Source organism: Streptomyces sp. HNM0574, assembly GCF_012726235.1.
Classification (GTDB): Bacteria; Actinomycetota; Actinomycetes; order Streptomycetales; family Streptomycetaceae; genus Streptomyces.
Map to the genome: position 1 here is coordinate 573,947 of NZ_JAASAH010000001.1, position 115,343 is coordinate 689,289.

Annotated in this window: 94 protein-coding genes and 1 tRNA gene (1 of these 95 cut by a window edge); 43 read left to right on the forward strand and 52 right to left on the reverse strand. The window is 73.0% G+C overall.

Annotated features, from left to right (window positions below; genetic code table 11):
• Positions 1-381: 381 nt before the first annotated feature.
• Positions 382-564: a hypothetical protein gene (locus tag HCC30_RS02380; RefSeq protein ID WP_169440246.1), complete on the forward strand. Its 183-nt coding sequence runs from the start codon at positions 382-384 to the stop codon at positions 562-564.
• A 110-nt stretch (positions 565-674) separates the two neighbouring features.
• On the opposite strand, the gene HCC30_RS02385 is transcribed toward HCC30_RS02380, so the two are convergent.
• The 9 genes from HCC30_RS02385 to HCC30_RS02425 all read right to left on the reverse strand — a co-directional run bounded on the left by HCC30_RS02385 (position 675) and on the right by HCC30_RS02425 (position 8,711).
• Positions 675-1,094, reverse strand: coding sequence for a Fur family transcriptional regulator (locus HCC30_RS02385; protein ID WP_169440247.1), 420 nt, complete (start codon positions 1,092-1,094; stop codon positions 675-677).
• An 85-nt stretch (positions 1,095-1,179) separates the two neighbouring features.
• Complete coding sequence (locus HCC30_RS02390; RefSeq protein WP_346776461.1) at positions 1,180-2,193, reverse strand: helix-turn-helix transcriptional regulator; 1,014 nt, start codon at positions 2,191-2,193, stop codon at positions 1,180-1,182.
• A gap of 231 nt (positions 2,194-2,424) precedes the next feature.
• Positions 2,425-3,351 (reverse strand): class I SAM-dependent methyltransferase, encoded by a 927-nt coding sequence (locus HCC30_RS02395; RefSeq protein WP_169440248.1) that lies wholly within the window; start codon positions 3,349-3,351, stop codon positions 2,425-2,427.
• A gap of 176 nt (positions 3,352-3,527) precedes the next feature.
• Entirely contained in the window at positions 3,528-3,914 is a 387-nt protein-coding gene (locus HCC30_RS02400; protein WP_240979253.1) for a GNAT family N-acetyltransferase, read from the reverse strand.
• A gap of 343 nt (positions 3,915-4,257) precedes the next feature.
• A complete protein-coding gene (locus HCC30_RS02405) occupies positions 4,258-5,148 on the reverse strand; it encodes a M56 family metallopeptidase (RefSeq protein WP_169440250.1) in 891 nt (296 codons plus the stop codon).
• Positions 5,145-5,522, reverse strand: coding sequence for a BlaI/MecI/CopY family transcriptional regulator (locus HCC30_RS02410; protein ID WP_169440251.1), 378 nt, complete (start codon positions 5,520-5,522; stop codon positions 5,145-5,147). Before HCC30_RS02410 ends, HCC30_RS02405 begins: the two co-directional genes overlap by 4 nt.
• A 155-nt stretch (positions 5,523-5,677) precedes the next feature.
• Complete coding sequence (locus HCC30_RS02415; RefSeq protein WP_169440252.1) at positions 5,678-5,959, reverse strand: metal-sensitive transcriptional regulator; 282 nt, start codon at positions 5,957-5,959, stop codon at positions 5,678-5,680.
• Between the two features lie 114 nt (positions 5,960-6,073).
• Positions 6,074-8,338: a heavy metal translocating P-type ATPase gene (locus HCC30_RS02420; RefSeq protein WP_169440253.1), complete on the reverse strand. Its 2,265-nt coding sequence runs from the start codon at positions 8,336-8,338 to the stop codon at positions 6,074-6,076.
• 88 nt (positions 8,339-8,426) lie between these two features.
• Positions 8,427-8,711, reverse strand: a complete 285-nt coding sequence (locus HCC30_RS02425) for a heavy-metal-associated domain-containing protein (protein WP_169440254.1) — start codon at positions 8,709-8,711, stop codon at positions 8,427-8,429.
• Positions 8,712-8,908: 197 nt separating this feature from the next.
• On the opposite strand from HCC30_RS02425, the gene HCC30_RS02430 reads away from it, so the two are divergent.
• Positions 8,909-9,883, forward strand: coding sequence for a hypothetical protein (locus tag HCC30_RS02430; RefSeq protein WP_169440255.1), 975 nt, complete (start codon positions 8,909-8,911; stop codon positions 9,881-9,883).
• A gap of 81 nt (positions 9,884-9,964) precedes the next feature.
• On the opposite strand, the gene HCC30_RS02435 is transcribed toward HCC30_RS02430, so the two are convergent.
• Both HCC30_RS02435 and HCC30_RS02440 read right to left on the reverse strand, forming a co-directional pair.
• Positions 9,965-10,150 (reverse strand): hypothetical protein, encoded by a 186-nt coding sequence (locus HCC30_RS02435; RefSeq protein ID WP_169440256.1) that lies wholly within the window; start codon positions 10,148-10,150, stop codon positions 9,965-9,967.
• An 83-nt stretch (positions 10,151-10,233) separates the two neighbouring features.
• Positions 10,234-10,956: a TetR/AcrR family transcriptional regulator gene (locus HCC30_RS02440; protein ID WP_169440257.1), complete on the reverse strand. Its 723-nt coding sequence runs from the start codon at positions 10,954-10,956 to the stop codon at positions 10,234-10,236.
• A gap of 127 nt (positions 10,957-11,083) precedes the next feature.
• Here HCC30_RS02440 and HCC30_RS02445 point away from each other — a divergent pair, with 127 nt between their 5' ends.
• From HCC30_RS02445 to HCC30_RS02475, 7 genes are all read left to right on the forward strand, one after another.
• Positions 11,084-12,913, forward strand: coding sequence for a glycosyltransferase (locus tag HCC30_RS02445; RefSeq protein ID WP_169440258.1), 1,830 nt, complete (start codon positions 11,084-11,086; stop codon positions 12,911-12,913).
• 53 nt (positions 12,914-12,966) lie between these two features.
• Positions 12,967-14,031 carry a UDP-glucose 4-epimerase GalE gene (gene galE / locus HCC30_RS02450; protein WP_169440259.1) on the forward strand — a complete coding sequence of 355 codons (1,065 nt, stop codon included), beginning with the start codon at positions 12,967-12,969 and terminating at the stop codon, positions 14,029-14,031.
• A 14-nt stretch (positions 14,032-14,045) separates the two neighbouring features.
• Positions 14,046-15,446, forward strand: coding sequence for a UDP-glucose/GDP-mannose dehydrogenase family protein (locus HCC30_RS02455; protein WP_169440260.1), 1,401 nt, complete (start codon positions 14,046-14,048; stop codon positions 15,444-15,446).
• Positions 15,443-16,417 carry a UDP-glucuronic acid decarboxylase family protein gene (locus tag HCC30_RS02460; protein ID WP_169440261.1) on the forward strand — a complete coding sequence of 325 codons (975 nt, stop codon included), beginning with the start codon at positions 15,443-15,445 and terminating at the stop codon, positions 16,415-16,417. The genes HCC30_RS02455 and HCC30_RS02460 overlap by 4 nt, the downstream gene beginning before the upstream one ends.
• 3 nt (positions 16,418-16,420) lie before the next feature.
• Complete coding sequence (locus HCC30_RS02465) at positions 16,421-18,118, forward strand: right-handed parallel beta-helix repeat-containing protein (protein ID WP_240979254.1); 1,698 nt, start codon at positions 16,421-16,423, stop codon at positions 18,116-18,118.
• 220 nt (positions 18,119-18,338) lie between these two features.
• The gene (locus tag HCC30_RS02470; protein WP_169440519.1) at positions 18,339-22,799 is read left to right on the forward strand and encodes an aminotransferase class I/II-fold pyridoxal phosphate-dependent enzyme; all 4,461 of its coding nucleotides are present in this window, start codon (positions 18,339-18,341) and stop codon (positions 22,797-22,799) included.
• Positions 22,796-23,578: a class I SAM-dependent methyltransferase gene (locus HCC30_RS02475; RefSeq protein ID WP_169440262.1), complete on the forward strand. Its 783-nt coding sequence runs from the start codon at positions 22,796-22,798 to the stop codon at positions 23,576-23,578. The genes HCC30_RS02470 and HCC30_RS02475 overlap by 4 nt, the downstream gene beginning before the upstream one ends.
• On the opposite strand, the gene HCC30_RS02480 is transcribed toward HCC30_RS02475, so the two are convergent.
• Positions 23,547-25,385, reverse strand: coding sequence for a glycoside hydrolase family 15 protein (locus tag HCC30_RS02480; RefSeq protein WP_169440263.1), 1,839 nt, complete (start codon positions 25,383-25,385; stop codon positions 23,547-23,549). The two genes, HCC30_RS02475 and HCC30_RS02480, sit on opposite strands and share 32 nt — an antisense overlap.
• Positions 25,386-25,509: 124 nt before the next feature.
• Entirely contained in the window at positions 25,510-26,304 is a 795-nt protein-coding gene (locus tag HCC30_RS02485; RefSeq protein WP_169440264.1) for an IclR family transcriptional regulator, read from the reverse strand.
• Between the two features lie 188 nt (positions 26,305-26,492).
• On the opposite strand from HCC30_RS02485, the gene HCC30_RS02490 reads away from it, so the two are divergent.
• The 5 genes from HCC30_RS02490 (at position 26,493) to HCC30_RS02510 (ending at position 31,856) form a co-directional block, all read left to right on the forward strand.
• On the forward strand, positions 26,493-27,059 hold the full coding sequence (locus tag HCC30_RS02490) for a thioesterase family protein (protein ID WP_169440265.1): 567 nt from the start codon (positions 26,493-26,495) through the stop codon (positions 27,057-27,059).
• Positions 27,060-27,069: 10 nt separating this feature from the next.
• Positions 27,070-28,230, forward strand: a complete 1,161-nt coding sequence (locus HCC30_RS02495) for an acyl-CoA dehydrogenase family protein (RefSeq protein ID WP_169440266.1) — start codon at positions 27,070-27,072, stop codon at positions 28,228-28,230.
• On the forward strand, positions 28,230-30,359 hold the full coding sequence (locus HCC30_RS02500; RefSeq protein WP_169440267.1) for an acetate--CoA ligase family protein: 2,130 nt from the start codon (positions 28,230-28,232) through the stop codon (positions 30,357-30,359). The genes HCC30_RS02495 and HCC30_RS02500 overlap by 1 nt, the downstream gene beginning before the upstream one ends.
• Entirely contained in the window at positions 30,356-31,183 is an 828-nt protein-coding gene (locus HCC30_RS02505) for an enoyl-CoA hydratase-related protein (protein ID WP_169440268.1), read from the forward strand. Before HCC30_RS02500 ends, HCC30_RS02505 begins: the two co-directional genes overlap by 4 nt.
• 214 nt (positions 31,184-31,397) lie before the next feature.
• Positions 31,398-31,856, forward strand: coding sequence for an SPW repeat protein (locus HCC30_RS02510; RefSeq protein WP_169440269.1), 459 nt, complete (start codon positions 31,398-31,400; stop codon positions 31,854-31,856).
• A gap of 102 nt (positions 31,857-31,958) precedes the next feature.
• On the opposite strand, the gene HCC30_RS02515 is transcribed toward HCC30_RS02510, so the two are convergent.
• The 9 genes from HCC30_RS02515 to HCC30_RS02555 all read right to left on the reverse strand — a co-directional run bounded on the left by HCC30_RS02515 (position 31,959) and on the right by HCC30_RS02555 (position 46,357).
• Positions 31,959-34,025, reverse strand: coding sequence for an iron ABC transporter permease (locus HCC30_RS02515; protein ID WP_169440270.1), 2,067 nt, complete (start codon positions 34,023-34,025; stop codon positions 31,959-31,961).
• A 4-nt stretch (positions 34,026-34,029) separates the two neighbouring features.
• Entirely contained in the window at positions 34,030-35,019 is a 990-nt protein-coding gene (locus HCC30_RS02520) for an iron-siderophore ABC transporter substrate-binding protein (RefSeq protein WP_169440271.1), read from the reverse strand.
• Positions 35,016-35,876, reverse strand: a complete 861-nt coding sequence (locus tag HCC30_RS02525) for an ABC transporter ATP-binding protein (protein ID WP_169440272.1) — start codon at positions 35,874-35,876, stop codon at positions 35,016-35,018. Before HCC30_RS02525 ends, HCC30_RS02520 begins: the two co-directional genes overlap by 4 nt.
• A 211-nt stretch (positions 35,877-36,087) precedes the next feature.
• Positions 36,088-37,509 carry a cytosine permease gene (locus tag HCC30_RS02530; protein ID WP_346776479.1) on the reverse strand — a complete coding sequence of 474 codons (1,422 nt, stop codon included), beginning with the start codon at positions 37,507-37,509 and terminating at the stop codon, positions 36,088-36,090.
• Between the two features lie 569 nt (positions 37,510-38,078).
• Entirely contained in the window at positions 38,079-38,804 is a 726-nt protein-coding gene (locus tag HCC30_RS02535) for an aspartate/glutamate racemase family protein (RefSeq protein WP_169440274.1), read from the reverse strand.
• A 92-nt stretch (positions 38,805-38,896) separates the two neighbouring features.
• Positions 38,897-40,390, reverse strand: coding sequence for an NCS1 family nucleobase:cation symporter-1 (locus HCC30_RS02540; RefSeq protein ID WP_169440275.1), 1,494 nt, complete (start codon positions 40,388-40,390; stop codon positions 38,897-38,899).
• A 255-nt stretch (positions 40,391-40,645) separates the two neighbouring features.
• Positions 40,646-41,956, reverse strand: a complete 1,311-nt coding sequence (locus HCC30_RS02545) for a cytochrome P450 (RefSeq protein ID WP_240979255.1) — start codon at positions 41,954-41,956, stop codon at positions 40,646-40,648.
• A 65-nt stretch (positions 41,957-42,021) separates the two neighbouring features.
• Entirely contained in the window at positions 42,022-42,726 is a 705-nt protein-coding gene (locus HCC30_RS02550; RefSeq protein ID WP_169440276.1) for a TetR/AcrR family transcriptional regulator, read from the reverse strand.
• 196 nt (positions 42,727-42,922) lie between these two features.
• Positions 42,923-46,357: a pyruvate carboxylase gene (locus HCC30_RS02555; RefSeq protein WP_169440277.1), complete on the reverse strand. Its 3,435-nt coding sequence runs from the start codon at positions 46,355-46,357 to the stop codon at positions 42,923-42,925.
• 1,156 nt (positions 46,358-47,513) lie between these two features.
• Between HCC30_RS02555 and HCC30_RS02560 the strand changes: the two genes are divergently transcribed.
• Positions 47,514-49,109, forward strand: coding sequence for a hypothetical protein (locus HCC30_RS02560; RefSeq protein ID WP_169440278.1), 1,596 nt, complete (start codon positions 47,514-47,516; stop codon positions 49,107-49,109).
• A gap of 51 nt (positions 49,110-49,160) precedes the next feature.
• Here HCC30_RS02560 and HCC30_RS02565 read toward each other — a convergent pair whose 3' ends face one another.
• Entirely contained in the window at positions 49,161-49,916 is a 756-nt protein-coding gene (locus HCC30_RS02565) for an alpha/beta hydrolase (protein ID WP_169440279.1), read from the reverse strand.
• 124 nt (positions 49,917-50,040) lie between these two features.
• On the opposite strand from HCC30_RS02565, the gene HCC30_RS02570 reads away from it, so the two are divergent.
• Positions 50,041-50,589 (forward strand): RNA 2'-phosphotransferase, encoded by a 549-nt coding sequence (locus tag HCC30_RS02570; RefSeq protein ID WP_169440280.1) that lies wholly within the window; start codon positions 50,041-50,043, stop codon positions 50,587-50,589.
• A 20-nt stretch (positions 50,590-50,609) separates the two neighbouring features.
• Here HCC30_RS02570 and HCC30_RS02575 read toward each other — a convergent pair whose 3' ends face one another.
• The 5 genes from HCC30_RS02575 to HCC30_RS02595 form a co-directional block, all read right to left on the reverse strand.
• Entirely contained in the window at positions 50,610-51,275 is a 666-nt protein-coding gene (locus HCC30_RS02575) for a CatB-related O-acetyltransferase (RefSeq protein WP_169440281.1), read from the reverse strand.
• 211 nt (positions 51,276-51,486) lie between these two features.
• Positions 51,487-51,852: a hypothetical protein gene (locus HCC30_RS02580; protein ID WP_169440282.1), complete on the reverse strand. Its 366-nt coding sequence runs from the start codon at positions 51,850-51,852 to the stop codon at positions 51,487-51,489.
• Positions 51,853-51,986: 134 nt separating this feature from the next.
• On the reverse strand, positions 51,987-52,760 hold the full coding sequence (locus HCC30_RS02585; protein ID WP_277347937.1) for an amino acid ABC transporter ATP-binding protein: 774 nt from the start codon (positions 52,758-52,760) through the stop codon (positions 51,987-51,989).
• Positions 52,757-53,692 carry an ABC transporter substrate-binding protein gene (locus HCC30_RS02590; protein ID WP_169440522.1) on the reverse strand — a complete coding sequence of 312 codons (936 nt, stop codon included), beginning with the start codon at positions 53,690-53,692 and terminating at the stop codon, positions 52,757-52,759. The genes HCC30_RS02585 and HCC30_RS02590 overlap by 4 nt, the downstream gene beginning before the upstream one ends.
• Positions 53,693-53,745: 53 nt before the next feature.
• On the reverse strand, positions 53,746-54,891 hold the full coding sequence (locus HCC30_RS02595) for an LLM class flavin-dependent oxidoreductase (RefSeq protein ID WP_169440283.1): 1,146 nt from the start codon (positions 54,889-54,891) through the stop codon (positions 53,746-53,748).
• A 624-nt stretch (positions 54,892-55,515) separates the two neighbouring features.
• Here HCC30_RS02595 and HCC30_RS02600 point away from each other — a divergent pair.
• Together HCC30_RS02600 and HCC30_RS02605 are read left to right on the forward strand one after the other, a co-directional pair.
• Entirely contained in the window at positions 55,516-56,517 is a 1,002-nt protein-coding gene (locus HCC30_RS02600; RefSeq protein ID WP_169440284.1) for an amino acid ABC transporter permease, read from the forward strand.
• The gene (locus tag HCC30_RS02605) at positions 56,514-58,517 is read left to right on the forward strand and encodes an FAD/NAD(P)-binding protein (protein WP_169440285.1); all 2,004 of its coding nucleotides are present in this window, start codon (positions 56,514-56,516) and stop codon (positions 58,515-58,517) included. Before HCC30_RS02600 ends, HCC30_RS02605 begins: the two co-directional genes overlap by 4 nt.
• Here HCC30_RS02605 and HCC30_RS02610 read toward each other — a convergent pair.
• On the reverse strand, positions 58,480-59,421 hold the full coding sequence (locus HCC30_RS02610) for a phosphatidylinositol-specific phospholipase C (RefSeq protein WP_169440286.1): 942 nt from the start codon (positions 59,419-59,421) through the stop codon (positions 58,480-58,482). The genes HCC30_RS02605 and HCC30_RS02610 overlap by 38 nt on opposite strands.
• A gap of 226 nt (positions 59,422-59,647) precedes the next feature.
• Between HCC30_RS02610 and HCC30_RS02615 the strand changes: the two genes are divergently transcribed.
• From HCC30_RS02615 to HCC30_RS02625, 3 genes are all read left to right on the forward strand, one after another.
• Positions 59,648-61,048, forward strand: a complete 1,401-nt coding sequence (locus tag HCC30_RS02615; RefSeq protein WP_240979256.1) for a haloacid dehalogenase-like hydrolase — start codon at positions 59,648-59,650, stop codon at positions 61,046-61,048.
• 90 nt (positions 61,049-61,138) lie between these two features.
• Positions 61,139-61,720: a DUF1648 domain-containing protein gene (locus HCC30_RS02620; RefSeq protein ID WP_169440287.1), complete on the forward strand. Its 582-nt coding sequence runs from the start codon at positions 61,139-61,141 to the stop codon at positions 61,718-61,720.
• Positions 61,721-61,965: 245 nt separating this feature from the next.
• Positions 61,966-62,202: a hypothetical protein gene (locus tag HCC30_RS02625; RefSeq protein ID WP_169440288.1), complete on the forward strand. Its 237-nt coding sequence runs from the start codon at positions 61,966-61,968 to the stop codon at positions 62,200-62,202.
• A gap of 4 nt (positions 62,203-62,206) precedes the next feature.
• Here HCC30_RS02625 and paaE read toward each other — a convergent pair whose 3' ends face one another.
• The 7 genes from paaE to paaN all read right to left on the reverse strand — a co-directional run bounded on the left by paaE (position 62,207) and on the right by paaN (position 68,814).
• A complete protein-coding gene (gene paaE, locus HCC30_RS02630) occupies positions 62,207-63,337 on the reverse strand; it encodes a 1,2-phenylacetyl-CoA epoxidase subunit PaaE (protein ID WP_169440289.1) in 1,131 nt (376 codons plus the stop codon).
• 3 nt (positions 63,338-63,340) lie between these two features.
• Positions 63,341-63,871 (reverse strand): 1,2-phenylacetyl-CoA epoxidase subunit PaaD, encoded by a 531-nt coding sequence (gene paaD, locus HCC30_RS02635; protein ID WP_169440290.1) that lies wholly within the window; start codon positions 63,869-63,871, stop codon positions 63,341-63,343.
• 2 nt (positions 63,872-63,873) lie between these two features.
• Entirely contained in the window at positions 63,874-64,758 is an 885-nt protein-coding gene (gene paaC / locus HCC30_RS02640; protein WP_169440291.1) for a 1,2-phenylacetyl-CoA epoxidase subunit PaaC, read from the reverse strand.
• 10 nt (positions 64,759-64,768) lie between these two features.
• Positions 64,769-65,101, reverse strand: coding sequence for a 1,2-phenylacetyl-CoA epoxidase subunit PaaB (gene paaB, locus HCC30_RS02645; RefSeq protein ID WP_169440292.1), 333 nt, complete (start codon positions 65,099-65,101; stop codon positions 64,769-64,771).
• Entirely contained in the window at positions 65,098-66,090 is a 993-nt protein-coding gene (gene paaA / locus HCC30_RS02650; protein ID WP_169440293.1) for a 1,2-phenylacetyl-CoA epoxidase subunit PaaA, read from the reverse strand. Before paaA ends, paaB begins: the two co-directional genes overlap by 4 nt.
• 131 nt (positions 66,091-66,221) lie before the next feature.
• Positions 66,222-67,103: a 3-hydroxyacyl-CoA dehydrogenase family protein gene (locus HCC30_RS02655; protein ID WP_169440294.1), complete on the reverse strand. Its 882-nt coding sequence runs from the start codon at positions 67,101-67,103 to the stop codon at positions 66,222-66,224.
• Complete coding sequence (gene paaN / locus HCC30_RS02660; protein WP_169440295.1) at positions 67,096-68,814, reverse strand: phenylacetic acid degradation protein PaaN; 1,719 nt, start codon at positions 68,812-68,814, stop codon at positions 67,096-67,098. The genes HCC30_RS02655 and paaN overlap by 8 nt, the downstream gene beginning before the upstream one ends.
• Before the next feature lie 180 nt (positions 68,815-68,994).
• Between paaN and paaK the strand changes: the two genes are divergently transcribed.
• Together paaK and HCC30_RS02670 are read left to right on the forward strand one after the other, a co-directional pair.
• Entirely contained in the window at positions 68,995-70,338 is a 1,344-nt protein-coding gene (paaK, locus tag HCC30_RS02665) for a phenylacetate--CoA ligase PaaK (RefSeq protein WP_169440296.1), read from the forward strand.
• Between the two features lie 61 nt (positions 70,339-70,399).
• Positions 70,400-71,038 (forward strand): TetR/AcrR family transcriptional regulator, encoded by a 639-nt coding sequence (locus tag HCC30_RS02670; RefSeq protein ID WP_169440297.1) that lies wholly within the window; start codon positions 70,400-70,402, stop codon positions 71,036-71,038.
• Between the two features lie 111 nt (positions 71,039-71,149).
• Here HCC30_RS02670 and HCC30_RS02675 read toward each other — a convergent pair whose 3' ends face one another.
• The gene (locus HCC30_RS02675; RefSeq protein WP_169440298.1) at positions 71,150-71,770 is read right to left on the reverse strand and encodes a TetR/AcrR family transcriptional regulator C-terminal domain-containing protein; all 621 of its coding nucleotides are present in this window, start codon (positions 71,768-71,770) and stop codon (positions 71,150-71,152) included.
• Positions 71,771-72,033: 263 nt separating this feature from the next.
• Between HCC30_RS02675 and HCC30_RS02680 the strand changes: the two genes are divergently transcribed.
• Together HCC30_RS02680 and HCC30_RS02685 are read left to right on the forward strand one after the other, a co-directional pair.
• Positions 72,034-73,602 (forward strand): APC family permease, encoded by a 1,569-nt coding sequence (locus HCC30_RS02680; RefSeq protein WP_169440299.1) that lies wholly within the window; start codon positions 72,034-72,036, stop codon positions 73,600-73,602.
• 127 nt (positions 73,603-73,729) lie between these two features.
• Positions 73,730-75,316 (forward strand): amidohydrolase, encoded by a 1,587-nt coding sequence (locus tag HCC30_RS02685; protein ID WP_169440524.1) that lies wholly within the window; start codon positions 73,730-73,732, stop codon positions 75,314-75,316.
• A gap of 63 nt (positions 75,317-75,379) precedes the next feature.
• On the opposite strand, the gene HCC30_RS02690 is transcribed toward HCC30_RS02685, so the two are convergent.
• On the reverse strand, positions 75,380-78,091 hold the full coding sequence (locus HCC30_RS02690; protein ID WP_240979312.1) for a SpoIIE family protein phosphatase: 2,712 nt from the start codon (positions 78,089-78,091) through the stop codon (positions 75,380-75,382).
• Positions 78,092-78,396: 305 nt separating this feature from the next.
• Here HCC30_RS02690 and HCC30_RS02695 point away from each other — a divergent pair, with 305 nt between their 5' ends.
• The gene (locus tag HCC30_RS02695; protein ID WP_346776462.1) at positions 78,397-80,370 is read left to right on the forward strand and encodes a serine/threonine-protein kinase; all 1,974 of its coding nucleotides are present in this window, start codon (positions 78,397-78,399) and stop codon (positions 80,368-80,370) included.
• 75 nt (positions 80,371-80,445) lie between these two features.
• On the opposite strand, the gene HCC30_RS02700 is transcribed toward HCC30_RS02695, so the two are convergent.
• A tRNA-Leu gene (locus tag HCC30_RS02700) sits at positions 80,446-80,530 on the reverse strand.
• Positions 80,531-80,766: 236 nt separating this feature from the next.
• On the opposite strand from HCC30_RS02700, the gene HCC30_RS02705 reads away from it, so the two are divergent.
• From HCC30_RS02705 to HCC30_RS02715, 3 genes are all read left to right on the forward strand, one after another.
• Positions 80,767-82,065: a M20/M25/M40 family metallo-hydrolase gene (locus HCC30_RS02705; protein WP_346776480.1), complete on the forward strand. Its 1,299-nt coding sequence runs from the start codon at positions 80,767-80,769 to the stop codon at positions 82,063-82,065.
• Positions 82,066-82,227: 162 nt separating this feature from the next.
• Positions 82,228-82,461, forward strand: a complete 234-nt coding sequence (chpH, locus tag HCC30_RS02710; RefSeq protein WP_169440302.1) for a chaplin ChpH — start codon at positions 82,228-82,230, stop codon at positions 82,459-82,461.
• Between the two features lie 156 nt (positions 82,462-82,617).
• Positions 82,618-83,409: a chaplin gene (locus tag HCC30_RS02715; RefSeq protein ID WP_169440303.1), complete on the forward strand. Its 792-nt coding sequence runs from the start codon at positions 82,618-82,620 to the stop codon at positions 83,407-83,409.
• A gap of 88 nt (positions 83,410-83,497) precedes the next feature.
• Here the strand turns inward: HCC30_RS02715 and HCC30_RS02720 are convergent, their stop codons facing one another.
• Positions 83,498-83,686 (reverse strand): DUF5703 family protein, encoded by a 189-nt coding sequence (locus tag HCC30_RS02720; protein WP_169440304.1) that lies wholly within the window; start codon positions 83,684-83,686, stop codon positions 83,498-83,500.
• A 232-nt stretch (positions 83,687-83,918) separates the two neighbouring features.
• On the opposite strand from HCC30_RS02720, the gene HCC30_RS02725 reads away from it, so the two are divergent.
• Entirely contained in the window at positions 83,919-84,596 is a 678-nt protein-coding gene (locus HCC30_RS02725; RefSeq protein ID WP_169440305.1) for a hypothetical protein, read from the forward strand.
• A gap of 233 nt (positions 84,597-84,829) precedes the next feature.
• Here the strand turns inward: HCC30_RS02725 and HCC30_RS02730 are convergent, their stop codons facing one another.
• Positions 84,830-86,824, reverse strand: coding sequence for a helix-hairpin-helix domain-containing protein (locus HCC30_RS02730; protein ID WP_169440306.1), 1,995 nt, complete (start codon positions 86,822-86,824; stop codon positions 84,830-84,832).
• Positions 86,821-87,804, reverse strand: a complete 984-nt coding sequence (locus HCC30_RS02735) for an aldo/keto reductase (RefSeq protein ID WP_169440307.1) — start codon at positions 87,802-87,804, stop codon at positions 86,821-86,823. The genes HCC30_RS02730 and HCC30_RS02735 overlap by 4 nt, the downstream gene beginning before the upstream one ends.
• A 73-nt stretch (positions 87,805-87,877) precedes the next feature.
• On the opposite strand from HCC30_RS02735, the gene HCC30_RS02740 reads away from it, so the two are divergent.
• Both HCC30_RS02740 and HCC30_RS02745 read left to right on the forward strand, forming a co-directional pair.
• Entirely contained in the window at positions 87,878-88,930 is a 1,053-nt protein-coding gene (locus tag HCC30_RS02740) for an LLM class F420-dependent oxidoreductase (protein WP_169440308.1), read from the forward strand.
• 232 nt (positions 88,931-89,162) lie between these two features.
• Positions 89,163-89,972, forward strand: coding sequence for a ferritin-like domain-containing protein (locus tag HCC30_RS02745; RefSeq protein WP_169440309.1), 810 nt, complete (start codon positions 89,163-89,165; stop codon positions 89,970-89,972).
• 39 nt (positions 89,973-90,011) lie between these two features.
• On the opposite strand, the gene corA is transcribed toward HCC30_RS02745, so the two are convergent.
• A complete protein-coding gene (gene corA, locus HCC30_RS02750) occupies positions 90,012-91,004 on the reverse strand; it encodes a magnesium/cobalt transporter CorA (RefSeq protein WP_169440310.1) in 993 nt (330 codons plus the stop codon).
• Between the two features lie 68 nt (positions 91,005-91,072).
• Here corA and HCC30_RS02755 point away from each other — a divergent pair, with 68 nt between their 5' ends.
• The 4 genes from HCC30_RS02755 (at position 91,073) to mshC (ending at position 94,866) form a co-directional block, all read left to right on the forward strand.
• Complete coding sequence (locus HCC30_RS02755) at positions 91,073-91,786, forward strand: histidine phosphatase family protein (protein WP_169440311.1); 714 nt, start codon at positions 91,073-91,075, stop codon at positions 91,784-91,786.
• A 70-nt stretch (positions 91,787-91,856) separates the two neighbouring features.
• Positions 91,857-92,450: a DUF3090 domain-containing protein gene (locus HCC30_RS02760; RefSeq protein ID WP_169440312.1), complete on the forward strand. Its 594-nt coding sequence runs from the start codon at positions 91,857-91,859 to the stop codon at positions 92,448-92,450.
• Complete coding sequence (locus tag HCC30_RS02765) at positions 92,447-93,370, forward strand: SCO1664 family protein (protein WP_169440313.1); 924 nt, start codon at positions 92,447-92,449, stop codon at positions 93,368-93,370. The genes HCC30_RS02760 and HCC30_RS02765 overlap by 4 nt, the downstream gene beginning before the upstream one ends.
• Before the next feature lie 266 nt (positions 93,371-93,636).
• The gene (mshC, locus tag HCC30_RS02770; protein WP_169440314.1) at positions 93,637-94,866 is read left to right on the forward strand and encodes a cysteine--1-D-myo-inosityl 2-amino-2-deoxy-alpha-D-glucopyranoside ligase; all 1,230 of its coding nucleotides are present in this window, start codon (positions 93,637-93,639) and stop codon (positions 94,864-94,866) included.
• Positions 94,867-95,164: 298 nt separating this feature from the next.
• On the opposite strand, the gene HCC30_RS02775 is transcribed toward mshC, so the two are convergent.
• Positions 95,165-96,277 carry a PAC2 family protein gene (locus tag HCC30_RS02775; protein ID WP_169440315.1) on the reverse strand — a complete coding sequence of 371 codons (1,113 nt, stop codon included), beginning with the start codon at positions 96,275-96,277 and terminating at the stop codon, positions 95,165-95,167.
• Between the two features lie 249 nt (positions 96,278-96,526).
• Between HCC30_RS02775 and HCC30_RS02780 the strand changes: the two genes are divergently transcribed.
• A complete protein-coding gene (locus tag HCC30_RS02780) occupies positions 96,527-97,330 on the forward strand; it encodes an SDR family oxidoreductase (protein WP_169440316.1) in 804 nt (267 codons plus the stop codon).
• 24 nt (positions 97,331-97,354) lie between these two features.
• Here HCC30_RS02780 and HCC30_RS02785 read toward each other — a convergent pair whose 3' ends face one another.
• The 5 genes from HCC30_RS02785 to HCC30_RS02805 form a co-directional block, all read right to left on the reverse strand.
• The gene (locus HCC30_RS02785) at positions 97,355-98,032 is read right to left on the reverse strand and encodes an FCD domain-containing protein (protein ID WP_169440317.1); all 678 of its coding nucleotides are present in this window, start codon (positions 98,030-98,032) and stop codon (positions 97,355-97,357) included.
• 172 nt (positions 98,033-98,204) lie between these two features.
• Positions 98,205-99,815, reverse strand: a complete 1,611-nt coding sequence (locus tag HCC30_RS02790; RefSeq protein ID WP_169440318.1) for a glycerol-3-phosphate dehydrogenase/oxidase — start codon at positions 99,813-99,815, stop codon at positions 98,205-98,207.
• 5 nt (positions 99,816-99,820) lie between these two features.
• Positions 99,821-101,377, reverse strand: a complete 1,557-nt coding sequence (gene glpK, locus HCC30_RS02795; protein WP_169440319.1) for a glycerol kinase GlpK — start codon at positions 101,375-101,377, stop codon at positions 99,821-99,823.
• Between the two features lie 67 nt (positions 101,378-101,444).
• Positions 101,445-102,197 (reverse strand): MIP/aquaporin family protein, encoded by a 753-nt coding sequence (locus tag HCC30_RS02800; RefSeq protein WP_169440320.1) that lies wholly within the window; start codon positions 102,195-102,197, stop codon positions 101,445-101,447.
• 267 nt (positions 102,198-102,464) lie between these two features.
• Entirely contained in the window at positions 102,465-103,229 is a 765-nt protein-coding gene (locus HCC30_RS02805) for an IclR family transcriptional regulator (RefSeq protein WP_169440321.1), read from the reverse strand.
• Between the two features lie 311 nt (positions 103,230-103,540).
• On the opposite strand from HCC30_RS02805, the gene metH reads away from it, so the two are divergent.
• The 3 genes from metH to HCC30_RS02820 all read left to right on the forward strand — a co-directional run bounded on the left by metH (position 103,541) and on the right by HCC30_RS02820 (position 110,030).
• Complete coding sequence (gene metH, locus HCC30_RS02810; protein WP_169440322.1) at positions 103,541-107,056, forward strand: methionine synthase; 3,516 nt, start codon at positions 103,541-103,543, stop codon at positions 107,054-107,056.
• A gap of 180 nt (positions 107,057-107,236) precedes the next feature.
• Entirely contained in the window at positions 107,237-107,938 is a 702-nt protein-coding gene (locus tag HCC30_RS02815; RefSeq protein WP_169440323.1) for an HAD family phosphatase, read from the forward strand.
• Positions 107,939-108,428: 490 nt separating this feature from the next.
• Positions 108,429-110,030, forward strand: coding sequence for an ABC transporter substrate-binding protein (locus tag HCC30_RS02820; RefSeq protein WP_169440324.1), 1,602 nt, complete (start codon positions 108,429-108,431; stop codon positions 110,028-110,030).
• A gap of 51 nt (positions 110,031-110,081) precedes the next feature.
• Here the strand turns inward: HCC30_RS02820 and HCC30_RS02825 are convergent, their stop codons facing one another.
• On the reverse strand, positions 110,082-110,756 hold the full coding sequence (locus HCC30_RS02825) for a response regulator transcription factor (protein ID WP_169440325.1): 675 nt from the start codon (positions 110,754-110,756) through the stop codon (positions 110,082-110,084).
• 144 nt (positions 110,757-110,900) lie between these two features.
• A complete protein-coding gene (locus HCC30_RS02830; protein ID WP_169440326.1) occupies positions 110,901-111,752 on the reverse strand; it encodes a PD-(D/E)XK nuclease family protein in 852 nt (283 codons plus the stop codon).
• A gap of 124 nt (positions 111,753-111,876) precedes the next feature.
• On the opposite strand from HCC30_RS02830, the gene HCC30_RS02835 reads away from it, so the two are divergent.
• The 3 genes from HCC30_RS02835 (at position 111,877) to HCC30_RS02845 (ending at position 115,116) form a co-directional block, all read left to right on the forward strand.
• The gene (locus HCC30_RS02835; RefSeq protein WP_169440327.1) at positions 111,877-113,451 is read left to right on the forward strand and encodes a site-2 protease family protein; all 1,575 of its coding nucleotides are present in this window, start codon (positions 111,877-111,879) and stop codon (positions 113,449-113,451) included.
• Positions 113,452-113,460: 9 nt separating this feature from the next.
• Positions 113,461-114,363, forward strand: coding sequence for a tRNA (adenine-N1)-methyltransferase (locus HCC30_RS02840; protein ID WP_169440328.1), 903 nt, complete (start codon positions 113,461-113,463; stop codon positions 114,361-114,363).
• A gap of 183 nt (positions 114,364-114,546) precedes the next feature.
• Positions 114,547-115,116, forward strand: a complete 570-nt coding sequence (locus tag HCC30_RS02845; protein WP_346776463.1) for a hypothetical protein — start codon at positions 114,547-114,549, stop codon at positions 115,114-115,116.
• Between the two features lie 84 nt (positions 115,117-115,200).
• On the opposite strand, the gene HCC30_RS02850 is transcribed toward HCC30_RS02845, so the two are convergent.
• Positions 115,201-115,343: the end of a ferredoxin gene (locus HCC30_RS02850; RefSeq protein ID WP_169440330.1), read on the reverse strand. 154 nt of this gene lie beyond the right edge of the window; only the last 143 of its 297 coding nucleotides appear in the window; its start codon lies off the right edge, out of view — the gene reads right to left on this strand; its stop codon occupies positions 115,201-115,203.

Consider the following 115,343-nt stretch of genomic DNA (forward strand, 5'->3'; position numbering starts at 1 on the left):
AGGGCACTGCCGCACGAAGGTGGGGCAGGGGCGGCGGCACGCCCCTGCCCCGGGCGGCGCCCCCCTCCTGGAGGGCCGGGGGTGCCGCCGGTCAAGCCTAGCAGTTTATTTGACGGGATAAAAAGAATGCCTGGGTCAAGATGTGGCCGGGTGAACGGGCGGGAAAAGAACGCGCATTCTGTTTTCCGCTCTCTCCGCAGGACCCGCGAAAAGATCTTCGCGGCGTCATTGTGTCGCGTCCTTGCCATGGCGTGAGCACGAACCGGCGCAGACCTGTCGAGCACCCTTCCGAGCCGACATGATTCAAGTGTCACCCCGGAAGCCCGGCGGCACGGGCGGGGGAGACACCGTCATCAATGGCATTCCCATCCTGGAGGATTCATGACCCCCGCACTCCGCACCGCGAACCTTCGCCCCGTTCTCGGCCGGCTGCTCACCGCGACGATTCTCTGTGCGGCCGTCGCCGCCCCCTCCGCGGTGATCGCGCTCGACGAGGCCACCACCTCGCAGCGGTCCGCGAATGCGCCGGGCAGCGAATGGCCGGCCGTCGCCGGACTCGTCTGAGCCGCGGGAAATCCGCCCCGGGCGGCAACGGAAAAGGGGCCGGGGCCCGTTCCACTGGGAACGGGCCCCGGCCCCTTTTTTTCGGCCATCAGGACCGGCGGCCTCCCGGATTACCGGCAGTCCGGGCACTCGCCTTTGAAGGTGATCTCCACGGAGTCCAGATTCCAGCCCCTGAGCCGCTTGTCCGGGAGTTCCTGGCGCGGCACCGAAATATTCGCCACCCGGCCGCAGTTGACGCACAGCGCGTGCTGGTGCGGCTTCCCCGCGATTTCGAAAACGGCGGGCCAGCCGGGGCGGTCGAACTTGGTGACCAGGCCGGTGTCGAGGAAGTGCCGGACCATGTCGTAGACGGCCTGGCTGGTCAGCGTGCCCAGCCGGGCGCGGGCCGCGCCGGTGATCGCCTCGACGTCCAGGTGCTCGCCCGAGGAGAGGACCTTCAGCACCTCCAGCCGCGGCCCGGTGACGCGGAGGCCGACGTCGCGGAGCCGCTGAATCATCGCCTCGTCTGTCTGCGCCGTTTCGCGTGCCATCGCTCCGCCACCTTGGAGGGACCAAAAGTTTTGTCCACATCGTACAACTGGTCCCCCGGTCAGGGCCGGGGCGCCCGCGACGGGCTCAGTCCAGCCAGCCGAGCCGGGTGGCGCGCACCCCGGCCTCGAACCGGCTGGAGGCGCCGAGTTCGGTCATCAGCTCGGAGAGCACCCGGCTCACCGTACGGAGCGAGACGCCGAGGCTGCGGGCGATCTTCTCGTCCTTCATGCCGGAGGCCAGCATCCGCAGCGCGGCCCGCTGCTGCTCCGTGAGGCCGTCGCCGCCCTGCTCGGGGGAGCCCTGCTCGCCGTAGGCGGTGGCGGTGTGCCAGCAGTACTCGAACAGGGCCAGGTACGAGCGGACGAGGGCGGGGCCGCGGGCGAGGATGGCGCCGGCCGAGGTGTCCTCCGGGTCGACCGGGAGCAGCGCGAACTGCTGGTCGGCCAGGACCATGTCCATCGGGACCACGGGCGACAGACGGACCTCGACGCCGAGTTCGGCCTTGCGGCGAAAGTACTCGGCCTGTTCGGGCACGGAGGCGAACCGGCGGCTGTAGACGGCGCGGACCCGGACGCCGTTCTCCAGCTGGCGCCGGTCCCGGTCCAGGGCACGCTCCGGGATCTCGCGGCGCAGCGAACCCGGGTGCAGGGAGGCGAGGTCGTGCTGGATGACGTCGGCGATGTCCTCCAGGACCTGCTGTATGCGCCGGTAGTCGGTGAGGACCTCGACCTCGACCTTCGCCTGGTCGAGGGTGCCGGCGCGGAGGAAGCGGGCCGCCAGGTGCTCCAGCCGCTCGTACGCCTGGTCGGCCTCGGTCAGATGCTCGCGTAGCCTTCGCTGCTCACGTTCGAGCAGCCGGAGTAACGCGATCTCCGGGTCGATCACGGCGACGGCGTCCGTCTCCTCCTCGGAGCCGCTTCCGTCGTCCAGGGCGAGCCGGCTGTCGTGGGCCGTGCCCGTCGGGACGATGAGGCCCAGGGCCACCAACTCGGCTCGGCAGTCCGCGGTTTCCTCCGGGGTGAGCCCCAGGTCGGCGACCGATTCGGCGAAGCTGGAGGCCCCGCGACCGCGTAGTGCCTGATAGAGAGTCAGCGTCACGTCGGTCGCACCCGAACGCCCCCCGGACCTGATTCCCGCCACGGTGCAGCAGACTCCCCTCGTCGCCTGGTGTGCCCTCGGAGACTATGTCACACGAAGCGGTATTTGGACTCGGCCCGGAATTGCCTGGTGACGCGGGTCACATCGGGCGTGACGAGGCGTCACGGGGGCACGGGCGGGGGAGAAATCACCGGTTGTCGGGCGCCGTTGGGCAGGCCCGCGGGGCCGCAGTCAGGCGCCGGGCGCGCAGACCAGCAGGACGCCGCGCGTGCGGTGGTCGATCCGGTGCCGGCTGACCGAGGCGACGCGCAGCCCGGCGGCGCGGACGTCCTCCTCCAGCCGTGCCGGGTCGACGATCCACTTCTCCGTCGTCAGCCGTACCCGGTGGGTGTGGCCGGGCGCTGAGCGCTCGCAGTCGTAGGTGACCGTCTCCCGCATCCGCGAGGTGCAGAACTCCTGGCGGGAGCGCACGCGTTCGGTGACGCCGTCGAAGCGGGGGACGTGGAACGCGCGGCCGCGGCGCGGGTGGTCGTGCAGCCCGGGCAGTTCGTGCGCCGTGTAGTCGAGCGCGAGCGCGCCGCCGTCCCCGAGGTGGGTGGCGACCTCGCGGAAGACGTGGGCGCGCGCCTCGGGCGGGATCGCGGTGACCATGGAGCCGGCCAGCACCGCGAGCCGGTAGCTGCCGGTGAGCCGCAGCTCGGTGAGGTCGGCGTGGGTCGTCGTCACCAGCCGGTGCACCCGCGGCCCGAACCGGGCCGCCCAGGCGCGCAGTTGGACGAGGCTGGGCCGGTCCCGGTCCACCGCCTCCACGCGGAAGCCGTGCCGGGCGAAGGGGACGGTCAGCCGTCCGGCGCCCGAGCCCAGGTCGAGGACCGGCCCGCCGGTCGCGCGGGCCAGGCCCAGGTACGCGACGATGTCGGCGCTGAACGGGCCCAGCAGGGCGCCCTGGAGCCACACGTCCTCGGGGGACAGCGGGGCCACGGACTCCAGCCCGGGGAGCCAGCCGGGGGAGAGGGGGAACTCCGGAGGCTCGGTCAACCCGCCGTGTTCCGCGGACTGTTGGCGGGCCTCCCCGAGTTCCGGGACGGCCGTCCCGTACGCCGGTCTGGGCGAGAGTTCGAGCAGGGCCGGCCTGCCGGCGCTGGTCTGTGCGTCCATCGCTCCTCCAGGAAGGTCGGTCGGCCGGTCCCCTGCCGGTGCGGAAGGACCCGTGCCGCCGGGGCCGTCCGCATGCCAGCCATCGTGGCCCGGCGGAACGCGCCGGAGCCAGCGAACGCGGCTGCGTGTCCACGCGATGGCGTGGATCTGCCAGGGGAGGGGACGGGGCCGGCGGCTCAGAGGGTCCGCAGACAGCGCAGGGTGTCGTCCCGGCCCGGCGCGGGCTCCTGGAGCCGGAAGCCGTGGTGCCGGAGGAAGGGCAGCAGGGGGTCGTCCGGGGAGTGCAGCGAGATCGCCTGCTGCCGGGCCTCGTGCTGCTTCTGCTGGTCGGTGGCGGCCGACAGCAGCGCGCTGCCGATCTTCCCCCGGCGGTGCGAGGGCGCGGTGCACAGGGAGTAGACCTCGCCCGAACCGGAGGACGGCACACCGCCCGCGACGGCGCCGACCACCGTGCCGTCCGCCGTGGTGGCCACCAGCCAGCCGAGCCAGCCGGGTGTTCCACCGGGAATACCTATTTCCGCGCGAATACGCGGCAGAGAGCACTGGTCTCCGATGAGGCGCAACAGGACGGCTTCTTCCAGCAGGCCCGTGTAGCTGGCTCTGATTGCTTCCGCCAATACCCGGGACACTGCGGTGGCCTCGGCCGGGACTGCTCGCCGCACGTCCACGGGCGTCATAGCCTGCTACCTCCTTGCGACAGCCATCTCCCCGCCTATCCCCGACTCTAGCGGTGCCGACGGCCCGAAAACAGGGGAACGGAAGGGCAGTTATGAGCCGAAGTGGATTTGACCGGGTGAACGGGAAAAGGAAGTGCGGAGCCGCGATGTGCGCCGCACTCGTCTACTGAATTCCTTAGTAAATTAGTAGCCCCGGGAAGCTTCCCCGCGACCCCGCTGTTCCTGCCGGCTATAGGGAACAGCACGCCAGCAGAAGCGGGACCGCTGGTGCCGCCCAGACAAAGAGCCAGAACAGCCCCCGGACCACAGGGTGTTGCGGCCCGCGAGGTCCGACGAGACGGCGGATGCGCAGCGCCGCCGAGGGTCCCCCGGCGGCGAGCGTCTCACGCGGGGCTCTGCCCGCGGCCATGACATAGAGCGCGGCGGCCAGCGCCTCGGGGGAACAGCGCCGCAACGTCCGGTCGTCGGCGGCCAGTTCCATCAGGAACGGCACCTGCGCCCGCATGTGGCGGGCCAGCGGCAGCGGCCCGAGAACGGCCCCGAACGCCTCGGCGGCCGCCACCGGAAGATGGTGACGGCCTTTGATGTGCGCCCACTCGTGCGCGAGCACCGCGGACAGTTGTGGACGGGTCAGGGTGCGCAACGCCCCCGAGGTGACGACGACTTGGGGCGAGCGCCCCGGCAGGCAGTAGGCGACGGGGGAGTCGTGGTCCAGCACCGTCGCCGGAATCCCGCGGACCCGGCGGCCCACCAGGTGCAGGGTGGAGGCGTGCCGGTGCCGCCTGCGCCGGGAGCTGCGGATGCTGCGCGTGACCGCCGTGGCCAGCGGCGCCACCAGAGCGGCCATCACGACGAGGACGAGTCCCGCGTCGGCGCTGTCGCCCGTCCACGGGCGGCAGGCCGCCAGCAGGCTCAGCAGGAAGTGCCCGGTGGGGCTGGGCAGCAGCAGCTGGGACAGCATCGCGCCGGCGGCCCCGGTGAAGAGGACCCCCAGCGCGGCCCAGGCGGTGGCGGCCAGCCGGGGCGCGTGCTGCGTCCACGCGGAGCGGGCCAGCAGCGCGGGCGCGAGCCCGCCGCTGACCAGCGCGGTGACCAGGGGAGGCAGCAGGTGATGGTTCACCGGGCGGCACCGGAGGGCCCCGGCCGGTCACGGGAGCGCAGGGCGGCGTCCAGGGCCGCCACGTCCTCGCTGGACATGTCCTCGACGAAGCGGAGCAGCGCCGCCGGACGGTCGCTGCTGCTGCCCAGCGCGTCCTGCATCAGCGCCGCCGTGTACCACTCGCGGGAGCGCACCGGCTCGTACACCCAGGCGCGGTTGACCTTCTCGCGGCGTACCCAGCCCTTGCGGTGGAGGATGTCGGCCACGGTCATCACCGTGGTGTAGGCCACGGTGCGGGTGCGGTTGATGTCGTCCACGACGGCGCGCACCGTACCCCGCTCCCAGTCCCACAGCCGGTCCATGATCTCGCCCTCCAGCTCGCCCAGCCGCCGCACACTCGCCTCCTGCTTTGTTCGCCGGTCGGGGAACGCCCCATATAGTACGACCGCTTCTCCGGCCCCGCCCGTCCCTCCGGGCGGCGCCGCGCCCCGACTGCCGTTCCGCCGGGGCGACTTGGGGGCGGCCCGGGGCGCCGGGGCCGCGTCCGCTCTCAGGCCCGTACGAGCCGGGCGATGGCCGCGGACGCCTCGCTCACCTTCGCCTCGGCGCGCGACCCGCCGGCCTCCAGCGCGTCGCTGACGCAGCAGTTCAGGTGCTCGTCCAGCAGCTCCAGGGCACAGGACTGCAGCGCGGAGGTGGTGGCGGACACCTGGGTCAGCACGTCGATGCAGTAGGTGTCCTGCTCGACCATGCGCTGAAGTCCCCTCACCTGCCCCTCGATGCGGCGCAGACGGCGGACGATCGAGTCCTTGTGCGGTGCGTAGCCGGCCACGGTGACCTCTTCTTGTCGTGGGTCGTCACAAAGAGTCGCGCTGTTCGGTCGGGGCTGGGGGCGGCCGGCACCCGCGGTGCTCCGGCCGCCCCCTCGGGCTGTGCGGGGGCCGGGTCAGTCCGCGGCCCGGAAGGTGCGCAGCCGCATGCTGTTGGCCACGACGGAGACCGAGGAGAAGGCCATCGCCGCTCCCGCGATCATCGGGTTGAGCAGGCCGGCGGCCGCCAGCGGCAGGGCCATGACGTTGTACCCGAAGGCCCACGCGAGGTTGGACTTGATCGTGGACAGGGTCTTGCGGGACAGCCGGATGGCGTCCGCCGCGGCCCTCAAGTCACCCCGGACCAGGGTCAGATCGCCCGCCTCGATGGCGGCGTCCGTGCCGGTGCCCATGGCCAGGCCCAGCTCGGCCTGGGCGAGCGCGGCCGCGTCGTTGACGCCGTCGCCGACCATCGCCACCGACTTGCCCTCGCCCTGGAGGCGCTTGACCACGTCGACCTTGTCCTGCGGCATGACCTCGGCGATGACCTCGTCGATGCCGACCTCGGCCGCGACCGCCTCGGCGACGGCGCGGTTGTCCCCGGTGAGCAGGATCGGGGTCAGGCCGAGGGCGCGCAGCCGCCGGATGGCGTCGGCGCTGGTCGGCTTGATCGCGTCGGCCACCTCCAGCACGGCGCGCGCCGCGCCGTCCCAGGCCACCGCGATCGCGGTCCGGCCGGCCGCCTCGGCCTCGGACTTGGCGCGGGACAGGTCGGCCGGGAGCTCGATGGCCCACTCCTGGAGCAGCTTCTCCCGTCCGACGAGCACGGCGTGCCCCTCGACGACGCCCTGGACGCCGAGACCGGCGACGTTGGCGAAGTCCTCGGGCGTGGGCAGCGTTCCGGTCTTCTCGGCCGCGCCGGTGGCGACGGCCTGCGCGATCGGGTGCTCGGAGGAGTGCTCCAACGCACCGGCGAGCCGCAGCACTTCGGTCTCGTCCTGGCCGGCCGCGGTGTGCACGGTCAGCAGGGTCATCTTGCCGGTGGTCACGGTGCCGGTCTTGTCCAGCACGATCGTGTCGGCCTTGCGGGTGTTCTCCAGGACCTCGGGGCCCTTGATCAGGATGCCGAGCTGGGCGCCGCGTCCGGTGCCGACCATCAGCGCGGTCGGCGTGGCCAGGCCCAGGGCGCAGGGGCAGGCGATGATCAGCACGGCGACGGCCGCGGTGAAGGCCGCCGTCAGCTCGGCGCCGTTGCCCAGCCAGAAGCCGAGCGTGCCCAGCGCGAGGGCGATGACGACGGGGACGAAGACCGCGGAGATCCGGTCGGCCAGCCGCTGCGCGGCCGCCTTGCCGTCCTGCGCGTCCTCCACCAGCTTGGCCATCCGGGCCAGTTGGGTGTCGGAGCCGACCCGGGTGGCCTCGACCAGCAGCCGGCCGCCCGCGTTGAGCGTGGCGCCGGTGACCGCGTCACCCGCGGCGACCTCGACCGGGACCGACTCGCCGGTGAGCATCGAGGCGTCCACGGCGGAGCTGCCCTCGACGACGACGCCGTCCGTGGCGATCTTCTCGCCGGGGCGGACCAGGAAGTGGTCGCCGACGGCCAGGTCCTCGGTACGGATCAGCTGCTCGCGGCCGTCCCGCAGGACGGTGACCTCCTTGGCGCCCAGCTCCAGCAGGGCCTTGAGCGCCGCGCCGGCCTTCCGCTTGGAGCGCGCCTCGAAGTACCGGCCGGCCAGCAGGAAGGTGGTGACGCCCGCCGCCGCCTCCAGGTAGATGTTGGCGGCCCCGTCGGTGCGGGCGATGGAGAGTTCGAAGGGGTGCGTCATCCCCGGTTCGCCGGCGGTGCCGAAGAACAGCGCCCACAGCGACCACAGCAGCGCGGCCGTGGTGCCCACCGAGATCAGGGTGTCCATGGTGGCGGCGCCGTGCCGGGCGTTGGTCCACGCCGCCTTGTGGAACGGCAGCGCGCCCCAGACGACGACGGGTGCCGCGAGCGTGAGCGAGAGCCACTGCCAGTACTCGATCTGCAGCGCGGGCGCCATCGCCATGGCGATGACCGGCACGGACAGCAGCGTGGAGACGATGAGCCGCTGCCGCAGGGGCTTCAGCTCGTCGGCCTCGGGCGCCGCGGCCGGCTCGCCGCCGGATGCCGGGGCGTCGTCCTGGCGCTTGGGTGCGGGCGGGGTGGCGGAGTAGCCGGTGGCCTCCACGGTGGCGATGAGGTCGGTGACCTCCAGATCGCCCGCGTAGGAGACCTTGGCCTTCTCCGTCGCGTAGTTGACGGTGGCCTCGACCCCGTCCATGCGGTTGAGCTTCTTCTCGATCCGGGCGGCGCACGAGGCGCAAGTCATACCGCCGATGGCGAGTTCGACCTCGGCTGTGCCGGGTGTCGTCGTGGTCATCACTGCTCCTCGGGCTGAGAGCGATTCCGGAGCCCGGGCCCGCCCGGTGTGCGTCCGGGCGGGCCCACGGGCGTGGGTGGGGCGGGGGTCAGGCGCGGCCGGTGAGCTCGTAGCCGGCCTCGTCGACGACCTTGGCGATCAGGCCGTCGTCCGGCTCGCCGCCGGTGGTGACGGTGACCCGGCCGCCGGCGACGTCGACGTCGACGCTGATCACGGAGTCCAGGGCGCCGATCTCCTTGGTGAGCGTCGACTTGCAGTGACCGCAGGTCATGCCGGAGACGGCGTAGACGGTCTCCTGGGCGTCCGCGACGGCGGTCGTGGTCTCGGTCGCGCTGGTCTGGCAGCTGCCGTCGGTGGTGCAGCAGTCCGACATGGGTTCCCTCCGGGGATCGGTACACTCGCGGATACCCAGCGGGGGTATCCATCCGTCGGACTCATGTATACCCCCACCCCCTATCGAGTGCAAGCCGTGGAGCGCTTTGCTCATCTACCCCCCGGGGGTATATTGACGTGGCCGTCCCGATGCGGGACGCGACGCGACGGCGGAAGAAGACCCGACTAGGGAGTGCCATGAACACCGGAATGAAGATCACGGCTTTCGCGGCCGCGCTGGCCGCCGCCTTCGGCGCCGCCTACGGCGTGGGCGGCGCCGTCGGCCCCATCGCCGCCGACGCCGAACCCGCGGCGCACGCGGAGCACGGCGGCGGCAAGGCGAAGAGCGGGAGCGAGGGCGGCTCCGGGGGCGGCGCGCACGCGTCCCCGGGCGGGCTTCAGGTCTCCGAGGGCGGCTACACCCTCGACGTGAAGACCCCGCGCCTGGAGGCCGGCAAGGACGAGAGTCTGCGCTTCGCCGTGCTGGACGAGAAGGGCGAGCCCGTCACCGAGTACACCCGCGAGCACGGCAAGGACCTGCACCTCATCGTCGCCTCGCGCGGCCTGACCGAGTACCGGCACCTGCACCCGGAGCTGGCCGCCGACGGCACCTGGAGCACCGACGTCGAGCTGCCCGAGGCGGGCGACTACCGCGTCTTCACCGACTTCATCCCCAAGGAGCCGGACGCCGAGGGCGTCACCCTGGGTGCCGACCTCGCGGTGGGCGGCGACTACGACCCGCCCGAGCTGCCGGAGAAGTCGAAGACCGCGACCGTCGACGGGTACGAGGTCACCCTCGACGGCGACCTGACCGCCGGCCGGGGCACCGAACTGGGCTTCACCGTCGAGAAGGACGGCAAGCCCGTCAAGGACCTCGACCCGTACCTCGGCGCCTACGGGCACCTCGTCGCCCTGCGCGCCGGTGACCTGGGCTACCTCCACGTCCACCCGAACGGCGAGCCCGGCGACGGCAAGACGAAGCCCGGCCCCGAGGTCTCCTTCGAGGCCACCGCGCCCACCGCCGGTGACTACCGGCTGTTCCTCGACTTCAAGCACGAGGGCAAGGTGCGGACCGTCTCCTTCACCGCACCCGTCGCGCCCGCGGGCGACGCCGGGGAGAAGGGGCAGGAGCACGGCGGGGGAGCGGAGGAGTCCGGCGGTCACGCGCACTGAGCGCCCCGCCCCGCCACAACAACGCGCTGCGCCCCGGCCGGAACTCCGGCCGGGGCGCAGCGCGTTGGTCTCCGTCCTCGGTCAGCGCGCCGTGACGGCGCGCGGGGAGCAGGCGCAGCCGGTGAGGGCCGCGCCGCCGCTCCGGGCCGGTATCGCGCCGCCGTTCCGGCGCAGGTGCTCCGCTCCGGCCTGGAGCAGCGCGGCGGCCGTGAGGCGGACGACGGGATGGTTCAGCACACGCGTGACGACCTCGACGCTCGGCGCCATGACGTCTCCGTTCGACAGGTGACAGGGCCCCGCCCAATATACGGGCGGGGGGTATCCAGGAAAAGTCGCGCCCGGGTGCCCGCTCACCGGTACGGGGCGAGCAACGCCGTGAGGCCCGCGGCGAGTTGGGGCGGGCCGCCGGTGCCGGCGAGGGCCGGGGCGGTTTCGCGGAGGCGGGGGAAGTCCGCGGCGGGGAGGCGGTGGAGGCCGAGGCGGAAGGCCGGTTCGGGCTCGTCGGGGTCGTCGTCCATGGCGCGGAGTTCGACGAGGAGGTAGCCGAGCAGCCAGGCGGTGAAGGCGCGGTGCACGGCCACCGCGCGTTCGCCGGTGACGCCCGCCTCGTGCAGCCGGGCCAGGATGCGTTCGTCGCCGTTCAGGACGGCGGCCGGGCGGCGGGCGAGCGGGGTGGACAGCAGGCGGGTGGCCAGCAGCGGCACCACGTGCGGGTGGCGCATGGCCACTTGGTACGTGGCCTCCGCGATCCGCTGCAACTCCCGTTCCCAGGCGGGTAGTTCGTCCGTGCCGCCCGCCGGTTCCCCCTCGCTCAGCAGCTGGTCGAGTTCGCGGCTGAAGGCTTCGACCATGCCGTCGAGCAGGGCCTCCTTGCCGGGGGCGTAGCGGTACAGCGTCATGGCCTCGACGCCGAGTTCGGCGCCCAGTCTGCGCATGCTCAGCCCGCCGAGCCCGTCCCGGTCGACGAGCGCGAGGGCGGTGTCGAGGACGCGCTCCCGGGTGAGGCGTCCGTACCGGCCGCGGTCGCTGGCCCGGCGGCGCGGGGCGTCCCCGGCCGGTTCTTCCTCGGTCATGGCGGCCTCCGTCTCGGTTTCCAGGGTGCCTCTTGACGTCGCCGCACCAGAGGCGCAAAGTCAGACATATACGGCGTAAATGGACGCTTTCAGTGTACGGCGGACACGCACCCGAGGCGGTGGAGCCATGACACACAGTGAGCCGGACACGGCGGACCGCCTCCTCGTGGAGCGGCACCTCTCCCGGATCTCGGACGGCAACGTCGTGCGGATCGTGGACGGCGGACCCGTCTTCGGCCACCCGTACCGGACCGGCACGGTCCGCGAGTCCACCTTCGTGCCCGTGCTGCCCGGGAAGTACCGGGCCGCGCTGTGGACCATCGCCGTGGGATGGACGCTCTCCTTCGTCTGGTTCTGGGCCTGGTGGCTCCAGCCCGAGCACCGCGCCGGCTGGGCCGGGCTCGTCGTCAACAGCCTGCTGCTGCTCTACCTCACCGCCATCCCCTGCTACTTCTTCGTCACCGCGCTCCGGCTCCGCCGCGTCGACCCCACGCTGCCGGTGCCCGACGTCCCCGTCGCCTTCGTCGTCACCCGCGCCCCCTCCGAACCGTGGCCCACCGTGCGCCGCACCCTGGAGGCGATGCTCGCGCAGCGGTACCCGTACGCGTACGACGTCTGGCTCTGCGACGAGGACCCGACGGACGAGATCACGCGCTGGTGCCGGGAGCACCGGGTCGGGCTCTCCTGCCGCCGCGGCGTCGACCGGTACCACCGCGCCGGCTGGCCCCGCCGCACCCGCTGCAAGGAGGGCAACCTCGCCTACTTCTACGACCACTGGGGCTACCGGCACTACACCGTCGTCGCCCAGCTCGACTGCGACCACGTGCCCGAACCCGGCTATCTCGCCGAGATGGTCCGGCCGTTCGGCGACCCGGCCATCGGCTACGTCGCCGCACCCAGCGTCTGCGACGCCAACGACGGCGGCTCCTGGGCCGCACGGGGACGGCTGCACCGCGAGGCCGTCTGGCAGGGCGCCGTCCAGCTGGGCCACAGCGCCGGACTCGCACCCATGTGCATCGGCTCGCACTACGCCGTCCGCACCCGCGCGCTGCGCGAGATCGGCGGCCTGGGCCCCGAACTCGCCGAGGACTTCTCCACCACCTACCTGCTCAACTCGGCAGGCTGGCACGGCGCGTTCGCCATCGACGCCGAGGCGCACGGCGACGGCCCGCTCACCTTCGCCGACATGGCCACCCAGGAGTACCAGTGGTCGCGCAGCCTCACCACCATGCTGCTCGGCCTGCTGCCCCGGCACCTGCGCCGGCTCCCGCCGCTGCTCCGGCTCCGCTTCGGCTACGCGCTCGCCTACTACCCGCTGTTCGGCCTGATGATCGTCTCCGGGCTGACGCTGCCGCCGATCGCCGTGCTCACCGGCCTGCCCTGGATGAACGTCAACTACTTCGACTTCCTGCTGCACTTCTGGGCCATGCCGGTGTGGCTGCTGCTCACCCTCTACCTGCTGCGCGGGCGCGGCCTGCTGCGCCCGCGGAACGCGCCCGTCCTCAGCTGGGAGACCTGGCTGTTCGCGCTCGCCCGCTGGCCGTTCGTGGTCTGGGGACTGCTCGGGGCGCTGCTGCTGCGGCTGCGGAACCGCACCGTCACCTTCAAGGTCACCCCCAAGGACGTGCGCGGGCCGCAGCCCCTGCTGGCCCGGCTCGTCCTCCCGTTCGCCGGGCTCGGCTGCTCCCTCTCCGCCGTCGCGCTCGTCGGCGAACTCACCTCGCCCGCCGCCGGATACGTCTTCCTGTGCCTGCTCGCGGCCACCGCCTACAGCGCCGTCGCGCTCGCCGTGCCGCTGCTGCACATCCGGGAGGCGGCCCGCGCCGCGCACGTCCCCTTCTCCGCCGCCGTGGCGACCGCGCGGCTGCCGCTGGCCATCGGCCTGGTCACCGCGCTGCCCGCCGCCACGGCCCTGCTCTTCTACCCGCCCTACGCCGCCGCCGTCCTGGGGTGGTGAACAGGGCGCCCCTCCGCCGGCGCCCGCCCGCCCGCACAGAAAGGAGCCGGGCCATGACCGCACCGTCCACCGTCCTCGTCACCGGCGGCGCCGGCTTCATCGGCAGTCACACCTGCGTCGAACTGCTGGACCACGGCTACGAGGTGATCGTCGTCGACGACTACTCCAACAGCACCCCGCAGGTCTTCGCCCAAGTGGAAAGGATCACCGACCGGTTCGTCGGTGCCGTGTACGAACTCGACATCCGGGACCGGGCCTCCCTCTCGGCCGTCTTCGACCGCCACTCCGTGGACGCTGTCGTGCACTTTGCCGCGCACAAGGCCGTGGGGGAGTCGTCCAGATCGCCCGTCGAGTACTACGACGCCAACGTCGGCGGCACGACCTCGCTGCTGCGGGTCATGCGCCACCACGGAGTACGCCAGCTGGTGTTCTCCTCCTCCTGTTCCGTCTACGGGGACGCCGCCCGGGTGCCGCTGGACGAGGCGGCCCCGGCGCGCCCCACCAACCCGTACGCCGCCTCGAAGTGGATCTGCGAGCAGATCCTGGCCGACGTGTGCGCCCGGGTGCCCGGCTTCGCCGTGCTCTGCCTGCGGTACTTCAACCCCGTCGGCGCCCACCCCAGCGGCCAGCTCGGCGAGTCCCCGCTCGGCACGCCGGAGAACCTGATGCCGTACCTGGCGCAGGTCGCCGTCGGACGCAAGCCCGACCTCCGCGTGTTCGGCGACGACTACGACACCCCCGACGGCACCGCGATCCGGGACTACCTGCACGTCATGGACACCGCCGAGGCACACCGGCTGGCCCTGGACCACCTCGCCGACGGACCCGGCATGCGGATCTTCAACCTCGGTACCGGGCAGGGGCATTCGGTCCTCGACGTCACCGCCGCGTTCGGCGTGGCCTGCGGCACGCCCATCCCGTACCGCGTCGTCGGACGGCGGCCCGGCGACGTCGCCGAACTCGTCGCCGACGCGGGCGCGGTGGCCAGGGCCTGGGGCTGGCGCCCCACCCGCGGCCTGGACGACATGTGCCGCGACCTGTGGCGGTTCCAGCGGCTCCACCCCCTCGGCTACCAACTGCCCGCCCGGCGCCACCGGTTCCTGCCGGGCCGCGCGTGAAGGAGTGACCTGTTGTGCGTATGACAGTCATCGGTACCGGATATGTCGGCACCGTGCACGCCGCGTGCATGGCCGGACTGGGACACGAGGTGCTCGGCGTCGACATCGACCCCGACCGCGTCGCCGCGCTCTCGGCCGGCCGCGCCCCGCTCCGCGAGACCGGGCTCGACGCCCTCCTCGCCCGCACCGTCGCCGACGGGAAGCTGCGGTTCACCACCTCGCTCGCCGAGGCCGCCGCGTTCGCGCGCCTCCACTTCGTCTGCGTCGGCACCCCGCAGCTCTCCGGCGGGCAGGCCGCCGACCTGCGCCACGTCGACGCCGTCTTCGACGGGCTGGCGCGCAGTCTGCGGCCCGGGAGCCTGGTGGTGGGCAAGTCCACCGTGCCCGTCGGCACCGCCGACCGGCTCGCCCGCCGGCTCGCCGACGCCGCCCCCGAGGCCGGCTGCGAGGTCGCCTGGAACCCGGAGTTCCTCCGCGAGGGCTCGGCCGTCGCCGACACCCTGCACCCCGAACGGCTCGTCGTCGGCGTCCGCTCCCGGTACGCCGACGCGGTGCTGCGCGAGGTGTACGCGCCGATGCTGCGCGACGGGGTGCCGTTCTTCAGCACCGACCCGGCCACCGCCGAACTGGTCAAGGTGGCCTCGAACGCCTTCCTCGCCACCAAGATCTCCTTCATCAACGCCATGGCCGAGGTCTGCGACACCGCGGGCGCGGACGCCGCCACCCTGGCCCGCGCCGTCGGCGCCGACCCGCGGATCGGCGCCGCCTTCCTGGAGCCGGGGCTCGGCTTCGGAGGGAGCTGCTTCCCCAAGGACATCCGCGCCTTCGCGGCCCGGGCCGAGGAGATCGGCGCCGGGGCGGCCGTGGCCTTCCTGCACGAGGTCGACCGGATCAACACACGCCAGCGGCAGCGCACCCTCGAACTGGCCCGCGAGCTGCTCGGCGGCTCCTTCGCCGGCCGCCGGATCGCCGTCCTCGGCGCCGCGTTCAAACCGGGCAGCGACGACGTACGGGACTCGCCCGCGCTGGCCGTCGCGGACGCCGCCCACCGGCACGGCGCCCTGGTGCGGGTGCACGACCCGGAGGCGCTGGACAACGCGCGGGCCGTCAGCCCGGCCCTCGGGTACGCGGTGGACGTGACCAAGGCCTGCGAGGGCGCCGACCTCGTCCTGCACCTCACGCCCTGGCCCGAGTACCGCACGCTCGACCCGGCGGAGCTCGCGGACGTCGTCCGCGTCCCGCTGCTCCTGGACGCCCGCAACAGCCTGGACGCCCCCGCCTGGCGCCGCACCGGCTGGACCGTGCGCCCCCTCAGCGGGCCCCGCACCACCGGCGGCGCCGCCGTCGACGAGCCGCCGGCGCACCGGAGCCCGGCGGCCCCCGCACTCACCGCGCCGTCCGGGAGGACGTCATGAGAACCGTCGTGACCGGAGGCGGAGGCTTCCTCGGCTCCCACCTGTGCGAGGCGCTGCTGCGCCGCGGCGACGAGGTGTGGTGCCTGGACGACTTCTCCACCGGCGACCCCCGCAACGTCGAGCACCTGCGCCGCACCCCGGGCTTCCGGCTCCTGCGGGCCGACGTCAGCCGCACCTGCGACCTGCCCGTCCGCGTCGACGCCGTCGCCCACCTGGCCAGCCCCGCCTCCCCGCCCGACTACCACGGGATGCCGCTGCGGACGCTGCACGCGGGCAGCCTCGGCACCGAGAACGCGCTGCGGCTCGCACTCCGCGACGGCGCCCGCTTCGTCCTCGCCTCCACCAGCGAGGTCTACGGCGACCCGGCCGTCCACCCGCAGCGCGAGGACTACTGGGGCAACGTCAACCCCGTCGGCCCGCGCAGCGTCTACGACGAGGCCAAGCGGTACGCGGAGGCGCTCTCGGCGGCCTACCGCAGGACGCACGGCGCCGACGTCGGCATCGTGCGGATCTTCAACACCTACGGGCCGCGGATGCGCCCGGCGGACGGCCGCGTCGTGTCGACCTTCGTCTGCCGGGCCCTGGCCGGGGAGCCGCTGACGCTGTACGGCGACGGCAGCCAGACCCGCAGCTTCTGCTACGTCGACGACCTGGTGCGCGGCCTCGTCGCGATGCTCGACTCCGGCAGCCCCGGGCCCGTCAACCTGGGCAACCCCGCCGAGTACACCGTCGCCGACCTGGCCCGGCTGGTGCTGGCCCTCAGCCGCTCCCCGTCGCCCGTCGTGCACGGCCCGCTGCCGGTGGACGACCCGTGCCGCCGCCGGCCCGTGATCACCAGGGCGCACGACGAGCTGGGCTGGGCTCCCCGGGTCACGCTGGAGGAGGGCCTGCGCCGCACCCTCGCCTGGTTCGCGCCCGCGCCCCGCGCGCAGGCCGCAGCGGCCGTGCCCCGCGCGCCCGTGGAGACCTGAGCGATGAACGGAGCGGCCCGGATGGACGGATCGGCCCGGACGCCGTGGCCGCGGTGGCTCCGGCGCGGCGCGCCCGCCGCCCTCGCCGCCGCGGCCCTGCTCGCCGGAGGCACCGCGTGCATGGACACCCCGCACTACTCGCCCTCGCGCACCTACTACGTGAGCCCGCACGGGGACGACGACAACGAGGGCACCTCGGCCGGTGACGCCTGGCGCACCCTCGACCGTGCGGAGCGCACCGGCCTGGAGCCCGGGGACCGGCTCCTGCTCAAGGGCGGGGAACGGTTCTCGGGCACCGTCACGCTCAAGGCGGACGAGGCGGGCGACGCGGACCGGCCCGTCGTCGTCGGCTCCTACGGCGAGGGCCGCGCCCGGATCGACGCCGAGGACGGGCCCGGGGTCTCGGTGCACAACACCGCCGGGGTGCAGATCCGCGACCTGGAGCTGAACGGTGCCGGGTCCTCCTACACCGACGACGGCGGCGTGAACGCGTACCACGACCGGGGCGGCGGCGACCGGCTGTCCGGCATCGGGATCTCCCGCGTCGACGTGTCCGGTTTCAAGGTGGGCATCTCGGTCGGCGGGGAGAAGGCCGGCACCGGCTTCGCCGACGTGTCCGTCACCGACTCCCGGCTGCACGACAACAAGGACTCCGGACTGCTCACCTACGGGCCCGAGTTCGACGCCGGTGACCCGCAGTACGCGCACGAGGACGTCACCGTCGAACGCGTCGAGACCTACGCCAACCGCGGTGACCCGGAGCAGAACGACACCCACAGCGGCAACGGCATCATCCTCGGCGGGGTGCGCGAGGCCGCCGTCCGGGACAGCAGCGCCCACGACAACGGCGGCCGCTCGGCCGCCGGGGCGCCCGCCGGGCCGGTCGGGATCTGGGCGTACGACGCGAGCGAGGTGGTGCTGGAGCACAACAGGTCGTACCGCAACCACACCGGGTCCTCGGTGGACGGCGCCGGGTTCGGCCTCGATTCGAGCGTGTCCGACTCGACCGTCCAGTACAACCTGGCGTTCGGCAACGACGGCCCCGGCTACTACGCGTACACGAACACGGCGAACGGCGCGCACAAGGACAACACCATCCGCTACAACGTGAGTTCGGACGACGGGCGCAAGCTGGCCCGCAACGGCGGCCTGTCCGTGCACGGCAAGGACATCCGCGATCTCGCCGTCTACCAGAACACGGTGATCATGCCGGAGTCCCCGAACGGCACCGCCCCCGCCGTCCGGCTCCAGGACGGCGAGCGGGGCGTCAGCTTCCGCAACAACCTGTTCGTCACCGAGAACGCGCCGACGGTCAACGCCGAACGGGGGCTGGACCGCGGACACGTCGTCTTCCAGGGCAACAACTACCGCGTGGCGGGCGGCGACTCGGAGCCCTCCTTCGACTGGGGCGGCACGTCCTACTCCGGGCTCGGCTCCTGGCGCTCCGGAACCGGCCAGGAACGGGACGGCGACCGGTCCACCGGCGGCACCACGGGCCCCTGCCTCGCGGGCGGCGACCTCCCCGTGATCGACTCCACCGGCGACGCGCCCTCCGTCGTCCCCGACTGCGACGCCCTCGCGGGCAAGGGCCTCGACCTGAGCGACCGCTTCGGCATCTCGCCCGGGGACGAGGACTACTTCGGGAACCACGTCGGCACACCCCCGCCCGTCGGCGCCGCCGTCCCCGAGCCCGAGGACTGAGAGCGCACAACCACCCCGCACGCGCCGGGAGTTCGGGACCGCGCGGCGGCAGCGGCAGCGGGGCCGCCCGGCCGACATGCGGGCCGCCGGCGGCCGTGCCTACGATCGAAGTCGGCATGGCCCGCGCGGCACGTGGCCGGCGGCGACGGTGTCCGCACCGAGGAGGCGGTCGCCCTTGCACCGCGCACAACGGCTCACGGCACCCGGCGCGCCCCGGCTCATGGCCGCCTACCTGGCGCTGTCCGCCGCCGTCACCTGCCTGTACATGACGCTCCCCGCACTGCGCGCCCCGCTGTGGGCGCTGCTCGGACTGGGCGGCGCCGCCGCCGTCGTGACCGGCGTCCGGCTGCACCGGCCCGCGCACCGCTGGCCCTGGTGGGCGCTGGCCGGGGGACTGCTCACCTTCGCCGCGGGCGACACGTACTACAACGTGCTGGAGACGTACTTCGCCGCGTCGAACCCGTTCCCCTCCCTCTCGGACGCGCTGTACCTCTCGACGTATCTCCTGTTCGCCGCCGGCCTGTTCGGGCTCTCCCGCTACCGGTGGGTCGGCCGGGACCTGCCCGGGCTGCTCGACGCGCTGATCTTCACGGGGGCGCTCGCGCTGCCCGTGTGGGTGCTCCTCGTCCAGCCGCTCACCCAGGTCGCGGGGCTCAGCTGGGAGCAGCGCGCGGTCAGCATCGCCTACCCGCTCGGCGACGTCCTCGTCCTGGCGCTGCTGGTCCGCCTCGTCACCCCCGGCACCGCCGCCACCGGACGCATCCCGGCCGTACGCCTGCTCGCCGTCGGCACCCTGACCCTGCTCGGCTTCGACATCGCCTACGGGATGCTCCAGCTCACCGGGGACTGGCAGGCGGGCACGCTGCTCGACTCCGGCTGGGTGGTGTTCTACGTCGCCTGGGGCCTGGCCGCGCTGCACCCGTCGATGACCCGGCTCACGGCCCGCGCGCCCCGCCAGGCGCCGCTGCTCGCGCCGGCCCGGCGGCTGCCGCTGCTCGCGCTCGCCACCCTGATCGCGCCCGGCATCCTGCTCGTCGAGGCGGCGCGCGGCAGCCCGCGGGACGCGGCGGTGATCGCGGTGTTCTCGGGGGCGCTGTTCCTGCTGGTCATCCTGCGGCTCACCGGCATGGTCATGGCCCACCGCCAGGCCGTGGCCCGGGAGCTGGCGCTGCGCACGGCCGCCACCTCGCTGGTGGCCGCGGCACGCCCGGAGCAGATCACCCGCTGCTGCGAGACGGCGGTCGACACGCTGTTCGGCCGCCGCGTCCCGCACCGCACCGTCCTGGTCCCGGCGGAGCGCGCCGAGGCCCTCCACACCGCGACCGCCCCGCCGGACGAGCCCCCGTCCTCCCCCGGCGCCTCGGAGACCGGTGCCTCGGAGACCGCCGCGCACGGCACCGCGCCGCCGCCCCGTACCCGGCTGCTGCCCCGCACCGCGCTCGACCCGGAGCTGACCGGCCCGCTCGACGGGCTGCCCACCGTGCTGGTGTGCCCGATGGTGCGCCCCGACCGGCCCGACCGGCCCGCCGGGCTGCTGCTCGTCGCCGGGCCCGAGCGGCACCTCGCCGAGACGCGGCACTCGCTGGAGATCCTCGCCTCGCACGCGGGCCTGGCCGCCGAACGCATCGCCCTCCGGCAGGAGATCATCCGGCAGGAGAGCGAGGCGTACTTCCGGACGCTGGTCCGCAACGCCTCGGACGTGATCCTGATCGTGGACGACGACGACACCGTCCGGTACGTGACACCGTCGGCGCGGGCCGTGTTCGGCGAGGCCGCCGTCGCCGGGGAGCCGCTGCCCGGGCTGGTCGACGCCCGGGACCGGGAACGGGTCGGGCAGACCCTGGCGTCGATGCGCGGCGGCGAACGCCCGGACGCCCAGGACCACTGGTGGGTGCCGCGGGAGGGCGGGGCCATCGAGGTCGCGGTGCGGTGCAGCGACCTGCGGCACGACCCCACCGTGCGCGGCGTCGTCGTCACCCTGCGGGACGTGACCGAACAGCGGCGCCTGGAACAGGAACTGACCCAGCGCGCCTTCCACGACCCGCTGACCGGACTGCCCAACCGCACGCTGCTGATGGAGCGCATCGAACGCGCCCTGCTGCGCGGCCGCCGCGAGGGCACCACGGCCTGCGTGCTCTTCCTCGACCTGGACGACTTCAAGCTGGTCAACGACACCATGGGGCACTGGGTCGGGGACCAGCTGCTCACCGCCGTCGGCGAGCGGCTGTCCGGCGCGCTGCGCGCCACGGACACCGCGGCCCGGCTGGGCGGCGACGAGTTCGCCGTCCTGATGGAGGGCGCCCGGGAGCCCGCCGACGCGGAACTCCTCGCCGCCGAGCTGGTGCACGCGCTGGGCCGCCCGTTCCGGCTGCCCGGCGGCTCGGTCGACGTCTCGGCCAGCGTCGGCGTCGCGACGGTGCGGGACAGCACGGGCGTCGAGGAGCTGCTCAGCCACGCCGATCTGGCGCTGTACGCGGCCAAGTCGGCGGGCAAGCGCCAGTGGTGCCGCTTCCGGCCGCGGCTGCGGGTGCGGATGCTGGAGCGGCACGACCTCCAGGCGGGCCTGAGCCGGGCCCTCACCGAGGACGAACTGACGCTGCGCTACCAGCCGGTGGTCGACATGGCGGACGGCGACGAGGTGGTGGGCTTCGAGGCACTGGCGCGCTGGCGGCACCCCCGGCGCGGCCTGGTGCCGCCCCAGCAGTTCATCGGCCTCGCCGAGGAGACCGGCCAGATCACGCCGCTCGGCATCTGGGTGCTGCGGCACGCGGCGGCCGACGGCGCCGAACTCCAGCGGTCCGGACCGGCCGGCCCCGACGGCGGCCCGTCCCCGCCCCGCGTCCCGTACGTCAGCGTGAACGTCTCGGCGCCGCAGTTCCGGGACGCGGGGTTCCTGGACGAGGTGCGCGGGGTCCTCGCGCACGCGGGGCTCGCGCCCGGGTCGCTGCAACTGGAGCTGACCGAGTCGGTGCTGATGCGCAGCGACACCGATCTGCTGACCGTGATGCGGGAGCTGAAGAGCCTCGGGGTGCGGATCGCCGTGGACGACTTCGGCACGGGCTTCTCCTCGCTCCGCTACCTGCGCGAACTCCCGGTCGACGTGGTGAAGATCGACAAGGGGTTCATCGACGACGTGCACAGCGGCGACCACCAGGCGGCCCTGGTCGAGGGCATCGTGAACCTCGCCGACCGGCTGGGCCTCCAGGTCATCGCCGAGGGCGTCGAGAGCGTCGAACAGCGGGACCTGCTGCGGGACATGGGCTGCCGCTTCGGCCAGGGCTACCTCTTCGCCCGCCCGATGACCGCCGACCAGGGCACCCGCCTCCTGCGCGGCGCCGACGGCCACCACCCCACCCGCGCGCGCCCCGCCCCCGCCCCACGCGCCGCCCCGCCCCCCGGCCACCCCGCCCCGTCCCCGCAGGCGCCGCCCGTCACCCCGCCCGCCGGGCCGTCCTGGGCCGGGGCGCGGGCCGCCGACCTGGAGCGGCTGCGGCGGACCAGCCCGATGACGGACGCGGTGCTGGACGAGGTCGACGGCCGGCACATCCGCAGCGGCGACCACTGGCTGGTCGACTTCGCCTCCTGCAACTACCTGGGCTTCGACCACGACCCGGAGATCATGGACGCCATCCCGCCCGCCGTGCGCCGCTGGGGCACCCACCCCAGCTGGTCCAGGCTGCTGGGCAGCCCGCGCCTGTACCCGGACATCGAGGAGCGGCTGGCGGCGCTGCTGCGCGCCCCGGACACCCTGCTGCTGCCGACGGCCACCCTCATCCACACCTCCGTCATCCCTGTACTCGCGGGCGCGGGCGACGTGTTCGTCGAGGCCACGGCGCACCGCACGGTGTACGACGGCTGCGTGGTGGCCCGCGGCAGGGGCGCCACCCTGCACCGGTTCCACGCCGAGGCGCCCGGCGACCTCGGCGCGATGCTCGCCGAGCTGCCGCCCGGCGCCCCGCGCCTGGTCTGCGTGGACGGCGTGAACAGCATGAGCGGCAACGTCACCGACCTCCCCGCGCTGGCCCGCGTGTGCCGCGCCGCTGGCGCGACGCTGTACGTCGACGACACGCACGGCTTCGGCGTGATCGGGGAGCGCGGCCCCGACGAGCCCTGCCCGTACGGCAGTTACGGCAACGGGATCGTCCGGCACACCGGCGAGAGCTACGACCAGATCGTGCTCGTCGGCGGGTTCTCCAAGGCGTACTCCTCGCTGCTCGCCTTCCTCGCGCTGCCCACGGGGCTGAAGAACCGGCTGAAGACGGCGGCCGCGCCGTACCTGTACTCGGGACCGTCCCCGACGGCCTCGCTGGCCACCGCGCTGGCCGGGCTGGAGGTCAACGAGCGGCGCGGCGACGCCGTCCGCGCCGAGCTGCACCGCAAGACGGCCCGCGTCCTGGACCACACCCGGCAGCTGGGGCTGCGCACCCTGAACCGGGACGGACTGCCCATCGTGGAGATCCCGTTGGGCCGGGCCGAGGACCTGGACGCGGTCGCCGCCTTCCTGTGGGACCGCGGCATCTACGTCACGCTCGCCGCCTACCCGCTGGTGCCGCGCGACCGGGTCGGCTTCCGCGTCCAGCTCACCGCGCTCAACACCGACGCGGACATCGACCGCCTCAACACCGCCGTCACCGCCCTGTGCGACCGCTTCCCGATGCCCCGGGGGAGCCGAGGCGCATGACGCACCGCGAGGACCGGAGGGCGGGACGCGCGGACGGCCGCGTGACGCGCAACGACGACGTGGACTGGGACGGCTGGCCCGTCGAGGAGTACCTGGCCGAGAACTACCGCGAGGTGCACCCCTGCGACGCCGCGGTGATCGCCCACCACTCCGCCGTCTGCCGCCGGATCGGGCCGGGACGCGTGGGCCGCGCCGTCGAGTTCGGCGCCGGACCCAACCTGTACCCGCTGGTGCTCGCCTCGGCCGCGGCCCGGCGGGTGGACGCCGTCGAGGCGGGCGCGGCCAACGTCGCCTATCTGCGGCGGCAGCTCGCGCACGGGCCCGAGGACAGCTGGCGGCCCTTCCACGCCCTGTGCCGGGAGCTGAACCCGGCGGTGCCGCCCTCGCTGGAGGAAGCCCTGGCCCGGGTACGGGTGGTGCACGCGGACGTACGGCGGGTGCCGCCCGGAACGTACGGGCTGGCCTCGATGAACTTCGTCGCGGAGGGCGTCACCGAGGACTTCGGCGAGTTCGCCGCCCTGTGCCGGGGCTTCGTCCGCTCCGTCGTCCCCGGCGGCCGGCTGGTCGCCGCGTTCATGGAGAACATGCCCACCTACCGGGTGGGCCGCGCCACCGTCTGGCCCGGCTGCCCCGTGCGACCGGCGCTGCTCGTCGAGGTGTTCGGCCCGCACACGCGGCATCTCGCCGTCACCCGGATCGCCGCCGACCCCACACTGCCCGACTACGGGCACACCGGCATGGTGTGCCTCAGCGCGGTCCGGGCCGGCGGCCCGGGGTGACCGGCGCCGGGCCCGCCTCCGCGCTGCGCAGCGCGAACGCCGTCTCCACCAGGGCGATGTGGCTCGCCGCGCGGGGCGCGTTCCCCAGGTGCCGCCGCCGCTCCGGGTCCCACTGCCCGGCCAGCAGCCCGACGTCGTTCCGGACGCCGAGGACCCGCTCGAACCGCTCCCGCGCCTCCTCGGGCGAGCCGGTCGCCGCCGCCGCGTCCGCCGACCACAGCGAGCACGGGACGAACACGCCCGCCCCGGGCGCCCCGTCCGACCCGTCGCCCGTGTACCGGCGGGTGAAGCCGTCGTGGTCCAGGGCGTGCAGGGCGCGGACGGTGCCGCGGACGCGGGGGTCGCCGGCGGGCAGGAAGCCGAGCGCGGGGAGCAGCAGGGCGGAGGCGTCCACGTCCCGCGAGCCGTAGCTCCGCACGAAGGTGCCCTGCTGCGGGTCCCAGCCCTCCCGGCACACCTGGCGGTGCACGGCGTCCCGCAGCGCCCGCCACTGTGCCGACGAGCCGTTCCGGCCGAGGAGTTCGCCCAGCCGCAGCGCGCGGTCGGCGGCGACCCAGACCATCACCTTGGAGTGCGTGTACTGCCGCTCGGGGCCGCGCGTGCCCCACGGGCCCCGGTCCGCCTCCCGCCAGTGGGTGCGCAGCCGGTCCATCAGCGCGTTGGTCAGGGTCCACAGGTGGGCCGGGAGGGGAATCCCGGCGCGCAGCGACAGGTAGAGGGTGTCGAGGATCTCGCCGTAGACCTCCAGACCGCAGCGGCCCTCGGCGGGGCTGCCGAAGCGGACCGGGCGGGAGTCCTCGTAGCCGGGCAGCCAGGGCGCCTCGGTCTCCCGCATCCGCCGCTCCCCGCTGACGCCGTACACCGACTGGAGCCGCGCGGGGTCGCCCGCGATGGCCCGGAGCAGCCAGTCCAGCCAGGCGGTGGCCTCCTCGCGGTAGCCGCTGCGGAGCAGGCAGGACAGCGTCTGGGCGGAGTCCCGCAGCCAGCAGTGCCGGTGGTCCCGGTTGCGGCCGCCGCCGGGGTCCTCGGGCAGCGAGGTGGTGGGCGCGGCGACGATGCCGCCGGTCGGCGCGTAGGTGAGCGCCTTCAGCGTCACCAGGGAGCGCACGACCGCGTCCCGCCAGGGGCCCTCGTAGCGGCAACGGGCCGACCAGTGCCGCCAGAAGCCGTCGGTCTCCTTCAGCGCCGTCGCGGCGGGCACGGCCAGCGGCGCGGGCGGGGTGCCGAGGTGCGAGGGCGACCAGGCGGCCCGGAGCGCGACCCGCCGCCCGGCCGGGACGGTGAAGCTGAGCACGCACTGTTCCCCGCCCGGGAACGCGTGCGGGAATTCCGCCGGGACGGCGCTCTCCGGGAATTCCGCGCGGAGCCAGATTGCGTCGGGCCCGGCGACGGCGACGGCGCAGTCGTCCACTCTCCGTATCCAGGGAACGATCCGTCCCTGGTGGAATCTGGGCGCCAGTTCGCTGCGCAGCGACACCGTCCCGGAAAGGCCCTCGACGATCCGTACGAGGCAGGGGAAACGGGTGCGCGGCGGCATGAAGTCGGTGACGCGGACGGTGCCTTCGGGGGTTTCCCAGACGGTGTCGAGGACCAGGGTGTCGCCCCGGTAGGAGCGGTGGTGGCACCGTCCGGCGCCGGCGGGGGCGATTCTCCAGAAGCCGTTGCGTGCGGTGCCGAGCAGCGCGGCGAAACAGGCGGGGGAATCGAAGCGCGGCAGACACAGCCAGTCGACGGATCCGTCCTTGCCGACGAGAGCCGCGGTTTCCATGTCGCCGATGAGTGCGTAGTCCTCGATTTTGGCGTTCATGATCGAAGAAACGCTGTGGTGCGCAATGCCGCTGATTCCATGGTAAAGCGCCCCGGCGGGCCGGGCACGGGGAAAGGGAGGCCCGGAATTCCCGGCCGCGCGGCCGGGGTTGGGGCCGGGCCCGTCAGGGGGTGAGGCGGGCGCGGATGGTGGCGGCGGCGTCGACGGCGGCCTCGCCGAGCGCGGCGAAGCGGCTCTCGGGGACGCGGTCGCGCGGGCCCCAGACGCTCACCACGGCGACGGGCTGCCCGGTGCCGTCGAGCACGGGCGCGGCCACCCCGTAGAGCTGGGGCTCCAGTTCGCCGCGGCTGACGCTGTAGCCGCGCGCGCGGACCTCGGCCAGTTCGGCGTGCAGGGCGCCGCGGTCGGTGCGGGTGGTCGCGGTGTACTCGTCCAGCGGGCCGGACAGCAGCGCCTCGACCTGCTCCGGGGTCTGCCAGGCCAGCAGGGCCTTCCCGGCCGAGGTGGCGTGGATGGGGACCTGGCGGCCCAGCCAGCGCGCGGTGAGCACGGCGGGCGGGACGACCTCGTCGACGTAGGTGAGCCCGAGCCGCTGCGCGACGGCGAGGTTGGCGGTCTCGCCGGTGTCGTGGCACAGGCCCTGGAGCACGTCGTGCGCGCGGCGTACGAGGGTCTCGGTGCCCGCCGTCGAGGCCATGCGGCTGATCGCGGAGCCGATGGTGTAGCGGTTCGCGACGGGGTCGCGGGTGACGAGTCCGTGGTGTTCGAGGGTGGCCAGGAGCCGCCAGGCGGTGGCCCGGTTCAGGCCGCAGGAGGTGGCGAGTTCGGCGACGGGGCGGCCGTCGGGCGCGCTCTCGGACACGGCGTTGAGCAGGGCGATCGCCCGCTCCAGCGCCTGCACCCTGCCGCCTCCCGTGGTGCCGGCGCGTGTGTCGTCCGGCACCTGTGCCGCGTCCATCCGTGCTGCCTCCTGCCGTGCTCGTGCGCTGCCCGCAGCGTAGTCGGCCCGCGCCGGGCCGCCGACCGCGCCCTTGACGCGTCACGAGCCACCCTCGTACGGTCACGGCTCGCATGGTGAACGGCCGTCGCACATTATGCGATGGGCCGGATGCCGGGAACCGCACGCACCCGAACCAGGTGGGGCACATGGCTGAGCACAGGACACGGGTGGTCACCCCGTACGAGGGGACCGGCCACCGGACGTGGGACGAGACGGCGCCGGTACCGGCGCCGCTGGAACTGCACAGCACTCCGGTACGCCCGGAGTGGACGGACTACAACGGGCACCTGAGCGAGTCCTGCTACCTGCGCGTCTTCGGCGACAACTCCGACGCCTTCTTCCGCTACCTCGGCATCGGCGAGGAGTACCGGGCCGCCGGCGGTTCGCTCTACACCGCCGAGACCCACCTGATCAACCGCCGCGAGGCCGCCGAGGGCGAACCCCTGCGGCTGACCCTCCAGTTGCTCGACGTCGACGCCAAACGCGTCCACCTCTTCCACACCATGCGGCACGCCGCCGACGGCACCCTGCTCGCCACCGCAGAACAGCTCCTGCTGCACGTCGACACCGCGGCGGGCCGGGCGGCACCGCTGCCCGGCCCCCTCCGGGCCCGCCTGGAGACCGTCCTGGCCGCGCACGCCGTGCTGCCCCCGCCCGAGGAGGCGGGCCGCCGCATGGGCATCCCCCGCAACCCCGCACCCCGGAACCGCTGAGGAGACCCGCATGGACTTCGCACCGACCGACGAACAGCGGATGATCGCCGACACCGTCGCCCGCTTCGTCACCACCGAACTCGACCCGCACGCCGACGAGGTCGAACGCCTCGACGAGGTGCCGCCCGAACTCGCCGCCGCCATCCGGAAGAAGGCCCTCGACGCGGGCCTGTACGCGGCCAACATGCCCGAGGAGATCGGCGGCGGCGGACTCGACGCCGTCAGCATGACCCTCGTCGAACGCGAACTGGGCAAGACCTCCTTCGCGTTGCAGATGCTCGTCGCCCGCCCCAGCAACATCCTCCAGGCCTGCGAGGGCGAACAGCGCACCCGCTACCTGCTGCCCACCGTCCGCGGCGAACGGCACGACTGCCTCGCCATGACCGAGCCCGGCGCCGGCTCCGACATCCGCTCGATGCGGACCCGCGCCGTGCGGGACGGCGAGGACTACGTCCTCGACGGCACCAAACACTTCATCTCGCACGCCGACATGGCCGACTTCGCCGTCGTCTTCGCCGCCACCGGCACCGAGGACACCGCACGCGGCCCCCAGAACCTCATCACCGCCTTCCTCGTCGACCTCGACGCACCCGGCGTCACCGTCCGCCGCGGCTCGGGCTGCGTCTCCCACCGCGGCTACCACCAGTGCGAGATCGCCTTCACCGGCTGCCGCCTGCCCGCCCGCGCCCGGCTCGGCGAGGAAGGGCGCGGCTTCGAGCTGATGGGGGAGTGGCTGGGCGCCAGCAGGCTCCAGGTCGCGGCCACCAGCGTCGGCCGGGCCCGCCGCGTCCTCGACCTCACCCTCCAATGGGCCGCCGAGCGGCGGCAGTTCGGGCAGCCCGTCGGCCGCTTCCAGGGCGTCGCCTTCCCCCTCGCCGACCTGGCCACCGAACTGGAGGCCGCCGAACTCCTCACCCTCCGCGCCGCCTGGAAACAGGACCGGGGCACCATGACCGACCGGGACGCGGCCATGGCCAAGCTGTACGCCTCCGAGGCCCTCGGCCGCATCACCGACCAGGCACTCCAGACCTTCGGCGGCATGGGCCTGATGGAGGAGCTCCCGATCGAGCGCTACTGGCGCGACGCCCGCGTCGAACGCATCTGGGACGGCACCAGCGAGATCCAGCGGCACATCATCTCCCGCTCCCTGCTGCGCCCCCTGGGGTCCTGATGGGCGGCCGCCTGGCACGCCTCCTCGCCCCCCGCCACATCGCCCTGTACGGCGGGGACGCGGCGGCCGAGGCCGTACGCCGCTGCCGCGACCTCGGCTACGACGGGCAACTCTGGCCCGTCAACCCCCGCCGCGAGACCCTCGCCGGACTGCCCTGCCACCCCGGCACCGAAGCCCTGCCCGAACCGCCGGACGCCGCGTTCCTCGCCGTCCCCGCCGAGGCCAGCGTCGGCATCGTGCGGCAGCTGGCCGCGCGGGGCGCCGGCGGCGCCGTCTGCCACGCCGCCGGCTTCGCCGAGGAAGGGCCCTCCGGCGCCGACCGCGAGGCACGGCTGCGCGCGGCCGCCGACGGCATGCCCGTCATCGGTCCCAACTGCATCGGCGTCCTCAACTACCTGGACGGCACGGCACTCTGGGCCGACCAGCACGGCGGCACCCGCACCGAACGGGGCGTCGCCGTCGTCACACAGAGCGGCAACATCGGCCAGAACATCACCATGCAGCGCCGCTCCCTCCCGCTGGCCTGCGTGGTCACCGCGGGGAACGGCGCGGTGACCGGCGTCCCCGAGATCGTCGAAGCGCTGCTGGACGACCCGCGCGTCACCGCGATCGGCCTCCACCTGGAGGGCATCGCCGACGCGGCCGGCTTCGCCCGCGCCGCCCGCGCCGCACTCCGCCGCGGGGTGCCCGTCGTCGTCCTCAAGACCGGCACCTCAGAGCTCGGGGCGCGGGCCAACCTCAGCCACACCAGCTCCCTCGCCGGCTCCGACGTGCTGTGCGACGCGCTGTTCCGGGACACCGGCGCGGCACGGGTGCACGACGTGGCCACCTTCGTCGAGACGCTCAAACTGCTGCACGTCCACGGGCCCCTCGAACCGGCCGGCGGCAGGCGGGCCCGGATCGTCTCCGCGAGCTGCTCCGGCGGCGAGGCGGCACTCGTCGCCGACACCGCCGAACGGCACGGCGTCGACCTGCCGCCGCTGCCCGAGGAGACGGCGCGCCGGCTGCGCGGGGTGCTGGGCGAACGGGTCCACCTGCACAACCCGCTCGACTACCAGACCGCCATCTGGGGCGACTTCGCCGCACAGCGCGCCTGCTTCGAGGCCCTGCTGTCCGCCCCCGGGCACGACATGCACCTCCTCCTGCTCGACCTGCCCCGCACCGACCGCTGCGCCGACGACGCCTGGACGACGACCCTCCGCGCCTTCGCCGCGGCCGGGGAGTCCACCGGCGCACCCGCCTGCGTCGTCAGCTCCCTGCCCGAGGGCGTCCCCGAGGACGCCGCCGGCCTGCTGCTCGCCGCGGGCATCGCCCCCATGCAGGGCATCGCCGACTGCCTCCGCGCCGTCGCCGCCGCCCACGCCACGGGCCGGGCCCGCGCCCGGCTCGACGGCACCCCCGCCCCGGGCCCGTCACCCCGGGCGACGGGCCCGGGCCCCGCCGCCGGAACGCTCGACGAGGCCGCCGGGAAACGGGAGTTGGCGGCCGCCGGGGTGCCCGTCCCGGAGGGGCGCGTCGTCGGGCCGGGAACGGAGCGGGAGAACGGGGAAGCCGCCGCGCGGGCCGCGCGGGAGCTCGGGTTCCCCGTCGTCGTCAAGGCACTGTCGGCCGGGCTCGCGCACAAGAGCGACGCCGGGGGAGTGCGCCTCGGACTGGACGACGAGGGGGCCGTCCGGGAGGCGGTGGCGGCGATGTCCGGGCTCGCCGGCCGGTTCCTGGTCGAGCGCATGGTGCCCGGCGCCGTCGCCGAACTCCTCGTCGGCGCCCACCGGGACCCCGTCTTCGGGACCGCGCTCACCCTCGGCGCCGGCGGCGTCCTCGTCGAACTGGTCCGGGACACGGCGACGTTGCTGCTGCCCACGGGGCGGGAGCAGATCGCCGAGGCGCTGGAGTCGCTGCGCCTGTGGCCCGTGCTGCGCGGCTTCCGCGGCCGCCCGCCGGGCGACGTGGACGCCGTCGTCGACACCGTCCGGGCCGTCGCCGGCTACCTGGACACCCACCCGGAGGTGGCCGAACTCGACGTCAACCCGCTCCTCGTCCTCCCCGAGGGGCAGGGCGCCGTCGCGGCCGACGTCCTCCTCCGCGTGCACCCCGCACCCCCGCCACGACAAGGAGGCACCACCCCATGAACGCACCGGCACACAGCGGCACTCGCCCGCCCGCGGAGGCCGTCCGGCGGGAGGTGCGGGACGGCGTCCTCGTCCTCACCCTGGACCGGCCGAAGGCCAACGCCGTCGACTCCGCCACCAGCCACGCCCTCTACGAGGCGCTCCGCGCCTTCCGGGACGACGAGACGCTGCGCGTCGCCGTGCTCACCGGCGCCGGTGACCGGTTCTTCTCCGCCGGCTGGGACCTGCGGGCCGCGGCCGCCGGCGAGGCCATCGACGCCGACCACGGCCCCGGCGGCTTCGCCGGACTGACCGAGTTCTTCGCCCTCGACAAGCCCGTCGTCGCGGCCGTGAACGGGCTCGCCTTCGGCGGCGGCTTCGAACTCGCCCTCGCAGCCGACCTGATCGTGGCCGACGCGCACGCCGAGTTCGCGCTGCCCGAGGTCGGCATCGGCATGATCCCCGACTCCGGCGGCGTCCTGCGCCTCCCGCACCGCCTGCCCCGCGCCGTGGCCACCGAACTGCTGCTCACCGGGCGGCGGATGGGCGCGGCCGAGGCCGCCCGGTGGGGGCTGGTCAACCGGGTCGCCGAGCCGGGGCCCGGCACGCCGGCGCTGGACGCGGCCGTCGCGCTCGGGCGGGAGATCGCCGCCGGGGCGCCGCTGGCGGTCGCCGCCGTCAAGGAAGTCCTGCGCGAGACCGGACAGTTGGGCGTCGCCGAGGGGTACGCGCGGCTCCGCTCCGGCGAGCTGCCCCGCTACACCGCGATGCTGACGTCCGCCGACGCGGCGGAGGGCCCCCGCGCCTTCGCCGAGAAACGCACCCCGCGCTGGACCGGCAGCTGAGCCGCCGGCCCGCTGCGCGCGGTGCCGAGGCCCCGCCGCGCACGCGCCGTGGGCCCGCCGTCACCCGCTGCCGCGCGCGGGGCCCGCCGTACCGGACGGCCGGGGCCCGCCGCGGAGTCCTCGCAGGTCGGGACAACTACCGCGGGGGAACGAATGGGAGCACAATGATGACGCAGGGATATGCGGACATGTCCTACCAAGGAGGCGAAAACGCATGTCCGAGGTTTCTCACCACAGAGGAGATCTCGCCGGACACCCTGACGTGTCCGAGATGCGAGTCCGTCACGAACGCATTCTCGGTGGGCGGGAAGTGTCGCTCATCGAAGCACCGGTGTTCCTCGTCGGCCTGTACTGCGCCGTCTCCCCCTGGGTCGTGCACTTCACCGGAAGCCAGCCGCCGCTGGTGGCGCACAACCTGGTCGTCGGCGCCGCCCTCGCCCTCCTGGCGCTGGGCTTCACGATCGCCCCCGAGCGCATGGGCGGTCTCAGCTGGGCCATGAGCGCCGTGGGCGTGTGGATGGTGCTGTCGGCGTGGATCGTCGGCACCAGCCCCGACGCCGGTGTGCTCTGGAACAACATCGTCATCGGCGGTGTCGCCTTCTGCCTGGGCATCGCCTGCGCCGTGGCAGCACGACGCGGCAGTCGCCCGGCCGCCGGCGGCACCACCGACTGAACCGGCAGGGCACCAACCCCACTCGACGGGAAGGGGCGGACAGCACACCGTGGTCCCCCGGCCCTCCCGCATGACGGAGGACCGGGGGACCACGTGCGCGCGTCAGCGCCGGCTGCGGACGAGCAGGTACAGGAAGTACGGCGTACCGAGCACCGCCGTCATCAGCCCCGCGCCGAGCTGGGCCGGCGCGATCACCGTCCGGCCCACCAGGTCCGCCGCGCACACCAGGCACGCCCCGAGCAGCACCGCCACCGGCACCACCCGGGCGTGCTGCCGCCCCACCAGGGCACGGGCCGCGTGCGGCGCGACCAGCCCCACGAAACCGATCGTCCCCGCGGCCGCCACGGCCGCCGCGCTCAGCAGCACACTCAGCGCCAGCAGACCCAGCCGGCCCCGCGCCAGACGCAGCCCGAGCAGCCGGGGCGTGTCCTCGTCCAGCGACACCAGATCCAGCTCGGTGCGCCGCGCGAACGCGACGAGCACCCCCACCGCGAGGACCAGCGCCAGCGGCACCGCGTCCGGCAGCGTGCGCCCGTAGGTGGAACCCGAGAGCCAGGTCAGCGCCTTCGTCGCGTTGAACGGGTCGGTGAGCAGGATCAGCAGACTGATCAGCGCCGCCGCGCCGCTGGCCACCCCGAAGCCGACCAGCACCAGCCGGTTCTGCCGGAACCCGCCCCGCGCCGCCAGCCCGAACACCAGCAGCGCACTCAGCGCGGCCCCCGCGAACGCCGCGCCCGCCAGGCTCCACGAACCGGCCAGCGGCACCGTCGTCACCAGGAACACGGCACCCAGCGCCGCACCGCTGGAGACGCCCAGAATGCCCGGCTCCGCCAGCGGGTTGCGCGTCACGGCCTGCACCAGCGTCCCCGCCAGCGCCAGCGCAGCCCCCGCGAGGAGCGCCGCCAGCACCCGCGGCACCCGGGTGTCCAGGACGAAGCCGACGCTCCGACCCGCCCTGCCCTGCGCCCAGTTGGCCACATCGCCCAGCAGCAGCTTGGCGTCCCCGAGCAGCAGCGCGGCCACCGTCACCCCGGCCAGCACCACCACCAGCACAGCCAGCGTCCACAGGAACGCGGCCCGGCTCCGGATGCGCAGCCGGTCGACGGGCGCAGGACCCGCGGTGTCCCGTACCCGGACGGCCATCACCACCAGGAACACCGCCCCGACGAGGCTGGTGACCACACCCGTCGGCACCGCCACCGCCACATCGGCCGGGACCAGCGCACGCAGCAGCACGTCCGAACCGAGCACCAGCGCCGCACCGGTGAGCCCCGCCAGCGGCAGACCGCGCCGGGCCCGGCCCAGGGCGCGGAACCGCCGGGCCAGGCCCCGCGCCAGCGCGGGCGCGCACAGCCCCACGAAACCGACCGGTCCGGCCACCGTGACCGCGGCCGCCGACAGCAGCGCCGCGAGCACGACCGCCGTGACCCGCGTCGCCGCGACCGGTACGCCGAGGCCGCGCGCCGCGTCGTCGCCGAGCGCCAGCGCGTCGATCCGCCGTGCCAGGAGCAGCAGCCCGAGCAGGCAGACCGCGCCGAGCGGCGCCATCCACGCCACCGACGCGAACCCGTTCTGCGCGATGCTGCCCTGGTTCCAGGCGTACACGCCCTCCGTCTCGTGCGGGAACAGCAGCAGCAGCCCCTGCGTGACGGCGGTGAGCCCGAGCGCGAGCGCGCTCCCCGCCAGCACCAGCCGGACCGTCCCCGCCCCGGGCCCGGACAGCCCGAGTACGACGGCCGCCGCCGCGAGCCCGCCCACGAACGCCACACCCGAGGCGGCGAACAGCGGAAGCGTCAGCCCCGTGGCGGCGACCACGCCCAGCGCCAGGTACGAACCCGCGTTCACGGCAAGGGTGTCGGGCGAGGCGAGAACGTTCCGGCTGACCGCCTGCAACGCCGCGCCCGCCGTACCGAGCGCGGCACCGACGAACAGCCCGGCCGCCATCCGCGGCAGCCGGGAGGCGACGACGACGGACGCGTCGCCCGGAGCGGCCCCGCCGGTGAGCGCCTTCCAGACCTCCGGCGCGCCGACGGCGGCCGTGCCCTGGGTGAGGTCGACGACGGCGAGGACGGCGACCAGCAGGGCCACCGCGGCCGTCACCGCGGCCGCGCCCGCGCGGGACGTGACCGACGGCGGACGGGCGGCGGCCGGAGTCGCGGTGGCGGTCATGGAGTTACTTCGTCCCGGCCAGTTCGGCGACGACCGCGTCGACGTACTGGATCATCGACTCGGGGCCGCCGAACATCCAGATGCCGTCGGGCAGCCGGTGCACATTGCCCTTCTTCACGAACGGCAGCGAGGTCCACACCTTGTCCTCGGCCAGCGGGCCGGTGAACGGGGTGGCGCTCTTCTGCTCGTCGTTGCCGATGTAGGCGAAGTGGACGTCCTCGTCGAGCCCGGTGAGGCCCTCGACGTCGGTGGAGCCGAGGCCGTAGACCTTGTCGCCCTTGACGTGCCAGGCGTTGCGCAGGCCCAGCTTCTCGTTGACGCCGCCGATCAGGGAGCCCTCGGTGAACGGCCGGATCGTGACCTTCCCGGAGGCGGAGTAGCCGTCCGCGAAGGCGTACTCGGTGCCGTCGCGGTCCGCCTCGGCGAGCGCCTTGCGGCCGTCGGCCAGCTTCGACTCGAAGCGCTTGGTCAGCTTCTCGGCCCGGTCGGTGGTGCCGGTGGCCTCGGCGACGAGGTCCAGGTTCTTCGTCATCCGCCCGACCGGGTCGGCCGCGTCGGCGGTCTTCAGCGTCAGCACCGGGGCCACCTTGCGCAGTTGCTTCACGGCGGAGGGGGAGAGGTCGGTGGTGGCGACGACCAGATCGGGCTTCAGCGAGGCGACGGTCTCCACGCTCGGCTCGCCGCGGGTGCCGATGTCCTCGGGCTCGTTCTTCAGCGGCGCCGCGGTGTCCCAGGTCTTGTAGCCCTTGACGTCGGCGACCCCGGCGGGCTCGACGCCCAGCGAGACGAGGTTCTCCACGACGTTCCACTCGGTGCCGACGACCTTCTCGGCGGGGGCGTCGAGCTTCACCTTCTTGCCGGTGGCGTCGGTGAGGGTGACGGGCCCGCCGGCCGCCTTCTTCCCCTCGTCGGCGGCGGGTTCGGTCGTTCCGCAGGAGGTCAGGGTGAGGGCCGCTGCGGTCGCGGCGGCGAGGGATATCAGCAGACGTCTCATGGGGTGGTACTGAGCCTTTCGCTTCGGCTGTGGTGACGGCCCACCGCGCGGGTGCGCGGCCGGCCGGTGTGGGGGTCGGTGTCGACCTCGACGCGGATGCCGTACGCCGCGGTCAGCCGCTCGGCGGTGAGGACGTCCTCGGGGAGGCCGTCGGCGACGATCCGCCCGTCGTGGAGCAGGGCGATCCGGTCGGCGACGGCGGCCGCCTGGTCGAGGTCGTGCAGGACGGCGCCGACGGCGATGCCGTGGTCGTCCGCCAAGTCACGGATCAGGTCGAGGAGTTCGACCTGGTAGCGCAGGTCGAGATAGGTGGTCGGCTCGTCCAGGAGCAGTACGCCGGTCTCCTGTGCGAGGCATCCGGCGAGCCAGACCCGCTGCAGCTGCCCGCCGGAGAGGTGCTCGACGCCGCGTCCGGCGAGCCCGGTGACGCCCGTCAGCGCCAGCGCGCGGTCCACCGCTTCCCGGGCGCGCGGATCGGCCCGGCCCCAGCGGCCCCGGTACGGGTAGCGGCCGAACTCGACGACGTCCCGCACGGTGAGCCCGCCGGGCACGGCCCGGCCCTGGGTCAGCAGGGCGACCCGGCGGGAGAACTCCCGCGCGCTCAGCGCGAGTCCGTCGGTGTCCTCGTCGACGAGCAGGGTGGCGGCCCTGGGGCGCTGGAGCCGTGCCAGCGTGCGCAGCAGCGTCGACTTGCCGCTGCCGTTCGGGCCGACCAGGACGGTCACCTCGCGGGGGCGGAGCGTCAACGCCGCGCCGTGCACGACGTCGACACCGTCGTAGGCGACGGTGACGCCCGTGGCCCGCAGTTCATGGCCGCGGGGGCGGCCGGGCGGGGGAGTCTCTTCACCGGGATTCACGCGGAGAAGGTTAGCCTAACCTTACTCACCCCTTCCGGTGGGGGTCCGCCCGCGCACAGCGAGAGGGGCGCCCCGTACGGGACGCCCCTCTCGGAACTCGTATGCGGTTGTGCCCCGACAGGGGCGCGGGGAACTGCGCGACAAGCCACGGAGCACGCGCGGCCGACGACGCACGGACAGGGGTACCGGCGAACCGGAGACCCCCGCGCCGCTACTTGGAGACGGCCCGCACCGGCTCCTCCGTGTCCTTGGCGAGCCCGCCGGGCTCCCCGTTCTCCCGCGGAGCCGGCAGCACCGCGTACAGCACGGCGGCGATGACGATCGTCGCCGCCCAGCCCAGCCCGTGCTTGCCCGGCCAGGTGTCGGCCAGCGGCCCGGTGAACCACTCCACCTTCGTCAGGCACAGGCCGACGGCCAGGGCCACCGCCCACGCGGTCATCGCCTGCCAGCAGAAGCCGCCCTTGTACCAGTAGCGGCTGCGCGGGGAGGTGTCCATCAGCGCCTCGGTGTCGTACCGGACGGGGCGGCGGTAGCGGCGCAGCATGTCGATGCCGTACACGCCGATCCACGCGGAGAAGGAGACCGCGAGCAGCGTCAGGAAGGTGATGAACTGGCTGATGAAGCTGGTCGCCACCAGCATCATGAACAGTCCGCCGACGAGGCTGATGACGGCGTTGACGCTCACCGCCAGCGGCCGCGGCAGCTTCACGCCCATGGTCTGCGCGGTGAACCCGGCCGAGTACATGGACAGGCTGTTGATCAGCAGCATCCCGACGACGGCCGTGATCAGGTACGGCACGGCCAGCCACGCGGGCAGCACGTCACCGAGGAAGGCGACCGGGTCGCTCGCCTTGGCGAGGTCCGGCGTACGGGAGGCCATCACGGCGCCCATCAGCACCATCGGAGCCATGACCAGACCGGCACCGGAGACGGTCGCGCCGACGATCTTCCGGCCCTGGATCGCGTGCGGGAAGTAGCGCACGAAGTCGGGGCCCGAGGGCACCCAGCTGATGCCGCCCGCCGCGATCGTGCCGACACCGGCGATCATCATGGCCGTCGAACCGGCGGGCTGCGAGAAGATCTCGCCCCAGTCCATCGACACCACCAGGTACGCCAGCACCATCACGCTGAAGACACCGAAGACGTACGTGGCCCACTTGTTGCAGACGTTCAGCACCTTGCGGCCCATGCCGCTCACGAAGAACGTGACCGCGACGAAGAGCAGCAGCGTCACACCGCTGAGGACCTTGCCCGCCTCGATGCCGAAGAGCAGACGCATCACCGTCAGCAGCGCGTACGCACCGGTGACGGCGTTGATCGTCTCCCAGCCGAAGCGGGCGACCCACAGGATCATGCCGGGGAAGTAGTTGCCCCGGACGCCGAACGTCGCGCGGGACAGCAGCAGGCCGGGGGCGCCGCCCCACTTGCCCGTCACCGACAGCACGCCGCACATGCCGAAGGACACGGCGGCGGCGATCACCGCGACGACGACGACCTGCCAGAAGTTCAGCGAGTTGAAGACCACGAGCGAGGCGCCCATGGTCAGCAGCAGCACGCTGATGTTCGCGGCGACATAGGTGGGGAACAGCTCACGCACCCGGCCGTGCCGCTCGGCATCGGGAACCGGCTCGATACCCCGCGTCTCGACCGCGCTGGACGCCGCGGCGTCCTCACGTGATGCGTCGGTACCTGATGCCGCGGCGGGCGGCGTTGCGGGAGGCGAAGTTTCGGCCAATGTGATCTCCGTCCACGGGGGCGACGGTGCCCTGCGGCATGACTGGGGAATCCGGCGGCGCGCGGCACCGCGTCGGCGGAGACTCTACGCGCGTTGCGAATCTCACGGCAGACTGCGGTCCATATTTGTGTGATAGACCACGGCAGCCGCGTACGCAGGCGCTTTCAAGGGGTGACGACCCCGGGAGACGGGTGTACGTGCCCGCGATCGCGCACTCCGCCCAGTGTGCCCGAACCTGGCCGGAACCCTCCGGGACGCGGCGGCCGCCGGCAGTGGGGGAGGGGCGGCGCGGGCCCGTCCGGAACCCGGCGCGTACCCGGGTGCGAACGCAAACGGCCACTGCCGGTGCGGACGGCAGCGGCAGTGGCGTTGGGTGGTGGGGTGGACGGTGCACCGTCCACCCCACCGTCACCCCGGGAACCGGCTCCGGGCCCGGGTCGCGGGGTGAGTTCCTGGTGCGGAGCGGATCAGCTCGCGCGCGGGGGCCAGTTGGCGAAGGCCTTGGCCCGCGGCGGCGCGTACGTGCGGACCTTGGACGTGGTCAGCCCGAGCCGCACCAGGGACTCGGCGACCGTCACCGCGGCCGTCACCCCGTCGATCACCGGTACGCCGGTGCGCTCGCGGACGCGTTCGGTCAGCCCGGACATGCCGCCGCAGCCGAGGCAGATGACCTCGGCGCGGTCGTCCTCCACGGCCCGCGCCGACTGCTCGGCGATCGCCTCGACCGCCTCCTTCGGGTCCCGCTCCAGGTCGAGCACCGCCAGGCCGCTGGCCCGCACGGAGGCGCAGCGGGCGCTCAGGCCCGCGGTGTGCAGCCGGTCCTCGATCAGCGGGACCGTCCGGTCCAGGCTCGTGACCACGGAGTACGTGCGCCCGAGGAACTGGGCCGTGCTGGCGGCGGCCTCGGTGATGTCGACGACGGGGACGTCGAGGAGTTCCTGCAGCCCCTCGCGGCCGTGCTCGCCGTAGCCGGCCTGGATGACCGCGTCGAACGGCTCCGGGTACGCCTTCACGGTCTCCATCACGGCGATGGCCGCGAGGTAGCTCTCGTAGTTCCCCTCCACGGACTCGGCGCCGAACGCCGGTGTCAGCGGGACGATTTCGGTGCCCGGCGACGCCGCACTCGCCGCCTGCTCACCGATGGCCTCGGTGATCGACGCGGTGGTGTTGACGTTGACGACCAGAATGCGCATGACTCAACTTTCTGTGGTGTTCCCGTAGTTGCCGGGACTGCCGGTTCTCCGGGGGTTTCGCGGTGCTGCTGCCGGTGCCGCTTTTCCGTCGGTCATTCGGCGGCGACGGCGATGGATTCGCCGTCGACGTCCCGTACCTGCTTCTTCCGGTCGCCGATCACCGCGTACAGCACGGCGCCGAGGATCGCGCCGATGAACCAGGAGAATCCGGCGACGACGCTGAAAGTGGGGACCAGGGCGATGACGACGGCCGTCGCGGCGGCGGGGGCGAATGCCCACACGGCCCTCGGGTTGTATCCGCTGCGGTAGTGGTAATCGCCGTCCGGGTCCTCGGTGTAGAGGTCGGGGACATTGACCCTGGCCTTCCGCAGCAGCCAGTAGTCGGCCATGATCACGCCGAAGAGCGGGCCGAGCAGGGCACCGAGCCCGCCGAGGAAGTAGTTCACCACGACCGGGCTGTTGTAGAGATTCCAGGGAAGAATGACGAGCCCGATCACGGCGCTCACGATCCCGGCCCGGCGGAAATTCAGCTTCTGCGGGAAGAGGTTCACCAGGGTGTAGATCGGCGCCACGAAGTTGGCGAGCAGATTCACCGCGACGGTCAGCGCGATCAGCGCCAGCGAGGCCAGGGCCAGCAGGAACATGTTCGGGATCGTCTGCACGATGTCCGTCGGGCTGGTGATGACCTTCCCGTTGAGCTTGAACTGCGCGCCGCTGAGGACGACCACGATGCCCGCGAAGAAGAGCATGTTGACGGGGATGCCGATCACGTTTCCGCGCACGATCGACGCGCGGCTCTTCGCGGAGCGGGTGAAGTCGCAGAAGTTCAGCACGAACGTTCCGTAGATCACGACCCAGAGCGCGGCGCCCTGAAGGACCTGGAGCCACATCGCGCCGCCGGTGAGCGGGTCGTTGGTGGAGAAGGAGATGGAGCCGTCGGCGCGGAGGAACATCCACACGGCCAGCGCCGTCATCGTGATGAGCGTGGTGGGCGCGGCGACGGCCATGTACTTGCGGATGACCTGCATCCCGTAGCTGACGATGAGCACCTGCACGCCCCACAGGGCGAGGAAGGTGATCCAGCCGAGCGTCGAGAGCCCCAGCACGGAATTGCCGTCGAGGGATTTCGCGCCGGGTGCCATCGCGATGATCAGCGTGCTCAGTACGGAGGACGCGAGATAGGTCTGAATGCCGAACCAGGCGATCGCGACCAGACCACGCACCATCGCCGGTATCTGCGCGCCCTTGGTGCCGAAGGCTATCCGGCTCATCACGGGAAACGGAACGCCCGTTTTGTGCCCCATGTAGCCGGAGAGCGTCAGCAGCAGAAACAGCAGGACGGACGCCAGGAGAAAGGCGACGAGGATTCCCCATACGCTCAGCCCGAGCGCGAAGAGCCCGATCGCGAAAGCGTAGTTGCCGAGGCTGTGAACGTCATTGGCCCAGAGGGTGAAGACGTTGTACGCACCCCATCTGCGGCCCTCTTTGCGGGTCGGGGCGAGGTCGTAACTGTACAGCCGCGAACTGGCGCCGTCGGGGGTGCTGCTGGGGGTTTCCACGGGCGTAGGGTCGTGCACGGCAGTCATAAACTCGCCCCATGTTTCCGCTGTGTGACACGCAGTTTCCTTACTGCGGAAGATGAGGTTACGACCGCCGGTCAGCGTGGTCAATGGGTTGAATTTCAGCGGCTGTTGTGTCTCGCAGAGCACCCGCCTCACGGTCCGCACACACCTGGGGCCCCTCCCGTCGCAGGAGGGGCCCCAGGTGTCGCGCGCCGCCCCGAAGGGCGGCCGTCGGCCCAGGTCAGCGCCGTGGGCCGGGGTGATGCACACGCCCCGGCGTCAGCTCCCCGACAGGCGCAGCGGAAGCGAGGCCAGGCGCCAGAAACCGGGCACCGGCTCGCGCCGGAGCTCCCCGGGCGGTACGCCCGGCGACAGGTCCGGGTGCCGCGCGAACAGCTTGGCCAGCGCGACCTCCCCCTCCTGCCGGGCCAGGGTGGCGCCCAGACAGTAATGCATCCCGTGCCCGAAGCCCACGTGGTCCTCGGCCCTGCCCTGCGGCTGCCGCGTCACGTCCAGCCGGTCCGGCTCCGCGTAGTGCCGCGGGTCGAAGTTCGCGCCGACCAGCATCGGTTGCACCGCTTCACCTTTGCTGATGCGTACGCCGCCCAGCTCGACGTCCTCCGTCGCGTACCGCAGCTGCGTCGCGTGCACCGGGCCGCACCAGCGCATCAGCTCGTGCACCGCACGCGGCCACAGGCCCGGATCGTCCCGCAACAGCCGCAGTTGGGCGGGATGTGCCAGCAGCGCCTCCGCACCGTTGGCGATGAGGTTCGCCGTCGTCTCGTGACCGGCCAGGACGAGGGTGAGCACCAGCGTCACCATCTCGTTGTCGCTGAGCCTGCCGCCCTCGTCGTGCGCCTGGACGAGCGCGCTGACCAGGTCGTCCGCCGGCGAGGAGCGCCGCTCGGCGATCAGCTCGTGGATGTGCTCCACCATCGCCGGAACCGCCGTCCCGATCCGGTCCGGACGCATCGAGACCAGATCGCCGCTCCACTCCCGCCACCGCGGCCGCACCGCCTCGGGAATGCCCACCAGTTCACAGATCACGGTGACCGGCAGCGGGTACGCGTACCGCTCCACCAGATCCACCACACCGTCCTCGGCCTGCTCCGGCAGCCCGTCGAGCAGCTCGTCCGCGATCTGCTCGACGCGCGGCCGCAGGTCCAGCATCCGGCGGGCGGTGAACGCCCTGGACACCAGCCTGCGCAGCCGGGTGTGGTCCGGCGGGTCGGTGTCGAGGATCGAACCCAGCATGTACGGCCGCATGTGCTCCGGGAAGCCGAGCGTGTCCAGCAGCCGCGCGCGGGGATCGTCCCCGCCGTAACCCGGCACGGACGTCACGCTGTTCACGAACCGCTGGTCGCGCAGGACGCTGCGGACCTCCTCGAAACGCGTCACCAGCCACACCGGGGTGTCGTCCAGATACCGCCCGCGCAGCACGGGGCCCCGCTCCCGCAGCGCCCCGTACCCCGCGAACGGGTCGGCCAGCAGCTCCGGCTCCATGACGTTCGGTTCCCCGGGGTGCTTGCCGACGTGCTCGCTCAGCGCGGCGGGCGGTGCGTAGTCCCGGCCGGTGGTCTGTTCTGTCATGGGTGCTCTCCTTCTGGTCCCTGGTGGACGGTGCTGCCGCGGGGGAGCGGAGAGGGCGGAGCGCGTCAGGCGCGTACCTGGCGGCGCAGTTCGGCGAGGCACAGCTCCTCGACATGCCCGAACAGTGCGACGACCTCCCGGGCCGCCTCGGCCATGCGCTCCGGCCGCGGCTCGGCCGAGGTCTCCAGGGCCGCGCGGAGCGTCTGTTCGAGCAGGCCGGCGCGGGTCTGCGGGTCGAACGGGGCGTCCTTCCCGAGCAGGCCCTCCGACGTGATGAAGCCCGTCGTGGTGGCCGTGCACAGGTAGCACTGGCGGGCGACGTCCCCTTCGTCGCGCACCAGGCCGTGCCCCCGCAGCAGCGTGAAGTACCGCTCCAGGGCCCGCTGTCCCTCGCCCATCAGCGCGGCCAGCTCCCGGTGCGCGACGTCGTTGAGCTTGCCCAGGACGTCGGCGTCGACCAGGTGCAGCGCGCGCAGCACCGGGTCCTCGACGATGTCGAGGTACGCGCCGCGCATCATCCGGCTGGGCAGCGCCTCCCGCGGGTCCCGCCGGACACGCGTCAACTGCCGCCGCTGCCCCTCCAGTTTGCGGCGCAGCACCACGGCCAGCAGGAGCGCGTCCTTGGTGCGCCAGTGCAGATAGACGGTGCCCTTGCCGACCTTCGCGCGGCGCGCCACCTCGTCGATCGTGACGCGCCGGTACCCCCAGGCGAGCAGCAGCTCGCCCGCGGCGTCCAGAATCCGCTCCCCGCGCTCGTCCTGACCCCCCACGGGCCACCCCCTCCCCGCCCCCGTCGTGACCAGATTTCGAATCCGGTCACACAGTCAAACGTAGCCGTACGCCGGCCCGGGGCGAAGACGATTTCCGGCCGAACCGGTCAACAGGTCCCGGGAACCGCGGAGTTGACCCCCTCACATCCGCAAACGCGCGGGAGGGGACGGCCGTCCGCCGCCCCCTCCCCGCCGGTCACGACAGCACGATCAGCAGGTCGCCGCCCTCCACCTGGGCGATGGGGGAGATCGCGACGCGGCTGACCGTGCCCGCCACCGGGGCCGTGATCGCCGCCTCCATCTTCATCGCCTCGATCGTGCCGATGCTGTCGCCCGCCTCGACCTCCTGGCCCTCGTCCACCGCGAGCGTCACCACACCGGCGAACGGCGCGGGCAGATGCCCCGGATCGTTCCGGTCGGCCTTCTCCGCCGCCGGGACGTCGTCCGCCACGGCACGGTCCCGCACCTGCACCGGCCGGAGCTGGCCGTTGAGCAGACACATCACCGTCCGCATGCCCCGCTCGTCCGCCTCCGAGATCGCCTCCAGACCGATGAGCAACTGCACGCCCGGCGCGATCGTCACGTTGTGCTCCTCGCCGTGGTGCAGCCCGTAGAAGAACAGGTCACTGGGCAGCGGCGAGACGTCACCGTGCCGCTCGCGGTGCGCCCGGAACTCCTTCGTCGGACCCGGGAACAGCAACTCGTTGAGCACCGCACGGCGTTCGTCCGACGCCCCCGCCAGCCGCTTGCCCTCCTCCTCCGACAGCTCCGCCGCCACCGGAGGCTCCTCCCGTCCCGCCAGCGCACGGCTGCGCAGCGGCTCCGGCCAGCCGCCCGGCGGGTCACCCAGCTCACCGCGGAGGAAACCGATCACCGAACCGGGGATGTCGTACCGCCCCGGATCGGCCGCGAACTCCGCCGTCGACACCCCGGCCCCGACCAGCGCCAGCGCCAGATCACCCACCACCTTCGAACTCGGCGTGACCTTCACCAGCCGGCCCAGCAGCCGGTCCGCCGCCGCGTAGTGCGCCTCGATCTCCTCGAACCGGTCACCCAGCCCCAGCGCGATCGCCTGCTGCCGCAGATTCGACAACTGACCGCCCGGAATCTCGTGTTCGTACACCCGGCCCGTCGGCGCGGGCAGCGCCGACTCGAACGGCGCGTACACCCGCCGCACCGCCTCCCAGTACGGCTCCAGCGCACACACCGCGTCCAGATCCAGACCCGTGTCCCGCTCCGTGTGCGCGGCCGCCGCGACGATCGCGGACAGCGCCGGCTGGCTCGTCGTCCCCGCCAGCGCCGCCGACGCCCCGTCCACCGCGTCCGCGCCCGCCTCCCACGCGGCCAGATACGAGGCCAGCTGACCGCCGGGAGTGTCATGCGTGTGCAGATGCACCGGCAGATCGAAATTCCTCCGCAACGCCGTGACCAGCTTCTTCGCCGCCGGGGCACGCAGCAGCCCCGCCATGTCCTTGATCGCCAGCACATGCGCCCCGGCCTCGGCGATCTCCTCCGCGAGCCGCAGATAGTAATCCAGCGTGTACAGCTTCTCCCGAGGGTCGGACAGATCCCCGGTGTAGCTCATCGCGACCTCGGCCACCGCCGTCCCCGTCTCCCGGACGGCGTCGATCGCCGGACGCATCTGGTCCGTGTTGTTCAACGCGTCGAAGATCCGGAAAATGTCGACACCCGTGTCCGCGGCCTCCTGCACAAAAGCCCGCGTCACCTGCTCCGGATACGGGGTGTACCCCACCGTGTTCCGGCCCCGCAGCAGCATCTGCAGACAGATGTTCGGAATCGCCTCCCGCAGCGCCGCCAGCCGCTCCCACGGATCCTCGTGCAGGAAACGCAAGGCCACGTCGTACGTCGCCCCGCCCCACGCCTCCACCGACAGCAACTGCGGCGTCGTCCGCGCCACATGCCCCGCGACCTCCAGCAGATCCTTCGTCCGCATCCGCGTCGCCAGCAGCGACTGGTGCGCGTCACGGAACGTCGTCTCCGTGACGGCCAGTTGCGGCTGCTCCCGCAGCGCCGACGCGAACCCCTCCGGACCGAGCCGCAACAGCCGCTGCCGCGAACCGTCCGGCACCGCACCGGCCCCCGGCACCTCCACGCCCTTCGCGTCCGGGCCCGCACCCTCCGCCGGCCCGCCGTCGAGCCGGGGCAGCTTCTCGTGCGGAGCCAGCAGCGTGGGCCGCTCACCGTGCGGCTTGTTGACCGTCACATCCGCCAGATACTCCAGAATGCGCGTACCCCGGTCCGCCGAACCCCGCTTCGTCAGCAGCTCGGGACGCTCCTCGATGAACGACGTCGTGACCCGCCCCGCCCGGAAATCCGGCGTGTCCAGCACCGCCTGCAGAAACGGGATGTTCGTCGCCACCCCGCGGATCCGGAACTCCGTCACCGCACGCCGCGCCCGCGCCACCGCCGTCGCGAAATCCGCACCCCGGCAGGTCAGTTTCACCAGCATCGAGTCGAAATGCGCACTCACCTCGGCACCCAGATTCGTGCCACCGTCCAGCCGCACACCCGCCCCGCCCGGCGAACGGTACGCCGTGATCCGGCCCGTGTCCGGACGGAAACCATTGGCCGGATCCTCCGTCGTGATCCGGCACTGCAAGGCCGCACCCCGCAGCCGCACCTTCTCCTGCGACAACCCCAGATCCGCCAGCGACGCCCCGCCCGCGATCCGCAACTGCGCCTGCACCAGATCCACATCGGTGACCTCCTCCGTCACCGTGTGCTCCACCTGGATCCGCGGATTCATCTCGATGAACACGTGGTTCCCGCGCTCGTCCACGAGGAACTCCACCGTCCCCGCGCACGCGTAACCGATCTGCCGCGCGAACGCCACCGCGTCCGCACAGATCCGCTCCCGCAGCCCCGGATCCAGACCCGGCGCCGGAGCCAGCTCGATGACCTTCTGATGCCGGCGCTGCAGACTGCAGTCCCGCTCGAACAGATGGATCACCTCACCGTGCCGGTCCGCCAGCACCTGCACCTCGATATGGCGCGGATTCACCACGGCCTGCTCCAGGAACACCGTCGGATCACCGAACGCCGACTCCGCCTCACGGGCCGCCGCCTCGATCGACTCCCGCAACAGCCCCCGCTCCGCGACCCGCCGCATCCCGCGCCCGCCACCACCCGCGACCGCCTTCACGAACAGCGGGAACACCATCGACTCGGCAGCCGCCAGCAACTCCTCCACATCCGAGGACGGGGCACTGGACGCCAGCACCGGAAGCCCCGCCTCACGCGCCGCCGCCACCGCCCGCGCCTTGTCACCCGTCAGCTCCAGCACCCGCGCGTCCGGCCCCACGAACGTGATGCCCCGCTCCGCGCAGGCCGCCGCCAGATCCGGGTTCTCCGACAGGAATCCGTACCCCGGATAGATCGCGTCGGCCCCGGAACGCACCGCCGCGTCCACCACATCCGCCACCGACAGATACGCCCGCACCGGATGCCCCGGCTCACCGATCTGGTACGCCTCGTCCGCCTTCAGCCGGTGCGGCGACTTGCGGTCCTCGTACGGATAGACGGCGACGGTGTGCGCCCCCAGCTCGTAGGAAGCGCGGAACGCGCGGATCGCGATCTCGCCACGATTGGCGACCAAAACCTTAGAGAACATGCGGACTGCCTTCTCCTGCCGGGCCACAGGGGCCGCCTTCGTAGGACAACGGAAGTACCTCTCGTGCTCCCGCGGCCGGACACCCCGCGAAGGCGCCCGGCCGCGTGGCCACCATCGTGGGCGACAACCACCCCTCCCACCAGCCGCACCACGGCGAGACGCCGGACACATTCGCCCCGCCCCACCCCGGACGGAAGCCCCGATTCCGCCAGGAAGGCCGCGGGGAAGCGACCGACCGTCCCCGCTCGGACCAGATCAGCCGTCACCGCCGCATGACCGGACGGCCACACCCCCGCGACAGGCCCGCCACCGGCCCGGCCCACCGAACGGACCCGGCCCAGCCCCGACCCGCCGCCCGCCACCCCCACATGCACGTCATCCACCCGCGCATCCAGCGGAAAAGCACGCGCCACATGCGGCGCACCCACGTCGCCCACAGTGCCCCCGGAGCGGCGAACTCCCAGGCACCCAGCAGCACTTGCCCCTCCACCGCAGGCGCGGTCCGGTAACCGCCGAGCAGCCGCAACTCGTCCGAACCGGGGCACCGCGTTGTCATCCCCCGTCAGCACCGGCGGATACACGGTCCCGCCCCGACGCTCCGCCACGAACCCGGCCAGCCGCGCCACCCGCCCGCACCGCACGGCCGAACCCGCCGGCTCCGCATCCGGATGACAGGTGAAGAACGGCACCGCATGACCCGGCGCATCCAGCCGCGCATACAACGCCCCACCCCGCCCCTCGGGGAAACCCAGCACCTCGTGCTCGACGACGGGCCACCGGCTCAGCACCGCATTGCCCACGTCGTACGGGGCACCACCCAACCGGTCACGCCAGTGCGCCGAACTGCCCGCCGGCCCCAGCACATGGTGCATCCCCAACTCGGCACCCAGCCACGACGCAAGATCATCACCCGGTACCTCGACCGAGCCCCACACCTCCTGCAACCCCACCACATCCGGCCCCAACCGACGCCGCCCCGCCGCCCCCTGGCCACCGAACAGCACGACCTCACGCGCCCCGCTTGATGCTGCGGTCTCATGGCGGTTGTGTGGCGTGCATGGACTGTTGAAGGGTTCGTGCGTACGTTCGGCGGGCTGTCGGCCGGGCGGGGAGCCGCCCCGGTGGCCGGAGTTCACGGATCCGGAGGTCAGGTCCCATGCCGCGTTCCCGCCCGAGACGCACCGCCAGGCCCCTCGTCGGCGCAGCCGCCCTCACCCTCGGGCTCACGCTCGCCCTCACCGCGGCACCCGCCGAGGCCAGAGACGTGCCGAAGGCCCCCGGGCACCGGCTCGTCGACGACTACACCGGCGCACCCGCCCCGTCCCGCCCGCTCACCGGCGAGGCACCGCCCCAGAACCCGTACCTCGCCGACAACGGGCGCAACGGCATGCACGGCGACGCCGCCGCCAGCGACACCCACCCCTGGCCAGGACCGCTCGGAAAGGCACCGGACGTCCGCAGCGAGGCGATGGCCGGCGTCGGCGGCGAATGCGCGACCCTCACCTTCGACCGAGACGGACGGATCGTCACCGTCTGCGGCACCTTCCGCGGCTTCCTCGTCAAACTCCTCGACCCGGAAACCCTCGACACCCTCGCCCAACACCGCCTCCCCCAACGGCCGTCCACCGTCGAAGCCATCAGCCGCCTCGACTTCTCCAAGATCTTCAAGGACACCTCCGGCGGCGCCTACGCCTACCTCGACAACCAGGACCGGCTGGTCCTCGCCGACTCCCGGCAGCACATCGTCCGCCTCGCACACGAGCAGACCCCCGACGGCAGCTGGCGCTTCCGCACCGACGCCGACTGGGACCTCACGGCACACGTCCCGCACGACTGCGTCACCTGGACAAACCTCTACCCCAGCGGCGACTGCGACCCCGTCACCTCCGTCGCCCCCGACTGGCAGGGCCGCATCTGGTGGGTGACCCGGCAGGGACGCGTCGGCACCGTCGACCCCCGCACCGGAACCGTCCGCAGCATCCGCCTCGACGGCGAAGAGATCCAGAACTCCTTCGCCACCGGCCCCGACGGCATCTCCCTCGTCTCCGACCACGCGCTCTACGCCTTCCGCGCCGACGACGACGGCACACCCCGGGCACGCTGGCGGCAACCGTACGACCGGGGCACCGGCTCCAAACCCGGTTCGGTGAACCAGGGGTCCGGCACCACCCCCACCCTCCTCGGCCCCGCCGACGACGGATACGTCGCCATCACCGACAACGCCGACGACCGCATGCACGTCCAGGTCCACCGGCGCGACAACGGGAAACCCGTCTGCCGCACACCCGTCTTCGGCCCCGGCGCCTCCACCACCGACAACTCCCTCATCGGCTGGGGCGACAGCCTCGTCGTCGAGAACAACTACGGGTACGAGAACCCCTCCTCCCTCCTCCTCGGCAAGACCGTCCCCGGCGGAGTGACCCGCATCGACGTCCGCCCCGACGGCAGCGGCTGCGACACCGTCTGGCAGAGCGACGAGAAGGCACCCTCCAGCGTCGCCAAACTCTCCACCGGCAACGGGCTGTTGTACTTCTACACAAAGGAACCCAGCCGCAAGGGCATCGACGCCTGGTACCTCACCGCCGTCGACTTCCGCACCGGCCAGACCCGCTGGAAACAACTCACCGGTACCGGCCCCTTCTACGACAACAACTGGGCACCGATCACCATCGGCCCCGACGGCACCGCCTACGCCGGCGTCTTCAACGGCCTCGTCGCCGTCCGCGACACCTCCCGACGTGATGCCGCATGACGGGCCCGTGACGTCAAGTCCACGCCCTGCGACGGCTGTTCACGAGGACACTCACGACGGCCCGGGAGACCGCGACCCACCGTCCCGCCCGTCCACGGCAGGCAGACCCGCCGCGCGGGCGACGACATCCGCCGTCCGCCGGCCCTGATCCACCACGGCCGGGTCTGCGGAAGGGCGGCAGCGGTCGGTGGACGGGTCGTACTCGGTGCCGACGACCCCCGCGTGATCCGCGTCCACCTCCTCCAACGGGACCGAACCCCCGGCCCGGGCGACAGCGGCCGCGAAATCCCGGCTGTGCGCGGGCACCACGACCGGATCGCGACTGCCGTGCACCAGGAACACCGGGACACCAGGCACGGCAACAGCCTCCAGCGGAACCACACCCGTCGTCCGCGCCGGTATGTCGTACCGGCCCGCGACCCCCACGACAGCCGCAGGACGCGGAAGCCCCTCCTCCCCGGGGTACGCCAGCCCGACCGCCGCCGGCGCACCCGCCGACCACCCGGCCACCACCAGCCGCTCCGGATCACCCCCGTACGCGGACGCCTCCCCGTACGCGAAACGCAGAGACTCCAGCAGACCGGCACACCCACGGTCCGCCGCGTCCGACCGCCAGCCCGGCACGAACACCAGCACACCGCGACGCGCCAACTCCTCGGCCAGCGGCCGCATCACCTCCCGGTCGTCCGGGCTGACCCCGTGCCACAGCAGCACCACGGGCCGCACCCCGGAACGCTCACCACCGGACGGACGGTGCACCTCCACGGCACCGCCGCCGCGGGCGGTGCGAATGACGGAATCGGGCACGACACTCCTCACTCCTCGTGAGACTTCTTGGCTCACCGCGCGGCCCACGCCGAACGGCACGTGATCCTTCCAGACCCCCGGAAACGGGATGCAGCCAAGGCGCCGCCCGCGCGACGCTGGACACATGGACCCCGCACGCGACGTCGAGATCTCCAAATACCTCGCCCGCCACCTGCGGCACCAGCCCGAGCGCATCGGCCTGCACCTCGACGCCCAAGGCTGGGCGGACATCGACACACTGCTGCGGGCCGCCGCCCGACACGGATTCCGCATGACCCGGCCCGAACTGGAACAGGTCGTGGCCTCCAACGACAAACAGCGCTACGTCATCGACCCCGGACACGACCGCATCCGCGCCACCCAGGGCCACTCCGTACCCGTCGACCTCGGCCTGCCCGCAGCCACCCCGCCCGAGTGGCTGTACCACGGCACCGCACCACGCGCCGTCGCCGCCATCCGGGCCGAAGGGCTGCGCCCCATGAACCGGCACGCCGTCCACCTCTCACCGGACCGGGCCACCGCCACCCGGGTCGGCGCCCGGCGCGGCAGACCCGTCGTCCTCAGCGTCGCGGCCGGCGCCATGCACCGCGACGGCCACACCTTCCACGTCACCGACAACACCGTCTGGCTGACTGCCGCCGTCCCGCCGCAGTACCTCTCCTTTCCAGGGTGATCAAAGGGCCGCCTTCACCGTCACGAACGCGGCCGGGCCGCGGCCTCCAAAGCGGCCGGGTCACCGGACATCAAGGCCGGAACATGGGCGGTGATGTGCTCCAGAGGCCAGTCCCACCAGGCGAGTTCGAGAAGACGGGCGATGTCCTCGGCGCTGTGGCGGTAACGGAGAACGCGGGCCGGGTTGCCGCCGACGACCGCGTAGTCCGGGACGTCACCCACGACGACCGAACCCGACGCGATCACCGCACCGTTCCCGATACGGACACCGGGCATCACCAACGAGCGGTACCCGAACCAGACATCGTTCTCCACCAGAGTGTCGCCCCGGTTCGGCAGATCGGCCAGCTGATCGAAATGCTCCGCCCAGGAACCACCCATCATCGGGAAAGGAAACGTGGACGGGCCGTCCATACGGTGATTGGCGCCGTTCATCAGGAACCGCACCCCGTCGGCCAGCGCGCAGAACTTCCCGATGACCAGCCGCTCCGGGCCGTAGTGGTACAGCACATTGCGCGTCTCGAAAGACGTCGGATCGTCGGGGGAGTCGTAGTACGAGAACTCGCCCACCTCGATCAACGGCGAGGTGACAAGAGGCTTGAGCAGCACGACACGCGGCTGTCCGGCCATCGGGTGCAGCACGGACGGGTCCGGGAGACGACCGGAGGCGTCAGGTGTGGTGGCCATCGCGGGCCCTCCTCGGAAGCGGCTGATCGGACGCGTCCATCCTGCCGCAGCGGGAACCCCCGCCGGCGGTTGTCCACAGGCCCTGGCCCAACACCCCTCTTGCAGGTGAGGAGTTGAGCGACCGGCGCGGAGTTGTCCACAGGCGCCGGCAAAGTCCTCGCCGATGTGCCTACTCTTCTCCCGCTCGACCGAAAGACGCCCGAGTCCCGCGTCACCAGCCGGGATTCACGAACGGCGCGACCCGGACCTCCAGCCACGCCAGACTCACCCAGGCCAACACCGCCACCGAGACGGCAGCCGCCACCGCCGACGCCCCACCGCGCACCCACCGCCCGGCCCGGCCCCGCAGAACCCGACCCGTCAGCCCCCAGACCACCATGGCGACAACAGGGAACCCGAACAGCATGAGAGGCAACTCCACATACAACAGGCTCCAGTCCCGTTCCCCCTCGAAAGCCCCCAGCACACCCGGCCTGGCCCCGTCCTGCCACACGACGAGCCCGACCGCCATGGCGATCACCGCCATCAGGCAACCGGCACAACCCTCGCCGATCCCCGTCTCTTCACGTTCTCCCATACCCCCTACGGACGCATCCCCGGCCGAGTGCGTTGCCCACCGCTCCGGCAGGAACCTCAGCACCAGAGCGCGGTGGGGGCCTCGCGACGGACCACGGGAGCGATCTCCTCGGCGACCAGCGCAACCCCCAGGCCTCAAAGCACCTTCGACAAAAACCCCCGAGTCCTCGCATGCCGAGGAGCCCCCAACACCTCGCCCGGCGGCCCCTGTTCGATGACTTGGCCTTGGTCCATGAAGACCACGTTGTCGGCGATCCGGCGAGCGAAGCCGATCTCGTGAGTGACGACGATCATGGTGGTGCCGGTGCGGGCCACGTCGGCGATGACGTCGAGGACTTCGCCGACGAGTTCCGGGTCGAGGGCCGAGGTGGGTTCGTCGAAGAGGAGGACGCGTGGTTCGAGGGCCAGGGCGCGGGCGATGGCGACACGTTGTTGCTGCCCGCCGGAGAGGGTGCGCGGGTAGGCGTGTTCCTTGTCGGCCAGGCCGACTCGTGCGAGCAGTCGCCGGGCGCGTTCGGCCGCTTCGGCGCGGGGGAGGCGCAGGGCGGAGACGGGGGCTTCGGTGAGGTTGTCGAGGACGGTCAGGTGGGGGAAGAGGTGGAAGTCCTGGAAGACGAAGCCGATCCGGGTGCGTTGCCGCCGTACGTCGCGTTCGCGCAGCTCGTAGAGGGTGTCGCCGCGGCGGCGGTAGCCGATGAGTTCGCCGTCGACGGTGACGGAGCCGCGGCCGGGTTTTTCCAGGTGGTTGACGCAGCGCAGCAGTGTGGATTTGCCGGAGCCGGAGGGGCCGATGACGACGGTGACTTCTCCGGCCCGTACGCGCAGGTCGACGCCGAGCAGCACTTCGTGCGTGCCGAAGCTCTTGTGGACGTCGCGGACCTCGACCATGACGGGTGCGGGTTCGCTCATCGGGCGGGTTTCCTTTCCGGCGGGCTGATGCGGGATTCCGTCAGTGCCGACTTCTGGGTGCCCCATTTCTTCAGGATGCGGTCGTAGGTGCCGTCCTCGATGAGCCGGTTGACGGCGGCGCGGAGCGGTTCGCGCAGCGGGGAGCCCTTCTTGAGGGCGAAGCCGACGTCCAGCCGCTGGAACTCGTTCAGGAACCGGACGCCGGCGGCCTCCTGCGAGGCCTGGTACCGCAGCCCGTTGATGGTCGACATGACGACATCGATCCGGCCTTGCTGGAGGCTGGTGAGCAGGGCCCCGTTGTCCGAGTAGACCTTGACGTCGTACGGTTCGCGGCCCGTTTTCGCGCATCGTGGTCCGGCGTCGCGCAGGGTCGTTTCGAAGGTGGTGCCGGCGCCGACGCCGATGTTCCGGCCGCACAGCTGCACCAGGTCGGTCACCTTTTTCGGCTGCTTGTCGTCCCCGCGTACGGCGAAGCCCTGGCCGTCGTTGACGTAGGTGACGAAGTCGATGGTGCGGAGCCGTTCCTCCGTCACGCCGAAGTTGCCTGTGCCGAGGTCGAACTTGCCGCTTTCCAGGGCGGGCAGGATCGCTTCGAATCCGGCTTCCTGGCGTTCCAGCCGGACGCCGAGCACTTTGGCGACGGCGTCGGCGACGTCGATGTCGACGCCGGCCGGCCGGTTGGTGCCGGTGGACGGGTGGAAGGCGCCGGGCGGTGTGCCGATCGAGCTGGCCAGCCGCAGGCTGCCCTTCTTCCGTACCGATTCGGGCAGCAGTTTCGCGGCCTCGGGGTCCTTGCGTACGTCGGCGACCACGTTCTCGGACGGTGCGGCGGGCCCCGCGGCTCCGGCGGGCGCGCCCGGTCCCGCAGCGCCCGCCCCGGCGGTCCCGCCCTGGCAGGCGGCGACGGCGGCCAGCGGCAGCAGCACGCCCATCGCCGTCACAGCCCGCCGCACCCGGGCCCGAGCGGTCTTGGGCAAAACCCCCTTCACCGCGCCACCTCCGCGAGCGTCCGCTCCAGCGTCTCCGGCCCGCGCGGCGCTCCTTGGCGTTCGCGGCGGGCGACTTCGGCGCGGACGAGGGGGATCACCTGTCGGCCGAAGTCGGCGGCGTCGTCGAGGAGTTCGTAGCCGCGGGCGGAGAGGATGTCGACGCCGAGGTCGTAGTAGTCGAGGAGGGCGCGGGCGACGGTTTCGGGGGTGCCGACGAGGGCGGTGGAGTTGCCGGCGCCGCCGGTGGCGGCGGCCGTCGGGGTCCACAGGGCGCGGTCGTGGCGTTCGCCCTGTTCGGCGACGGCGAGGAGCCGTTGGGAGCCGGCGTTCTCGGGGGCGGTGGCGGGGTGCCTGCGGGAGACGGGTGTTCCGGCGTCGCGGCGTGCGCGGATCGCGGCGACGGTGCGGTGGGCCTTCTCCCAGGCGAGTTCCTCGGTCGGCGCGATGATCGGCCGGAACGCGACCTGGACGCGGGGGAGTTCGGTGCGTCCCGCCGCCCGCGCCGCGGCGTGCACCTGGCGGATCTGTTCGGCGGTGCGGTCCAGTGGTTCGCCCCTGAGGGCGTACACGTCGGCCTCGGCTCCGCCGGCGGCGTAGGCGGCGGGGGAGGAGCCGCCGAAGGAGACGCCGGGGCGGGGCTGCTGGGCGGGGAAGACGTCGCTGACGAAGTCGTGGAAGCGGTAGTGCGCGCCTTCGTGGTCGAAGGGTTCGTGCCGGGTCCACACCTTCTTGACGATCTCGATGTACTCGCGGGTGCGTGCGTACCGTTCGTCCTTGCCGAGGGTGTCGCCCTCGCGGCCTTGTTCGTGGTCGTTGCCGCCGGTGATGAAGTGGACGGTGAGCCGTCCGTCGCTGAGCTGGTCGAGGGTGGCGAACGTGCGTGCCGCGTAGGTCGGGTAGGCGACGTTGGGCCGGTGGGCGAGCAGGATCTGCAGGGTGTCGAGCCGGGCCGCGAGGTAGGCGGCGGCGGGGGTGGGGACGGCGGAGCCGGAGCCGTAGGCGAGCAGTACCCGGTCCCAGCCGTTCTCCTCGTGGGTGCGGGCGAGCCGCAGGGTGTAGTCCTTGTCGAAGGCGGGTCCGGAACGGGAGCGGGTTTCCGTTCCGTCGTGGGTGGCGGCGATACCGAGGAACTCCACGGGCATGAGCGGGCCTTTCGTGGCGGGCGGTACGGGGTGGGGGCGGCGGGGGTACGTCCGGGAAGGGGGGCGCCCGGGTCGAACGGGACGCCCCGGTACGGGCGTTCGGCGACAGGCGGGGCGCAGGCGGCGGAGGGCGGACGGCTCGACGCCCCGTGACAGAAGGCGGGCGCGGTGGTGCGGCAGCGTGCGCGCGGGCCACGTGCGGGGTGGCTCGGCCGCCACGGCGGGCCGTGGGAGGGAGGGCCGGTCAGGCGGCCCGCTGCCGGGTCACCTGGGACAGGAGCAGGACCACACGCGACCGAGGTCGATGTGGTCGCGGGTGACCAGCGGCAGTTCTGCGGACATGCGGACCATTCAGCACGGTCCGCGCCGGGGGCGTCAACCGCCTTGTGTGCTGGGCGAGTTGGCTGCCACACGCTGTTCACACCACCGCAGCACCCGGACCCTACGGTCGGTACCGGGTACACCGGCCGGCCCGTGCGAGGGCCGGCCGTACTGGCCGTGTTGAGGGACGCGGCGCGCGTGATGACACGCCCCGTGCCCGGACCGTCGAGGTCCGGGCACGGGCCCGGTCCGGGCGGCGGCCCCGGGCCGCTGACCGTCCCGTCCGAAGCCCTTGGAGCTCTCATGGCCGTTGCCGACCGCACCGCCCTGCCCCGTTCCGCGCCCGCCTCCGACCCGGAGCGTGCCCCTGATGAGCCCACGCCCCCTGTCCGTACCGTCCCCCGGCGCAGGCCCGGGCGCTGGCTGGCGGCCGGGGGCGCGTTGCTGGTGCTCGCGCTCGTGCTGCACTCGGTCGTGCGGAACCCGCGTTTCCAATGGGGCGTTGTCGCCCAGTACTTCGGTACCCCGGCGGTGCTGCACGGGCTGTGGCTGACGCTGTGGCTGACGGCGGCCGTGATGGTGCTCGGTTTCCTCCTGGGCACCCTGCTCGCCGTGATGCGCCTGTCGGGCAACCCGGTGCTGCGCGCCCTGGCCTGGGGTTATGTGTGGATCTTCCGGTCGACGCCGCTGCTGGTGCAGCTGCTGTTCTGGTTCAACATCGGCGCGCTCTATCCGACGCTGAGCCTGGGCGTGCCCTTCGGCCCCGAGTTCGCCACGTTCCGTACGGTCAACCTGCTCGGCGCCGCCGTCACCGCGCTGATCGGGCTCACGCTGCACGAGGCGGCGTACGCGGCGGAGGTCGTGCGGGGCGGCATCCTGTCCGTGGACCGGGGGCAGACGGAGGCGGCGCAGGCGCTGGGCCTGTCCCGGGCCCGGGTGCTGCGCCGGATCGTGGTGCCGCAGGCCATGCGCGCGATCGTGCCGACGGCGGGCAACATGCTGATCGGCACGCTGAAGGGCACCAGCATCGTCAGCGTCCTCGCCGTCCAGGACCTGCTGTACTCGGTGCAGTTGGTCTACAACCGCACGTACCAGGTGATTCCGCTGCTGCTGGTCGCCACGCTCTGGTACGTGGCGGTGACGACGGTGCTGACGGTCGGCCAGTTCTACGTGGAGCGGTACTACGCGCGCGGCGCCGAACGCACCCTCCCGCCGACCCCGCTCCAGCGCCTGCGCTCCCGCCTCACCGCCGCCGCCCCGCCGGAACGGACCGCGCCCGCACCCGCCCCCGGGGAGAAGGCATGAATCCCGCCACCCTGGCCGTGGTCGGCGCGGGCCCGCTGGCGGCGGGCCTGGTGGAGCGGATCGCGGCGAGCGCGCCCGAACTGTGGCCCGCCGGGCGGCCGTTGCGGCTGCGTCTGGTCGATCCGCATCCGCCGGGCGCGGGCCGGGTCTGGCGGCACGACCAGTCGCCGCTGCTGCGGATGAACTCGATGGCGGAGGACGTGACCGTCTTCACGGACGCGTCCTCCACCGTCGAGGGGCCGGTGCGTCCGGGCCCGTCGCTGGCCGAATGGGCGGCCGCGCCACGGGACTTCCCGCCGTACCGGCCGCCCCGTGATCCGGCGGTGGCGGAGGAGCTGCGGACGCTCGCGCCGACCGGTTTCGCGACCCGACGGGCCCAGGGGGCCTATCTGGAGTGGGCGTTCCGGCGGGCCGTGGCGGCGCTGCCGCCGCACGTCACCGTGACGGTGCACCGCACCACCGCGACCGCGCTGACCGGCCCGGCCGACGGTCCGCAGCGGGTGCATCTGGCGGACGGTTCGGCGCCGTTGGAGGCGGACGCGGTCGTTCTGGCGCAGGGGCATCTGGCCTCGGTTCCGGAGCCGGGCCGGCAGCGGCTGGCGGCGTTCGCGCGGCGGCACCGGCTGCGGTACGTGCCGCCGGAGTTCTCCGCCGAGTCGGATCTGTCGGTGCTCCGGCCGGGAGAGCCGGTGCTGCTGCGCGGTTTCGGGCTGGCCTCGGCCGATCTGACGGTGCTGCTGACGCAGGGCCGCGGCGGCCGTTTCACCCGCTCCGGGGAGGAGCTGGTGTATGTGCCGTCGGGCCGTGAACCGGTGCTGCACATCGGTTCACGCCGCGGTGTGCCGTACCACGCGAAGCCGGGCTACCGGCTGCGGGGCGAACGCCCGCCGCTGCCCCGCTACTTCGGCCCGCGCGAGACCGGCGCCCTGGCCGCGCGGGTGGCGCGTACCGGTGTCCGGCTGGATCTGCGGCGGGACGTGTGGCCGCTGATGGCGAAGGAGATCGGCTACGGCTACTACCACGAGCTGTTCCACGCCCACCCGGAGCGCACCGCCCTGTCCTGGCCGGATTTCCTCGCCGCCTACGACGGGCTCGGTGTGCACGGTCCGTCCCTGGCGGCGCTGGTCGCGACCGCCGTCCCCGACCCGGCGGACCGGCTGGACCTGGCGCATCTCGACCGTCCCCTCGCGGGCCGCACCTTCTCCGGGCCGGGGGCGTTCCGCGCGCATCTGCACCGCTACATCGCGGCCGATCTGGCCCGCCGGGCCGATCCGGGGCACAGTGCGGATCTCGGCGCGTTCCTCGCGCTGCTGTCGGTGCACGGGCAGCTGCCGGGGCTGGTGGAGCGCGGGGTGCTGACGGCGGAGTCCGTCGCCCGGCAGGTCGACGGCTGGTGGCAGGGTTTCTTCAACCATGTCGCCTCGGGCCCGCCCGGCTTCCGCCTCCGGGAGCTGCTGGCCCTGTCCCGTGCGGGGGTCGTGCACTTCCTGGGTGCGGGCATGGAGGTGACGCCCGACCCGGAGGCGGGGGTGTTCCTGGGCTCCTCGGCGTCGGTGCCGGGGCACACGGTCGCCGCGACGGCTCTTGTCGAGGCGTACCAGCCGCGCCCCACGGTGCGGTACACGGCCGACCCGCTGCTCGCGGCCCTGCACCGCGACGGCCGCCTCAGCGAGGAACTCCTCACCGACCCGGGCCCGGGCCGGGCCGGTGCCGGAACTCCCGCCTACCGCACGGGCCTGGTCCGTACGGCGCCGGAGGACCAGCGGCTGCTGGACCCCCGCACCGGCGGCCCGCACCCGCGCCGCGTCGCCCTGGGTGCCCCGACCACCGGCCGGGCCCTGGCGGCCTTCGCCCGCCCCCGCACGGACGCCCCGGCGTTCCGCCGCACCGACGCCGTGGCCCGCCAACTCCTGCGCACCCTGCGTACGTTGACGGAGCCGGCCGACGCCCCGCGGGCCGGTCTCAGGCCGCGGCCGTCACCGAGGCCAAGCGGGGTATGAGCGGCGCGTTGTGGCGGATGAGGGTCTCGTACATGCGGTGTTCGCCGGGGAAGTCCATGGGGATGATGCCGAGTCCCTTCCAGCCGCGCGCGAGACCGTCCGAGAGGAGTTCCTTGACGCGCGGGTTGAGGGTGTCGGCGTTCGAGCGGGGCGGCAGCAGCGCGGCGGTGCTGACGAAGTTGGTGAAGAGCTTGCCGGGCTGTTCGACGGCCCGCCGGAACTGTGCCTCGATCAGCCCGAACTTGCGGTGCGGGGGCACCTGGTAGTCGTCCTGGACGTCGAACAGGGCGTCGTCGCCGAACCGGACGCCGGGCAGCCCCGGGTCGTCGGCGAGGAGGACGACGCGGCCGCGGGCGGTGCCCAGGGACGGCAGCCGGTCGCCGATCAGCAGCAGCCTGCGCCAGCGCGGTTGCGCGAGGTAGTCGTCGAAGATGCGGCGGAACTCCTCGGGGGGTTCCGCCGAGAACTCCTGCTTCAGCCGCATCAGCACCGTCTCGGTGGGGTGGGCGCGCAGGAAGTCGCGGCAGGAGGTGAGTACGTCGGTGAAGTTCAGGTGCTGGTAGAAGGGGCCGTGGTGGATGGAGAACGCGTTGTCGAAGGCGCGGCACCGGATGTCCAGGAAGCGGGCGCCGGCGCGGAGTTGTTCGTCGATGGTGGTGTTCTGGCACTCGGCCCACGGTCCCCCGTGCCGGGCGCCGGAGTCGTGCGTTCCGGGGAGGGTGAGCTGCGGGAAGGTGGTCCGTCCCGGGACGACGGACAGCCAGTTCTCCGTCCCCGGTGCGGCCTGCCGCGCCCGCCGTCCGGTGCCTGTGGCCCACGCGGCTCCCGCCGGTGCCGTGGCCGCCGCGCCCGCGGCGGCCACGCCCGCCGCCCCCCTGAGAAACGTCCGCCGTTCGATGGTCATGACGACTGATCGAATCACACGCGTGCGGTGCCGGGGGCGTCAACTTGCGAGAATCGTCGGCCGGTTGCTGGTCAGCGGCGTGCGGACGCGGGGCGCTCCGGGTGCCGGGTGTCTGCCGGGCCCGCCGGTGTTCGATATACGGTGCTGGACGCCGCCTCGCCGGTGTCCGTGGACGACGGGGCGCCGGGGCGGCGTCAGACATCCCCCGAGGCCGGAGGTTCCCGCCTTGCACACCGTACGCAAAGACCGCGCCGCCCGTACCCCGCGGGCCGCGCGCGGCGCCCTGCTGCTGTCCGCGCTGGGCCTGGCCGCCGGGCTCCCGCTGAGCGCGGCGGCGCCCGCGGCCGCCGCGGCGCAGGAGGCGCCGCGCGCCGAGGAGACGGCGCGCGCCGAGGAGGCGCCGCGCGCCGAGGAGACGGCGCGCGCCGGGCACTGCCCGCAACTCTCCACGGAGCTGGACTGGTTCGGCGACAACCGCGAGCGGCTTCAGCGGGTCATCGACGAGCGCGGCAGCTGCGCGCACCCCGGGCTCGGCACCGACCGCGGCCGGGCCCACGACGAGGGCCGCCCGGTGGCGGTGTTCGACTGGGACAACACCGTCACCAAGAACGACATCACCGACGTCACGCTCGGCTGGGCCCTGCGGCACGACAAGATCCTGCGCCCCGAGCGCTGGACGGATCTCAGCGCCTGGCTGACCCCGGCCGCCGACCGGGCACTGACCCGGGCCTGCGGCACCGACGTCCCGGCCGGCGCCCCGCTGCCCACCTCGACCGACACCGCCTGCGCCGACGAGATCTTCGAGATCCGCTCCGAGGCGCGGACGATGGCCGGCGAGGAGGCCTTCGAGGGCGAGTGGAACCACCGCAGGACGGTGCCCGAGTACGCCTGGGTCCCGCAGCTGTTCACCGGCCGCACCCCGGCCGAGGTGAAGACGTACACGGCGGCGGCCCGCGCCGAGGCGCTGGCCGCGCCCGTCGGCAGCGAGCGGAAGGTCGGCACGCACACCGTCCCGGCGTACGTGCGCTACTACCCGCAGCAGCGCGACCTGATCCGGACGCTCCAGCGGGCCGGTTTCGACGTCAACATCGTCTCGGCCGGTTCCGAGCCGGTCACCGAGGTCTGGTCGGCGGGCGTGGGCATCCGCGAGTCGCGCACGTACGCGATCCGCAGCGTCCTCGACGAGGGCCGGATCACGCCCGTGAACGAGGGCTGCGGCGGCGTGCCCGCGAGCCGCGGCGGGGTCATCCCGTACGTGGACGGCAAGCGCTGCGTCGTCAACCAGGAGATCTTCGGCATCGAGGGTGCCGAGGCGTGGGAGAAGCAGGACGCCGACGAGCGCATCGTCATCGGCGGCGGCGACGCCAACACCGACGTGACCTTCGTCGGTGACGCCACCGGCGCCCACCTGGTGCTGAACCGGAATCAGGACGAGGTCATGTGCCGGGCGTACGACAACGCCGACGGCCGGTGGATCGTCAACCCCATGTTCATCGAGCCGAACCCGCGCAAGGACGGCCCGTACCCGTGCTCCACGACCGGTTTCGTCCGCGAGGACGGCAGCCTGGGACCGGTGCTGCGCGAGGACGGCTCGGTGATCCCGGACCAGCGGGACACCGCTTTCTGACCGGGAGAAGGTGACGGGGCGAGGGGTTTCCCGCCGGGTGCGCGGGCAAGGTGTCCCTCCGGTACCGGACGTGTGAACGGGGAGGCGGACGTGGCGGAGCGGAGCGCAACGGGCGGCGGCGGAACGGATGTTGGGCCCGGTGACGGCCCGCCGCCGTTCCCCTGGCTGTGGCTGCTGCCCGGCGTCGGGGTGCTGGCCGCGCTGGCGGGCTGGGGCATCGCCGTCTACCCGGAGCTGCCCGCCCGGGTGCCGCAGCACTTCGGCCCCGACGGGGTCGACGCGTACGCCGCGAAGTCCCTCGGCTCCGTCTTCCTCCCGGTGTTCGTGCAGGCGGGCGTCCTGCTGGTGCTGGCCGGGACGGCGGTGCTGATGCTGCGCATCCGCCCGGCCTCCGAGCTCCGCCCCGGCGAATCGCCCGGCGGCCTCTCGTCCCTGGTCAGCAACCGTCCCGCCACGCGCGCGGGCGCGGCCCGCACCGCGCGGGCCACGCTCGCCCTCGCCGGATGGCTCGGCCTGACGATGGCCGCCGCCTGCGCCGTGATGTGGCAGACGGGGCCGTGGCAGGACCCGCCCGGCTGGTACCTGGCCGTGGTCCTCGCCCCGGTCCTGCTCGGTACGGCCCACCTGCTGCGCGTCTCCCTGAAGGAGCGGGGGAGCCGGAATGGGCGTTGACCGGAATCCGGGACGGCGCCCCGGGGAGCCGTCCCGGGCGGTGTTCCGCTGCCGCGGCTGCGGCGCGCCCGTCACCGTCCCGGTCCGCGAAGTGCCGCTGCCCGCAGGGGAGTCGGCGCCCGTGCCGTGGGCCATGACGGACCCGGAGCAGCAGACCCCCGAGGGCTGCCCGCCCCGCGTGGCGCCGGGCGGCTACGCCTGGGAGACCCCGGAGGCGCCCGGCACCCGGGCGCCCCGCCCGCGACGTGCTGCTCGCCCCGGCGGACGTGCGCGGACTGCGGCTGACCGCCGACCGGCGGCGCCGGAACGGCTGTTGCGGCCTGGACGGCTGCGACGGCCCCAACCTGCTCTGCGCGGGCTGCGGCGCCGAGATCGCCACCCGGCGCTCCGACTGCTGGACCCCGCAGCAGGTCACCCTGCACGCCACCGCGGTCACCCGCACCCGGGTCCTCGAACGGGACGGGGACCAGGGCCCGGGCTGACGTCTCAGGTGTCGAAGTCGACCGTCAGCTCCTCCGACACCGGGTAGGACTGGCAGGTCAGGACGTAGCCGGCGGAGACCTCCGCGTCCTCCAGCGCGAAGTTGCGCCGCATGTCCGCCTCGCCGTCCGTCACCAGCGCCCGGCAGGTGCCGCACACCCCGCCCTTGCACGCGAACGGCATGTCGGGGCGCGTCAGTTGGGCACCGTCCAGGATGCTGCGGTCGCGCGGCAGTCGGGCCTCGCTGGAGCGGCCGTCGAGGGTGATCGTGACCCGGCTGACCGGCCCCTCGGGCCCGGCCTCCTCGTGCCGCGCGGTGGGCGGGGCCGGCTCGTCCTCGGCGTGGAACAGCTCCTGGTGGACGCGGTCCCGGGGCACCGCCAGGCCCTCCAGGACCTTCCGCGCGTCGGCCACCATGCCCTGCGGCCCGCACAACCACCAGTGGTCCGCCTCGGACACGTCGACGAGGGAGCCGACGAGTTCCCCGAGCCGTTCCGCGTCGAGGCGGCCGGTGAGGATCTCGGCCTGGCGCGGCTCGCGGGAGAGGACGTGCGCCAGCTGGAAGCGCGTCGGGTACCGGTCCTTCAGGTCGGCCAGCTCCTCGGCGAACATCACGCTCTCCGTACGGCGGTTGCCGTAGAAGAGCGTCACCTGGGAGCGGTCGTCGGCGGCGAGGACGGAGGCGGCGATCGACAGCATCGGCGTGATCCCCGAACCGGCGGCGATCAGCACATGGTGCCCGGGGCTGGTCACGTCCGGGGTGAAGAACCCGGTCGGCGGCAGCACCTCCAGGACGTCCCCGGGCCGCACCTCCCGCACCAGCCAGGTGGAGAACAGCCCGCCGGGGACGGTGCGTACACCGATGCGCGGGGGCCCGCCGGCGGGGGAGCAGATCGAGTACGAGCGCCGCTCGTCGCGTCCCTCCGTCTCCCGCCGGAGCGTCAGCGACTGTCCGGGCAGGAAGGCGAACTCCCCGGCCAGCGCCTCGGGGACGTCGAAGGTGACCGCCACCGCGTCCTCGCACAGCCGCTCCACGGCGGCGACCCGCAGCGGATGGAACACCGGCCTCCGCCGCGTCCGCGCGGCGGGGGAGGGGGAGGGAGGCGCCGGGTTCCCGGCGGCAGAGGGAGCGGTCATCTCTCAGATCTCCTTGAAGTGCTCGAACGGCTCCCGGCAGGCGCGGCAGCGCCACAGCGCCTTGCAGGACGTGCCGGAGAAGCGGGACGTCTCCTCGGTGTCCGCGGCCCCGCAGTGCGGGCAGCGCACCCCGGCCGGTCCGGTGCCGTGGCGGGTGGGGGAGAGGACCAGCGGGACGGGCCCGGCCTGCCGCCCCGGCGCCGCGCCGGGCGGCGAGATGCCGTACTCGGCGAGCTTGCGCCGCCCTTCCGCGGTGATCCAGTCCGTCGTCCAGGGCGGGTCGAGCACGGTGCGGACCCGGGCGCCGGGGACGCCGGCGTCCCGCAGCCGCGCCGCGACCTCGGCCCGCATCTCGGCCATCGCGGGGCAGCCGGAGTAGGTCGGGGTGAGCAGGACACTCACCCCGCCGTCCGCGTCCCGCTCGACGCCGCGCAGCACGCCCAGGTCGGCGAGGGTCAGCACGGGCAGCTCCGGGTCCCGGACCTCGGCCGCGGCCTCCCGCGCCCGCGCGAGCACCGCACCGTCCGCCGTCATCGTCACCACACTCCGTCCGGATGGGCCCGGGCCACGCTCTGCAACTCCTCCAGCAGCGGCGCCAGATGGGAGGTGCGCACGCCGTCCCGCCCGGAACCCGGGACGGGTTCGGCGTCCGGCAGCGCGAGTCCTCCGGCGGCGGCGACCTGCTGAAGCGCCTCCCGTGTCTCCGCCTCGACGCCGGCTGCACTTCCGTCGTCCGGGCACAGCGCGGCCACCGTCCGGTCCGTGAACAGCTCGGGCAGCCAGGGCAGGACGTCCGCGAACGCCTGCCGCGTCCGCCGCGCCGACTCCTCGGTGCCGTCGGCCAGGCGCACCACCCAGTCCGCCGCGTACTGCCGGTGGTACGTCAGCTCCTTGACGCCCTTCGCCGCGACGGCCGCCAGCACCGGGTCGGCCGCCCGCGCCAGCCGGGTGCACAGCGCCAGCCGCCAGCAGGACAGCGCCAGCAGCCGGACGAGCGCGAACGCGAAGTCCCCGCGCGGCAGTTCGGCCAGCCGCACGTTCCGGAACTCCCCGGCGTCACGGAAGTACGCGTACGCGTCCTCGTCCCGGCCCGTGCCGTCGACCTGGCCGGCCCGCGCGTACAGCATCCTGGCCTGGCCGAGCAGGTCGAGGCCGATGTTGGCCAGCGCGACCTCCTCCTCCAGCTCCGGGGCGCGGGTGCACCACTGCGCGAGCCGCTGCGCGGTGACCAGCGCGTCGTCCGCCAGGGCCAGACAGCAGGCGGCCAGCGCGGCCCGGTCCACGCCCTCGGGCAGGGTGGTGTCGACGCCGTGCAGGGGGTCGGAGAAGCCGGTGCCGAAGGCCCACTGGGCGTCGTCGCTCCCGCCCTCGGTGAGGGAGAGGTACACGTGGTCGTCACCGGCGGGGGTGGCCTCGCTCATGCCGCTGCTCCTAGATGTGCGGGACGTCTTCGGGGATGTCGTAGAAGGTCGGGTGCCGGTAGACCTTGTCGGCGCTGGGGGCGAAGAACGGGTCCTTCTCGTCCGGCGCGGAGGCGGCGATCCGGTCCGAGCGGACGGCCCAGATGCTCACGCCCTCGTTGCGCCGGGTGTACAGGTCCCGGGCGTGGGTGAGCGCCATCCGGTCGTCGGCGGCGCGGAGCGAGCCGACGTGCACATGGTTCAGCCCGCGCTTGCCGCGCACGAAGATCTCGTACAGCGGCCACTCGGCGCGTACGCCCTCCGGCGCGGTCTCCGTGCCCCGGGGCGGGTCGGTCGCGGTCATGCCGTCGCTCCTTCGCTCTCGTGCCGTCGCTTCGCCGCGTGCGCGGCGGCGGCCTCGCGGACCCAGGCGCCGTCCTCGTGCGCCGCGCGGCGCCGGCTCACCCGCTCCTCGTTGCACGGCCCGTCGCCCTTGATGACGCGCATGAGTTCGGACCAGTCCGGGGTGCCGAAGTCGTGGGCGCCGCGCTCCTCGTTCCACCGCAGCTGAGGGTCGGGCAGGGTCACGCCCAGCCGCTCCGCCTGCGGGACGGTCATGTCGACGAAGCGCTGCCGCAGTTCGTCGTTGGTGTGCCGCTTGATCTTCCAGGCCAGCGAGGCGGCCGAGTTGGGCGACTGGTCGTCGGGCGGGCCGAACATCATCAGCGAGGGCCACCACCAGCGGTCGACGGCGTCCTGCACCATGGCCCGCTGCTCCTCGGTGCCGCGCATCATCGTCAGCAGCAGTTCGTACCCCTGGCGCTGGTGGAAGGACTCCTCCTTGCACACCCGCACCATGGCCCGCGCGTACGGACCGTACGAACTCCGGCACAGCGGGACCTGGTTGCAGATCGCCGCGCCGTCCACGAACCAGCCGATGACGCCGACGTCGGCGAAGGTCGGCGTGGGGTAGTTGAAGATGGACGAGTACTTCTGGCGGCCGGTGATGAGCCGCCGCACCAGGTCGTCCCGGTCGCCGCCGAGCGTCTCGGCGGCCGAGTACAGGTACAGCCCGTGCCCCGCCTCGTCCTGCACCTTCGCGAAGAGGATCGCCTTGCGGCGCAGCGAGGGGGCGCGGGTGATCCAGTCGCCTTCCGGCTGCATGCCGATGATCTCCGAGTGCGCGTGCTGCGCGATCTGCCGGACGAGGGTCTTGCGGTAGCCCTCGGGCATCCAGTCGCGCGGCTCGATCCGCATCTCGCGCCGGATCGTCTCGTCGAAGTGCTCCCGCAGGGCGTCCTCGCCCGGGGACGGGGCGTCCGCCGTCCCCGCCGTGCTCTCTGCCGTGGTCATCGAAAACCAGCTTCCCAACCGACCATTCGTTCGGTATTCAGTCTGACGGATCGCCCCGCGCCGGGCAATACCCGGCGACGGGGCGGGCCCCGGCGGCGGGCCGGTACGCACCGGCCCGCCGCCCGGAGCGCTCACGTCCAGGTGTGGAACCCCTGCCCGCTCTTGCGGCCCAGCTCCCCGCGCGCGACCTTCTCGCGCAGCAGCCGCGGCGGCGCGAAGCGCTCGCCCAGCGTCGCGTGCAGGTGCTCGGCGATCGCGAGCCGTACGTCCAGGCCGACGAGGTCCGTGAGCCGCAGCGGGCCCATCGGATGCCGGTACCCGAGGCTCATCGCGTCGTCGATGGCCTCCGGGCCCGCGACGCCCTCCTCCACCATGCGGATCGCCTCCAGCCCGAGGGCCACCCCGAGCCTGCTGCTGGCGAACCCGGGGGAGTCCCGGACCACGACGTCCTTCTTGCCCAGCGCCCTGGTCCAGCCCAGCACGGCCTCCCGGGTCGCGTCCGAGGTGCCGGGCGCGAGCACGATCTCGACCAGGGCCGAGGCCGGTACGGGGTTGAAGAAGTGCATGCCGACGAACCGGCCGGGCGAGCCGAGCGCCGAGGCGATCTCGGTGACCGGCAGCGAGCTGGTGTTGGTCGCCAGCACCGTCTCCGCGCCCACCGCCCGCTCCGCCGCCGCCAGCACCCGCGCCTTCAGCCCGGCGTCCTCGGGCACCGCCTCGACGACGAGGCAGGCGTCCCGCGGCAGCGCGTCCGGGGAGCCCGCGGCCGAGATCCGGCCCAGCACCTCGTCCGCCGCGCCCGCCAGCTTCCCGCGCTCCTCGGCCCGCCGGAGGCTCGCGCCGATCCGGTCCAGCGCGGCCCGCGCCTCCTCCTCGCCGCTCTCGACGACGAGGACCTCGGAACCGGCCGCGGCGAAGGACTGCGCGATGCCCGCGCCCATCCGCCCGCCGCCGAGCACCCCGACCCGCGCGGGCGGCACCGGCGCCGGGCCGTCCGCGGGCTGCTCAGGCATCGGCCGGCTCCTCGGCGGGCGCCGGGCGGCGGGACTGGAGCGTGTTGAACCGGCCGGTGACGAACGCCGGGTCGGAGAGGGTGGCGCTCGCGGCCGGGTTGGCGGCGCTGCCGTGGAAGTCGCTGAACGCGGCGGTCTGGTTGACGAAGATCTGCCCCGTCAAGTTCGCCGACAGGTGCACGCCCGCGTCCAGCGCCGCCTCCTCCGCTGCGGCCAGCACGTCCTCGCTGGTGGAGTGCACGGCGGCGGTCAGCGCCCCGTGCTCGCCCACCGTCTCCCGCAGCACCGCCAGGCTGTGCTCGGTCGAGTCGGTGCCGATCACGAACGAGACCGGACCGAACCACTCCCGCGCATAGGTCTCCCGGTCCTCCGCCTCCAGCCGCGCCACCAGCGGCGTCCGGACGTCCGCGTCCGGGTAGTCCGGGTGCTCGACCTTCGCCGACGGGTGGACCGTACGCCCGACCCCGGCGGCCGCCTCCAGCCGCTGCCGTACGCCGTCGCTCGCGAGGGCGCCGAGGGTGCCGGCGGCGCGGGCCGGATCGCCGAGCAGCTTGTCGAGCGCGGCGCCGAGGTCGGCGGCGAACTCGTCGGGGGACTTGGTGCCCTGGTCGGTGGCCAGGCCCTGGCGGGAGACCAGCAGGTTCTGCGGGGTGGTGCACATCTGGCCGCTGTAGAGGGACAGCGAGAAGGCGAGGTTGCCGAGCATGCCCTTGTAGTCGTCCGTGGAGTCCAGGACGACGGTGTTCAGCCCGGCCTTCTCGGTGTGCACCACGGCCTGACGGGCGTGCTCCTCCAGCCAGTTGCCGAACTCCGTCGAGCCGGTGAAGTCGACGATCCGCACCTCGGGCCGCAGCGCCAGGTCGGCCGCCGTCCGCTCGTGCGGCTCCTCGGCGGCGAGCAGCACCACGTTCGGGTCGAAGCCCGCCTCGGCCAGCACCTCACGCGCGATCCGCACCGTCACCGCCAGCGGCAGCACCGCCGAGGGGTGCGGCTTGACGATCACCGGGTTGCCGGTGACCAGGCTCGCGAACAGCCCCGGGTAGCCGTTCCAGGTGGGGAAGGTGTTGCAGGTGATCAGCAGGGCCACGCCGCGGCCCACCGGCGTGAACTTCTTGTCCATCACCTGGGCCCCGCCCTTGCGCTGCGGCTTCGTCCAACGCGCCGCCCGCGGGTGGTACTTCTGCTCGGCCCAGCCGTACGCGACGGCCTCAAGACCGCGGTCCTGCGCGTGCGGGCCGCCCGCCTGGAAGGCCATCACGAACGCCTGCCCGGTGGTGTGGTGCACCGCGTGCGCCATCTCGAAGCTCGCGGCGTTGATCCGCGCGAGGATCTCCGCCGCGACCCCGGCCCGCTCGTCCGGATCGGCGGCCCGCCAGGCACGTCCGGCCTCCCGCGCCGCCGCGACCGCCTCCTCGGGGGCCACCCGCGGATAGCCGACGCCCAGCTCCTGGCCGTACGGCGAGATCTCGCCGGGGCGCACGGTGCCGCTCTCCGGGTGGCCGGGCAGCGCGAAGGGCTTGCCCAGCAGCGCCTGGAACGCGGCCTCGCCCTGCTTCGGCGCCTCCTCGCCGTAGACCGAGGTACTGGGCGACTCCTTGTGCGGGGTCCAGTAGTCCCGGTCGGCGGTGGCGGCGCGGGCGCGCTCCAGCAGGTCACGGTGACGGGCGAAGAAGTCGGTGCGGCCGGTGCGTTCTGCGGCGTTCTGCGGCATGGGGTCCACCTCTTGACATGCAGGTCAGCGGCTGGATTACTTGACGGCGTCGTCAACGTAACCGAATGTTCGGTCGGGTACAAGGGTGGACCGGAGCACCTGCCGGTTCTGGCCGAGACGCATCCCCCGCGCATCGCGTCGCGACGTACCCCGTCATTCCCGCCACGTAGAGGAGACGAGATGAGCCGCCACCCTGCTGTCGCCGAGGCACCGGCGCAGCGGTTCGGTGACCCCCTGCCGGACCGACTCCTGGACGAGGGCGAGCGGCTGCGCCCCGAGGAACTGCGCGCGCTCCAACTCACCCGTCTCCAGGCCACGTTGCGGCACGCCTACGACAACGTCCCGCTCTACCGGCGGAAGTTCGACGAGGCCGGGGTGCGCCCCGAGGACTGCCGGAGCCTGGCGGACCTCGCGCACTTCCCGTACACGACCAAGGCGGACCTGCGCGAGGGCTACCCGTTCGGCATGTTCGCCGTGCCGATGGAGGACGTCCGCCGGCTGCACGCCTCCAGCGGCACCACCGGCAACCCCACCGTCGTCGGCTACACCGACGGGGACCTTGCGGTCTGGTCCGACGTCGTCGCCCGCTCGCTCCGCGCGGCCGGCGCGCGGCCCGGGCACAAGGTCCATGTCAGCTACGGGTACGGCCTGTTCACCGGCGGACTCGGCGCGCACTACGGCGCGGAGCGCGCGGGCTGCACGGTCATCCCCGCCTCCGGGGGCATGACCGCGCGCCAGGTGCGGATCATCCAGGACTTCGAGCCCGAGATCATCATGGTCACCCCGTCGTACATGCTCACCCTGCTCGACGAGTTCGAGCGCCAGGGCGTCGACCCGCGCCGCTCCTCGCTGCGCGCCGGGGTCTTCGGCGCCGAGCCGTGGACGGAGGAGATGCGCCGCGAGATCGAGGAGCGGGCCGGGCTGCACGCCGTCGACATCTACGGACTGTCCGAGGTGATGGGACCCGGCGTCGCGCAGGAGTGCGTCGAGACCAAGGACGGGCTGCACATCTGGGAGGACCACTTCTACCCGGAGACGGTCGACCCGCTCGGCGAGGGGCCCGTCGCCGAGGGCGAGGAGGGCGAACTCGTCTTCACCTCGCTCACCAAGCAGGCCATGCCCGTCATCCGCTACCGCACCCGCGACCTGACGGCCCTGCTGCCCGGGACCGCCCGCCCCGCCTTCCGCCGCATGCGGCGGCTCACCGGGCGCAGCGACGACATGATCATCCTGCGCGGGGTGAACGTCTTCCCCGGCCAGATCGAGGAGGTCGTCCTCCGCCAGCCCGCCGTCGCCCCGCACTTCCAGCTCCGGCTCACCCGGCGCGGACGGATGGACCACCTGGCCGTCGTCGTCGAGTGCCGCCCGGACGCGGACGCGGCGGCGCGCGAGGTGGCGGCCGCGGCGATCACCGCCGGGATCAAGGACGGCGTCGGCGTCACGGCCACGGTGGAGATCGTCGGCCCGGGGACGCTGGAACGCTCGCAGGGCAAGCTGCGCCGGATCAAGGACCTGCGCGCGTGAGCGGCCCGGTGGCGGCGGCTCCGGTGAAACCCCAGCTCCGGGCCTGTGTCACAGTGTCGTCATGAGCACCACACCACCGGTGAGGAACGGGCGGCGGGGCAAGCCGGGCCGTCCCGGGTACGACCGCGACTCCCTGCTGGAGGTCGCGGTGGCCGCGTTCATCGAGCGCGGCTACGACAGCACCGGCATGGAGGAGCTCTCCCGGCGGCTCGGGATCAGCAAGTCGAGCATCTACCACCACGTCTCCGGCAAGGAGGAGCTGCTCGACCTCGCGCTGAACCGCGCCCTCGACGCGCTCTTCGCCATCCTCGACGAGGAACCCGTCCCGGAACGCGAGCGGGAGAGCACCACGGCGCTGGCCCGCCTGGAGCACACCGTGCGCCGCAGCGTCGAGGTCCTCGCGGCCGAACTCCCTTACGTGACGCTGCTGTTGCGGGTGCACGGCAACTCGGACGCGGAGAAGCGGGCGCTCGCGCGGCGGCGGGACTTCGACCACCGGGTCGCCGCGCTCGTCCGGCAGGCCGAGGAGGAGGGCGCGGTCCGGCACGACATCGACCCCTGGCTCACCAGCCGCCTCCTCTTCGGCACGGTCAACTCCCTCATCGAGTGGTACGACCCCGCCAAGGGCGTCCCCGTGGAACACCTCTCCCAAAGCCTCACCACCATCCTCTTCGACGGCCTCCGCGCCCGCGCCCGCTAGGGGGCGCGGGGAACGGCGCAAAAAGGGGCGCGGGGAACTGCGCGAACCACCGCGACGCACCCGCACCCGCCCACACCGCCCCGCACCCCGCGACGCAACAAGCCCCCGGCGCTACGCGCCGGCAGGCGCCAGCTCGCGCGCGATCCCGTCCAGCAGCATCGTGAGCCCGTGCTCGAAGTCCGCCCCGCCGAGCCGGAGTCCGGGATGCGTCCCGCCGAGCGCCGCCGCCAGCGCGGGCCGGTGCCCCAGCTCCCCGGGCCCGGCGGTGAACCCGCCACTCGCGGCCGTCATCGCCGCACCCAGCGCGTACGACTCCACGAGCAGCACGGCCCGCGCCGCGCAAGCCGTCTCCCAGCCCCCGTCGAGCAGGTTCTGGAGCAGGGTGTCCAGCGCGGAGAGCGAGTTCTCGCTGCGCAGTGGCCTGCGCATCACCAACGGCATCGCGTTCGGGTGCTGTTGGAAGGTGCGGGAGTAGCGCCGCGCCAGATCGGTCAGCTCCTGCCGCCAGGGCGCCGGTCCGCCGGCGTCGGCGCTGATCCGGCGGCTGACCTCGTCGGCCACGGCGTCCAGCACGTCCTCCAGGTCGCGGAAGTGCTTGTACAGGGAGGGGCTCGTGACGCCGAGCCGCTGCGCGAGGCGGCGCATCGTCACCGCGCCGAGGCCCTCCTCGTCCAGCAGCCGCAGCGCCTCGCTCACCGCCGCGCTGCGCGAGATCCGGGGCTGACGGGGCATCGGCGGGGCGCTCCTGGGGGAGAGGGGGACGGTCAACAGGCGGGCGGGGCGCACCGATTGTACGGCGGGGCCCGCTGGTCACCGAGCGTGCAGGCGGCGTGACGAGCTGCGGAATCTTCGTCCCGCCTCTTCCCCTCAGGGGGACACGGGGCGTACTTTCCCCGAAAGCTAATCAGGTTAACTAACGTAGTTGGCCGTGCCGCTCCCGTCTGTGCTCCGACGCCCGGCCGCCGCGCCCGCGTCGCCCTACCCCCGGAGGAACCGTGGGCACCGAACCCGCACCACCCGCGCACCCGGCCCCGGCGCGCACCGGCCGCACCGCACCGCCCGCCGAACCCCGGGGCGGCGACGGTCTGCGGGACGGAGCCGTCGGCCCGGCCGGCGCCCTCGGCGTCACCGTCTCCAACATGGCGCCCGTCAACGGCGCGTTCCTCACCGCGCCCGTCGTCGTCGGGGCCATGGGGACGCAGGCGCCCTGGGCCTTTCTCCTGGCCACCCTCGGCCTGCTCGCCGCCGCGCTCACCGTCGCCGACTTCGCCCGCCGCATCGTCTCGCCCGGCAGCTACGTGGCGTACACGTACCACGCTTTCCGCACCGTCTCCGAGCGCACCGGCGTCGCCCTCGCCGCCGCCATGTTCTACGCCGGACTGCTCGCCGGACCGCTGACCATCGGCGCCGTCGCCGTCTTCGCCGGCGGCTGGACCTCGGCCGCGCTCGGCCTCGGCGGCCTGTGGTGGATGGCCGTCTCGCTCGCCGCGCTGGCCTTCTCCGGCGCCGTCGTGCTGCGCGGCATCGTCGCCTCCAGCCTGGTGTCCATCCTGCTCGCCGCCGTGCAGGTCGCGGTCCTGCTCGGCTTCTCCGCGCTGCTGCTGTTCCGCGCCGGTCCGGACGCCGCCGCGCCGCTGCACGCCGACGGCGGGTACCCCGGCGGCCTCGCCGGACTCAGCGGGCTGACGTTCCCGCTCGCCGTCGCCGGCATGGTCGGCTGGGACAACTCCGCCAGCATGGCCTCCGAGATCCGCCGCCCCCGCCGCGTCGTGCCCCGCACCGTCGTCGCCTCCGTGCTCCTCGTCGGCCTGCTGTACACCCTCTCCACCTGGGCCGGACTCGCCGGTTACGCGCGCTGGCAGGGCGCCGGCGACGGCGCCGACCGCTTCGGCGACCCCGCCAACCCGGCCCCCTTCCTCGAACTCGCCCAGCACTACCTGCCGCAGGCCCACGCCCTGCTCGCCGCCGTCGGCGCCGTCAGCTCCGTGGCCTGCCTCGTCGCCGCGCTCACCGCGATGTCCCGCATCACCTTCACCGCGGCCCGCGCCGGGATGCTGCCCCGCGGCCTCGGCAGGGCCTCGCGGCGGCAGGGCGTGCCCGTCGGCTCCGTGTTGCTGTGGGTGGCCCTGATCGGTGTCTGCATCGTCGCGCCCACCCTGCTGACCGGCGCCGGACCCACCGAGGCCTCCGCCTGGGAAGCCGGCATGGGCACCGTGCCGCTACTGCTCACCCTGCTCGTCACCCTCGTCGGCCTGCCGCTCTACCTGCACCGCACCGAGCCCTCCGGCCTGCGCCCCGTACGGCACCACCTCGTCCCCCTCGTCGGCACCGCCGTCATCGGCTGGGGCGTCTGGGGCAACGTGCAGCCCGACCAGCCCTCGCCCGGCGACACCTACTGGATCTGCACCGCACTCGTCGTCGCCGCCTCGGCCGCCGCCTCCCTCTGGTTCGCCCGCCGCCCGGGACTCGACCTCACGGCGCTCGGCGTCGGGGCGGGCGACGATGCCGGAGCGGACGGAGACGGAACCCGGCCCTCCGGAACCGCCGCCGCACCGACGACCTGACCGGCCCACCGGCCCCGAGACCCGGCCCGCCCCGGCGGGCCACCGCACACCGCACGCAAGGAGCAGCAGCACCGTGACCCCCCGCATCTCCGCCGGCCTCGCCGTCGTCGGCGCCACCGTGCACACCATGGACCCCGCCCGCCCCACCGCCTCCGCCGTCGCCGTACGCGACGGCCGCGTCCTCGCCGTCGGGGACGACGCCGAGATCCGCGAGGTCTGCGACGGCGCGACCTGCGTCGTCGACGGCACCGGCCTCACCGTCACCCCCGGCCTGACCGACGGCCACCTGCACCCCGTCTCCGGCACCCTGATGACCAGCGGCATCGACCTCTCCGGCTGCCGTGGCACCGAGGACCTCCGCGCCCTGCTCGCCGAGGCCCGCGGGGGAGCGGCGGACGGCGAGTGGATCCACGGCTTCGGCCTCGACCCCAACATCCTCGGCGGGCAGCGCCCGCACCGCCGCGTCATCGACGACGTCCTCGACGGCGCCCCCGCGCTCCTCACCCTCTTCGACGGGCACGCGGCCCTCGCCTCCGGCCGCGCTCTCCAACTCGCGGGCGTCACCGGCCCCGTGGAGCTCCCCGGCAACGCCGACGTCGTCTGCGACGCCGACGGCACCCCCACCGGCGAACTCCTGGAGAGCCCGGCCACCGACCTCGTCGAACGCGCCGCGCCCGCCATGGAGACCCGCGAACTCGCCGCCAGGATCGCCCGGTTGACCCGCCGCATGAACGCCGCCGGACTCACCGGCGGCCACGGCATGGACCTGGAGGACGGCAGCCTCCCCGCCCTCCGCCTCCTCGACGAGCAGGCCGCCGACGGGGGAGACGCGCTCACCCTCCGCCTCCGCCTCCACCCCTGGTGCCAGCCCGGCGTCGACCGGGCGGGCATCCGCGAACTCGTCCGGCTCCAGGGCACCTCGGGGCACCTGTGGGAGGTCGCGGGCGTCAAGCTCTTCATGGACGGCACCATCGACAACGGCACCGCCTGGCTGCACCACGCCGACTGCCACGGCGAGTCCACCAAGCCCTTCTGGCTCCCGCCCGAGACGTACGCCGCCGCGGTCGGCGCACTCGCCGCCGCCGGCGTCCCCACCGCCACGCACGCCATCGGCGACGCCGCCGTCGCCTACGCCCTCGACTGCCTCGCCCCGCACACCGACCCCGCCAGCGAGGGCCCCCGCCACCGGATCGAGCACATCGAGACCGCGCCCGACGCACTCGTCGCCCGCCTCGCCGCCTCCGGCGTCGTCCCCTCCATGCAGCCCAGCCACGTCCAGTACACCCACGCCGACCACAGCGACAACTGGTCCACCCGCCTCGGCACCGAACGCGCCGACCGGGCCTGGCGCTGCGCCGACCTGTTGCGCGCCGGCGCCCCCCTCGTCCTCGGCTCGGACTGGCCCATCGCGCACTACGACCCGCGCGAGGTCCTCGCCGCGGCCCAGCTCCGCCGCATCCCGTCCCAGCCCGACCGCGAACCGGTCCGCCCCCGGCAGGCCCTCACCGCGCACGAGGCGCTCGCCGCGATGACCGTCGCCCCGGCCCTCGCCGCCGGCGAGCAGCACCACGCCGGCCGCGTCCGCGAGGGATACCGCGCCGACCTCACCGCCTTCGCCGCGGACCCCCTCACCACGGCCCCCCAGGACCTCCCGGACGTCCCCGTCCACCTCACCGTCGTCGACGGGCGGGTGGTCCACGAGCAGGACGCGTAGGGCGGCCCGGGCCCGCGTCCCTTCCGGGCGCGGGCCACCAACTTCCCCCGCGTCAGGCCCGGTTCACAGTTCCGGGTCGTCCCACTGGTCCAGCAGGGCGTCGTCGGAGAGCCCGGCGCCCGGGGCCGGAGCCTCGCCGTGCAGGGCCTGTTCGGTCCAGATGATCTTGCCGCGTGAGGTGTAGCGCGTGCCCCAGCGGCGGGCGAACTGGGCGACGAGGAACAGGCCGCGGCCGCCCTCGTCCATGGTGGCCGCGCGCCGCAGGTGCGGGGAGGTGTTGCTGCCGTCGGACACCTCGCAGATCAGCGCGTTGGTGTCGTACAGCAGCCGCAGCCTGATGGGCTCGGTGCCGTAGCGGATGGCGTTGGTGACCAGCTCGCTGAGGATCAGCTCGGTGGTCAGCCCCGTCTCGCCCAGGCCCCACTGCTCCAGCCGCTCGGCGCAGGCGGCGCGCAGCGGGGCGACGGCGGCCGGGTCGTCCGGCACGTCCCACTCGGCGACCCGGTCCGGGTCCAGCACCCGGGTACGGGCGACGAGCAGCGCGACGTCGTCGTCCGGACGGGGCGGCAGCAGCGCCTCCAGCAGGGCCCGGCAGGTCTGTTCGGGGCCGAGCCCCGGGTGCCGGCGCAGCACCTCGGCCAGCATGCCGACGCCGGTGTCGACGTCACGCTCCCGGTTCTCCACCAGCCCGTTGGTGTACAGCACGATCCGGGTGTCCTCGGTGAGCCGCAGCTCGGCCGTCTCGAACGGCAGGCCACCCACCCCGAGCGGCGGCGACAGCGGCACCTCGGGGAAGCTCACCCGCCCGTCCGGGTGCGCGAGGACCGGGCCCGGGTGCCCGGCGCGGGCCACGGTGCACACCCCGGACGCCGGGTCGTAGACCGCGTACAGGCAGGTGGCGCCCGTGAGCGGCGGACTGTCCCCCTCGCCGTCGGACTCCCCGCCGCCTTCGTCCTCGTCGACGTGGGCCACCAACTCGTCCAGATGCGCGAGGAGTTCGTCCGGCGGGAGGTCCAGCGCGGAGAAGTTGTAGACGGCGGTGCGCAGCCGTCCCATGGTGGCCGTCGCGTGCAGCCCGTGCCCGACGACGTCCCCGACGACCAGCGCCACCCGGGCCCCCGGCAGCGGGATCACGTCGAACCAGTCGCCGCCCACGCCCGCCTGCGACGGCTGGTACCGGTGCGCCACCTCCAGCGCCGACTGCTCCGGCAGCGCCCGCGGCAGCAGGCTGCGCTGGAGCGTCACCGCGGTGGCGTGCTCGCGGGTGTAGCGGCGCGCGTTGTCCGTGCACACGGCGGCCCGGGCGATGAGCTCCTCGGCGAAGGACACGTCGTCCTCGCTGTACGCGGGGGAGTCCCCGGCCCGCCACATCCTGGCCAGCCCCAGCACCACCCCGCGCGCCCGCAGCGGTGCCACGATCAGCGAGTGCACCCCGGCGGCGAGGACCGCCTCCGTCGGCTCGGGGCTCTGCGCGAGCCACTCCGCCGAGGACGCCAGATCCGCCTCCAGCACGGCCCGCCCGGCGGCCACCCCCTCGGCGACCCGGCCCGTCGGGCTGTACTCCATCAGCTCCCCCTCGGGCCGGAACGGGGTCTCCTCCCGCACGCCCAGCAGCGCCACCCGCCGCAGTGTCGTGCCGAATCCCGGCGGCTCCTCGCCGCGCAGCACCGGGTCCATCAGCTCCACCGAGCAGTAGTCCGCGAACCGCGGCACCGCCACCTCGGTCAGCTCCCGCGCCGTACGCTCCACGTCCAGCGTCGTCCCGATCCGCACCCCCGCCTCGTACAGCAGCTCCAGCCGCTCCCGCGCCACCTCGGCCAGGCCCGTCAGCGCCCGCAGCTCGGTGGTGTCCCGCAGCGTGATCACGCTGCCGTCAACCCCGCCGTACGGCGCCGTCCGCCGGACGTTGACCACCAGCAGCCGGCCCCCGGTGCCGCACACCTTGTCGGTGACGGCCCGGTGCCCGGTCAGCAGCGCCGTCAGCGAGGTGTCCAGCCCCAGCCCGTCGACCCGCCGGCCCTCCGCCTCCTTCGGCAGGTCCAGCAGCCGCCTGGCCTCGTCGTTGACCAGCAGCAGCCGCCCGTCCTCGCCGACGATCAGCACGCCCTCGCGCACCGCGTGCAGCACCGCGTCGTGGTGCTCGTACATCCGCGTCATCTCGGCCGGGCCCAGGCCGTGCGTCTGGCGGCGCAGCCGGCGCGAGACGACCCAGGCGCCCAGCGCGGCCAGCACCAGCGTCCCGACCGTGGACCACACCAGCATCGGCAGCTGCCGCTCCACGGTGGTGTTGACCCGGTCGACCGTCATCCCCGCCGAGACCACCGCCGCGAGCGAACCGTCCGGCCTGGTGATCGGCGCCGAGGTGTCGACGGCCTCGCCCTGGGGCGACTTCAGCGTCTCCGAGAACGACTCGCCGCGGCGGGCGGCCCGCAGCGTCTCGTCCAGGGAACCGACGACGTGCTTCCCGATCCGATCCGGGTCGGGGTGCGTGTAGCGGATGCCGTCGGTGTTGAACACGACGACGTAGTCGACCCCGGCCCGCTTGCGCACCTCCTCCGCGACCGGCTGGAGCCGCGTCTCCGGATGCGCGCTGTCCAGTGCGCGCAGGGTGCTCGGCGCCTGCGCGAAGGTCTCGGCCACGGCACGTGCCCGGTGCTCGGCCTCCCGCCTGCTGTCGTGCCGCGCCTGGAGCACCAGCACCGACACCGCCGCCGCCACCAGCAGCACCACGAGCCCGACCTGGAGCACCAGCACCTGCCCGGCCACACTCCCCAGCCCCGCCCGAGAGGAGCCGGGACCGGGGCGTACGTTCTGGCGGTCACCGCGCGCACCCGCGGACCGGTGTTTCCGGAATCTGCGTACAAGACGCGAAAGACCCGCCATTCCTTCTTTCTAGCACCGCTCCGCGCTTCACCCGAGGCGAGCCGGTACGGACAGGTAACGGCCGGGTACGAACGGTACGCGCGACGGCGGGGGCACCTGGGAAGAAGGACCGGGACTGTGCTGCGCAACTCCTGCTCTCCCGCGGCGTATCTGACTAGTCTTCTCCCCTGAGAATCCGGTACGGGCCTGGGGGGCGTGTGAACACTGAGGGTGCGGACGGCGAGTGGACCGGCGGCGGTGCCTCCGAGGAGGAAGCGGACGCCCAGGTGTGGCCGGGCGAGGAGCACGGCTCCGGTTCCGGCCCCGAGCCCCTGGGCCCCGAGGTGACCGTCGCGAGCCCGGACGTGACCGCCGCACCCGATGTGGTGATCGCCGACCGGTACGTCCTGCGACGGCCCCTCGGCAGCGGCGGCATGGGTGTCGTGTGGGAGGCCCTCGACACCCGTCTGGAACGGCAGGTCGCGGTGAAGGGCCTGCTGTTCCGCGGCGTCGTCGACCCGGAGACCCAGTCGCAGTGGGTGACCCGCGCGCGGCGCGAGGCGCAGGCCATCGCCCGTATCGGCCACCAGAACGTGGTGTCCGTGCACGACGTGATCGAGGCCGACAGCCAGGTCTGGATCGTCATGGAACTGCTCGACGCCCGCTCCCTCGCCGAGCTGCTGCGCGAACAGCCCCTCGCCGTGCCGCACGCCGCCCGCATCGGCCTCCAGGTGCTCCGCGGCCTGCGCGCCGCGCACGAGGCGGGCGTCCTGCACCGCGACGTGAAACCGGCCAACGTCCTCTTCCGCCCCAACGGCCGCGCGTTACTGATGGACTTCGGCATCGCCACCTTCGAGGGCGCGGCCCAGGTGACCCGCTCCCGCGAACTCATCGGCACTCCGATGTACACGGCCCCCGAACTGGTGGGCGTCGCCCTCGGCGAGCCGGGCCGCGCGACACCGGCGTCCGACCTGTGGTCATTGGGCGTCACCCTGTACGAGATGGTCGAGGGCCGGAAACCCTTCTCCGGGACGACGCTGTGGGAGATCTACGTCGCCGTCCGCGAGAAACCGGTCCGCCCCATGCGGTACGCCGGGCCGCTCCGCCCCGTCATCGAGGCGCTGCTGCGGAAGGACCCGGGACGCCGGCCGACGGCGGCGGAGACCGAGGACCTGCTGGAGGCCGTCCTCACCGAGGAGCCCGTCCCCGGCGCCCGGCGGCCGCGCGAGCGGCGGATGCCCGGCTGGCGGGTCCCGGCGGCGGCCGCGGCCGCCCTGGCGGTGCTGGCCGGCGGCTACGTCGCCTGGCCCGACGACCCGGGCCCAAAGCCCCCGGACACGTCCCCCGGCGGCCCCGATTCCGACCGCCTGTCCTTCAAGGAGGACCGGCACCCCAAGCTCATCATCGGCGTCAAGAAGGACCAGCCGGGCCTGAGCGTCCAGACCGCCGAGGCCGAGGACGGAAAGAGCGCGGAATTCGAGGGCTTCGAGATCGATCTCGCCCACGCGATCGCCAAAGAACTCGGCTACGACCGCGAGGACGTCGTCTTCCGCCCGGTGGCCAGCAAGAACCGCAGCTCCGAACTGCGCACCGGCCGGGTGCACCTGGTCCTGGCCACGTACAGCATCGACAAGAAACGCCGCGCGAAAGAAGCCGCGAACGGTACGCCCATCACCATGGTCGGCCCGTACTACCTGGCCGGCCGGGGCCTGATGGTGCGCACCAAGCACAAGGACAGATTCGCCGACTCCAGCGACCTCGTCGAGGACAAGGCCGAGGTCTGCACCGCCCAGGACTCGACCTATCCGGGCTATCTCAAGTCCGAGGGATACCGCGTCAAGGCCGTCGACTCGTACCAGGTCTGCCTGGAGGAGATGGAGAACGAGAACCCGGGCAACGAGGTGTACGCGGTCAGCACCGACGACATCATCCTCCAGGGATACCGGCAGAAGAAGGAGTACCGGGGCGAATTCACCATGCTGGAGAACCTCAACGGATTCGAGCAGTGGGGCGTGGGAATGAGCCCCGTCCCGCCCGACTCGAAAAGCCGCCTCGACCTGGAGGTCCGCGACGCGCTCCGGGAAATCATCGAGGGAAAGACCTGGGAGAAGCTCTACCAGGAACACCTCTCCGACCTGGTGGGCAAGAACGCCCCCGCTCTCTCGCCCGACGTACGCATCTTCAAGGACTGACCCGTCGCCGGCACAAAAGAAACCGCGCGGTGCGTCAGGGGGAAACCCTGACCCGCACCGCGCGGTTCCGGAAAGTGTCGGGAGGGGGACTTGAACCCCCACGCCCTGTAAAGGGCACTAGCACCTCAAGCTAGCGCGTCTGCCATTCCGCCACCCCGACAAAGGTGGCCGCCCCGGCCCCTCGGGCCGTCGCGACGCAGACAACTTTAGCACTGGTTCGGGGGCGCTCGGTCCCACCTCCGGCCGCCCCCGTCCCGTCCTGGCTCACCGGCCACTTGGGGCCCCGGGGGTCAGGCGCGAGGATGGGAGTCCACCGCGATACGAGGAGGCAGTGTGAGCCAGTCGAGCCCGACGCCGGGCGGTCATGGTGCGAAGGCCGGTGCCGCGCAGAACGCCGTGAACGCGGAGAGCGAGGTCGTCGGCCTCTGCCGCGATCTCATCCGGATGGACACCAGCAACTACGGCGGCAACGAGGGCCCCGGCGAGCGGCAGGCCGCCGAGTACATCGCCGAGAAGCTCGCCGAGGTCGGCCTGGAGCCGCAGATCTTCGAGTCGGCCAAGGGCCGCGCCTCGACCGTCGCGCGGATCGCCGGCGAGGACCCGTCCCGCCCGGCGCTGCTCATCCACGGGCACACCGACGTCGTCCCGGCCAACGCCGAGGACTGGACGCACCACCCGTTCTCCGGCGAGATCGCCGACGGCTGCGTCTGGGGCCGCGGCGCCGTCGACATGAAGGACATGGACGCGATGACGCTCGCCGTCGTCCGCGACCGGCTCCGCAGCGGACGCCGGCCCCCGCGCGACGTGGTGCTCGCCTTCCTCGCCGACGAGGAGGCGGGTGGTGTCTACGGCGCGCGGCACCTCGTCGACAACCACCCCGATCTGTTCGAGGGCGTGACCGAGGCGATCGGCGAGGTCGGCGGCTTCTCCTTCACCGTCAACGAGAACCTGCGGCTCTACCTCGTCGAGACGGCGCAGAAGGGCATGCACTGGATGCGGCTCACCGTGGACGGCACCGCCGGGCACGGCTCGATGACGAACAACGACAACGCGATCACCGAACTCTGCGAGGCCGTCGGCCGCCTGGGCCGGTACAAGGCCCCGGTGCGGGTGACCAAGACCGTCCGCTCCTTCCTCGACGAGCTGTCCGACGCCCTCGGCACCGAGCTCGACCCGGAGAACATGGACGAGACGCTGGCGAAGCTCGGTGGCATCGCGAAGATCATCGGGGCCACGCTGCAGAACACCGCGGCGCCGACGCAGCTGGGCGCCGGGTACAAGGTCAACGTCATCCCCGGCCAGGCCACCGCGCACGTCGACGGCCGGTTCCTGCCCGGGTACGAGGACGAGTTCCTCGCCGACCTGGACCGCGTCCTGGGCCCGCGCGTACGCCGCGAGGACGTGCACGCCGACAAGGCGCTGGAGACGAGCTTCGACGGCGCGCTCGTCGAGGCGATGCAGAGCTCGCTCAAGGCCGAGGACCCCATCGCGCGGGCCGTGCCGTACATGCTCTCCGGCGGGACCGACGCCAAGTCCTTCGACGACCTCGGCATCCGCTGCTTCGGCTTCGCCCCGCTGAAGCTGCCCCCGGAGCTGGACTTCGCCGGGATGTTCCACGGCGTCGACGAGCGGGTCCCGGTGGACGGGCTCACCTTCGGCACCCGCGTCCTCGACCGGTTCCTCGACCAGTGCTGAGCGCGGTGTCCTCCTGAGCGACGGCTGCCGGGCTTTCGGTCACATGAACCGGTGTGACCGGAACGAGTGAATGCTCGCACCGGCTCGTAGCCTGATTACCCCTTCCTCGTTACAGATGGTGCGGTCCGCGGCTGGGACCGTTATTGCCAACTAGGAGGAACAATGCTCAAGAAGGTCGTCGCCACCGCGGCTGCCACCGGTGGTCTGGTGCTCGCTGGCGCGGGCATGGCCGTCGCCGACTCCGGCGCCCAGGGCGCCGCGCTCAACTCCCCGGGTGTCATCTCCGGCAACACCATCCAGGTGCCGGTCCACGTCCCGGTCAACGCCTGCGGGAACACGATCAACGTTGTCGGCCTGCTGAACCCGGCCTTCGGCAACACCTGCGTCAACAGCTGACGTTGCTCCTCACACGGTGAGGAGTGAAACCGGACGGTCCCGGAGCACATCGCGTGCTCCGGGACCGTTGGGTCTTTCAGCGGGCGGGGGTCCCGGGGGTGCCGGACCAGCCTCGCCCTCGTATACCGAGCAGAAGGCAAGGCAGGGGATCTAACCATGCGACAGGTCGCCAGGAAGGGCCTGATCACCGTGGCCGCGGCGGGTGGGGTGCTGGCCGCGATGTCCGGCGGGAGCGCGTACGCGGACTCCGGGGCCCAGGGGGCCTCCCAGGGGTCACCGGGGGTGCTGTCGGGCAACACCGTCGAAGTGCCCGTGGACGTGCCGGTCAACGCCTGTGGCAACTCCGCCAACGTGGTCGGCGCGCTCAACCCGGCCATGGGCAACAACTGCGCCCAGGGCGGCGGGGAGGAGCAGGACGAGGACGGCGGGTCGGGGGAGCGGCAGGGCGGCGGGGACGCCGCGGCGCAGGGCGCCGCGAAGGGCTCGCCCGGGGTCGGCTCGGGCAACCAGGTCCAGGTGCCCGTCGACGTCCCCGTCAACGCGTGCGGCAACACGCTCACCGGAATCGGTGGCCTCAACCCCGCGATGGGCAACGGCTGCAACGCGCAGGGCGACAGCAGCGGCCAGGACTCCGGCGACAAGGGCGGCTCGGGCCAGGACGGTTCCACCGCCCCGGACCGGGGCGGGCAGCAGGGCGACGGCATGAAGCCCGAGGGCCAGCGCGAGCCCATGAACCACTCGGACGTCCGCGGCTCCTCCAGCCCGGAGCGGCAGGCCCCGTCCTCCTCGGACCGCGGGCACACCACGCAGCTCTCCGCCGGGTCGGAAGGGCCTCAACTGGCCGAGACCGGCAGCGGGATGCAGATGGGCACGGTCGGCGCGCTGGGCGGCGGCCTGCTCGTCGGCGGGTACGTCCTCTACCGCCGGGCGCGCGTGCTCCAGCGCTGACCGGACGCGGCGGCAGCGGTACAGGGCGGTGGGCCCGCACGGCGAAGGGCCCACCGCCCTTCGGCTGCCCGGCCACCGGCGCGGGGGCTCACCACGTGGCGCGCGGCTGGCGGATGATCCGCCGCCGCAGCCGCACCCGGCGGCTGCCGTCGGGGTAGAGCCGCGTACGGGCCAGCTCCCAGTGCCCGTACTCGGCGTGCTCGGTCAGCAGCTGGGTCGCCGCCTTGCGGGACACCCCGCGGGGGACATGCACATCGCGAAACTCGTATTCCGGCATCCTGCCCATTGTGCTGGGCCGGGGGCCGGTCTGGACACCCACCGGTGAGGACGGGGGTCCGGGCCGCCGGGGTATCGATGTGTCGACACCGCGAAAAGTTCGGACAGCGGCGGCCGGAAACCGACGGTGACCCGGTGCGGGACGGACCGCCGGTGGCCGGATCGCGAACATTCGGGCGCGGGCATCCCGTCTGCGGTGCGGGCAGGGCCCCTGTGCGGATAGCGTCTGGAGTATGTCTGATGCTGAGCAGCCCACGGCTGCCGACGTACGCGCCGCCGCCGACGCGGTCAAGGACGCCCTGGACCGTCACCTGGAGGCGATCGAACGCCGGGCGGCCGGGGCGGAGGACGCGGACGGCACCTCCGGGGACGCCGCGTCCGACGCCGACGTCTTCGCCGCGTTCGACGAGCTGGCCGCCGCCGGGGAGGTGTTCGACGAGCTGCTCTACGACGTCTACGACGAGGTCACCCCGTTCGAGATCCCCGGCGGGGAGTCGCTGCCCGCGTACACCGGGCCCGAGGTACCCAGCGCGCTCAGCGTCTTCGTCCGCCGCGACTACACCGTCAGCGAGCCGCACCGGCTGCTCGCCCAGGCCGAGCGGGTCATCGAGCTCGACCCCGAATCGGTGGACGAGGAAGAGGAGGAGGACGAGGAGAACTCGCCGGCGCGCAGCGTGCACGCCGCGCTCGGAGTCCTCTTCGGCGAGTACGAGGCGGACGAGATCGCCACCCGGCACCAGGAGTTCGGGCTGGAGGAGGGCGACTCGACGCTGTGGGTCACGGCCGGGGACGAGCCGGGTGATCCGGGGGAGTGGCTCTCGTCGCCCTTCGAGAACGTCGATCCGGAGCGGGTGATCTGCCGCTTCGACGTCAGCTCCGTCTTTGACGAGGGGGAGCTGGAGGAGGAGTAGGGCCGGCGCCCTTCTCGGGCCCGCCTCCGCCACGGCGGGGTGCCCGGCGTTGTTGCCGGGCCGCCCCGCCGTCGTGGTTTTTCGCGCAGTTCCCCGCGCCCCTTGTCCGGGCTCGCCCCGGGTCTTCGGGTGCGGGTGCTGCGTGGCTCGGGTCTGTGCGCAGTTCCCCGCGCCCCTTCGTGTGCGCTCGCCCCGGTTTTCCGGGGCGAGCGCGGTCGTACGTGAGGGCGGGGTCAGGCTTCCGAGGTGGGGGTCGTGCGGGCCGCGGACTGGGTGAGGAGGGTGCTCAGGCGGGTGGTGGGGGCCGGGTCCGTGGACGAGGCGACGGCTCGGGGGAGGGCGTCGCCGGCGCCCTGCACCACCGAGAGGTGCTGCTCGCCGCGGCTGAACGCGGTGTAGACCCACTCCCGTGTGAGCCCGCCCGTCGCGTCCCCCGGCAGGACGACCACGGCCGCCGGCCAGCGGGTGCCGACGGCCTGATGAGCCGTCACCGCCCAGCCGTGCCGCACGGTTTCCGCGACGCGCTCCGGCGGGACGACCACGCCGCCCGCGCAGTCCAGCCGCAGGCCCGCGTCGTCCGCCGAGACGACGCTGCCCAGCGCCGTACGCCCGGGGACGGGGGAGTAGGCCACGCGGTCGCCCGGGTCGAAGCCGCCGAAGCGGCCGGGGCCCGGGTTGAGCCGTTCCTTGAGGGCGGTGTTCAGGGCCCGGGTGCCGACCGCGCCGCCGTGCCCCGGGGTGATCACCTGCGTCCGCTCCGGGGGGACGCCGATCGCGCGGGGCACGGAGTCGGCGACCAGCTGGACCGTGCGCAGGACGGCCTCCGCCGGATCCCGCACCGGGACGATCACGACCTCCTTGCCGGGCGCCTCGACCTCGTTCAGCTCGCCGATGCCGATGCCGGAGACCAGCTCGCCGACGGGCCCCGGGTCCGGGGTGCGCGAGACGACCACCGGGCAGGAGCGCGCCGCGCGCAGATCCGCGAACACCCGCCCCGCGCCCGCGGGGCCGAGCAGTTGGGGATCGCCGCTGAGTACCAGGCGGGCGCCGTCCGGCAGCGACTCGACCAGCGCGGCCGCCGTCTCGGCGTCCAGCTGCGGGGCGTCGCACACCACCAGCAGATCCAGCTCCCAGGCGCCGTCGGCGTCCCGCGCCGGGCCGTCCGCGCCGGAGAGCAGCGAGGACACGGTCGTCACCCCGGAATCCCGGCTCTCGTCCTCGGTGCCCGCGGCGAGCGCGGCCAGCTGCCGCGCGCCGTACGGGCTGTGCGCCGCGCCCCAGGCCCGCAGGCCGAGACCGCGGGCCGCGGCGAGCAGTGCGGCCGGTTCCGCGCGGGCCGCCTCGCCGCCCGTGTGCGCCACCAGACCGTGCCCGGCGCAGGCGCGGATCAGCTCGGCGGCGGAGGGCGACCCCGCGGCAGCGGCGGCCGACTCCCAGTCCCCGTCCGGGACTTCACGCACCGCACCGGACGGGTCCTCCTCCGAGCCGGCGTCGCCCGTCCCGAGCGTGGCCGTCAGGCGGGCCAGTCCGTCGGCGAGGCTCTCCTCCGCGAGGGCCCAGCGGTCCAGGCCCATCAGCAGGCGGACGGGGCGCTCCTCGGCCTCGCCCTCCGCCCCGTCCGACTCGGCGGAGACGGCACCCGCGTCGAGGGTGTCGAGGGCGTCCTCGAAGACCAGGACGGCGCCCGCGTCGACCGCGGCCCGCACCGCCTCCTCCGGCTCCGGGACGGCGTACCGGGCAAGGCCCTTGGCGAGCGCGTCCGGTTCGAGCGCGGTGTGCCCGGCGAGCGCGGCGCGCTCCAGCAGCCGCAGCACCAGCGCCTGGGCCCGCCGTTCGTCACCGGGGCCGCACTCGGGCCCGAGCAGCGCGCGGGCGAAGCCGTCCGCCTGCTCGGGCCGGACGGACGGGACGGCCAGCAGCTGCCAGGGGTCGGCCCGCAGCAGCTCCTCGGCCTGCTCGCCCAGAGCCTCCACGGCCTGCGGAGCGAGCGATTCCGGGGCGCCGCCCTCGGCCAGCACGGCGCGCACGCCCTCGGGCACCGGCACCGCACGCCCGTCCTGCGGGGCCGGGCGCGGTGGCGCGGTGGGGCGCTGCGCGCCGCGGTTCTCCTGCGCGGGGGTGCGCGCGGGCGCCTGGGCGGGCTCGGTGAAGAATTCCGCGGCCGACCGCTCGCCGCTCTCCACCGCTCGTACCGCCGCGAGGAGTTCGGCTGCCTTGTCGTCCTTCACAGCTCGCTCCAGTCCTGGTCGGGGTAGTGGTGCACCGGCGCCGACACGTCGTCCAGCGCGCGGCGGATCTCGAGGGGAAGACTAAGCCCCTCCACTGACAACGCCTCGCTGAGCTGCTGCGACGTCCGTGCTCCGAGGACCGGCGCGGTGACGCCGGGACGGTCGCGCACCCAGGCGAGCGCGACGTGCAGCGGCGGGACGGCGAGCCCGTCGGCCGCGGTGGTCACCGCGTCCACGATCCGCGCGGCGGCGGCGGTCAGGTACGGCGCGACGAAGGCGCTCAGCACCCCGGAGGCGCCGCGCGACCCGGGCGGCGCCGACTGCCGGTACTTGCCCGTGAGGACGCCCCGGCCGAGCGGGGAGGCGGGCAGCACGCCGAGCCCGAGGTCGACGGCGGCGGGCAGAACCTCGCGCTCGATGCCGCGCTGCAGCAGCGAGTACTCCATCTGCGTCGCGGCCAGCGGCGTACGGGCGCCCGGCGAGGCGAGCTGCCAGGTGGCGGCCTTGGCGAGCTGCCAGCCGGAGAAGCCGCAGACCCCGGCGTACCGGGCGCGGCCGCTGGCGACGGCGACGTCGAGGGCGTGCAGCGTCTCGTCGAGCGGGGTGGCCGGGTCGTAGGCGTGCACCTGCCACAGGTCGACGTGGTCGGTGCCGAGGCGGCGCAGCGAGGTGTCGAGGGCGCTCAGCAGGTGGCCGCGCGAGGTGTCGAAGCGGCGTTCCAGCCCGGGCACGCTGCCGGCCTTCGTCGCGAGCACCACGTCCTCGCGCGGGACCCGGTCCCGCAGCAGTCTGCCGAGCAGGTGCTCGGCGCCGCCGTCGGCGTAGACGTCGGCGGTGTCGACGAGCGTGCCGCCCGCGTCGAGGAAGTGCTTGAGCTGGTCGGCGGCTTCGCGTTCCCCGGTGTCGCGGGCCCAGGTGAGGGTGCCGAGACCGAGGCGGGAGACGCGCAGCCCCGTGCGGCCGAGATGCCTTGGCTCCATGGGCGTTGAGCGTACTTGCGGGGCGCGCTAGAGTCCCGGGGACAGGGACGTTACTGATCAGTAAGGGGGCCGTATGCGGCTCGGCATCAACCTCGGTTACTGGGGCGCCGGAATGGACGCGGACAACCTCGCGGTGGCGCAGGAGGCCGACCGCCTCGGGTACTCCGTCTGCTGGGCCGCCGAGGCGTACGGGTCCGACGGCCCGACCGTCCTCTCCTGGGTGGCCGCGCAGACCGAGAACATCGACGTCGGCTCCGCGATCTTCCAGATCCCCGCCCGCACGCCCGCGATGACGGCCATGACCGCCGCCACCCTCGACTCCCTCTCCGGTGGCCGCTTCCGGCTCGGGCTCGGCGTCTCCGGCCCGCAGGTCTCCGAGGGCTGGTACGGCGTCAAGTTCGACAAGCCGCTCGGCCGCACCCGCGAGTACGTCGAGATCGTCCGCAAGGCCATGTCCCGGCAGCGGCTCACGCACGAGGGCGAGCACTGGACGCTGCCGCTGCCCGACGGCCCCGGCAAGCCGATCAAGCTCACCGTGCACCCCGTCCGCGAGGAAGTGCCGCTGTACATCGCGGCGATCGGGCCGAAGAACCTCCAGCAGACCGGCGAGATCGCCGACGGCGCGCTGCTGATCTTCTACTCGCCCGAGCACGCCGAGGAGACCACGCTCCAGCACCTGCGCGCCGGCCGCGAGAAGGCGGGCAAGACCCTCGACGGCTTCGACGTCTGCCCGACCGTCCCGCTCTCCGTCGGCGACGACGTCACCGCGCTGGCCGACCAGTTCCGCCCGTACACCGCGCTGTACGTCGGCGGCATGGGCAGCAGGAAGCAGAACTTCTACAACAAGCTCGCCCAGCGCATGGGGTACGAGAAGGCCGCGGCCGAGATCCAGGACAAGTACCTGGCCGGTGACAAGGAGGGCGCGGCCGCCGCCGTGCCGCACGAGCTGATCGACTCCACCACCCTGCTCGGCCCCGTCGAGCGGATCGCGGACCGTATGCAGGCCTACGCCGACGCCGGGGTCACCACCCTGACCCTCGCCCCCGCCGGCTTCGCGCTGGAGGACCGGCTGGCCTCGCTGCGCGCGGGCACCGAGGCGCTGGAGCGGGCGGGCCTCGCTTCCTGACCCGGTGGCGGGTCCGGACACACCGACGGCCGTGGTGGGGGCTCGGGGTCTTCCCCGCCACGGCCGTACCGGGAACAACGCTCCGCGCCCCGGCGGGTTACGCCCCCGGCGCCGGGCGCCCGCCGGGCCGCTCCTTCGTTCGGCGCACGGCCTCCCGTGCTGCTGTTGCCCGGCCGGGGAGGCCGCCGTTGACTCGATGGAGCGCGGATGTCCTCCACGAAAGGCGGCAGCGATGCTCTCGGCCAAGAGTCTCTTCCAGGAGATCTTCGACAACGACGCCTCCTTCCGGCTCTTCTGCTCCATCGCCGCCAGCGGCGAGGCACAGGGCGGCTGGGAGAACGGCCGGATCGCCGCCCTGCTCCCCGAGAGCAAGCGGCACCTCGCCGCCAAGGTCGTCCGCCACGGCGCCGACGAGGACAAGCACGGGCGGATCTTCCAGGGCCTGCTGAAGAAGCGCGGCATGGAGACCGCCGAGGTGCCCGAGGACACCGACTACACGATGCTCCTGGAGGGCCTCGGCATCGGCCTCGCGCACGAGAAGCTCCGCGGCGACGAACCGCTCACCGAGTACGACGTGCTCACCTACCTCGTGCACAGCCGCGTCACCGAGCAGCGGGCCTCCGAGGAAATGGTCCTGCTGCGCAAGCACTTCGGCGACGACCCCGGGATCGGCCGGGCCGTACGGATCATCTCGCAGGACGAGGACAACCATCTCGCCTACTGCCACGAGGAGTTGCTCCGGCTGGCCCGCGAGGGCCACGGCCGGGAGATCCACCGGCTGCTGCGGGAGAGCGCCCTCGCGGAGATCCGGGTCTACCGCGACGTCAGCCTCGGCGTGATGAGCCGGATGGGACAACTGCTGGGCTGGTCACGGCCGAAGGCCGCGGCGCTCGCCGCCGGCATCCACGCCCGGTACGTGTACGAGCGGCTGGGCGGCTGGCGCCGCATGGTCAGCCTGACCATGCCGGAGCGCCGGGACGCCCTCGGCACCGACGCCGCGTCCGGCGCGGGCGCGGCGCGGGCGGAGCCGCACGCGGCGTGAACCGGGACCGGGGCGCGGGCCGCGTCCCGGCCGTCCCTCTCAGAGCCAGCCGCGGCGCTTGAAGGTGCGGAACAGCGCGAAGCAGGCGCCCGCGATGAGCAGCAGCACCGCCGGGTACGTCCAGGCCCAGTGCAGCTCCGGCATGTGGTCGAAGTTCATGCCGTAGATCCCGGCGATCGCCGTCGGGATCGCGAACATCGCCGCCCAGGCGGAGATCTTGCGCATGTCGTCGTTCTGCCGCACGCCCATCTGCGCGAGGTACGCGGAGAGGATGTCGGACAGCAGCCGGTCCAGGCCCTCGACCTGCTCGTTCACCCGCGTCAGATGGTCGCTCACATCGCGGAAGAACGGCCGCGAGGTCTCCGGGACGAAGGGCACGCCCGCGCCCGTCAGCCGGGCCATCGGGTCGGTCAGCGGGCCGGTCGCCCGGCGGAAGCCGAGCAGCTGCCGCTTGAAGTCGTAGATCCGGCTCGCGGTCCGGCTGCCCGCGGGGGCGTGCGGCGCGAAGACGTCGCCCTCCAGCTCCTCCAGGTCCACGTGCAGATCCGTGGCGACCTCCATGTACGTGTCGACCACCGCGTCGCTGACCGCGTACATCACCGCGGCCGGGCCGTGCCGCAGCACCTCGGGGTCGTGTTCGAGGCGGTCGCGCACCGAGCCCAGCGGGTTCATCCCGCCGTGCCGGACGGTGACCACGAAGGAGTCGCCGACGAACAGCATCAGCTCGCCCGTGGAGACGGTGTCCGTGGCGTCGTCGTACGCCGCCGGCTTCAGGACCAGGAACAGCGAGTCCTCGTACAGCTCCAGCTTGGGCCGCTGGTGGGCGCGGAGCGCGTCCTCGACGGCCAGCGGGTGCAGCCCGAACGCCTCGGTGACGCGGGCGAATTCGGCCTCCGTCGGCTCGTACAGCCCGATCCACAGGAAGGCGTCGCCGGCCCCGCGTGCCTCCGACAGCGCGGCGGCGTAGTCGGAGGGGCGTTCGGTCCGCCGGCCGTCCCGGTAAATGGCGCAGTCCACGATCACGCCACGCATTCTTCCGCGATCCGCGTCTCGCACAACCGCGCAGCCGCCCGTCCCCCGTCTCGCCTACGCTGGCTGGCATGCCGACCCTGATCCTCGTGCGGCACGGCCGCTCCACCGCCAACACCGCCGGAGTCCTCGCGGGCCGCGCCCCCGGCGTGAGCCTCGACGCGTACGGCCGCGAGCAGGCCGCGGCGCTGCCCGGCCGGCTGCGCGACCTGCCGCTGGCGGCGGCCGTCAGCAGCCCGCTGGAGCGCTGCCGGGAGACCCTGGCCCCGCTCGTCGCCGCCCGCGCCGGACTGGAGCTGCACACCGAGGAGCGGGTCACGGAGTGCGACTACGGCGACTGGACGGGCCGCAAGCTCGGCGAGCTCTCCGACGAGCCGCTGATGACGACCGTCCAGCAGCACCCCTCGGCCGCCGCCTTCCCCGGCGGCGAGTCGATGCGCGCGATGCAGCACCGCGCCGTCGAGGCCGTACGGGAGTGGAACGCGCGGATCGCCGCCGAGCACGGCGAGGACGCGTACTACGTGCTCTGCTCGCACGGCGACATCATCAAGTCGCTCGTCGCCGACGCGCTCGGCATGCACCTCGACCTGTTCCAGCGCATCACCGCCGGCCCCTGCTCCGTCACCGCGATCCGCTACACCCCGCTCCGCCCGTTCCTGCTGCGGCTCGGCGAGACCGGCGAACTCGGATCCCTGGCACCGCAGGAGGACGCGGCCGCCGGAGCCCCCGGAGATGCCGCGGGCGGGGACGCGCAGGGGCGGGCGGCGGTGGGGGGCGGCGTGTAGGCACGATGATCGGCACGCGCAGTAGGGTGCCTTTGACCGAAACGACGTCGACTGATCACGGAGACAGGACGTGTCCCGTCAGGTGTTCCTCTACGACCCGCCGGAGCGGTTCGTCGCCGGTACGGTCGGGCTGCCCGGACGGCGCTCCTTCTACCTCCAGGCGTCCGACAAGAGCCGGACCACGAGCGTCGCCCTGGAGAAGGCACAGGTCGAGGCGCTCGCGGAACGCATCGACGAGCTCCTCGACGAGGTCGTCCGCCGCACCGGCGGCAACGCCCCGGTGCCCGCCGTGACCCCGTCGGAGGTGGACGACACCGAGCCGCTGGAGAGTCCCGTCGAGGAGGAGTTCCGGGTCGGCACCATGGCGCTGGCCTGGGACGGCGAGAGCGACCGGCTCGTCGTCGAGGCGCAGGCCCTCGTCGAGCTGGAGGCCGAGTCCGACGAGGACCTCGCGGAGGCCGAGGAGCGGCTGCTGCAGGACGACGAGAACGGCCCGCCGATGCTCCGCGTCCGGATGAGCGGCACCATGGCCCGCGCCTTCGCCAAGCGGGCGCTGGAGGTGGTCAGCGCGGGCCGGCCGCCGTGCCCCCTGTGCAGCCTCCCGCTCGACCCCGAGGGCCACGTCTGCCCCCGGCAGAACGGCTACCGGCGCGGCGAGGAATGACCGGGACGACCGGCTCCGGCACGGCACCGGAGCAGACGGACCGGACGGACGAGGGCCCCGCGGGCCCCGCGTCCGAGGAGACGCACATACATCTGACCCGCGCCACGCTCACCGTGCGCGGCCGCATCCCGGACGCGTCCAACGCGGTCCTGCTGTGCGACGCCGTGCACGAGGGCCGGACGCTGCCCTGCGTCTACAAGCCCGTCGCCGGTGAACGGCCGCTGTGGGACTTCCCCGACGGGACGCTCGCCCGGCGCGAGACCGCCGCGTACGAGATCTCCCGCGCCGGCGGCTGGGACCTGGTCCCGGCGACGGTGCTGCGGGACGGCCCGTACGGCGAGGGCATGGTCCAGGCGTGGGTCGGCGAGACCCCGCGCGCGGCCTCGGCGGAGGACGCGGCGGACGGCGGCCCGGAGCCGGAGGAGGAGGCCGGGGCCGAGCAGTTGCTGGCGCTCGTCGAGGGCGAGGAGCCGGGGGAGGGCTGGAAGCCGGTCGGCTTCGCCGAGGTCGGCGGCGGCCGGACGGCGCTGCTGGTGCACCGGGACGACCCGAGGCTGCGTGGCCTCGCCGTGCTCGACGCGGTCATCAACAACGGCGACCGCAAGGGCGGCCATCTGCTCACGCCCGGGGACGGGCGGCTGTACGGCATCGACCACGGGGTCACCTTCCACGTCGACGACAAGCTGCGCACCCTGCTGTGGGGCTGGGCCGGCGAGGAACTCACCGCCGAGGCGGGCGAGATGCTGCGCCGGCTGGCCGCCGCGCTGGCCGAGGGGGAGCCGCTCGCGGAGCGGCTGGGCGAGCTGATCACCCGGGACGAGCTGGAGGCGCTGCGCAAGCGGACCGAGTCGCTCCGCACCACCGGGCGGCACCCGCTGCCCAGCGGCGACTGGCCCGCCATCCCCTGGCCGCCGGTCTGAGCGCGGTGGTGTCCGGGAGCGTCCCGCTTCGTGCCGGAAGGGCGGGAATGCGTGGAAAGGGGCGTTCCGAGTCGGCGTGAAGTCGACTGGACCGCCCCCGGCGGACGTGATCCACGCCCCTTCCCGCGGGCTTCCCCGGACTTCTTTCGGCGCACCGCGGCGGTCGCACCGCACGGGCCTGCACTGACGCGATGACCTGGATTTATTCCCGTAATCCGGTGCATCACGCGCGGATATTGCACGCCCGTCCGGGTTAGGCTCAGGGCATGCATGCCTGGCCCGCTTCCGAGGTCCCCGCCCTGCCCGGTCAGGGCCGCGACCTGAGGATTCACGACACCGCGACCGGGGGCACGGTGACCCTCGACCCCGGTCCCGTCGCCCGTCTCTACGTCTGCGGAATCACCCCGTACGACGCGACCCACCTGGGACACGCGGCGACGTACAACGCGTTCGACCTCGTGCAGCGCGTGTGGCTCGACACCAAGCGGCAGGTTCAGTACATACAGAACGTCACCGATATCGACGACCCGCTCCTGGAGCGGGCCGTCGAGAACGGTGACGACTGGGCCGAGCTCGCCGAGCGCGAGACGGCACTCTTCCGCGAGGACATGACGGCCCTGCGGATGCTGCCGCCCGAACACTTCGTCGGCGCCGTGGAGTTCATCCCCCGCATCGTCCCCATGGTCGAGCGGCTGCGGGACATGGGCGCCGCCTACGAGCTCGAAGGCGACGTCTACTTCTCCGTCGAGGCCGACAGCCACTTCGGCGAGGTCTCCGGGCTGGACGCCGAGACGATGCGCCTGCTCTCCGCCGAACGCGGCGGCGACCCGGAACGCCCCGGCAAGAAGAACCCCCTCGACCCGATGCTGTGGCGCGCGGCCCGCGAGGGTGAACCGCAGTGGGACGGCGCCTCCCTCGGCCCCGGCCGTCCCGGCTGGCACATCGAGTGCGTCGCCATCGCCCTGGAATACCTCGGCATGACCTTCGACGTGCAGGGCGGCGGCTCCGATCTCGCCTTCCCGCACCACGAGATGGGCGCCTCGCACGCCCAGGCGCTCACCGGCGAGCACCCCTTCGCCAAGACGTACGTGCACGCCGGGATGGTCGGGCTGGACGGCGAGAAGATGTCCAAGTCCAAGGGCAACCTCGTCTTCGTCTCGCAGCTGCGCCGCGACGACGTCGACCCGGCCGCCATCCGCCTCGCCCTGCTCGCGCACCACTACCGCGCGGACTGGGAGTACACCGACGCGGTGCTCGACGAGGCCAAGTCCCGGCTGGCGCGCTGGCGTTCGGCCGTCTCGCGGCCGGACGGCACGGCGGCCGAGGCGGTCGTCGAGGAGATCCGCGAGGCGCTCGCGAACGATCTGGACGCGCCGTCGGCGCTGGCCGCGGTGGACCGCTGGGCGGCGGAGCAGGAGCGCGGCGAGGGCACGGACCCGGGCGCCCCCGGCCTGATCTCCCGCGCGGTCGACGCGCTGCTGGGCGTCGCGCTGTAACCCTGCGGGGCGTTCTTCGCTCGCGGGGTGCGATGTTGCGCCTGTGCGGTGCGTCGCAGGGGTGCGGGTGCCGCGTGGCCCGGGCGTTCGCGCAGTTCCCCGCGCCCCTTGCCGCGGGTCCACCCCGGCGCGGGGTGCGCAACTGTCGTCACCGGGCCGCCCCGTACGCCGTGGCCGTTCGCGCAGTTCCCCGCGCCCCCAAGAGCGCGCAGTTCCCCGCGCCCCTTTCGGGGCCAACAGAAGGGCGCCGACCGGGAGTTCCCGGGCGGCGCCCTTCTGTGCGGTGGGGGAGACGGGGTCAGGTCTCGTCGGAGTCGTCCGAGTCGTCGGACGGCTCCGACGACTCGGAGCCCCGGCCTCCGCTCGCTCCCGCGTCACCGCTGTCGTTCTTCTCACTCCGGTCCTCGGACGCCTTGTCCTCGGCGGTGTCCTTGGGGCTGTCCTTCGGCCCGGCCCCCGGCTTCGCCGGACGGCCGCGGCCGGGTCCCGTTCCGCTGCCCGCGTCCCGCAGCGAGGGGACGGAGTCGGAGGTTCCGGCCGTGGGGCCGGTGCCGGGGCCGCCGTCGCGGCGCTGGAGGTACCGCTCGAACTCCTTCGCGATGGCCTCGCCCGAGGCCTCCGGCAGCTCGGCGGTGTCCCGCGCCTCCTCCAACGACTGGACGTACTCGGCGACTTCGCTGTCCTCGGCGGCGAGCTGGTCCACCCCGAGCTGCCAGGCCCGCGCGTCCTCGGCGAGTTCGCCCAGCGGGATGCGCATGCCCAGCAGGTCCTCCAGGCGGTTCAGCAGCGCCAGCGTCGCCTTCGGGTTGGGCGGCTGCGAGACGTAGTGCGGCACGGCCGCCCACAGGCTCACCGCGGGCACCCCCGCGTGCGTGCACGCCTCCTGGAGGATGCCGACGATGCCGGTGGGGCCCTCGTACCGGGACTCCTCGAGGTTCATGGTGCGCGCGAGGTCCGGGTCGGAGGTCATGCCCGTCACCGGCACGGGACGGGTGTGCGGGGTGTCGCCGAGCAGCGCGCCCATCACCACGACCATCTCCACGCCCAGTTCGTGCGCGAAGCCGAGCAGTTCGTTGCAGAACGACCGCCAGCGCATGCTCGGTTCGATCCCGCGGACGAGGACCAGGTCACGGGGCTTGCCCTTGCCGCCGGCGTCGTCGACCCGGACGACCGAGAGCCGCGTCGTCGGCCACGTCACCTTGCGGACGCCGCCGTCCAGCCACACGTGCGGGCGGTTGACCTGGAAGTCGTAGTAGTCCTCGGCGTCCAGCGCCGCGAACACCTCGCCCTTCCACTCGGCCTCCAGGTGCCCGACCGCGGCGGAGGCGGCGTCACCGGCGTCGTTCCAGCCCTCGAACGCGGCCACCATGACCGGGTCGACCAGCTCGGGCACCCCCTCGAGCTCGATCACCCAGCGCCTCCTTCCGGCCGGGGGAGCGGCTGGCTCCGCGCCGGCTGACGTATCTCTTCCGTGCGGGGCCCAGCCTACGGCGTGAGTGGGGTGGTGCCGCAGCCCTCGCGCACGCCCGGATACCCGCCGCACGTCTCTGGACTCCGTGCCGCGGCGGCGCTATACATCGGCCGCACGAACAGAGATCCGATGTATCGCCCCACGCGCGGTCCGCCGCGCGACGCGGCACGAGCCCCGGGAGGCAGCACCATGAGCTCAGCACCGCACGGCCCCGCCCCGGAGCGCGGGGCCGAACTCGCGGGCACCGGCGCCCTGGTGACCGGCGGGGCCTCCGGCATCGGCGCCGCCGTCGCCGCGCTGTTCCTGGCCAGGGGCGCCCGCGTCGCCGTCCTCGACCGCGCCCCGGAAGGCGCCCCCGAGGGCACGCTCGCGCTCACCGCGGACCTCACCGACGACGCGGCCGTACGCCGGGCCGTCGACCGCGCCGCGGCGGAACTCGGCGGACTGCACACCGTCGTCGCCAACGCGGGCATCGAGACCACCGGCACCGTCGAGGAGACCGACGACGCGGCCTGGTTCCGCATGCTGGACGTGAACCTGCTCGGCGTCGTCCGCACCGACCGCGCCGCCCTGCCCCACCTGCGGCGCGCGGCGGCCGAGCGCCCCGGGTGCGCCTCCGTCGTCCACACCTGCTCCGTCGCCGCCACCGCCGGGCTGCCCCGGCGGGCCGCGTACAGCGCGGGCAAGGGCGCCGTGCTGTCGCTGACCCGGGCGATGGCCGCCGACCACGTGCGCGAGGGGATCAGGGTGAACTGCGTGACGCCCGGCGTCGTCGACACCCCGTGGATCGGGCGGCTGCTGGAGTCGGCCGAGGACCCGGCCGCCGAACGGGCCGCGCTGGAGGCCAGGCAGCCGCGCGGCAGGCTCGTCACGCCGGAGGAGGTCGCGGGCGCCGTGGCCTATCTGGCGGGCCCGGCCGCGTCCGCGGTGACGGGCGTCGCGCTGCCCGTCGACAGCGGAATGCAGACGCTGCGGCCACGCGCCGCACGCTGAACGGCCCGGCGGGGGAGGGGAGTTCTAGCCCTCCCGCTCCGCGCGCAGCCACTGCTCGACGCTCGTGACGTGCGCCGTGGCCCAGGCCCTGGCCGCCTCCGCGTCGCCCGCGCGCAGGGCCGCCAGGATCTGCCGGTGCTCGTGCAGCGCGCGGGGGACGGCGTCCTCCCGGACGACGCCCTGCCACACGCGGGTCCTGGTCGCCGGTGCGGCGAGGCCGTCGAGGAGGGCGCAGAGCACCGGGTTGCCGGCGGCGGCGGCGATCCGCCGGTGGAACTCCAGGTCGGCGGCGACGAGTTGGTCCACCGTCGAGCCGGGGCCGAGCTCCGCGAGCAGGGCCTCCAGCGCGTCGAGTGCGGTGTCGCCGATCCGGGCGGCCGCCGTGGCGGTGGCCGCGGGCTCCAGCACGCGGCGGACGGCGAGGAACTCCAGCACCGACTCGTCCCGGTGGACGTCGACGGCGAAGCGCATGCCCTCCAGCAGCAGCCGCGGTTCGAGGCTGGTGACGTAGGTGCCGTCGCCCTGGCGCACGTCCAGGATGCGGATGAGGGAGAGGGCGCGGACGGCCTCGCGCAGCGAGTTGCGGGACAGGCCGAGCGCGGTGGCCAGTTCGCTCTCCTTGGGGAGCCGGTCCCCGGGGCGGAGCGCGCCGGAGACGATCATCGCCTTGATCTTCTCGATGGCCTCGTCGGTGACTGCCACGCCGCCTCCCCGTGCCGTGCCCCCGTCGGCGCCCCCGCGTCGGATACCTCCGATGTGTGCCCGCCATTATGGCCCCGGGGCGCTCCCGGTGGGGGGTCGGGAGCGTCCCGGGGACGGGCGGGGAGGCGCGGCCGGAGAGCAGTGGCCGCGCCGCCCCTGGGCGCGAGGGTGGTCAGCCCTCGCGCGCGGCGAGGAGCTTCGCGATCCGCTCGCGGACTCCCTCGTCGTCCAGACCGCGGACGGTCAGCGTCGTACGGCGGCGGGCCACGTCGTCGACGGTCTCCGCCCACTCGTGGTCACGCGCGTAGACGACCTGCGCCCAGATCTCCGGGCCGTCGGGGTGGATCCGCTCGCCGAGCGACGGGTCCTCGTTGACCAGGCGGGCGATGTCGAAGGACAGCGAGCCGTAGTGCGTGGCCAGCTGGCGCGCGGTGAGCGGGTCCATCCGCACGCCGGGCTCCCGGTCGACCAGCAGCCGGTGCGCGACCGCGTTCGGGTTGGAGATGCCGGGCAGCGGGGTGCGGCGCACCAGCGAACCCATCGGCTCCATGTCCTCGGCGAGCGTCCCGCCGGGCAGGTTCGCCAGCTTGTTCATCACCGTGCGGCCGATGTGCCGGTACGTCGTCCACTTGCCGCCCGCGACGGACAGCATCCCGCCGCGGCCCTCGGAGACCACCGTCTCCCGCTTCGCGGACTCGACGCCGCCGGGGCCGCCGGGCAGCACCCGCAGACCGGCGAAGGCGTAGCTCATCAGGTCCCGCGAGAGGTGCTCGTCGCGCACCGAGAAGGCGGCCTCGTCCAGGATCTGCTGGATGTCGGCCTCGGTGGCGTGCACGTCCGCCGGGTCGCCCTCGTACGCCTCGTCGGTGGTGCCCAGCAGGAGCTGGTCCTCCCACGGCAGCGCGAAGGTGATGCGGTACTTGTCGATCGGCGTCGCCAGGGCGGCGCGCCACGGCGTCTTCCGCTTCATGACGATGTGGGCGCCCTTGGACAGCCGGATGCTCGGGTCGGAGCCGGAGTCCTCCATCTTCCGCAGGTGGTCGACCCACGGGCCGGTGGCGTTCAGCACCAGGCGGGCGTCGACGCCGAACTCGGTGCCGTCCTGGCGGTCGCGCAGCTCCGCGCCCGTGACGCGTCCGCGCGTGAAGCGCAGCCCCGTCACCTCGGCGTGGTTGAGCACGACGGCACCGGACTCGACGGCCGCGCGGACGGTCATGACGGCCATCCGCGAGTCGTTCATCTGGTGGTCGCCGTAGACCGCGACGGCCTTGAGGTTGTCCGTGCGCAGACCCGGGTTGTCGGCGGCGGCCTTGGCCGGGGAGATGACCCGGCCGACGCCGTCGCCGAACGCGGACAGGGCGCTGTACGCGAAGACGCCGGCGCCCAGCTTGGCCGCGCCGTGCGGGCCGCCCTTGTAGACGGGCAGGTAGAACTTCAGGGGGTTGACCAGGTGCGGGGCCACGTCCTTGGCCAGCACCCGACGCTCGTGGTGGTTCTCCGCGACGAGCTTGACGGCACCGGTCTGGAGGTAACGCAGACCGCCGTGCACCAGCTTGGACGACGCGGAGGAGGTGGCACCGGCGAAGTCGCCGGCGTCCACCATCGCCACCCGCAGCCCCGACTGCGCCGCATGCCAGGCCACGGAGGTGCCCAGGATGCCGCCGCCGACGACCAGGAGATCGTAGGTCGCGTTCGCGAGCCGCTCCCGGGTCTCGGCACGGCTGGGGTTGTTGCCGGCAGCCGGGTGCGTCCCGAGGGTGGGGACGCTCTGCAGGGTGTTCATCGCTCTCAGCTCTCCTCTTCGATCCAGCCCATGGTCCGCTCGACGGCCTTGAGCCAGTTCTTGTACTCGTGGTCGCGGGCGTCCGCGTCCATCCGGGGCGTCCACTCGGCCGCCCGCTTCCAGTTGGCCCGCAGTTCGTCGGTGCCGCTCCAGAAACCGACGGCGAGCCCGGCCGCGTACGCGGCGCCGAGGCAGGTGGTCTCGGCGACCATGGGGCGCACCACAGGCGCGTCCGTGAAGTCCGAGATCGTCTGCATCAGCAGGTTGTTGGAGGTCATGCCGCCGTCGACCTTGAGGGCGGTCATCTCGACGCCGGAGTCCTTCTGCATGGCGTCGACGATTTCGCGGGTCTGCCAGGCCGTGGCCTCCAGCACGGCCCTGGCCAGGTGCGCCTTGGTGACGTACCGGGTGAGACCGGCGATGACACCGCGCGCGTCCGCGCGCCAGTAGGGCGCGAACAGACCGGAGAAGGCGGGCACGAAGTACGCGCCGCCGTTGTCCTCGACGGAGCTGGCGAGCGTCTCGATCTCGGCCGCCGAGTTGATCAGGCCCATCTGGTCCCGCATCCACTGCACCAGCGAACCGGTGACGGCGATGGAGCCCTCCAGCGCGTACACCGGGTCCTGGTCGCCGATGCGGTAACCGACCGTCGTCAGCAGGCCGTTGTACGAGTTGACCGCCTCGGTGCCGGTGTTCATCAGCAGGAACGTGCCGGTGCCGTAGGTGGACTTGGCCTCGCCGGTGTCGAAGCAGGTCTGCCCGAACAGCGCGGCCTGCTGGTCGCCCAGGGCCGAGGCGACGGGGACGCCCGCGAGCGCGCCGGTGGCCTCGCCGTACACCTCGGCGGAGGAACGGATCTCCGGGAGCATGGACATCGGGATGTCCAGCGACTCGCAGATCTTCTCGTCCCAGGACAGCGAGCGCAGGTTCATCAGCATCGTGCGCGAGGCGTTGGTGACGTCGGTGACGTGCCGTCCGCCGTCGGGGCCGCCGGTGAGGTTCCAGATGACCCAGGAGTCCATCGTCCCGAACAGCAGCTCGCCGCGCTCCGCGCGCTCGCGCAGGCCGTCGACGTTGTCCAGCAGCCAGCGGATCTTGGGGCCCGAGAAGTACGAGGCGAGCGGGAGGCCCGTCTCGCGGCGGAACCGGTCCTGGCCGACGTTGCGGCCCAGTTCGCGGCAGAGGCCGTCGGTCCTGGTGTCCTGCCACACCACCGCGTTGTGCACCGGGGCGCCGGTGGCCTTGTCCCAGATCAGCGTGGTCTCACGCTGGTTGGTGATGCCCAGCGCCTTGACGTCGTCCTTGGTGACGCCGGCCTTGGCCATGGCACCGGCGACGACGCGCTGCACGTTCGTCCAGATCTCGGCGGCGTCGTGCTCGACCCAGCCCGGCTTCGGGAAGATCTGCTCGTGTTCCTTCTGGTCGACCGAGACGATGCGGCCGTCCTTGTCGAACACGATGCAGCGGCTGGACGTGGTGCCCTGGTCGATCGCTGCGATGAACGGGCCCTGTCCGTGGGAGGTCGTGCCCTGCCCGTCGCCGGTGCTGTGGGTGTCGGTCATGTGGTGCTCCAAGAAGTTTTCGGTGAGGGACCCGGCCGGTGTGGGCCGTACCCCGAAGTCTGCGGAATCAGGCGAAGGCGACCGTGTAGACGCCACCGGCCAGTGCCCCGCCGATCAGCGGGCCGACCACCGGAATCCAGGCGTACGACCAGTCGGAGCCGCCCTTGTTCGGCAGCGGCAGCAGCGCGTGCACGATGCGCGGCCCCAGGTCGCGGACCGGGTTGATCGCGTATCCCGTCGGACCGCCCAGCGACAGACCGATGCCGACGACGACGAGCGCGGTCAGCAGCGCCCCGATGCCCGAGACGCCGACCCCCTTGGTGAGGCCCTGCGTGAGGATCGCGATGACCAGCACGAACGTCGCGATGACCTCGGTGGTGAGGTTCTGTGCCGCGTTCCGGATCTCCGGTGACGTGAAGAAGACGCCGTGCACCGGGCCGGGGTTGTCCTTCGCCCGCGCTTCCATTTCGGGGGAGGTGAGCTCGGCACGGAACTGGCCCTGGTACGCGAGCCAGACGAGGACCGAGCCGATCATGGCCCCGAGCAGCTGGCAGCCCCAGTAGAGCGGAACGTCCGCCCACTCGGTGGTGCCCTCGATGGCGAGGCCGACGGTGACCGCCGGGTTGAGGTGCGCGCCGGATATCTGGGCCGCGTACGCGCCGGTGAGGACGGCGAATCCCCAGCCGAACGCGATGGCGACCCAGCCGGCCTCGAACGCCTTGGAGCGCTTGAACGTCACGGCGGCGCAGACACCGCCGCCGAGCAGCACGAGGATGGCTGTCCCCAGGGTTTCGCCGATGAAAATGTCGGAGCTGGACACCCGCGACTCCTTTGTCCTTTGTCCAGATGAAGGGCGGACCGGGTCCCGTCCGGTGTTCGACAATGTCGACCGCCGGACGGCAGTTTTTCTCCCTGTGGAGATCTCGTCAAGGGGCTGTGAGCCGGTACTCCGGGCAGTGACCGGACAGTCACGCAGACGGTGCCTTTGCCCGGCTTTCGTCCCGGTGCGGCCGGGGGTGCGGACCCGGCTCGACGGGCCCGCGGACGCCCCGGATTCCCGGGGCCGAGGACGCCGTCGAGGGCCCCGCTAGAAGCGCGTCGCGCCCAGGTCGCGGGAGACCGCGCGGGCGCAGTCCCGTACGGCCGCCACCAGTTCGGGGCGCAGCGTCTCGCCCTCGCACAATCGCTCCACGGCGCCCGTCACGCCCACGGCGCCGACCGGCATCCGCCGCCGGTCGTGGATCGGCGCGGCCACCGAGGCCACGCCCTCCCACGTCTCCTCCACGTCCGCTCCCCAGCCGCGCGCCCGTGTGAGGTCGAGCACGCCCTCGAAGTCCTCGGAGCTGGTGAGGGTGCGCTGGGTGAACGCCTCCCGCTCGGTGTCCATCGCCTCGCTGTGGGCCACCGGGTCGTAGGAGCACAGCACCTTGCCCAGCGCGGTGCTGTGCAGCGGCTGCATCGCGCCGACCTCCAGCACCTGCCGGCTGTCGTCGGGGCGGAAGACGTGGTGCACGATCAGCACGCCCTGCTGGTGCAGCACGCCCAGGTAGACGCTCTCCCCGCGGGAGCGCGCCAGGTCGTCCGCCCACACCAGGGCCCGTGCGCGCAGCTCGTGCACGTCCAGATAGCTGGTGCCCAGGCGCAGCAGCTCGGCGCCCAGCTGGTACTTGCCCGTCGCCTGGTCCTGCTCGACGAAGCCCTCCTGCTGGAGGGTGCGGAGCAGGCCGTGCGCCGTACCCTTGGGGAGCTCCAGAGCCGAGGCGATGTCGGAGAGGCCGAGCCGTCGCTCACCGCCCGCCAGCAGCCGCAGCACGGCGGCCGCGCGCTCCAGTGACTGGATGGTCCGGGCCATTCAGGCGCCTCCCTGGCCTTGCTCTTCACCGGGGCGGTACGCCGCGGCGCACGCGGTGAAGTGGTGGAACGTTATGGAACCCGCAGAACTTACAGAACGTGCGGGACCTTTACGGTCGCGGTTCGACAATGTCGAACGTTATCTCGTGATGCCGACGCGACGGTAGCCGGGAGGCCGCTCCGGGCGTCCGGCAGGCGGAATGTCCACCCGCACTCTTGTGCCCGCCAGATACCCTGATCGGGTGCGCTGTCCCACTGGACCGCTGGACAGCACATAGCCGACAGTCGTCGCACCCTTAGGGAGCTACCTTCATGGCCTCGCCGAGCAGTACGTCCTCAGCCAAGTTTCCCCGTGCCGACGCCCTCAGGGCGGCCCTCGCCGAGCGCGTGGTCGTCGCCGACGGCGCCATGGGCACGATGATTCAGGCGCAGGACCCGAGCCTCGACGACTTTGAGCAGCTTGAGGGCTGCAACGAGATTCTCAACCTCACGCGTCCGGACATCATCCGCAACGTCCACGCCGAGTTCTTCGACGCCGGCGTGGACTGCGTCGAGACCAACACCTTCGGCGCCAACTTCGCGGCGCTGAACGAGTACGACATCACCCACCGCAACTACGAACTCTCCGAGTCCGGCGTCGCCATCGCCCGCGGCGTCGCCGACGAGTACCAGGCCAAGGACGGCCGCCAGCGCTGGGTGCTCGGCTCCATGGGCCCGGGCACGAAGCTGCCCACCCTGGGCCACGCCCCGTACACGACGCTGCGGGACGCGTACCAGATCAACGCCGAGGGGATGATCGCGGGCGGCGCCGACGCGCTGCTCGTCGAGACCACCCAGGACCTGCTGCAGACCAAGGCGGCGCTGATCGGCGCCCGTCGCGCGCAGGAGGCGATCGGCTCCAACCTGCCGCTGATCTGCTCCGTCACGGTCGAGACCACCGGCACCATGCTGCTGGGCTCCGAGATCGGCGCGGCCCTCACCGCGCTGGAGCCGCTCGGCATCGACATGATCGGCCTCAACTGCGCCACCGGCCCGGCCGAGATGAGCGAGCACCTGCGCTACCTCGCGCAGCACTCGCGCATCCCGATCTCCTGCATGCCCAACGCCGGTCTGCCCGTCCTCGGCAAGGACGGCGCGCACTACCCCCTCACCCCGGCCGAACTCGCCGACGCGCACGAGACGTTCGTCCGCGACTACGGCCTCTCCCTCGTCGGCGGCTGCTGCGGCACCACGCCCGAGCACCTGCGCCAGCTGGTCGAGCGGGTGCGCGGCACCCAGCCGTCCGAGCGCACCCCGCAGCCCGAGCCCGGCGCCGCCTCGCTGTACCAGACGGTGCCGTTCCGGCAGGACAACTCGCACATGGCGATCGGCGAGCGGACGAACGCCAACGGCTCCAAGAAGTTCCGCGAGGCCATGCTGGAAGGCCGCTGGGACGACTGCGTCGAGATGGCCCGCGACCAGATCCGCGAGGGCGCGCACATGCTCGACCTGTGCGTGGACTACGTGGGCCGGGACGGCGTCGCCGACATGAAGGAGCTGGCGAGCCGGTTCGCCACCGCGGCGACGCTGCCGATCGTGCTGGACTCCACCGAGGTCGACGTCATCCAGGCGGGCCTGGAGTGCCTGGGCGGCCGTGCCGTCATCAACTCCGTGAACTACGAGGACGGTGCGGGCCCCGAGTCCCGCTTCGCGCGCGTCGCCACGCTCGCGGGCGAGCACGGCGCCGCCCTGATGGCGCTGACCATCGACGAGGAGGGCCAGGCCCGTACGGCCGAGAACAAGGTCGAAATCGCCGAGCGGATCATCGACGACCTGACGTCGAACTACGGCATCCGCGAGTCGGACATCCTCATCGACACCCTGACCTTCACCATCTGCACCGGTCAGGAGGAGTCCCGCAAGGACGGCGTCAACACCATCGAGGCCATCCGGGAGTTGAAGAAGCGGCGCCCGAACGTCCAGACGACGCTCGGCCTGTCGAACATCTCCTTCGGTCTCAACCCGGCCGCCCGCGTCGTGCTCAACTCCGTCTTCCTCGACGAGTGCGTCAAGGCCGGCCTCGACTCGGCGATCGTGCACGCCAGCAAGATCCTGCCGATCGCGCGCCTGGAGGAGGAGCAGGTCCAGACGGCACTGGACCTCATCTACGACCGGCGCACCGACGACTACGACCCGCTGCAGAAGCTGCTGACCCTCTTCGAGGGCGTCGACATGAAGTCGATGAAGGCGGGCAAGGCCGAGGAACTCGCCGCGCTGCCGCTGGAGGAGCGTCTCCAGCGCCGGATCATCGACGGCGAGAAGAACGGCCTGGAGGCCGACCTCGACGCGGCGATGGAGGAGCGTCCCGCGCTCGACATCGTCAACGACACGCTGCTGGAGGGCATGAAGGTCGTCGGTGAGCTCTTCGGCTCCGGCCAGATGCAGCTGCCGTTCGTGCTCCAGTCCGCCGAGGTCATGAAGACCGCGGTGGCCTACCTGGAGCCGCACATGGAGAAGAACGAGGACGAGGACGGCAAGGGCACCATCGTCCTGGCCACCGTGCGCGGCGACGTGCACGACATCGGCAAGAACCTCGTCGACATCATCCTCTCCAACAACGGCTACAACGTGGTCAACCTGGGCATCAAGCAGCCCGTCTCCGCGATCCTGGAGGCCGCCGAGGAGCACAAGGCGGACATCATCGGGATGTCCGGGCTCCTGGTGAAGTCCACCGTGATCATGAAGGAGAACCTGGAGGAGCTGAACGCCCGCAAGATGGCCGGGGACTTCCCCGTCATCCTCGGCGGCGCGGCCCTCACCCGGGCCTACGTCGAGCAGGATCTGCACGAGATCTACGAGGGCGAAGTCCGGTACGCCAAGGACGCGTTCGAGGGCCTGCGCCTGATGGACGCGCTGATGGGCGTCAAGCGCGGCGTCCCCGGCGTCGAGCTGCCGCCGCTGAAGCAGCGCAGGGTGCCCAAGCGGGACATCGAGATCGAGGAGCCGGAGGTCAACGACGGCTCGGTCCGCTCGGACGTCGCCGTCGACAACCCGGTGCCCGAACCGCCGTTCTGGGGCAGCCGCGTCGTCAAGGGCATCGGCCTCAAGGACTACGCCTCCTGGATCGACGAGGGCGCGCTCTTCAAGGGCCAGTGGGGCCTGAAGGAGTCCCGCAAGGGCGACGGCCCCAGCTACGACGAGCTGGTGGAGAACGAGGGGCGGCCGCGGCTGCGCGGCTGGCTCGACGAGCTCCAGGCCAAGAACCTCCTGGAGTCCGCGGTCATCTACGGCTACTACCGGTGCGTCTCGAAGGGCGACGACCTCATCCTGCTGGGTGAGGACGGCAGCGAGCTGACCCGCTTCACCTTCCCCCGGCAGCGGCGCGGCCGTCGGCTGTGCCTGGCGGACTTCTTCCGTCCGGAGGACAGCGGGGAGACCGACGTCGTAGGCCTCCAGGTGGTCACCATCGGCTCCAAGGTGGACGTGGCCGCGGCCGAGCTGTTCGCGAACAACAACTACCGCGACTACATGGAGCTGCACGGCGTCTCGGTGCAGCTGGCCGAGGCACTGGCGGAGTACTGGCACGCGCGCGTCCGCGGCGAACTGGGCGTCGGGGGCGAGGACCCGGACGACATCGCCGACATGTTCGCGCTCAAGTACCGGGGCGCCCGCTTCTCCCTCGGCTACGGCGCCTGCCCCAACCTGGAGGACCGGGCGAAGATCGCCCGCCTGCTGGAGCCGGAGCGGATCGGCGTCGAACTCTCGGAGGAGTTCCAGCTCCACCCCGAGCAGTCCACCGACGCCATCGTCATCCACCACCCGGAGGCGAAGTACTTCAACGCCCGCTGACGCGGGTACGGACCGACGGCGGCCCCGGTGAAGGCCGGGCCGTCGTCCGGTCCTGACCTCCGTCCCGACCGCGCCGTCGTACACTGACCGGTCCGGTGAAGAGCCGGCCGTCCCCCTCCCGCGGGAGTTCCCGCGGGGGAGGGGCGGCCGGTTCTCTTCTTCTCCTGGAGGTGTACGCGGATGACCAGTTCCATCCAGACGCTCGGCACACTGACCGCCGAGGGCCCGTCACTGCAGGCCGTACTGCTCGACATGGACGGGACCCTCGTGGACACGGAGGGCTTCTGGTGGGACGCGGAGGTCGAGGCGTTCGCCGCGCTGGGTCACGTACTGCGCGACGAGTGGCGGCAGATCGTCGTCGGCGGGCCGATGTCCCGGAGCGCCGGGTTCCTGATCGAGGCCACGGGGGCGGACATCGCGCTGGAGGAGTTGTCCGCGCTGCTGAACGAGAAGTTCATCGAACGGCTGCGCAGGGGCGTCCCGTTGATGCCGGGCGCGGGGCGGCTGCTCGCCGAACTCTCCGCGCGGGGCGTGCCGGCCGCGCTCGTCTCCGCCTCGCACCGCGCCGTCGTCGACCAGATGCTCACCTCGATCGGCGCCGAGCACTTCCGGCTGACCGTCGCCGGTGACGAGCTGGAGCGGACGAAGCCGCACCCGGACCCGTACCTCCTGGCCGCGTCCAGGCTCGGCGTCGACCCGGCGCGCTGCGCCGTGCTGGAGGACACCGTGACGGGCGTGGCGAGCGCCGAGGCGGCGGGCTGCCGGGTCGTGGCGGTGCCCTCGGTGGCGCCGATCGACGCGGCGCCGGGGCGCACGGTCGTGGAGTCCCTGGAACAGGTCGACCTGGGTTTTCTGCGCTCCGCGGTGGCCGTCACGGGCTGATCCGGGACGCGGTCGGTCAACGGGCCGGGTAATGCGGGGATTCCCGGCCCCGAATGCCCGGTGGAGAAAAAGCGAGGGAAGACCCTCAGCAATTGACCGTGCATTCTCCGTTACCTGAACATTCCTCAAGGCGGAGGGATTCACGGCCAGTTGAGGCCCTGCTCGAAAGGTGAGCTTTCTCACGCATCCGGACCTCGACGGATGCCGAAAGCTGTGGTGGGAGGGGGTTTCCGGCGCGTGGGACCGTCACCTTGTGTCCGCATTGATGCGTGGAAGAACGGGTACGTACGCGTGTCCGGATGCCGGACGCCGGTCCACGACAATCGGTATGGGGCGGCTTGTTGCCACCTCCGTGTTCCGGATTGCGGTCCCCGAAGTACTAACGTCTGCATCCCGGCCATTTCCTACCGCAATCACCCGCGGAAGTACCCCCGGAACTCCGCGCAGAACCCCGCAGCAACCCCCGGCCGGACGAGGGAGACAACCGACGATGAACCGCAAGACTCTGGTGCTGCCCGCGCTCGCCGGGCTGCTCGTCCCCACGCTCGCCGCCTGCGGCTCGGGCTCCGGCGCCGAGGACGGAGAAGGCAGCACCATCGCGGTCGGCACCACCGACCACTTCGCGGTCACCAAGGACACTCCCGCCCCCTTCGACCCGGCGGCCTCCTACGACGTCAGCGCCTGGAACGTCATGCGCAACACCTTCCAGACGCTGCTGCGCATGCCCCGCTCCGGCACCGAGCCGGTGCCCGACGCCGCCGAGCGCTGCGGGTTCACCGACCAGCAGAACGAGCAGTACCGCTGCACCATCCGGGACGGACTGCAGTTCTCCAACGGGCACCGACTCGACGCCAAGGACGTGGAGTTCTCCGTCAAGCGCGTCCTCGGCATCAACTTCGACAACGGCCCGGCGACCCTGCTGAGCGACGTCGACAAGGTCGAGGCCACCAGCGACACCGAGGTCGTCTTCCACCTCAAGAAGCCGGACGCCACCTTCCCGTACAAGCTCGCCACCCCGGCCGCCTCCATCGTCGACAGCGAGACCTACCCGATCGACGACTTCGTCAAGGGCTTCAAGGTCACCGGCTCCGGCCCGTACACGCTCGGCGACTTCGACGGCGACGACAAGAAGGCCGTCTTCACCCGCAACCCGGACTACAAGGGCGGGCTGAAGGTACGGAACCAGAAGATCGAGATGCGCTTCTACCCGAGCTCGGGCGACATGGAGAAGGCGCTCACCTCCGGCGACATCGACCTGATGAACCGCACCATCTCGCCCGGCCAGATCTCCAAGCTGGAGAACAACCGGGAGGACGACATCGAGCTCGTCGAGCAGCCCGGCCAGGAGATCCGCTACCTGGTCTTCAACACCGAGGACGGCACCGCCGGACGCAAGGCCGTACGCCAGGCCATGGCGCAGCTCATCGACCGCCAGGAGCTCGTCCGCGACGCCTACGCGCGCACCTCGGAGCCGCTGTACTCCCTCGTCCCCGGCGGCCTCACCGGCCACCGCAACTCGTTCTTCAACGAGTACGGCGAGCCCGACGCCAAGGCGGCCCGCGACATCCTCCGCAAGGCCGGCATCAACACCCCGGTCAAGCTGACGATGCACTACACCACCGACCACTACGGCGAGGCCACCGCCAAGGAGTTCGCGACGCTGAAGAAGCAGCTCAACTCCAGCGGGCTGTTCGACGTCGAGGTCAAGGGCGTGCCCTGGGACAAGTACCGTCCCGCGGCCCAGGAGGGCGAGTACCAGGTCTACAGCTACGGCTGGTTCCCGGACTTCCCCGACCCGGACAACTACATCGCCCCGTTCTTCGAGAAGAACAACTTCCTCAACAGCTCGTACACCAACACCGAGATCCGCCACAAGCTGATCCCGCAGACCCGCCGCGAGGCCGAACGCACCTCCACCACCGGCCAGTTCGGGCGCGTGCAGGACATCGTCGCCGAGGAGGTGCCGGTGCTCCCGCTGTGGCAGGGCAAGCAGTACGTCGCCGCCGGCGACGACATCACCGGCGTCGAGTGGGTCCTCAACTCCTCCTCGGGCCTCCAGCTCTGGGAACTGGCCCGGGGCGCGAAGGGCTGACCCGCCGCGCGGTTCCCCGCGTCCCTCCGGGCGCGGGGAACCCGCGGGGCGCTACTGCGAGGCGCCCGGGTGCACCAGTCCGCTCTCGTAGGCGTACACCGCGGCCTGCACGCGGTCCCGCAGGCCCAGCTTCGTCAGCACATGGCCGACGTGCGTCTTGACCGTCGTCTCGCTGACGAACAGATCCGCGGCGATCTCCGCGTTCGACAGGCCGCGCGCCACCAGCTTCAGCACCTCGACCTCGCGCTCCGTGAGCTGGTGCAGCGTGTTCGGCGCCGGCTCCTCGCCCGAGGGCAGCTTCCCCGCGTACTTGTCCAGCAGCCGCCGGGTGATGCTCGGGGCCAGCATCGCCTCGCCCTCGGCCACCACCCGGATCGCCTGCACCAGTTCCCCGGCGGGCGCGTCCTTCAGCAGGAAGCCGCTCGCCCCGGCCCGCAGCGCCTCGACCACGTACTCGTCGAGGTCGAAGGTCGTCAGGACGAGGACCTTCGCCGGGCCGTCCTTCGCGGGGCCGGTGATCCGGCGGGTCGCCTCGACGCCGTCCATGCGCGGCATCCGGATGTCCATCAGCACCACGTCGGGCTGGAGGGCCCGCACCTGGTCCAGGGCCTGGAGGCCGTCCCCCGCCTCACCGACGACGGCGATGTCCGACTCCGCCTCCAGGATCATGCGGAAGCCGGTGCGCAACAGCGGCTGGTCGTCGACCAGCAGAACGCGGACAGCCACGTAAATTCCCTCCAGGGACGGCAGACAGCAGGTGCGCCCTCATTCTCGCCCAGCCGCCACCCCGGCGCGGCCCCGCCCCGGCGACGCCGGACCGTGCCTCACCCGGAGCGCGGCGCCCCCGTCATTCGGAGCGCGGCGCCCCCGTCATTCGGAGCGGGGCTCCGGCAGGCGCGGCTGGATCATCAGCGGGTACGGCGGGGGAGTGCCGCCGAACTCGGGGCAGTGCGCCTGGTGATCGCACCAGTCGCACAGCTTGCTCGGCTTCGGACGCCAGTCGCCCGTCTCCGTCGCCCGCGAGATCGCGTCCCACAGCGCCAGCAGCTTCCGCTCCACGCCCCGCAGATCGCTCTCGTCCGGGTCGTACGTCAGGACGTCGCCGCTGCCGAGGAAGACCAGCTGGAGCCGCCGGGGCACCACCCCGCGCAGCCGCCACAGCACCAGCGCGTAGAACTTCATCTGGAACAGCGGGCCGTCCCGGAACTCCGGACGCGGCGCCTTGCCCGTCTTGTAGTCGACGATCCGGACCTCGCCCGTCGGCGCGATGTCGACGCGGTCGATCACCCCGCGCAGCCGCAGCCCCGAATCGAGCTTCGCCTCCACGAACAGCTCGCGCTCGGCGGGCTCCAGACGCGCCGGATCCTCCAACGTGAACCAGCGCTCGACCAGTTGCTCCGCCTCGGAGAGCCAGCGGGCCAGCTCCGCGCCGTCCTCGGTGTCGTCCGCGAACAGCTCGGCCAGCTCGGGCCGTTTGGCCAGCAGCCGCTCCCACTCGCCGGGCACCAGCGAGCGCGCGAGCGGCGCGTCCCGCTGCTCGGCGGGGGCGTCGAACAGCCGCTCCAGCACCGCGTGCACGACCGTGCCGCGGGTGGCGGCGGAGGACGGGCGCTCCGGCAGCTTGTCGATCACCCGGAACCGGTACAGCAGCGGGCACTGCATGAAGTCGCCCGCGCGGGACGGCGACAGCGAGCTGGGCGGCGATGCGGCACGGGTTCTCATGGGGTACGACCCTACGGGCCGCCACTGACAAGTGGCGCATACCATCGACTGCATACAGCCCCGTCCTGCATGATCATGGGCAACCGCGCAGCGCGGGGTGCGAGGCAGCAGCAGAGGGGAACCCGTGGAGGACACGGACAACGGCGGCAACCAGCGCACGGACGGAGCAGCTCCGTCCGGCGCCCGCGGCGACGGCGTCCGCGAGGACGGCGAGCGCCGCCGGGGACACGAGCGCCCCGAGGCCGCCGAGGCCACCGGCGCGCACGAGCCCGACGGCACCGACGACACCGCCCCGTCCGGCCCCCGCGACGCGACGCCGGACGAGGAGACCCCGTCCGCCGAGGCCGAGCCGAAGCCGGACGGGGGGAACGCGGGCGACGACGCCGCCGACGAGGCACCCGAGCCCACCAAGCCCCCCGAGCTCACCAAGCCCACGGAGCCCGGGAACACCCCCGCCGAAGCCCCCGAGCCCACCGGCGCCCCGGACGAGCACCCGCCCCCCAAGCCCGCGCCCACCCCCGCCGAGGACCGGCGGACCCGCCCAGCGGGCGGCGGCATCCTCATGGGCCGCCCCTTCGGCGTGCCCGTGTACGTCGCGCCGAGCTGGTTCCTCGTCGCGGCGCTGATCACCTGGGTCTTCGGCGGCCAGCTCGACCGCGTGCTGCCGCACCTCGGCTTCACCCGGTACCTGATCGCGCTCTTCTTCGCCGTCGCCTTCTACGCCTCCGTCCTCATCCACGAACTGGCGCACACCGTCGCCGCGCTCCGCTTCCGGCTCCCGGTCCGGCGGATCCAGCTGCAGTTCTTCGGCGGCGTCTCCGAGATCGAGAAGGAGAGCGAGACGCCGGGACGCGAGTTCGTCCTCGCCTTCGTCGGCCCGCTGCTCTCCCTCGTCCTCGCCGGGATCTTCTACGCGGGCATGCAGGCCGTCGAGCCCGGCACCGTCCCGGGCGTGCTGCTCGCGGGCCTGATGGTCTCCAACCTGATCGTCGCCGTCTTCAACCTGCTGCCCGGACTCCCGCTCGACGGCGGGCGGATGCTGCGCGCCCTGGTCTGGAAGCTCAGCGGCCGGCCGATGACCGGCACCGTCTTCGCCGCCTGGACGGGCCGCGCGCTGGCCCTCGTCGTCCTGGTCGGGCTCCCGCTGACCACGCACGCCACCGGCCTCACCGAGGACGGCCTCAGCGGCGTCGACACCCTCACCGACGCGCTGCTCGCCGCGATCCTCGCCGCGATCATCTGGACCGGCGCGGGGAACAGCCTGCGCATGGCGCGGCTGCGGGAGCACCTGCCCGAGCTGCGCGCCCGCGCCCTCACCCGCCGCGCCGTGCCGGTACGCACGGACACCCCGCTCTCCGAGGCGCTGCGCCGGGCCAACGACGCGGGCGCCCGCGCCCTCGTCGTCGTCGACGGCCTGGGCGAACCGCTGTCGCTGGTCCGCGAGGCCGCGATCGTCGGCGTCCCCGAACACCGCCGCCCCTGGGTCGCGGTGAGCACGCTCGCGCAGGACCTGAAGGACGGGATGCGGGTCCCCGCCGAGCTCGCCGGCGAGGAGCTGCTGGACCATCTGCGGGCCACTCCGGCCACCGAGTACCTGGTCGTCGAGGACACCGGCGCGATCTACGGAGTACTGGCCACCGGGGACGTCGAGCGGGCCTTCGTCGCGGCCATGGGAAAGAGCCCCGGTCACAACCGTTAGTCTGTGCGTATGTCCGAACCGACCGGTGCCGCCCGCCGTCGCGGGCCCTTCAAGGTCGGGGACCAGGTCCAGCTCACCGATCCCAAGGGACGCCACTACACGATCACGCTCGAAGCCGGGAAGAGCTTCCACACCCACAAGGGTGCCTTCCCGCACGACGAACTGATCGGCGCCCCTGAGGGCAGTGTCGTCCGTACGACCGGAAACGTCGCCTACCTGGCGCTGCGCCCCCTGCTCCCCGACTACGTCCTGTCCATGCCCCGCGGAGCCGCGGTCGTCTACCCCAAGGACGCCGGCCAAGTGCTCGCCATGGCCGACATCTTCCCCGGCGCGCGCGTCGTCGAGGCGGGTGTCGGATCCGGCTCGCTGAGCACCTTCCTGCTGCGCGCCATCGGTGACGACGGCATGCTGCACAGCTACGAACGCCGCAGCGACTTCGCCGAGATCGCCGAGCAGAACGTCCAGCGGTACTTCGGCGGTCCCCACCCCGCGTGGACCCTCACCGTCGGAGACCTCCAGGACAACCTGAGCGACACCGAGGTCGACCGCGTCATCCTCGACATGCTCGCCCCCTGGGAGTGCCTCGACGCCGTCTCCAAGGCGCTGGTCCCCGGCGGCATCGTCTGCTGCTACGTCGCGACCACCACGCAGATGGCGCGCATGGTCGAGACGATCCGCGAGCACGGCACCTTCAACGAGCCGCAGGCCTGGGAGACCATGGTCCGCAACTGGCACGTCGAGGGCCTCGCCGTACGCCCCGACCACCGCATGATCGGCCACACCGGCTTCCTGCTGACCGCACGCCGTCTCGCCGACGGCGTGGAGCCCCCGCTCCGCCGCCGCCGTCCCTCCAAGGGCGCGTACGGCGAGGACTACACGGGCCCGGGCAGCACCTCGGGCGCCAAGAAGTAACCGCCGGCCAGGACCGGAACCCTCGAGCGGCCCCGCGGGCGAGTCACCAACTCGCCCGCGGGGCCGCTGTGTTGGGTACGGAAGGCCGGTGAGCGAAGGCACCCCCGCCGTTCCGCGGACGTGTGACGTATGGCACGATGCTCGGAATCCCCCGCAGCATATTTCTCACAGGAGTCACCAGGCGTGACGGAACTGCCACACACCCGTACCCGCACCGTGCACTGGGTCGCCACCGCCACGGCTCTCGCCGCCGTCGTCGGGGCCACCGCCTTCGTCCAGCCCGCCGCCGAACCGGCGCATTCCACCAGCCTCACCACCGCCTCCGTGGGCTCCGCGCCCAACGCCACGGAGGCGAACTACCCGCTCGACTGCGGGAAGCCGGGGGCTCCGGTCGACGTCGTCGACCAGGCCGCCACCGACTTCGACCATGACGGCCGCAGCGAGACCGTCGCCGTCGCCCGCTGCGACTCGGAGACCGGCAGCCCGCCGCACGGCATCTTCGTGCTCGCCCCGACCGACGACCCGGGCAAGGCCCCGAAGGTCGTCACCACGCTCGTCCCGGCCGACGAGCGGATGCAGGTGAAGGACTTCCGCGTCAGCGAGGGGACCGTCTCCGCGACGCTGCTCGGCTACTCCTCGTCCGAGGTCCCGCGCTGCTGCCCGGACCGGCAGCGTGACGTGAAGTGGGAGTGGAAGAACGGTCAGTTCGAGCTGATCCCCGCTCCTGTCGCGGGGAGTGCGCAGAGCATCTGACGCGCTACACAGCGTCATACGGCGGCCGTTGGGAAAAACGCCGCCCTCCGTGGGCGCCGGGGGAGACCCCGGCGCCCACGGTCGTCACTCGGCGTCGGGACCGTAGACCTCTACGCGGTCGGAAGCCCGGCGCACGTGAATGCAGTCGCCCGGGCACTCCTTGGCCGAATCCACCACGTCGTTCAGCAGCGGAAGCGGAACCGGGGTCGTCGCGCCCTCGGTCTGCA

Excerpts from the sequence above, each read along its gene's own strand:
- HCC30_RS02570 (WP_169440280.1), top strand. The coding sequence starts at position 50,041 with ATGGACCCCGCACGCGACGTCGAGATCTCCAAATACCTCGCCCGCCAC.
- HCC30_RS02380 (WP_169440246.1), top strand. The coding sequence starts at position 382 with ATGACCCCCGCACTCCGCACCGCGAACCTTCGCCCCGTTCTCGGCCGG.
- HCC30_RS02755 (WP_169440311.1), top strand. The coding sequence starts at position 91,073 with ATGCCGACCCTGATCCTCGTGCGGCACGGCCGCTCCACCGCCAACACC.
- paaE (WP_169440289.1), bottom strand. The coding sequence starts at position 63,337 with ATGACCGCTCCCTCTGCCGCCGGGAACCCGGCGCCTCCCTCCCCCTCC.
- HCC30_RS02490 (WP_169440265.1), top strand. The coding sequence starts at position 26,493 with ATGGCTGAGCACAGGACACGGGTGGTCACCCCGTACGAGGGGACCGGC.
- HCC30_RS02445 (WP_169440258.1), top strand. The coding sequence starts at position 11,084 with ATGACACACAGTGAGCCGGACACGGCGGACCGCCTCCTCGTGGAGCGG.
- HCC30_RS02605 (WP_169440285.1), top strand. The coding sequence starts at position 56,514 with ATGAATCCCGCCACCCTGGCCGTGGTCGGCGCGGGCCCGCTGGCGGCG.
- HCC30_RS02435 (WP_169440256.1), bottom strand. The coding sequence starts at position 10,150 with ATGGCGCCGAGCGTCGAGGTCGTCACGCGTGTGCTGAACCATCCCGTC.
- HCC30_RS02735 (WP_169440307.1), bottom strand. The coding sequence starts at position 87,804 with ATGGAGCCAAGGCATCTCGGCCGCACGGGGCTGCGCGTCTCCCGCCTC.
- HCC30_RS02485 (WP_169440264.1), bottom strand. The coding sequence starts at position 26,304 with ATGGACGCGGCACAGGTGCCGGACGACACACGCGCCGGCACCACGGGA.
- HCC30_RS02460 (WP_169440261.1), top strand. The coding sequence starts at position 15,443 with ATGAGAACCGTCGTGACCGGAGGCGGAGGCTTCCTCGGCTCCCACCTG.
- galE (WP_169440259.1), top strand. The coding sequence starts at position 12,967 with ATGACCGCACCGTCCACCGTCCTCGTCACCGGCGGCGCCGGCTTCATC.
- HCC30_RS02740 (WP_169440308.1), top strand. The coding sequence starts at position 87,878 with ATGCGGCTCGGCATCAACCTCGGTTACTGGGGCGCCGGAATGGACGCG.
- HCC30_RS02805 (WP_169440321.1), bottom strand. The coding sequence starts at position 103,229 with ATGGCCCGGACCATCCAGTCACTGGAGCGCGCGGCCGCCGTGCTGCGG.
- HCC30_RS02540 (WP_169440275.1), bottom strand. The coding sequence starts at position 40,390 with ATGACTGCCGTGCACGACCCTACGCCCGTGGAAACCCCCAGCAGCACC.
- HCC30_RS02610 (WP_169440286.1), bottom strand. The coding sequence starts at position 59,421 with ATGACCATCGAACGGCGGACGTTTCTCAGGGGGGCGGCGGGCGTGGCC.
- HCC30_RS02670 (WP_169440297.1), top strand. The coding sequence starts at position 70,400 with ATGAGCACCACACCACCGGTGAGGAACGGGCGGCGGGGCAAGCCGGGC.
- paaB (WP_169440292.1), bottom strand. The coding sequence starts at position 65,101 with ATGACCGCGACCGACCCGCCCCGGGGCACGGAGACCGCGCCGGAGGGC.
- HCC30_RS02745 (WP_169440309.1), top strand. The coding sequence starts at position 89,163 with ATGCTCTCGGCCAAGAGTCTCTTCCAGGAGATCTTCGACAACGACGCC.
- HCC30_RS02555 (WP_169440277.1), bottom strand. The coding sequence starts at position 46,357 with ATGTTCTCTAAGGTTTTGGTCGCCAATCGTGGCGAGATCGCGATCCGC.
- HCC30_RS02465 (WP_240979254.1), top strand. The coding sequence starts at position 16,421 with ATGAACGGAGCGGCCCGGATGGACGGATCGGCCCGGACGCCGTGGCCG.
- HCC30_RS02560 (WP_169440278.1), top strand. The coding sequence starts at position 47,514 with ATGCCGCGTTCCCGCCCGAGACGCACCGCCAGGCCCCTCGTCGGCGCA.
- HCC30_RS02535 (WP_169440274.1), bottom strand. The coding sequence starts at position 38,804 with ATGCGCATTCTGGTCGTCAACGTCAACACCACCGCGTCGATCACCGAG.
- HCC30_RS02595 (WP_169440283.1), bottom strand. The coding sequence starts at position 54,891 with ATGCCCGTGGAGTTCCTCGGTATCGCCGCCACCCACGACGGAACGGAA.
- HCC30_RS02385 (WP_169440247.1), bottom strand. The coding sequence starts at position 1,094 with ATGGCACGCGAAACGGCGCAGACAGACGAGGCGATGATTCAGCGGCTC.
- paaA (WP_169440293.1), bottom strand. The coding sequence starts at position 66,090 with ATGACCACGGCAGAGAGCACGGCGGGGACGGCGGACGCCCCGTCCCCG.
- HCC30_RS02500 (WP_169440267.1), top strand. The coding sequence starts at position 28,230 with ATGGGCGGCCGCCTGGCACGCCTCCTCGCCCCCCGCCACATCGCCCTG.
- mshC (WP_169440314.1), top strand. The coding sequence starts at position 93,637 with ATGCATGCCTGGCCCGCTTCCGAGGTCCCCGCCCTGCCCGGTCAGGGC.
- HCC30_RS02480 (WP_169440263.1), bottom strand. The coding sequence starts at position 25,385 with ATGAACGCCAAAATCGAGGACTACGCACTCATCGGCGACATGGAAACC.
- HCC30_RS02720 (WP_169440304.1), bottom strand. The coding sequence starts at position 83,686 with ATGCCGGAATACGAGTTTCGCGATGTGCATGTCCCCCGCGGGGTGTCC.
- glpK (WP_169440319.1), bottom strand. The coding sequence starts at position 101,377 with ATGACCGACACCCACAGCACCGGCGACGGGCAGGGCACGACCTCCCAC.
- HCC30_RS02395 (WP_169440248.1), bottom strand. The coding sequence starts at position 3,351 with ATGGACGCACAGACCAGCGCCGGCAGGCCGGCCCTGCTCGAACTCTCG.
- HCC30_RS02590 (WP_169440522.1), bottom strand. The coding sequence starts at position 53,692 with ATGGGCGTGCTGCTGCCGCTGGCCGCCGTCGCCGCCTGCCAGGGCGGG.
- HCC30_RS02475 (WP_169440262.1), top strand. The coding sequence starts at position 22,796 with ATGACGCACCGCGAGGACCGGAGGGCGGGACGCGCGGACGGCCGCGTG.
- HCC30_RS02765 (WP_169440313.1), top strand. The coding sequence starts at position 92,447 with ATGACCGGGACGACCGGCTCCGGCACGGCACCGGAGCAGACGGACCGG.
- HCC30_RS02420 (WP_169440253.1), bottom strand. The coding sequence starts at position 8,338 with ATGACCACGACGACACCCGGCACAGCCGAGGTCGAACTCGCCATCGGC.
- HCC30_RS02440 (WP_169440257.1), bottom strand. The coding sequence starts at position 10,956 with ATGACCGAGGAAGAACCGGCCGGGGACGCCCCGCGCCGCCGGGCCAGC.
- HCC30_RS02575 (WP_169440281.1), bottom strand. The coding sequence starts at position 51,275 with ATGGCCACCACACCTGACGCCTCCGGTCGTCTCCCGGACCCGTCCGTG.
- HCC30_RS02820 (WP_169440324.1), top strand. The coding sequence starts at position 108,429 with ATGAACCGCAAGACTCTGGTGCTGCCCGCGCTCGCCGGGCTGCTCGTC.
- HCC30_RS02675 (WP_169440298.1), bottom strand. The coding sequence starts at position 71,770 with ATGCCCCGTCAGCCCCGGATCTCGCGCAGCGCGGCGGTGAGCGAGGCG.
- HCC30_RS02585 (WP_277347937.1), bottom strand. The coding sequence starts at position 52,760 with ATGAGCGAACCCGCACCCGTCATGGTCGAGGTCCGCGACGTCCACAAG.
- metH (WP_169440322.1), top strand. The coding sequence starts at position 103,541 with ATGGCCTCGCCGAGCAGTACGTCCTCAGCCAAGTTTCCCCGTGCCGAC.
- HCC30_RS02715 (WP_169440303.1), top strand. The coding sequence starts at position 82,618 with ATGCGACAGGTCGCCAGGAAGGGCCTGATCACCGTGGCCGCGGCGGGT.
- HCC30_RS02580 (WP_169440282.1), bottom strand. The coding sequence starts at position 51,852 with ATGGGAGAACGTGAAGAGACGGGGATCGGCGAGGGTTGTGCCGGTTGC.
- HCC30_RS02725 (WP_169440305.1), top strand. The coding sequence starts at position 83,919 with ATGTCTGATGCTGAGCAGCCCACGGCTGCCGACGTACGCGCCGCCGCC.
- paaK (WP_169440296.1), top strand. The coding sequence starts at position 68,995 with ATGAGCCGCCACCCTGCTGTCGCCGAGGCACCGGCGCAGCGGTTCGGT.
- chpH (WP_169440302.1), top strand. The coding sequence starts at position 82,228 with ATGCTCAAGAAGGTCGTCGCCACCGCGGCTGCCACCGGTGGTCTGGTG.
- paaN (WP_169440295.1), bottom strand. The coding sequence starts at position 68,814 with ATGCCGCAGAACGCCGCAGAACGCACCGGCCGCACCGACTTCTTCGCC.
- HCC30_RS02780 (WP_169440316.1), top strand. The coding sequence starts at position 96,527 with ATGAGCTCAGCACCGCACGGCCCCGCCCCGGAGCGCGGGGCCGAACTC.
- paaD (WP_169440290.1), bottom strand. The coding sequence starts at position 63,871 with ATGACGGCGGACGGTGCGGTGCTCGCGCGGGCGCGGGAGGCCGCGGCC.
- HCC30_RS02425 (WP_169440254.1), bottom strand. The coding sequence starts at position 8,711 with ATGTCGGACTGCTGCACCACCGACGGCAGCTGCCAGACCAGCGCGACC.
- HCC30_RS02685 (WP_169440524.1), top strand. The coding sequence starts at position 73,730 with ATGGACCCCGCCCGCCCCACCGCCTCCGCCGTCGCCGTACGCGACGGC.
- HCC30_RS02545 (WP_240979255.1), bottom strand. The coding sequence starts at position 41,956 with ATGACAGAACAGACCACCGGCCGGGACTACGCACCGCCCGCCGCGCTG.
- HCC30_RS02790 (WP_169440318.1), bottom strand. The coding sequence starts at position 99,815 with ATGAACACCCTGCAGAGCGTCCCCACCCTCGGGACGCACCCGGCTGCC.
- HCC30_RS02520 (WP_169440271.1), bottom strand. The coding sequence starts at position 35,019 with ATGAGACGTCTGCTGATATCCCTCGCCGCCGCGACCGCAGCGGCCCTC.
- HCC30_RS02830 (WP_169440326.1), bottom strand. The coding sequence starts at position 111,752 with ATGAGAACCCGTGCCGCATCGCCGCCCAGCTCGCTGTCGCCGTCCCGC.
- HCC30_RS02495 (WP_169440266.1), top strand. The coding sequence starts at position 27,070 with ATGGACTTCGCACCGACCGACGAACAGCGGATGATCGCCGACACCGTC.
- HCC30_RS02470 (WP_169440519.1), top strand. The coding sequence starts at position 18,339 with ATGGCCGCCTACCTGGCGCTGTCCGCCGCCGTCACCTGCCTGTACATG.
- HCC30_RS02840 (WP_169440328.1), top strand. The coding sequence starts at position 113,461 with ATGTCCGAACCGACCGGTGCCGCCCGCCGTCGCGGGCCCTTCAAGGTC.
- corA (WP_169440310.1), bottom strand. The coding sequence starts at position 91,004 with ATGCGTGGCGTGATCGTGGACTGCGCCATTTACCGGGACGGCCGGCGG.
- HCC30_RS02600 (WP_169440284.1), top strand. The coding sequence starts at position 55,516 with ATGGCCGTTGCCGACCGCACCGCCCTGCCCCGTTCCGCGCCCGCCTCC.
- HCC30_RS02430 (WP_169440255.1), top strand. The coding sequence starts at position 8,909 with ATGAACACCGGAATGAAGATCACGGCTTTCGCGGCCGCGCTGGCCGCC.
- HCC30_RS02655 (WP_169440294.1), bottom strand. The coding sequence starts at position 67,103 with ATGCCTGAGCAGCCCGCGGACGGCCCGGCGCCGGTGCCGCCCGCGCGG.
- HCC30_RS02515 (WP_169440270.1), bottom strand. The coding sequence starts at position 34,025 with ATGACCGCCACCGCGACTCCGGCCGCCGCCCGTCCGCCGTCGGTCACG.
- HCC30_RS02815 (WP_169440323.1), top strand. The coding sequence starts at position 107,237 with ATGACCAGTTCCATCCAGACGCTCGGCACACTGACCGCCGAGGGCCCG.
- paaC (WP_169440291.1), bottom strand. The coding sequence starts at position 64,758 with ATGAGCGAGGCCACCCCCGCCGGTGACGACCACGTGTACCTCTCCCTC.
- HCC30_RS02505 (WP_169440268.1), top strand. The coding sequence starts at position 30,356 with ATGAACGCACCGGCACACAGCGGCACTCGCCCGCCCGCGGAGGCCGTC.
- HCC30_RS02510 (WP_169440269.1), top strand. The coding sequence starts at position 31,398 with ATGTCCGAGGTTTCTCACCACAGAGGAGATCTCGCCGGACACCCTGAC.